General features: G+C 64.8%; 102 protein-coding genes and 2 pseudogenes (2 of these 104 cut by a window edge). 62 read left to right on the top strand and 42 right to left on the bottom strand.

Translation table 11 applies throughout. The features are described from left to right. On the top strand, positions 1-1,340 hold the 3' portion of the coding sequence (locus E1956_RS32225) for an alkaline phosphatase family protein (protein ID WP_134756832.1). 310 nt of this gene lie to the left of the window's left edge; 1,340 of the gene's 1,650 nt are visible here — the last part of the coding sequence; its start codon lies off the left edge, out of view; the stop codon is at positions 1,338-1,340. A 145-nt stretch (positions 1,341-1,485) separates the two neighbouring features. Here the strand turns inward: E1956_RS32225 and E1956_RS32230 are convergent, their stop codons facing one another. Further along, positions 1,486-2,256 carry a peptidoglycan DD-metalloendopeptidase family protein gene (locus E1956_RS32230; RefSeq protein WP_134756834.1) on the bottom strand — a complete coding sequence of 257 codons (771 nt, stop codon included), beginning with the start codon at positions 2,254-2,256 and terminating at the stop codon, positions 1,486-1,488. Between the two features lie 97 nt (positions 2,257-2,353). After that, positions 2,354-2,845 carry a flavodoxin family protein gene (locus E1956_RS32235; RefSeq protein ID WP_134756836.1) on the bottom strand — a complete coding sequence of 164 codons (492 nt, stop codon included), beginning with the start codon at positions 2,843-2,845 and terminating at the stop codon, positions 2,354-2,356. 282 nt (positions 2,846-3,127) lie between these two features. Here E1956_RS32235 and E1956_RS32240 point away from each other — a divergent pair, with 282 nt between their 5' ends. Then, entirely contained in the window at positions 3,128-3,646 is a 519-nt protein-coding gene (locus tag E1956_RS32240) for a DUF1697 domain-containing protein (protein WP_134757931.1), read from the top strand. Between the two features lie 121 nt (positions 3,647-3,767). Further along, positions 3,768-4,433 carry a DUF2278 family protein gene (locus E1956_RS32245; protein ID WP_134756838.1) on the top strand — a complete coding sequence of 222 codons (666 nt, stop codon included), beginning with the start codon at positions 3,768-3,770 and terminating at the stop codon, positions 4,431-4,433. 20 nt (positions 4,434-4,453) lie between these two features. On the opposite strand, the gene E1956_RS32250 is transcribed toward E1956_RS32245, so the two are convergent. Then, the gene (locus E1956_RS32250; RefSeq protein WP_134756840.1) at positions 4,454-5,188 is read right to left on the bottom strand and encodes a copper homeostasis protein CutC; all 735 of its coding nucleotides are present in this window, start codon (positions 5,186-5,188) and stop codon (positions 4,454-4,456) included. A 34-nt stretch (positions 5,189-5,222) separates the two neighbouring features. Continuing rightward, positions 5,223-6,374, bottom strand: a pseudogene (locus E1956_RS32255) (cysteine desulfurase family protein); the annotation flags it as partial. 184 nt (positions 6,375-6,558) lie between these two features. On the opposite strand from E1956_RS32255, the gene E1956_RS32260 reads away from it, so the two are divergent. The 3 genes from E1956_RS32260 to E1956_RS32270 all read left to right on the top strand — a co-directional run bounded on the left by E1956_RS32260 (position 6,559) and on the right by E1956_RS32270 (position 8,868). Beyond that, entirely contained in the window at positions 6,559-6,912 is a 354-nt protein-coding gene (locus E1956_RS32260) for a hypothetical protein (RefSeq protein ID WP_134756844.1), read from the top strand. An 85-nt stretch (positions 6,913-6,997) separates the two neighbouring features. Then, entirely contained in the window at positions 6,998-8,053 is a 1,056-nt protein-coding gene (locus tag E1956_RS32265; RefSeq protein WP_134756846.1) for a glycosyltransferase family 2 protein, read from the top strand. A 377-nt stretch (positions 8,054-8,430) separates the two neighbouring features. Then, positions 8,431-8,868 (top strand): PRC-barrel domain-containing protein, encoded by a 438-nt coding sequence (locus E1956_RS32270; protein ID WP_134756848.1) that lies wholly within the window; start codon positions 8,431-8,433, stop codon positions 8,866-8,868. A gap of 78 nt (positions 8,869-8,946) precedes the next feature. Here the strand turns inward: E1956_RS32270 and E1956_RS32275 are convergent, their stop codons facing one another. Then, complete coding sequence (locus E1956_RS32275; protein WP_134756850.1) at positions 8,947-9,891, bottom strand: LysR substrate-binding domain-containing protein; 945 nt, start codon at positions 9,889-9,891, stop codon at positions 8,947-8,949. Positions 9,892-10,045: 154 nt separating this feature from the next. Here E1956_RS32275 and E1956_RS32280 point away from each other — a divergent pair, with 154 nt between their 5' ends. From E1956_RS32280 to E1956_RS32305, 6 genes are all read left to right on the top strand, one after another. Beyond that, positions 10,046-10,891, top strand: coding sequence for an HTD2 family dehydratase (locus E1956_RS32280; protein WP_134756852.1), 846 nt, complete (start codon positions 10,046-10,048; stop codon positions 10,889-10,891). 66 nt (positions 10,892-10,957) lie between these two features. Beyond that, the gene (locus E1956_RS32285; RefSeq protein ID WP_134756854.1) at positions 10,958-12,118 is read left to right on the top strand and encodes an acyl-CoA dehydrogenase family protein; all 1,161 of its coding nucleotides are present in this window, start codon (positions 10,958-10,960) and stop codon (positions 12,116-12,118) included. A gap of 19 nt (positions 12,119-12,137) precedes the next feature. Continuing rightward, on the top strand, positions 12,138-13,316 hold the full coding sequence (locus tag E1956_RS32290; RefSeq protein ID WP_134756856.1) for a CaiB/BaiF CoA transferase family protein: 1,179 nt from the start codon (positions 12,138-12,140) through the stop codon (positions 13,314-13,316). A gap of 180 nt (positions 13,317-13,496) precedes the next feature. Further along, positions 13,497-14,897, top strand: coding sequence for an MFS transporter (locus E1956_RS32295; RefSeq protein WP_134756858.1), 1,401 nt, complete (start codon positions 13,497-13,499; stop codon positions 14,895-14,897). A gap of 455 nt (positions 14,898-15,352) precedes the next feature. Beyond that, positions 15,353-16,243 carry a DUF2971 domain-containing protein gene (locus E1956_RS32300; RefSeq protein ID WP_134756860.1) on the top strand — a complete coding sequence of 297 codons (891 nt, stop codon included), beginning with the start codon at positions 15,353-15,355 and terminating at the stop codon, positions 16,241-16,243. Further along, positions 16,197-16,964, top strand: coding sequence for a response regulator transcription factor (locus E1956_RS32305; RefSeq protein WP_134756862.1), 768 nt, complete (start codon positions 16,197-16,199; stop codon positions 16,962-16,964). Before E1956_RS32300 ends, E1956_RS32305 begins: the two co-directional genes overlap by 47 nt. 41 nt (positions 16,965-17,005) lie before the next feature. Here the strand turns inward: E1956_RS32305 and E1956_RS32310 are convergent, their stop codons facing one another. The 3 genes from E1956_RS32310 to E1956_RS32320 all read right to left on the bottom strand — a co-directional run bounded on the left by E1956_RS32310 (position 17,006) and on the right by E1956_RS32320 (position 19,208). Next, positions 17,006-17,584 (bottom strand): response regulator transcription factor, encoded by a 579-nt coding sequence (locus E1956_RS32310; RefSeq protein ID WP_134756864.1) that lies wholly within the window; start codon positions 17,582-17,584, stop codon positions 17,006-17,008. Between the two features lie 440 nt (positions 17,585-18,024). Next, positions 18,025-18,666, bottom strand: a complete 642-nt coding sequence (locus E1956_RS32315; protein ID WP_134756866.1) for a DUF1109 domain-containing protein — start codon at positions 18,664-18,666, stop codon at positions 18,025-18,027. Next, complete coding sequence (locus E1956_RS32320; RefSeq protein WP_134757932.1) at positions 18,663-19,208, bottom strand: sigma-70 family RNA polymerase sigma factor; 546 nt, start codon at positions 19,206-19,208, stop codon at positions 18,663-18,665. Before E1956_RS32320 ends, E1956_RS32315 begins: the two co-directional genes overlap by 4 nt. Positions 19,209-19,700: 492 nt before the next feature. Here E1956_RS32320 and E1956_RS32325 point away from each other — a divergent pair, with 492 nt between their 5' ends. From E1956_RS32325 to E1956_RS32345, 5 genes and pseudogenes are all read left to right on the top strand, one after another. Further along, positions 19,701-20,339 (top strand): cytochrome b/b6 domain-containing protein, encoded by a 639-nt coding sequence (locus tag E1956_RS32325; protein ID WP_134756868.1) that lies wholly within the window; start codon positions 19,701-19,703, stop codon positions 20,337-20,339. Between the two features lie 31 nt (positions 20,340-20,370). Further along, positions 20,371-21,156, top strand: a complete 786-nt coding sequence (locus E1956_RS32330; protein WP_134756870.1) for a molybdopterin-dependent oxidoreductase — start codon at positions 20,371-20,373, stop codon at positions 21,154-21,156. Between the two features lie 49 nt (positions 21,157-21,205). Next, on the top strand, positions 21,206-21,460 hold the full coding sequence (locus E1956_RS32335; protein WP_134756872.1) for a pentapeptide MXKDX repeat protein: 255 nt from the start codon (positions 21,206-21,208) through the stop codon (positions 21,458-21,460). Positions 21,461-21,670: 210 nt separating this feature from the next. Then, a pseudogene (locus E1956_RS32340) lies at positions 21,671-22,384 on the top strand (GNAT family N-acetyltransferase); the annotation flags it as partial. A gap of 362 nt (positions 22,385-22,746) precedes the next feature. Next, positions 22,747-23,058 (top strand): high-potential iron-sulfur protein, encoded by a 312-nt coding sequence (locus E1956_RS32345; RefSeq protein WP_134756876.1) that lies wholly within the window; start codon positions 22,747-22,749, stop codon positions 23,056-23,058. A 103-nt stretch (positions 23,059-23,161) separates the two neighbouring features. On the opposite strand, the gene acs is transcribed toward E1956_RS32345, so the two are convergent. The 5 genes from acs to E1956_RS32370 form a co-directional block, all read right to left on the bottom strand. Further along, entirely contained in the window at positions 23,162-25,102 is a 1,941-nt protein-coding gene (gene acs, locus E1956_RS32350) for an acetate--CoA ligase (protein WP_134756878.1), read from the bottom strand. An 85-nt stretch (positions 25,103-25,187) separates the two neighbouring features. Next, complete coding sequence (locus E1956_RS32355; RefSeq protein WP_134756879.1) at positions 25,188-25,769, bottom strand: acetate uptake transporter; 582 nt, start codon at positions 25,767-25,769, stop codon at positions 25,188-25,190. A 357-nt stretch (positions 25,770-26,126) separates the two neighbouring features. Next, entirely contained in the window at positions 26,127-26,603 is a 477-nt protein-coding gene (locus E1956_RS32360) for a lytic transglycosylase domain-containing protein (RefSeq protein WP_134756881.1), read from the bottom strand. A gap of 35 nt (positions 26,604-26,638) precedes the next feature. Continuing rightward, complete coding sequence (locus E1956_RS32365) at positions 26,639-26,968, bottom strand: hypothetical protein (RefSeq protein ID WP_134756883.1); 330 nt, start codon at positions 26,966-26,968, stop codon at positions 26,639-26,641. A 4-nt stretch (positions 26,969-26,972) separates the two neighbouring features. Then, entirely contained in the window at positions 26,973-27,320 is a 348-nt protein-coding gene (locus E1956_RS32370; RefSeq protein WP_197732979.1) for a hypothetical protein, read from the bottom strand. 845 nt (positions 27,321-28,165) lie between these two features. Between E1956_RS32370 and E1956_RS32380 the strand changes: the two genes are divergently transcribed. Next, positions 28,166-29,020, top strand: a complete 855-nt coding sequence (locus E1956_RS32380) for an alpha/beta fold hydrolase (protein ID WP_134756888.1) — start codon at positions 28,166-28,168, stop codon at positions 29,018-29,020. A gap of 51 nt (positions 29,021-29,071) precedes the next feature. On the opposite strand, the gene E1956_RS32385 is transcribed toward E1956_RS32380, so the two are convergent. Beyond that, on the bottom strand, positions 29,072-29,497 hold the full coding sequence (locus E1956_RS32385; protein ID WP_134756890.1) for a VOC family protein: 426 nt from the start codon (positions 29,495-29,497) through the stop codon (positions 29,072-29,074). 129 nt (positions 29,498-29,626) lie between these two features. Between E1956_RS32385 and E1956_RS32390 the strand changes: the two genes are divergently transcribed. After that, positions 29,627-30,502 (top strand): LysR family transcriptional regulator, encoded by an 876-nt coding sequence (locus E1956_RS32390; RefSeq protein ID WP_134756892.1) that lies wholly within the window; start codon positions 29,627-29,629, stop codon positions 30,500-30,502. A gap of 18 nt (positions 30,503-30,520) precedes the next feature. On the opposite strand, the gene E1956_RS32395 is transcribed toward E1956_RS32390, so the two are convergent. The 7 genes from E1956_RS32395 to E1956_RS32425 all read right to left on the bottom strand — a co-directional run bounded on the left by E1956_RS32395 (position 30,521) and on the right by E1956_RS32425 (position 40,411). Continuing rightward, entirely contained in the window at positions 30,521-30,952 is a 432-nt protein-coding gene (locus E1956_RS32395) for a GFA family protein (protein ID WP_134756894.1), read from the bottom strand. 281 nt (positions 30,953-31,233) lie between these two features. After that, complete coding sequence (locus tag E1956_RS32400) at positions 31,234-33,345, bottom strand: phosphocholine-specific phospholipase C (protein WP_134756896.1); 2,112 nt, start codon at positions 33,343-33,345, stop codon at positions 31,234-31,236. A gap of 93 nt (positions 33,346-33,438) precedes the next feature. After that, on the bottom strand, positions 33,439-33,849 hold the full coding sequence (locus tag E1956_RS32405; protein WP_134756898.1) for a hypothetical protein: 411 nt from the start codon (positions 33,847-33,849) through the stop codon (positions 33,439-33,441). 184 nt (positions 33,850-34,033) lie between these two features. Then, entirely contained in the window at positions 34,034-34,357 is a 324-nt protein-coding gene (locus E1956_RS32410; protein ID WP_134756900.1) for a hypothetical protein, read from the bottom strand. 177 nt (positions 34,358-34,534) lie between these two features. After that, on the bottom strand, positions 34,535-38,167 hold the full coding sequence (locus E1956_RS32415) for a hydantoinase B/oxoprolinase family protein (protein ID WP_134756902.1): 3,633 nt from the start codon (positions 38,165-38,167) through the stop codon (positions 34,535-34,537). An 86-nt stretch (positions 38,168-38,253) separates the two neighbouring features. Then, a complete protein-coding gene (locus E1956_RS32420; protein WP_134756904.1) occupies positions 38,254-39,588 on the bottom strand; it encodes an MFS transporter in 1,335 nt (444 codons plus the stop codon). Between the two features lie 49 nt (positions 39,589-39,637). Next, entirely contained in the window at positions 39,638-40,411 is a 774-nt protein-coding gene (locus E1956_RS32425; RefSeq protein WP_134756906.1) for a putative hydro-lyase, read from the bottom strand. A gap of 239 nt (positions 40,412-40,650) precedes the next feature. On the opposite strand from E1956_RS32425, the gene E1956_RS32430 reads away from it, so the two are divergent. The 4 genes from E1956_RS32430 to E1956_RS46735 all read left to right on the top strand — a co-directional run bounded on the left by E1956_RS32430 (position 40,651) and on the right by E1956_RS46735 (position 44,150). After that, entirely contained in the window at positions 40,651-41,583 is a 933-nt protein-coding gene (locus E1956_RS32430) for a LysR family transcriptional regulator (protein ID WP_134756908.1), read from the top strand. 189 nt (positions 41,584-41,772) lie between these two features. Continuing rightward, positions 41,773-42,861, top strand: coding sequence for a cell division protein ZapE (zapE, locus tag E1956_RS32435; RefSeq protein ID WP_134756910.1), 1,089 nt, complete (start codon positions 41,773-41,775; stop codon positions 42,859-42,861). 99 nt (positions 42,862-42,960) lie between these two features. Then, on the top strand, positions 42,961-43,551 hold the full coding sequence (locus E1956_RS32440; protein ID WP_134756912.1) for a flavin reductase family protein: 591 nt from the start codon (positions 42,961-42,963) through the stop codon (positions 43,549-43,551). Between the two features lie 299 nt (positions 43,552-43,850). Then, a complete protein-coding gene (locus E1956_RS46735) occupies positions 43,851-44,150 on the top strand; it encodes a hypothetical protein (RefSeq protein WP_197732930.1) in 300 nt (99 codons plus the stop codon). A 3,301-nt stretch (positions 44,151-47,451) separates the two neighbouring features. Here the strand turns inward: E1956_RS46735 and E1956_RS32450 are convergent. Next, complete coding sequence (locus E1956_RS32450; RefSeq protein ID WP_134756914.1) at positions 47,452-48,453, bottom strand: ParB/RepB/Spo0J family partition protein; 1,002 nt, start codon at positions 48,451-48,453, stop codon at positions 47,452-47,454. Beyond that, positions 48,450-49,658, bottom strand: coding sequence for an AAA family ATPase (locus tag E1956_RS32455; RefSeq protein ID WP_134756916.1), 1,209 nt, complete (start codon positions 49,656-49,658; stop codon positions 48,450-48,452). The genes E1956_RS32450 and E1956_RS32455 overlap by 4 nt, the downstream gene beginning before the upstream one ends. Positions 49,659-51,002: 1,344 nt before the next feature. On the opposite strand from E1956_RS32455, the gene E1956_RS32460 reads away from it, so the two are divergent. After that, a complete protein-coding gene (locus E1956_RS32460; protein ID WP_134756918.1) occupies positions 51,003-52,382 on the top strand; it encodes a replication initiation protein in 1,380 nt (459 codons plus the stop codon). Positions 52,383-52,599: 217 nt separating this feature from the next. Here the strand turns inward: E1956_RS32460 and E1956_RS32465 are convergent, their stop codons facing one another. Continuing rightward, positions 52,600-53,064 carry an SET domain-containing protein gene (locus E1956_RS32465; protein ID WP_134756920.1) on the bottom strand — a complete coding sequence of 155 codons (465 nt, stop codon included), beginning with the start codon at positions 53,062-53,064 and terminating at the stop codon, positions 52,600-52,602. 408 nt (positions 53,065-53,472) lie between these two features. Here E1956_RS32465 and E1956_RS32475 point away from each other — a divergent pair, with 408 nt between their 5' ends. From E1956_RS32475 to E1956_RS32490, 4 genes are all read left to right on the top strand, one after another. After that, positions 53,473-53,994, top strand: a complete 522-nt coding sequence (locus E1956_RS32475; RefSeq protein ID WP_134756922.1) for a pyridoxamine 5'-phosphate oxidase family protein — start codon at positions 53,473-53,475, stop codon at positions 53,992-53,994. A gap of 546 nt (positions 53,995-54,540) precedes the next feature. Then, positions 54,541-55,329, top strand: a complete 789-nt coding sequence (locus E1956_RS32480; protein WP_134756924.1) for an acetoacetate decarboxylase — start codon at positions 54,541-54,543, stop codon at positions 55,327-55,329. A 28-nt stretch (positions 55,330-55,357) separates the two neighbouring features. Then, positions 55,358-56,140, top strand: a complete 783-nt coding sequence (locus E1956_RS32485; protein WP_134756926.1) for a 3-hydroxybutyrate dehydrogenase — start codon at positions 55,358-55,360, stop codon at positions 56,138-56,140. Between the two features lie 16 nt (positions 56,141-56,156). Beyond that, the gene (locus tag E1956_RS32490) at positions 56,157-57,401 is read left to right on the top strand and encodes a DUF3734 domain-containing protein (protein ID WP_134756928.1); all 1,245 of its coding nucleotides are present in this window, start codon (positions 56,157-56,159) and stop codon (positions 57,399-57,401) included. Positions 57,402-57,542: 141 nt separating this feature from the next. Here E1956_RS32490 and E1956_RS32495 read toward each other — a convergent pair whose 3' ends face one another. Genes E1956_RS32495 through E1956_RS32505 form a run of 3 tightly spaced genes read right to left on the bottom strand, consistent with a single transcriptional unit; the run spans position 57,543 to position 63,449 of the window. Beyond that, positions 57,543-58,376, bottom strand: a complete 834-nt coding sequence (locus tag E1956_RS32495) for a crotonase/enoyl-CoA hydratase family protein (RefSeq protein WP_134756930.1) — start codon at positions 58,374-58,376, stop codon at positions 57,543-57,545. A gap of 37 nt (positions 58,377-58,413) precedes the next feature. Next, positions 58,414-61,719 carry an acetyl-CoA carboxylase family protein gene (locus tag E1956_RS32500; RefSeq protein ID WP_232071928.1) on the bottom strand — a complete coding sequence of 1,102 codons (3,306 nt, stop codon included), beginning with the start codon at positions 61,717-61,719 and terminating at the stop codon, positions 58,414-58,416. After that, on the bottom strand, positions 61,716-63,449 hold the full coding sequence (locus E1956_RS32505; RefSeq protein ID WP_134756932.1) for an AMP-binding protein: 1,734 nt from the start codon (positions 63,447-63,449) through the stop codon (positions 61,716-61,718). The genes E1956_RS32500 and E1956_RS32505 overlap by 4 nt, the downstream gene beginning before the upstream one ends. Positions 63,450-63,723: 274 nt before the next feature. On the opposite strand from E1956_RS32505, the gene E1956_RS32510 reads away from it, so the two are divergent. Then, positions 63,724-64,722: a LysR family transcriptional regulator gene (locus E1956_RS32510; protein ID WP_134756934.1), complete on the top strand. Its 999-nt coding sequence runs from the start codon at positions 63,724-63,726 to the stop codon at positions 64,720-64,722. A gap of 72 nt (positions 64,723-64,794) precedes the next feature. Further along, a complete protein-coding gene (locus tag E1956_RS32515) occupies positions 64,795-65,283 on the top strand; it encodes an NUDIX domain-containing protein (protein ID WP_134756936.1) in 489 nt (162 codons plus the stop codon). Positions 65,284-65,326: 43 nt separating this feature from the next. Here E1956_RS32515 and E1956_RS32520 read toward each other — a convergent pair whose 3' ends face one another. Further along, positions 65,327-66,217, bottom strand: coding sequence for a LysR family transcriptional regulator (locus E1956_RS32520; RefSeq protein WP_134756939.1), 891 nt, complete (start codon positions 66,215-66,217; stop codon positions 65,327-65,329). 101 nt (positions 66,218-66,318) lie between these two features. Here E1956_RS32520 and E1956_RS32525 point away from each other — a divergent pair, with 101 nt between their 5' ends. The 8 genes from E1956_RS32525 to E1956_RS32560 all read left to right on the top strand — a co-directional run bounded on the left by E1956_RS32525 (position 66,319) and on the right by E1956_RS32560 (position 76,460). Beyond that, positions 66,319-67,872, top strand: a complete 1,554-nt coding sequence (locus E1956_RS32525) for an AMP-binding protein (protein WP_134756941.1) — start codon at positions 66,319-66,321, stop codon at positions 67,870-67,872. Between the two features lie 16 nt (positions 67,873-67,888). Continuing rightward, the gene (locus E1956_RS32530) at positions 67,889-69,070 is read left to right on the top strand and encodes an acyl-CoA dehydrogenase family protein (protein WP_134756943.1); all 1,182 of its coding nucleotides are present in this window, start codon (positions 67,889-67,891) and stop codon (positions 69,068-69,070) included. A gap of 32 nt (positions 69,071-69,102) precedes the next feature. Beyond that, positions 69,103-70,209, top strand: coding sequence for a CaiB/BaiF CoA transferase family protein (locus E1956_RS32535; protein WP_134756945.1), 1,107 nt, complete (start codon positions 69,103-69,105; stop codon positions 70,207-70,209). Positions 70,210-70,245: 36 nt separating this feature from the next. Then, a complete protein-coding gene (locus E1956_RS32540; RefSeq protein ID WP_232071930.1) occupies positions 70,246-71,562 on the top strand; it encodes an MFS transporter in 1,317 nt (438 codons plus the stop codon). Between the two features lie 84 nt (positions 71,563-71,646). Continuing rightward, positions 71,647-72,708 carry a porin gene (locus tag E1956_RS32545; RefSeq protein ID WP_134756947.1) on the top strand — a complete coding sequence of 354 codons (1,062 nt, stop codon included), beginning with the start codon at positions 71,647-71,649 and terminating at the stop codon, positions 72,706-72,708. Positions 72,709-72,752: 44 nt separating this feature from the next. Then, a complete protein-coding gene (locus E1956_RS32550) occupies positions 72,753-73,109 on the top strand; it encodes a BON domain-containing protein (protein ID WP_232071933.1) in 357 nt (118 codons plus the stop codon). 38 nt (positions 73,110-73,147) lie between these two features. Then, positions 73,148-74,503, top strand: coding sequence for a serine hydrolase domain-containing protein (locus tag E1956_RS32555; RefSeq protein WP_134756951.1), 1,356 nt, complete (start codon positions 73,148-73,150; stop codon positions 74,501-74,503). Between the two features lie 235 nt (positions 74,504-74,738). Then, the gene (locus E1956_RS32560; protein WP_134756953.1) at positions 74,739-76,460 is read left to right on the top strand and encodes a class I adenylate-forming enzyme family protein; all 1,722 of its coding nucleotides are present in this window, start codon (positions 74,739-74,741) and stop codon (positions 76,458-76,460) included. A gap of 32 nt (positions 76,461-76,492) precedes the next feature. On the opposite strand, the gene E1956_RS32565 is transcribed toward E1956_RS32560, so the two are convergent. Continuing rightward, entirely contained in the window at positions 76,493-77,152 is a 660-nt protein-coding gene (locus E1956_RS32565; RefSeq protein ID WP_134756955.1) for an FMN-dependent NADH-azoreductase, read from the bottom strand. 546 nt (positions 77,153-77,698) lie between these two features. Here E1956_RS32565 and E1956_RS32570 point away from each other — a divergent pair. The 5 genes from E1956_RS32570 (at position 77,699) to E1956_RS32590 (ending at position 82,745) form a co-directional block, all read left to right on the top strand. After that, entirely contained in the window at positions 77,699-78,289 is a 591-nt protein-coding gene (locus E1956_RS32570) for a class I SAM-dependent methyltransferase (RefSeq protein WP_134756957.1), read from the top strand. A gap of 193 nt (positions 78,290-78,482) precedes the next feature. Then, entirely contained in the window at positions 78,483-79,232 is a 750-nt protein-coding gene (locus tag E1956_RS32575) for an electron transfer flavoprotein subunit beta/FixA family protein (protein ID WP_134756959.1), read from the top strand. Between the two features lie 15 nt (positions 79,233-79,247). Next, positions 79,248-80,180: an electron transfer flavoprotein subunit alpha/FixB family protein gene (locus E1956_RS32580; protein ID WP_134756961.1), complete on the top strand. Its 933-nt coding sequence runs from the start codon at positions 79,248-79,250 to the stop codon at positions 80,178-80,180. Further along, on the top strand, positions 80,170-81,075 hold the full coding sequence (locus tag E1956_RS32585; protein ID WP_134756963.1) for an HpcH/HpaI aldolase/citrate lyase family protein: 906 nt from the start codon (positions 80,170-80,172) through the stop codon (positions 81,073-81,075). The genes E1956_RS32580 and E1956_RS32585 overlap by 11 nt, the downstream gene beginning before the upstream one ends. Further along, the gene (locus tag E1956_RS32590) at positions 81,072-82,745 is read left to right on the top strand and encodes an electron transfer flavoprotein-ubiquinone oxidoreductase (RefSeq protein ID WP_134756965.1); all 1,674 of its coding nucleotides are present in this window, start codon (positions 81,072-81,074) and stop codon (positions 82,743-82,745) included. The genes E1956_RS32585 and E1956_RS32590 overlap by 4 nt, the downstream gene beginning before the upstream one ends. A gap of 287 nt (positions 82,746-83,032) precedes the next feature. Here E1956_RS32590 and E1956_RS32595 read toward each other — a convergent pair whose 3' ends face one another. After that, positions 83,033-83,938 carry an NmrA family NAD(P)-binding protein gene (locus E1956_RS32595; RefSeq protein ID WP_134756967.1) on the bottom strand — a complete coding sequence of 302 codons (906 nt, stop codon included), beginning with the start codon at positions 83,936-83,938 and terminating at the stop codon, positions 83,033-83,035. A gap of 198 nt (positions 83,939-84,136) precedes the next feature. On the opposite strand from E1956_RS32595, the gene E1956_RS32600 reads away from it, so the two are divergent. Continuing rightward, positions 84,137-85,021 carry an AraC family transcriptional regulator gene (locus tag E1956_RS32600; protein WP_134756969.1) on the top strand — a complete coding sequence of 295 codons (885 nt, stop codon included), beginning with the start codon at positions 84,137-84,139 and terminating at the stop codon, positions 85,019-85,021. Here E1956_RS32600 and E1956_RS32605 read toward each other — a convergent pair. After that, positions 85,011-86,720 (bottom strand): tetratricopeptide repeat protein, encoded by a 1,710-nt coding sequence (locus E1956_RS32605; protein ID WP_134756972.1) that lies wholly within the window; start codon positions 86,718-86,720, stop codon positions 85,011-85,013. The genes E1956_RS32600 and E1956_RS32605 overlap by 11 nt on opposite strands. A 195-nt stretch (positions 86,721-86,915) precedes the next feature. After that, complete coding sequence (locus E1956_RS32610) at positions 86,916-88,427, bottom strand: CoA-acylating methylmalonate-semialdehyde dehydrogenase (RefSeq protein ID WP_134756974.1); 1,512 nt, start codon at positions 88,425-88,427, stop codon at positions 86,916-86,918. A gap of 556 nt (positions 88,428-88,983) precedes the next feature. On the opposite strand from E1956_RS32610, the gene E1956_RS32615 reads away from it, so the two are divergent. Both E1956_RS32615 and E1956_RS32620 read left to right on the top strand, forming a co-directional pair. Then, positions 88,984-89,337, top strand: coding sequence for a DUF4148 domain-containing protein (locus tag E1956_RS32615; RefSeq protein ID WP_134756976.1), 354 nt, complete (start codon positions 88,984-88,986; stop codon positions 89,335-89,337). 185 nt (positions 89,338-89,522) lie between these two features. Continuing rightward, positions 89,523-89,858, top strand: a complete 336-nt coding sequence (locus E1956_RS32620) for a hypothetical protein (RefSeq protein WP_134756978.1) — start codon at positions 89,523-89,525, stop codon at positions 89,856-89,858. A 253-nt stretch (positions 89,859-90,111) separates the two neighbouring features. Here E1956_RS32620 and E1956_RS32625 read toward each other — a convergent pair whose 3' ends face one another. Next, positions 90,112-90,831: a YceH family protein gene (locus E1956_RS32625; RefSeq protein ID WP_134756980.1), complete on the bottom strand. Its 720-nt coding sequence runs from the start codon at positions 90,829-90,831 to the stop codon at positions 90,112-90,114. A gap of 310 nt (positions 90,832-91,141) precedes the next feature. On the opposite strand from E1956_RS32625, the gene E1956_RS32630 reads away from it, so the two are divergent. Then, positions 91,142-91,366, top strand: a complete 225-nt coding sequence (locus tag E1956_RS32630) for a hypothetical protein (RefSeq protein WP_134756982.1) — start codon at positions 91,142-91,144, stop codon at positions 91,364-91,366. A 130-nt stretch (positions 91,367-91,496) separates the two neighbouring features. Then, positions 91,497-91,742 (top strand): hypothetical protein, encoded by a 246-nt coding sequence (locus E1956_RS32635; RefSeq protein ID WP_134756984.1) that lies wholly within the window; start codon positions 91,497-91,499, stop codon positions 91,740-91,742. Positions 91,743-91,759: 17 nt separating this feature from the next. Here the strand turns inward: E1956_RS32635 and E1956_RS32640 are convergent, their stop codons facing one another. Further along, positions 91,760-92,590, bottom strand: coding sequence for a DUF2182 domain-containing protein (locus tag E1956_RS32640; protein WP_134756986.1), 831 nt, complete (start codon positions 92,588-92,590; stop codon positions 91,760-91,762). 26 nt (positions 92,591-92,616) lie between these two features. Continuing rightward, complete coding sequence (locus E1956_RS32645; protein WP_134756988.1) at positions 92,617-93,381, bottom strand: DUF899 domain-containing protein; 765 nt, start codon at positions 93,379-93,381, stop codon at positions 92,617-92,619. A 104-nt stretch (positions 93,382-93,485) separates the two neighbouring features. Here E1956_RS32645 and E1956_RS32650 point away from each other — a divergent pair, with 104 nt between their 5' ends. Both E1956_RS32650 and E1956_RS32655 read left to right on the top strand, forming a co-directional pair. Further along, complete coding sequence (locus E1956_RS32650) at positions 93,486-94,706, top strand: helix-turn-helix domain-containing protein (RefSeq protein ID WP_134756990.1); 1,221 nt, start codon at positions 93,486-93,488, stop codon at positions 94,704-94,706. 45 nt (positions 94,707-94,751) lie between these two features. After that, positions 94,752-95,423: a Vgb family protein gene (locus tag E1956_RS32655; protein ID WP_134756992.1), complete on the top strand. Its 672-nt coding sequence runs from the start codon at positions 94,752-94,754 to the stop codon at positions 95,421-95,423. A 65-nt stretch (positions 95,424-95,488) separates the two neighbouring features. Here E1956_RS32655 and E1956_RS32660 read toward each other — a convergent pair whose 3' ends face one another. Continuing rightward, positions 95,489-95,686, bottom strand: coding sequence for a hypothetical protein (locus E1956_RS32660; protein ID WP_134756994.1), 198 nt, complete (start codon positions 95,684-95,686; stop codon positions 95,489-95,491). A gap of 332 nt (positions 95,687-96,018) precedes the next feature. On the opposite strand from E1956_RS32660, the gene E1956_RS32665 reads away from it, so the two are divergent. The 6 genes from E1956_RS32665 to E1956_RS32690 all read left to right on the top strand — a co-directional run bounded on the left by E1956_RS32665 (position 96,019) and on the right by E1956_RS32690 (position 101,238). Next, positions 96,019-96,852 carry an ABC transporter substrate-binding protein gene (locus E1956_RS32665; RefSeq protein WP_134756996.1) on the top strand — a complete coding sequence of 278 codons (834 nt, stop codon included), beginning with the start codon at positions 96,019-96,021 and terminating at the stop codon, positions 96,850-96,852. Between the two features lie 72 nt (positions 96,853-96,924). After that, a complete protein-coding gene (locus E1956_RS32670; protein WP_134756998.1) occupies positions 96,925-97,641 on the top strand; it encodes an amino acid ABC transporter permease in 717 nt (238 codons plus the stop codon). A 19-nt stretch (positions 97,642-97,660) separates the two neighbouring features. Next, entirely contained in the window at positions 97,661-98,308 is a 648-nt protein-coding gene (locus tag E1956_RS32675) for an amino acid ABC transporter permease (RefSeq protein WP_028222713.1), read from the top strand. Then, positions 98,305-99,075 (top strand): amino acid ABC transporter ATP-binding protein, encoded by a 771-nt coding sequence (locus tag E1956_RS32680; RefSeq protein ID WP_134757000.1) that lies wholly within the window; start codon positions 98,305-98,307, stop codon positions 99,073-99,075. Before E1956_RS32675 ends, E1956_RS32680 begins: the two co-directional genes overlap by 4 nt. Before the next feature lie 85 nt (positions 99,076-99,160). Then, complete coding sequence (locus E1956_RS32685) at positions 99,161-99,910, top strand: IclR family transcriptional regulator (RefSeq protein ID WP_134757002.1); 750 nt, start codon at positions 99,161-99,163, stop codon at positions 99,908-99,910. A gap of 176 nt (positions 99,911-100,086) precedes the next feature. After that, the gene (locus E1956_RS32690; protein ID WP_134757004.1) at positions 100,087-101,238 is read left to right on the top strand and encodes a patatin-like phospholipase family protein; all 1,152 of its coding nucleotides are present in this window, start codon (positions 100,087-100,089) and stop codon (positions 101,236-101,238) included. A gap of 36 nt (positions 101,239-101,274) precedes the next feature. On the opposite strand, the gene E1956_RS32695 is transcribed toward E1956_RS32690, so the two are convergent. After that, on the bottom strand, positions 101,275-102,174 hold the full coding sequence (locus E1956_RS32695) for a GGDEF domain-containing protein (protein WP_335930011.1): 900 nt from the start codon (positions 102,172-102,174) through the stop codon (positions 101,275-101,277). 431 nt (positions 102,175-102,605) lie between these two features. Then, on the bottom strand, positions 102,606-103,976 hold the full coding sequence (locus tag E1956_RS32700; protein ID WP_134757008.1) for an MFS transporter: 1,371 nt from the start codon (positions 103,974-103,976) through the stop codon (positions 102,606-102,608). Positions 103,977-104,297: 321 nt separating this feature from the next. On the opposite strand from E1956_RS32700, the gene E1956_RS32705 reads away from it, so the two are divergent. Then, positions 104,298-104,759 carry a GNAT family N-acetyltransferase gene (locus tag E1956_RS32705; RefSeq protein WP_232071935.1) on the top strand — a complete coding sequence of 154 codons (462 nt, stop codon included), beginning with the start codon at positions 104,298-104,300 and terminating at the stop codon, positions 104,757-104,759. A 932-nt stretch (positions 104,760-105,691) separates the two neighbouring features. Continuing rightward, entirely contained in the window at positions 105,692-106,636 is a 945-nt protein-coding gene (locus E1956_RS32710) for an IS110 family RNA-guided transposase (protein ID WP_197732931.1), read from the top strand. 274 nt (positions 106,637-106,910) lie between these two features. Here the strand turns inward: E1956_RS32710 and E1956_RS32715 are convergent, their stop codons facing one another. Next, positions 106,911-108,788 (bottom strand): methyl-accepting chemotaxis protein, encoded by a 1,878-nt coding sequence (locus tag E1956_RS32715; protein WP_134757012.1) that lies wholly within the window; start codon positions 108,786-108,788, stop codon positions 106,911-106,913. A 173-nt stretch (positions 108,789-108,961) separates the two neighbouring features. Between E1956_RS32715 and E1956_RS32720 the strand changes: the two genes are divergently transcribed. Then, entirely contained in the window at positions 108,962-109,507 is a 546-nt protein-coding gene (locus E1956_RS32720) for a DUF4232 domain-containing protein (RefSeq protein ID WP_134757015.1), read from the top strand. 11 nt (positions 109,508-109,518) lie between these two features. Here the strand turns inward: E1956_RS32720 and E1956_RS32725 are convergent, their stop codons facing one another. Continuing rightward, a complete protein-coding gene (locus E1956_RS32725) occupies positions 109,519-110,166 on the bottom strand; it encodes a CGNR zinc finger domain-containing protein (protein WP_134757936.1) in 648 nt (215 codons plus the stop codon). Positions 110,167-110,335: 169 nt separating this feature from the next. Between E1956_RS32725 and E1956_RS32730 the strand changes: the two genes are divergently transcribed. The 3 genes from E1956_RS32730 (at position 110,336) to E1956_RS32740 (ending at position 112,788) form a co-directional block, all read left to right on the top strand. After that, positions 110,336-111,031: an alpha/beta fold hydrolase gene (locus tag E1956_RS32730; RefSeq protein WP_134757017.1), complete on the top strand. Its 696-nt coding sequence runs from the start codon at positions 110,336-110,338 to the stop codon at positions 111,029-111,031. A 56-nt stretch (positions 111,032-111,087) separates the two neighbouring features. Next, positions 111,088-111,942: an alpha/beta fold hydrolase gene (locus tag E1956_RS32735; protein ID WP_134757019.1), complete on the top strand. Its 855-nt coding sequence runs from the start codon at positions 111,088-111,090 to the stop codon at positions 111,940-111,942. Positions 111,943-112,017: 75 nt separating this feature from the next. Beyond that, entirely contained in the window at positions 112,018-112,788 is a 771-nt protein-coding gene (locus tag E1956_RS32740) for an SDR family oxidoreductase (RefSeq protein WP_134757021.1), read from the top strand. 24 nt (positions 112,789-112,812) lie between these two features. On the opposite strand, the gene E1956_RS32745 is transcribed toward E1956_RS32740, so the two are convergent. Beyond that, entirely contained in the window at positions 112,813-113,535 is a 723-nt protein-coding gene (locus E1956_RS32745; protein ID WP_134757023.1) for a DUF3142 domain-containing protein, read from the bottom strand. A gap of 8 nt (positions 113,536-113,543) precedes the next feature. Beyond that, positions 113,544-115,343: the 3' portion of a PA5441 family protein gene (locus E1956_RS32750; protein ID WP_134757025.1), read on the bottom strand. It continues 435 nt past the right edge of the window; only the last 1,800 of its 2,235 coding nucleotides appear in the window; its start codon lies beyond the right edge, outside the window — the gene reads right to left on this strand; the stop codon is at positions 113,544-113,546.

Genomic DNA, 115,343 nt, shown 5'->3' on the forward strand with positions numbered 1-115,343 from the left:
GGTACTCGTCGATGCCCGGGCCCACCTGGCCGAACCGCTTTTTCGCGCACGCGGCCTCCTCGGGCGGGCTCGACAACAGTCCGGACAGCTTGACGAGTGCGGCCTCGGAAACGGTCCACAGCCTCGGGTTCTCGTTCGAGAACGGCACGCTGTTCGACAGCCTTGCCGCAGCCGGCAAGAAATGGCGCGTCTATCACGCCGACGCCTTTCCCCAGGTGCTGGCGATCCGCGGCCTCGTGGGCGGCTTCTTCAATGGCGACACATTCCGCACCATCTCGCCGAAGGACGCCGACGACGCTTTCGCACACGACCTGCACGACAACTACGATGTCGATTACACCTTCATCGAGCCGAATTACGGGCTGCTGAGCGGCAATTTCGCGGATGGCAATTCGCAGCATCCGGTCGGCTCGATGCGGGCGGGCGAGCAGTTCATCCAGTACGTCTACGAGACGATCCGCAATGCGCCGGTCTGGCCGCGCTGCGCGCTGCTGCTCACGTGGGACGAGCACGGCGGCTTCTTCGATCATCGCGTGCCACCCGCCGCCGTGCCGCCCGGCGACGCGAACACCAACGGCGCGCGCGCGGAGAAACCGTGCCACTTCGCGTTCGACCGGCTGGGCGTGCGCGTGCCCGCGCTGCTGATTTCGCCGTGGGCGCCGCGCGGAAAAACCGGCAGCCAGCTGTTCCCGCGCGCGGCCGATGCGGCGCAGGATACGGCGTTCGACCACGCGTCGATCGTGCGTTCGGTGCGCGAGCTTTTTGGCATCGGCAAGCCGCTCACGCAGCGCGACGCGACATCGCCCGCGTGGACGGCCGCGTTGCTCGATACATGCCGCACGAGCGGCAGCGACGGGCCGCGGACCCTGGGCGCGCCGCTCACGCCTGCGCTCGCCGCCGCGGGTGCCGCCGCCTCGGCGGCCACGGCTGCGGCTGCGACCGCCGCGGCAACTGTTGGTGGCGCCGCTGTTAGCACGGCTGCGGCCACAGCGGCTCACGCGGGTGCGGCGCAGGCGTCCGCCGCAATCGCTCCGGGTGCCACGCAGGTCAATGAGTTCGCCACGATCGCGCACGCGCTGGATCTGCAGATGGCGCAAGACCTGGGTGGCGTGCCGGCCATTCAGGATCGGGCGTTGTTCGGCGCACGCCTGCATGCGCAGCCCGGTGTGGGCGTGCACGCCACGGCGGTTCAAGCGGGTGCGGGTGCGGGTCCGGGTCCAGGTGCGGGTGCGCCGGCAGGAAGCGCCGCGCACGGCCCCGACACGCAGGCAGTGACGGATTACGTGAGCTATGTCGCCAGGCTGGCGCAGGCGCACAAGCGACGCCACGGCCATCGTTGAGCGTCACGCATCGGGATTGCGCGCTCAGGCCGCGTATTTGAATCGCGCTTTTATATTGCACTGTTATTCTGGATTCCCAGGTAATCTGCACACGCCGAAGCCATACTTCGACGTGACATCCGAATCCCCGCAGCCCTGCCTCGCACTACTCCACGACCGGACCGGAGTCGGCGGGCAGATGCGCCAGCGGATCCACCGCCTGGTTGCCTTCGCGCATCTCGAACTGAAGCAGCGCCTCGCCGTTGCTTTGCGTGCCCATTTCGGCGATGGTGGCACCGCGCTGCACCACATCGCCCTCACGAACGAGCAGCCGCCGGTTGTTGCCGTAAGCCGTCACGAAACCGTCTTCGTGCTTGATGATGACCATGAGGCCATAGGTCTTGATGCTGTCGCCCGCGTAGACGACGCGGCCCGCGGCGACGGCCTTGATGGGCATGCCCGCGCGCCCGGCGATCTCGATGCCGCGTGCGCCGTCCTCGCCGAATTCGCGGATAACCACGCCACTGACCGGCCACACAAATTGCGCCGACGCAACGGCATGCATGGCGCCCGCCGTGCCGGCGGCAGGATGGGGAGCAGCCGGGTGCGGCTCGTCTGCATGAGGAGCGGCCGCGTGGTGTGACGGGGCATCGGGCGGCGCCATGCGCAGCATCTGGCCCACGAGCAGCGGCGTGCCTGGCGAGACATCGTTCCAGCGCGCGACGTCTTGTGGCTTCTGCCCAAACCCGTGTGCGATGCCATCGAGCGTATCGCCCGGCTGCACGCAGTAGTACCCGGCGCTCACTGTCCCGCAGTGCGTCGTGAAGACAGACAAGGCCGGGCCCCCAACGAGCGTGCAACCCGACAATAGCCCGCCAACGCCCAGCAACACGCCCCCTATCGCGCCATGCCAGCGCAGCCTCAAGCTCGATCTCATTAAATTCGTCATCCTGCGTTTAATGCGTGAGCCGAGCATTATGAAAGGCGGGCGCAGGACCTCATCTCAGTTTTACAGGCGCAGCGGCATGCGCGCCTCAGAAGACCCCGAGCGCGAGCCCGGCCGCGAGTCCCGCGCCCAGCTCCGCGCAGCGTTCGAGATCGTCGGCGCCAATGGTCTTGGGCGCGAGAATGCGCTCGGGCGTCTGCGCATGCGTGCAGACGATCACGCCCTGCGCCACCGCCTTCAGCCGCCAGCCCGTGGCGATACGGTCGATCTGGCGCAAGGCGTTCTGCCCGTCGCTGCCCGCGCAGATCATGACCGCGTAGGGGCGGCCGTTCACGCGGTCGAGCGCTGCGTAATAGCTGCGGTCGAAGAAGTCTTTCATCAGCCCGGACATGGCCGCCAGATTCTCCGGCGTCGCGAACAGATAGCCGTCGGCGGCCAGCACGTCTGCGGGCTGCGTGGCGTCCGCGCGCTGCAGCTTCACCGCCACGCCGGATTGCTCGCGTGCGGCAGCGGCGGCCGCCTCGGCCATTTGCTGCGTTCCACCGGTCATCGTGTGATAGACGATCAGCAGCGTCTTCATGCGTATTCGCTCGTCGGTCCGCTGGCGCGCCGGGATGGCGCGTCCCATCGCTTCGATGATACCGCCGCGCGTCGCAACGGCGCTGGATGCGCCCAGCGTTTCGCGCGACGCCCGATGCCCGACGCGCGACGCCCGACGCGCGATACCCGATGCACGATGCACGATGCACGACGCGCGATGCCCGATGCCCGATGCCCGATGCCCGATGCCCGATGCCCGATGCCCGATGCCCGATGCCCGATGCCCGATGCCCGATGCCCGATGCGCAGTATCATGCGCCCCATGCCTACCTATATCGCTCTCCTCCGTGCCGTGAACGTCGGCGGCACCGGCAAACTTCCCATGACGGAACTGCGTGCGATGTGCGAAGCGCTCGGCTTTACCGGCGTACGCACGTATATCGCAAGCGGCAACGTGGTCTTCCAGAGCCGGCTCGCGGCGGCGAGCGTCAAGAAGCGGCTCGAACGCAGCCTTGAAGAATACGCGGGCAAACCGGTCGGCGTGCTGTTGCGCAGCGCGGAAGAGATGGCCGCCGTGCTCGCGGCGAATCCGTTCGCAAGCGCGCCGCCCGAGCGCACGCTCGCGCTCTTTCTGGACACCGCCCCGAGCGCCGACGCGCTCAAGACAGTCAGCGGCCAGGGCACGGAAACCATCGCGCTCGGCACGCGCGAAATCTACGTCTATTACAAGGACGGCATCGGGCGTTCGAAGCTCAAGATTCCCGCGGCGAAGGACGGCACGGCGCGCAACATGAACACCGTGGCCACGCTCGCGGAATGGGCCGCACAAGGGGCCGCATAACGCCGACTGCGCGGGCCGCGCCCCTGCCCGCGCGAGACGCCGCGCAGCACAACTGTCACGCGGTCGTCCTATGATGGGCGGCCCCGCTGCAAGCGACAAGCAATTCCAGGAGATGCCCGAGATGACGCTTCCCTACGGCTACGCAAAAGGCAAGATCGTAACGACGCCGCAACTCAAGCCCACGCAACGGCCTCATGAAGTGCAGTATCACCTGCACTTTGGCCTCTCGGTCGCGGGTGCGCAATGGGACATTGCGGTGAACGTCGGCACCACCGACGCCGACGACTTGCTGAAGTACAGGCTGCCGTTCGACTTCAGCCACCCCGTGCTCGCGACGCTCCAGAGCGCGGCGCCGGGCTCCCACGACCTGACCGGGCAAGCGGCGCTGCCCGCGCTCGACTTCCAGCGCAGCGACTTCCTCGCCAATACCGGCAGCTGGCGCGACAGCGACGTCATGGACGGCTCGGACGCCGTCGAGCCGGTTGCCACGCTGCAGCGCCTGCTGGTGCGAGCGAAGCAATCGAACCTCGACGTCTACGTGTTCGGCCGCTTCTATAGCGAAGGCGACGGCATCCACGACGTGCACATGAACCAGGGATCCACGGGCGAGTTCATTCACCGCCCCGGCAATGACAGCAACGACCACAACGACATCTGGCAGGACGGTGCTTTACTCGTGGATCTGGGTACGCCGCAGTGGGCGCTCTACGTGGCCGCGTTCGACCAGCAACGGCTGCCAACCGACGATCTGGGCAATCCCACGCCAGACGCGAAGCCGATTTCGTAACGACGTTCAGCCGATTGACTTCAGCTCACTGAATCAAGCGCTTGTTTGAACGCTTCAACGAGGTGTTGCGAAGTGCGCCCCGGATGAGCCGGAAAGAAGCCGAGCGCGACGCCCTTGCCGTCGCGCTGCGCGAGCGCTTCGCGGCACGATGCGTGCACTTGCGTGGCGCCGGTCGCCTCGACGATGCGCGCGACGTTATCGGCGCTCACGCCACTGCCTGGCATGATGGCGATGCGCCCGGCCGAGCGGCGCGCGAGATCGCCGAGCATAGCCAGTCCATCCACCGCGCGCGCCGCGCCGCCCGAAGTGAGAATGCGCTCGAACCCGAGCGCGATCGCTTCTTCGAGTGCGCGTGCCGGGTCCGGCACGAGGTCGAACACGCGATGCAGCGCGGTGCCGAGTCCGTGGCCTTCGCGCGCACGCTCGCACAACGTGCGCAGCAGCGCGACGTCGAGATTGCCGTCAGGCAGCGCCGCGCCGAGCACCACGCCTGCGAGGCCCGCCGCGCGCACCGCGTCGATTTCGGCGAGCATCGCCACCGCGTCGGCGCTCGACCATTCGAACGAACGCGCATGCGGCCGGATCATCGCGTAGACCGGAATGGGCGCGCGCGCCGCCGCCGCGATCAGCCCCGGCGTGGGCGTGAGCCCACCGAGCTCGAGCGCGGAGCACAGTTCGATGCGATCCGCGCCGCCAGCAATGGCGGCTTCGAGCCCATCCACGCTGTCGACGCAGACTTCGAGTGAGACCGGCATACGCGTTAAGCGCCGCTTACGCTTCGCGCGCGCAGGCTGCAACAGGTGCGCATTGCGCGACGACCGTGCGTATGCACTCGATCGCGCGATCGACATCGTCCTGCGTCGTATAGCGGCCGATGCTGAAGCGCAGCGTGCGGCTGGCCGCTTCGGCGTCGAGCCCAATCGCGCTCAGCACGTGCGAAGGCGCGCCCGAGGCCGAGTTGCACGCCGAGGTGGACGATACGGCCAGATCCGCCGCCAGCATGAACGGGAAGAAGCCGGGCAAGCCGATGGTGAGGCTCAGCGTGTGCACGATCCTGCGCGCCGCACGCGCATTCTGGGTCACGCCTTCGAAGTCACGCACGCCATCGAGCAGACGCTCGGCGAGACGCGCGATGCGCTGCGTATCGGCCTCCATCGCGGATGCGGCCAGTGCGCAGGCCGTGCCCATGCCCACGATCTGGTGCGTGGCGAGCGTACCCGAGCGCAGTCCCCGCTCGTGGCCGCCGCCATGCATCTGCGGCGCGATTTGCGCGGCCACCTCGCGGCGCACATAGAGCGCGCCAATGCCCTTGGGCCCATAGACCTTGTGCGCCGACATCGACAGCAAGTCGATGCCCATCGCCTTCACGTCGATGGGCGTCTTGCCGAGCGCCTGCGCCGCATCCACATGCAGCAGCGCGCCCGCGGCATGCACGAGCGGCGCGATTGCGGCGATGTCCGTGAGCGTGCCGATCTCGTTGTTCACGAGCATGAGCGAGACGAGGCCGGTGTCGCTGCGCAAGGCCGCCTTGACGGCCTCCACGCCAATGCTGCCGTCGGCCGACGGACGCACGTAGGTAACCGTCATGCCGCGCGCTTCGAGGCTCGCCATGGTGTCGAGAATCGCCTTGTGCTCGAGGCAGCTCGTGACCAGATGGCGCTTGCCCGTGGCCGCGTCGGCGTAGCCCTTCAGGGCGAGGTTGTTCGATTCGGTGGCGCCCGAGGTCCAGACGATTTCATCGGCCCCGGCGCCGATCAGCGCCGCGACCTGCGCGCGCGCCTGCTCCACGAGGCCGCGTGCCTTCGTGCCCGCCGCGTGCGAGCTGGAAGCGGGATTGCCGAATGCGCCCTCGATGCCGAGGCATTCGCACATCGACGCGATCACGCGCGGGTCGGCCGGCGTCGTGGCCGCGTAATCGAAATAGTGCAGTTTGTCGCCCATTGTCCGTCGTTCTGTTGCTGATTGAATGGGGCACCATGCTACGCGGCGGTCCGTAGAAAGGGATTCCATAATTGCGGCCGGCACTCGGCGGCTAAAGAATTATTTTCTCTTCGCGCCGATCGGCTGGAGGCATCGCCGCGACACAGCCACTGGCTGAGACCACCTTCGACAAAATGAGCCTGACGTGAATGGCGTGTATTTCGCCATTTCGGAATGGGAAAAGCGCAATATATGGCGCCGCCATTCAGAAAATAATCCGGCCGCGCCGGAAAGCCACGCCAGCCATCGAGATGCGGCCCCTTCAACGCGGCTTCCAGGTGCCTCGCGCCGCCGCGCCGGGTCACTCGAATTTAGGGCGAGAAACCCACCGGACGCCACTTTGCGGGCACGCGCCCCGTCGGCAAGCCGCAAGGCATGGCGCTTGCTGACGCAACCACGATTTTCTTTTCGAATCTTCGCACGATTCGCGCGCAATTCCCGCCAGATACGCGTTTTCCCGCATTACCCCGGCTTGCGATTTATTTTCAATTTCTTTTGAGTTTTGATCCCTTACCGTCATGCCAGTTGATTGGCGTTCGCAATGCGAACCTCTTCATCGTCCCTCAGGAACAAGGGGTAGGCCCATGACGATAAAAACCAAAGTTTCGATTTGTCTGCCCACGTACAAGCGTCCGGATCTGCTGATCGGCTGCATCGAATCGTGTCTCGCGCAGACGCACACGAACATCGAAATCGTGATCGGCGACGATTCGCCGGACGAGCAGACCGAACGCCTGATCGCCGCGCGGTACGGCAACGACAAGCGCATCGCTTATCGGCGCAATACGCCCGCGCTCGGTCAGTCGCGCAATGTCGCGAGCCTCTTTGCGCGCGCAACGGGCGACAAGATCCTGCTGATCCACGACGACGACTACCTCGCCGGGCACTGCATCGAACGCCTGCTCGCGCAATGGGAGCGCCATCCGGAGATTCAGGCGGCGTTCGGCAATCAATACGAAGTCGACCACGACGGCAGCGTGGATCACGCGTCGAGCCAGCGCATGAATCACGCCTATCACCGCACGCCGGCGGCGGCGGGGCTTCAAGCCCTGCCGGGACGCACCGGCATCGTGCAGATGTTCCCGAACAACGGCTGGCTCGCCGATGCCGCGCTCGTCAAGCAGATCAGCTATGACGAGCAGCATGCCGTGTGCTGCGATTACGTCTTCGGCGTGCGCCTGTGCCTGGCCGCGCGTGGGGTCTGCTACATCGACGAACACGTCTCCTATTACCGAAAAACCGATGTCTCGGTTTCCCAGTCGACGCGCAATACGACTAGCGCGTCGTCGCTCGCCGCCTGGAGCTTCCTCCAGGGGCTGACGCTGCCGCCCGCGCTCGAGCCCGCGCGCAAGCTCGCGATGCGCCGCTTCGTGCCTATCGTGGTGTCGCTCTATGCGCGCAACGACAAGGCGCGCGCCGGCCTGCACCTCGCGCTCGGGAATCTGCATGCATACCGGTTCGGCTTGAGCCCGCGGCTCTACTATCACCTGCTGATGATCTGGAAGAGCGCGCGGCGCGCGAAAAGGCGGACGCCAGCGCTCGCATTCGATGCGGACGAAGCGGGCGTGGAGGTGCCCCCTGTTGCGCCGGTGCTCGATGTCGCGCCGATGGTCGATGTCACGCGCACGCGCCTTCCCTGAGCGCCACGCCGCGATTTTGCCGCCCTCGCGCGGCGGCGGCGGCTCGGGCGCGCCCAGCGCTCCGAGCCCCGCAAGGTGAAAACCTGATGGCCATCGCTGCTTCAGGCTTCGCCCTCCTCCACCATCTAGCTGCTCACCTCGCGCCGCTCCAGCAGCGGAACGATCGTTCCCACGCCCGTAAAAAGAGAATTCCGTGATGTCAAGTGGGGACTGCGTATGCGTCGCCCGTTATCTGTGTCTCCTGTCAGCGCATCAAACCCGCATGCAAGTTACGCGCAGCCATTGCTCAATCCCGCTAGTATTGCAATTTGAGTTTTTCGCGCGGTCCCTGCGGCCGGTTGAATTTGAAGTAGAACCTTGAATCAGGAGCACAGTAAATGTCTTTCCGCATGACGATGTTGACGGCCGCCGTTCTGGCTGCAAGCGTGGTGAGCGCAGGCGCGCAAGCCCAGGTCGCCGGCGCCCAGCCGCTGAGCGTGACGGTCGAGCAATCGCAGGCGCTGCTCGAAGGCTGGAGCGTGAAGAAGAGCGTGCTCGGCAAGGCCGTCTATAACGACGACAACGCCAAGGTGGGCACGGTGCGCGACCTGATCATCGCGCCGGACGGCACCGTCTCGGCCGCCATCGTCTCGGCAGGCGGCTTCCTCGGCGTCGCCGCCCACGACGTGGCCGTGCCTATCGCCTCGCTCGACGTGCGCAACGGCAATCTGTATCTGCCGGGTGCAACCAAGGAAGCGATCAAGGCCACGCCGGCATTCCAGTACGCGAAGGTCGTATCGCCGCCCAAGCCCAAGCAAGCCGATATCAAGCACTAAGATAGTGCGTGAGGCCAGCATCCTCCTGGACTGGCCTCGCAGCAGACCCATGCGTGGCGCCTTTCTCGACGCCACGCATCACCCCGCCGCCAGCCCCGCCTCCCGCAGTTCAATTCCGGTCCAGACGCCGCTCGCGCAAAGCTCCTCGATCAGTTCGCAAAGCGTGCGCCGCACGGCAAGCGAAGCGGAACTCACCGGCAATGCATTCGGCCAGCAGATGCTCGCCGGACGCCTGATCACCGGATCGACGATGCGCCGCATCCTGGGCCGCTCGGCCTGTGCGCGCAACGCCAGCGCCGAAGCGGGCAGAATCGTGCACGCCGCGCCAGACTGCGCGACCGAGAGCAACATGGGCAACGAGTCCACGTCCGCGACGATGTTCAACGGCACCTGCTCGCGCGCAAAGGTTCTTTCGATCAACAGGCGCAGCCCGTTGGCCACGCCGGGCGCCACCAGCGGCACATCGGCGAGCGCCGCCAGCGGGCAGGTACGCGCGCGCGCCGGCAGCCCCGGCTCGCCGAGCACGCAGAGCTCTTCGTCGAGCACGGGCTGCGCCGAGATACCGGGCGTGGCCGTGTCGCGAAACAGGATCGCGAGGTCGAGACGGCCATTCGCAAGCAGTTCGTTCAGGTAGCCGCTCATGCTCTCGAAGAATTGCAGACGGATGCCCGGATAGCGCTCGCGCACGCGCTCGAAGACCGGCATCGCCAGCACCGAGGCCATGGTCGTGGGCAAGCCGATGGCGACCGTGCCCGATTCCGCGCCCACGCCCTCGCGCACCTCCTGGCGCAATTGCTCCATCTGATGCAGCACGAGGCGCGCGTGACGGTACAACGCCTGGCCCGCGGCAGTGGGCTTCACGCCCTGCGGGCTGCGCACGAGCAGCGGCACACCGAGGTCGTCTTCCAGCTTCGCGATCTGCTGGCTGAGCGACGGCTGCGCCACGTAGAGCTTTTCCGCGGCCTTGCCGAGACTGCCGTAATCGACGATGTTCACGAAGTAGCGAAGCTGACGAACGTCCATGGGCGCGGCCCTTGTGATCCTTCCAGTGCGAGGGTCATAGGATACCCTTATGACCGGTACATTCAATCCGTATTTCCGCGCTCCGGAACATTCGCATACAGTCGCCTCATTCCCCTATAGCAAAGTGTTGGCGAAACCAGCATTGGAGACGGCGATGAACACCCCCCTGGCTGAACCGCTCATACAACCGGTCCAGACGGTCACCGACCTCATAGCCCCCGCACCCGCTGGCGCGCTGGCCGCTACGCTCGACAGCAGCCGCACGCCGGGTCTGGGCGACGCACTTCCGCCGATCTGGCACTGGCTCTACTTCTGGACCACCGCGCCGCAAGCCGGGCTGGGCGCCGACGGGCATCCGCAAAAGGGCGGCTTCCTTCCCGATCTGGGTCTGCCGCGGCGCATGGCGGCAGGCGGGCGCATGACGTTCAACGCGCCGCTTACGATAGGCGCGCAGGCCGCGCGCGTCTCGCGCGTGCTCTCGGTCGAGCACAAGGAGGGCCGCAGCGGTCGTCTCGCGTTCGTCACCGTCGAGCACGATATTCAGGTCGGCGGCGTGACCGCCATCCGCGAAGAGCAGGACATCGTCTATCGCGAGTCCGCGCCGCCGGGTCAACCGCAGCCCAAGCCCACACCGGCGCCGGCCGGTGCCGACTGGCAGCGCGAGATCGCGCCCACCGAGGCGCTGCTGTTCCGCTATTCGGCGCTCACCTTCAACGGCCATCGCATTCACTACGACCGCGACTACACACGCAACGTCGAAGGCTATCCGGACCTCGTCGTGCACGGGCCGCTGATCGCCACGCTGCTGCTCGACACGGTGGCGCGTTTCGCGCCCGAAGCCGTCGTGCGCGAGTACAGCTTCAAGGCGGTGCGCCCGACCTTTCTCGGCCACTCCTTCACCGTATGCGGCCGCCGCACCGCGGACGGCCAGGCGGTCGAACTCTGGGCGAAAGATCACGAAGGCTGGCTGACCATGTCGGCCCGCGCCGTGCTCGCCTGAATCACCGGACCATCTGGACGAATCCACCAGGACGAATCAACCAGGAAACACGCAGGGAACCATGCAATGAACGACGCTACCGATCAATACCAGGACATCCGCGAAGCCGTGCGCGATCTGTGCAGCCAGTTTCCGGGCGAGTATTTCCGCAAGATCGACGAACAGCGCGGCTACCCCGAAGCCTTCGTCGACGCGCTCACGAAAGCGGGCTGGCTGGCCGCGCTGATTCCCCAGGAATACGGAGGCTCGGGTCTCGGCCTCACCGAGGCCTCGGTCATCATGGAGGAGATCAACCGCAGCGGCGGCAACTCGGGCGCCTGTCACGGCCAGATGTACAACATGGGCACGCTGCTGCGCCACGGCTCGGCCGAGCAGAAACGCAAGTATCTGCCGAAGATCGCGAGCGGCGAGTTGCGCCTGCAGTCGATGGGCGTGACCGAGCCCACCACCGGCACCGACACCACGAAGATCAAGACCACGGCCGTGCGCAAAGGCGACCGCTACGTGATCAACGGCCAGAAGGTCTGGATCTCGCGCGTGCAGCACTCCGACCTCATGATCCTGCTCGCGCGCACCACGCCGCTCTCGGACGTGACGAAGAAGAGCGAAGGCATGTCGATCTTCATGGTCGATCTGCACGAAGCGATCGGCAAGGGCCTGACTGTGCAGCCGATCCTCAACATGGTCAATCACGAGACCAACGAGCTGTTCTTCGACAACCTCGAAATTCCCGCGGAAAACTTGATCGGCGAAGAAGGCAAGGGCTTCAAGTACATCCTCGACGGGCTGAATGCCGAGCGCACGCTGATTGCCGCGGAATGCATCGGCGACGGCTACTGGTTCGTCGACAAGGTCTCGAAATATGTCAAGGAGCGCCAGGTATTCGGCCGCCCGATCGGCCAGAACCAGGGCGTGCAGTTCCCCATCGCGCGCGCGTTCATCAACGTGGAAGCCGCGAACCTGATGCGTTTCGAGGCGGCCCGCCGCTTCGACGCGCACGAGCCCTGCGGCGCGCAGGCGAACATGGCCAAGCTGCTCGCGGCGGACGCCTCGTGGGAAGCCGCGAACGCCTGTCTGCAATTCCACGGCGGCTTCGGCTTTGCCTGCGAGTACGATGTGGAGCGCAAGTTCCGCGAGACGCGCCTCTACCAGGTCGCGCCGATCTCGACGAACCTGATTCTCTCGTACGTCGCCGAGCACATTCTCGGCCTGCCGCGTTCATTCTGATTGCACCAGGGAGCCTGCCATGCGTCCTCTCGAAGGCATCAAGGTCGTCACGTTCGAACATGCGATCGCGGCGCCCTTCTGCACGCGCCAGCTCGCCGATCTGGGCGCGCGCGTCATCAAGGTCGAACGCCCCGGCGCGGGCGACTTTGCGCGCGGCTACGACGAGCGCGTGCACGGTCTCGCTTCGCATTTCGTCTGGACGAATCGCTCGAAGGAGAGCATCACGCTCGACGTGAAGCGCGCCGAAGCCCTGGAGATCGTGCACGCGCTGCTCGCCAACGCCGACGTGTTCGTGCAGAATCTCGCGCCCGGCGCCACGCAACGGCTCGGGCTCGACTACGAGACGCTGCGCGAGCGCTACCCGCGCCTGATCGTCTGCGATATCTCCGGCTATGGCAGCGACGGCCCGTATCGCGACAAGAAGGCCTATGACCTGCTGATCCAGAGCGAGTCGGGCTTTCTCAGCATCACGGGCTCGCCCGACGAGCCGGCCAAGGCCGGCTGCTCGATCGCCGATATTTCGGCGGGCATGTACGCGTATTCGAGCATCCTTGCGGCGCTCATCGAACGCGGCAAGACGGGGAGCGGGCGCCGCATCGACGTTTCGATGCTGGAGAGCATGGTCGAGTGGATGAGCTACCCGCTCTACTATGCGATCGACGGCCAGACGCCGCCGCAGCGCAACGGCGCGGCGCACGCGACGATCTATCCCTACGGCCCGTTCAAGGCCGGCGACGGCAAGTCCGTCATGCTCGGTCTGCAGAACGAGCGTGAATGGAAGAGCTTCTGCGAAATCGTCTTGCGCCAACCGGCGCTGGCCGGGGACGAGCGCTTCTGCTCGAACAGCCGGCGCGTGGCGCATCGCGCGGAGCTTGGCAAGCTTATCGAAGAGGCGTTTGGCGGTCTCACTGCGGGCGAGGTGATCGAGCGCCTCGAAGCCGCGAAGATCGCGAACGCGCATATCAACGACATGCAGGCAGTGTGGGCGCACGAGCAACTCGCCGCACGCGAGCGCTGGACGCACGTGGGCACGCCCGCTGGCGAGATTCCCGCGCTGCTGCCGCCGGGCGTGACGCTCGCCGATGATCCGAGAATGGACCCGGTGCCCGCGCTGGGCGAGCACACCGATGCCATTCTGCGTGAGCTTGGCTATGACGAGGTGAGCGTTCGCGCGTTGCGGGAGGGTGGTGCGGTTTGAAGGCGTGCGGCGAATCGCGCCGTTCCGATTCTTCGCAAATCACCAATTAGCTAAGCAATACTGAATAAATTCAGCAGGACATAAGCCGCACACATAAGTCCAACAACGCAGCGGCACGAGAAGCAAGAGCCAGCGCACGCGCCCTGCATGCGTTGGCGGCAATACACAGGAGACGACACCATGCAACACGCGGTCAACGCCGCCGGGCGCCTGGACAGGCTACCCATTTCCCGCTTCCACTGGAAGATTCTCGGTCTCATCGCCGGCGGCGCGTTCCTCGACGCCTTCGACATCTATCTCGCGAACGGCTCCGTCGCAGCCATGGTGAAGGACGGCTTCACCGACCTTCATCATGGCGCGATGTTCGTTTCCTCCACGTTCGTCGGCATGATGCTGGGCGCATTTATCGCGGGCTGGCTCGGTGACAGGCTCGGCCGTCGCTACTCGTATCAGCTCAATCTTGCCGTGTTCGGCCTCGCCTCGATCGCCGCGTGCTTCGCGCCCAGCATCGAGTGGCTCATCGCGCTGCGCTTCATCATGGGTCTCGGACTTGGCGCCGAGCTTGTCGTCGCTGCGGGCACGCTCGCGGAATTCGTTCCTCCCGCCACGCGCGGCAAGTGGGTCTCACTGCTCGCGGTCATTACCAACAGCGGCCTGTTCGCGGCGCTCGCGGCAGGCTACTGGGTCATTCCGCATCTCGGCTGGCGCTATATGTTCGCGCTCGCCGGCGTGGGCGCACTCGTCGTCTGGTTCCTGCGCCACCGCATGCCGGAGTCGCCGCGCTGGCTCGAATCGGTGGGCCGACTCGACGAGGCGGAAGCGACGCTCGCCGAAATCGAGCGTGAAGTGCGCGCCCAGACCGGCGAATTGCCACCCGTACAGCGCGCCGTCAATCTGAACAAGGGCAGGGTGCCACTCGGCGCGCTGTTCGCCAAGGGCATGCGCAGCCGCACGGTCGTGGCTTCGCTTACGGCCATCGGCGTCAACGTGGGCCTGTATGGCTTCATTGCGTGGTTGCCGACGTTCTTCGTCGCGCAGGGGCTCTCCGTCGTCAAGTCGCTCGGCTTCGTGTTCGCGATGTCGGCAGGTTCGCCCGTCGGCGGCCTGATCGGCTATTTCATCGCCGACCGCGTGGGCCGCGCGCGCGGCATCCTGATCGCTTCGGCCGTAAGCGTCGCGCTCGGCTGGGTCTATGTGACACTACGCGAGCCCTTCGCCATCATGCTCGTGGGCTTCTGTCTCGTGAGCGCGATCTACACGATCTGCACACTCGGGCTGTTCGGTTACATTCCCGAACTGTTTCCCACCGAGGTACGGCTGCGCGGCACAGGGGTGGCCGGAACATGCGGGCGCGCCTCGTCGATCGCCACACCGTGGCTCGCGCTGCTGCTCTACGAGCGATTCGGCGTCTCGGGTGTGATCGCCATGGTGAGCGCCATTCTCGCCGTCCTCTGCGCGGCCATTCTCGTGCTGCGCGTGGAGACGAGTTGCGCCGCGCTCGAAGACATCAAACCCGAAACCGGCGATGCCCAGGCGCTGGGCAGCAACGCTACGGTCGCGTGCAGTACCGAGGGGCGCTGAGGCTTTCGCATTCTGCTGCCTTCCTGTTCGCGCAAAAAGCGCCGCTTCATTCAAGCGGCGCTTTTTCTATTTCTGGCCGGAGAAACTGCGGCCCTAATCTTTCAATACGCATGCGCAGCGCACTTTGCGTGCAGCGAGCACTGTAACTTATTAACAATTGGCCTATTGTTTGACGGATATTGAACAGTTACTGTCGCGCCTCGACATCTAAATCGACAAGAATTCGCACCGACACGTAGCCGCACGTTTCAATACCTGTTCTGATCGGCCGTCGTGATTGCACGACGATTTATCGATTTCATGATTCGAACATTGTTAAGCAATCCACATTAAATACTTTCGTGGAGGAACGGCCTTGCCGCATCCATAGCCCGATATGCCCTGCGAACCGTGTATGCAATTTTCGATCGCCCTGAACCGCGCTCGAGCGCTTCATCGCCACCCCGGATAATCGTATGGCCATCATTTACCACTACTGCGATCCGCATGCCTTTCTCTCGATCATCGAGAGCAAGGCGCTCTGGCTCAGTAATGCACGAAAGATGTTCGATCCTCGCGTGGGCGATGGCATCGGCTCGATGCTCGTCAATGCATTGGCCGGCAATCAGCGCGAGCCGCAGGCACCGAATGGAGCCGCCACCGAGCTCTTGCTCGCCCTGAACGTCAGCCGCCGGGAGTTGTTCACCTGTTGCTTCTCGGGGAACCGCGACGCCACTACGCAATGGCTCAACTATGCGGACCGCGGTAGAGGGCTCGCGATCGGATTCGATACGGGCGTGCTGCAACTGGAAATGGACTGTGCGGATACGCCGGGCGACGCGCGTACCGCGGAACCACAGAGCGTGCTAGCCGACTCCGAACGCGGATACGTGCTCTCACCTGTCCTCTACGGCGACGACTCCACGCTGACACGGCACATCGAAGCGCTGAAGAGCCTGGTCGTCGACGGCGGCACGCATGACAGAACGCTGCGCGCCCGTATCGCCGCGCAGGCTTGCGAGTGGCTCGGCGTCGTTGCCAAGGATCCTTCGTTCCGGCACGAGCAGGAATGGCGCCTCGTCTACGCGTCGCCTGCCGACAGCGCAAGCGCCGCACAGTCAGGACGCAGCGGCCCGACACCCCATCTGCGCTGGCGCGTGACGCAGTTCGGACTGACCAGCTATTTCAAGTACGGATTTCTGCCTGAAGCCGTTCGTGAAGTCTGGATCGGCCCCAACTATGGCGAGCGCGCGCACCCCAGGAGCGTCTTTGGAATCAAGGAACACCATGCGCTCAGACTGCTGATGGTATCTCACGGTTATGACCAAGCTGAAATCATTGAAGCCTCGCCGCGATTCTCGATTTAGCCACAATGAAGCAGCGCCCGTCGACCGGGCAACGATCGTCGCCATCTTCGAGGATACGACCCGACTCGCCTCTTATGTCGCGAGAACGTTGAGCGACGACGGTTACGTCTGCCACCGCTTTCGCAGGCTGGGTCTGCTCACGGCCGGGTTGGATAGCCAGCCATTCGATCTGCTGATCCTGATCGGGCTCGATCCCGACTCCGACGCCATGACGGCGCTGAAGTGGGTGCGAGCGCATTGCGGAGCGGACCTGCCGGTTCTGTTCATCGGCGAGCCGCGCAAGGCCGCCGATGAAACGGCCGCGCTCGACGCGGGCGCAGACGACTATGTCCTCAAGGCGCGCACCCCGGAGGTCCTGCGTGCCCGCGTGAGCTCGCTGCTGCGACGGGCGCAGTGGCCCAAAACCCGCATGCCGGTGCGATTCGGCCCATACGAATTCGATACGGCGAAATGCATCGTCACATTGCGCGGTAACGCGATCGCGCTGACGCATCGCGAATTCGCGCTTGCTTACCTGCTGTTTCGCCAGGCCGGGCTGCCTGTGTCGCGCGCGCAGATTCTCGAATCGATCTGGCATCAAACGTCGGGCATGCCGTCCCGCACGGTCGATACGCACGTCAGCTGGTTAAGAACGAAGCTTATGCTGTGCCCCGAAAACGAATACGTGATTATCGCCGTCTACGGTTACGGCTACTGCCTCGAAAAGCTCACAAACGCATAGGCCGGGTGGCGAACAAGTGCACGCGCGGTGCATACCCGATACTAGAGACGATCGAGCCGGTATCCGCGTCCATGCACGGACGCAAGCCGGTAGCCGCTCTCCGGCGCGAGCGTGAGCTTCGTGCGCAAGCGGCAAATCTGCGTGTCGATGGTTCGCGTGCTGACGCCAGCGTCGCCATTCCAGACCAGATCGAGAATGTGCTCGCGCGATAGCGTCGTTCCCAGATGCTGATAAAACAGCAGCGCAAGCCTGAATTGCCGCTCGGTCAGATGAACGGCCACGCCATTGCGCGAAACGCTGCATGCCACCGGATCGAATGCGAACCCGTCGCCGGCTTCTTCACCATTGCCCGACGCAACCGCTCGCGCGCGACGCAACACCGAGCCGATGCGGGCGCGCAATACGCCGGCTTCCACGGGCTTGATCAGATAGTCGTCAGCCCCTGCGTTCAATGCCGAGGTCTCGTCACTATCGGCCTGGAACGAGGTCACGAAAACAACCGGCACGTGCGTGGCGACGATCTCCCGAATCTTCGTGAGGACATCGAACCCCGCCATATCGGGCAATGCATGATCGAGTATGAGCAGGTCGAATGTCTCGCGCCTCAGCGCGCGCAGCAAGGCCCTGCCCTGCGTGAAGGGACGGCAGACCCCCCCCCCTCGGGGGCCAGCACGCCGCGAATGAACTCTGCTTGTTCCGGATCGCTATCGAGAATGGCAATTCGCATTCGATCAAGCTGCCTCTTTTATTGCCTTACAAAATGGATGCAAAGTATTTTTGCGCGCGAGCGCGCACGTGCAGAACACGCTGCAATCCATTCGATGTAGAAAATGCCAGGCCCGTATGAAGAGCAATGGGACTGGCGAAAGAAGCGGGTCATCGGTGGGGGAACAGCGTGGACCGCAACCCGCCTCGGGCTCAGTGCATCCACGCCATGCAGCTCGACGTGGGTTATAGATGAGTGACGCTATTATTGAGCAACTACCTGCATAAAGGTTGTTAAATCATGTCACACGCAGGTCGCACTCGCGCTTCGAATGCGGCCAATTCACGAGCTCAATTACCAGCGCAGCAGCCGCGGCCCGAGCCACGCGCCAATCGCGGCCGGCAACAACATGCCGAGCGCATACCAGATGCTCCAGAACGCGGGGCTCATCTCCGGGCAGTGCACGCAGTAGGCGATGGTGGCCAGCGAGCTCGCAAAGAGGCCCGAGGCGGCGCCCGCCAGACGCGGGCGAGTGGGCGCGAGGCCCCGCGCGGCCCAGAACACGGCCGCGAACGTGGGCACCGAAAGCAGCAGGATGTTGAACGGGCAAATGCGCCACGACTCGCCGAGCATGAGCGGCACGCGCTCGGCCGGCGCGGCCGCGCCCAGCGTTAGCCAGCCCGCCAGCCACACGCCCACGAACGGCAGGGCAACCAGCGCCCACGCAAAGCCGCCGCGCACACCGGGGCGCCCGAGCCGGCTCACGACCCGCGCGGCGGTGAGCGCCACGGCAACCGGGAAGGCGAGCTTCGCCCAGAAGATCGGCGTCTGCGCGACGCTCATGAGATCGGGCCGCACGCCGAACACCAGCGCGACGATCACGAGCGACCCGGCGAGCCCGAGCGGCAGCGCACGCGCGAATCGGCGCAAGACCGCCTTGCGGTCCACGCGCGTGACACCGGTGGAAAGCAGGTTGATGAGATCGTCGGTTTTCATTGCGCCCCCCGAATACGTGCGGCGAGCGCCTTCAGGCCGCGGTGGATGCCCACCTTCACGGCCGACTCTGAAAGCCCCGTGAGTTGCGCGGCTTCCACCACCGAGCGTCCCTCGAGCTTCACATGAACAATGGGCAGGCGCTGCTTGTCCGGCAACTGGTCGAGCAGCTTGCCGATGTCGCGGCGCGCCTGGGCCGGCTCGTCGTCGGGAGTGGCGAACAAGTCGGTGTGATCGTCGAGCGGGTCGTTCAAAGATTCGCGGCGGGAGCGCGAGCGGAAAAAATCCATCAGTTTGTAGCGGGCGATGGCGTGCACCCAGGCGGTCAGCGGTTCGTCGGGGCGCCACGTGTGACGCGCGTTGTGCACCGCGAGCAGGATCTCCTGCACGAGGTCTTCCACGTCGTCGTGCAATTGCGGAATGCGCCTGCGCAGAAAGCCGCGCAAATGCCGCGTCAGTTCCTGAAGGAACAGGCGGTACGCGTCGGCGTCGCCTTCCAGGCCGGCGAGAAACAGCGCTTTGAGACGGATTTCCGCGGGATGCAAAGGGCGTCCTGTGTTGTCGCGACGATGGGATGGGGCGCCTGCACCCGTGCCGGTGCCCGCGCCGACTTCCACACCCGCGCCGAAGCTTGCAACAGGCTTGCGCGCGGCATCGCCGGGTTCGGCAACGCCGCCGGCTCCGAATACGGGCGGGATCGCGTGAGCGTAGCCCATGGCGTCCCGCACCGCAATAGCGGCCGCTCCGCCGCCGCCGCGCGCGGTGCGCTCGCCCGTATCCATCCACCCCGCCGCTGTGTTCGCCCAGCCCACGCTCTCGCTCCCCATTCCTGAACTTGCCCGCGCCTGCCGTGCGCCGCACGGCGTGGGGCTCCCTGGAAGCTATTCGTCTGCGTCGCACGCGCGGTTACACATCGCATGAAATTTTTCACAGCGGCCGCAATTGAGCGCGCTTCATGCAAATTTTCGCGCGCTGCTGTAACCGCAGTTCGGCCCTCGACGAATTCACCGTTACCAGCACGTCACGAGGAGACCGCGATGGAAACCACAACCGCCCAGCCGCCTGCGAGCCAGCCGCTCGTGCACGGGGCGCGCCCGATCCATCCGCTATGGCTGCGCGTCACGCACTGGCTCAACGCATTCGCTGCGCTCATCATGATGTTTTCGGGCTGGCGCATCTATGACGCCTCGCCGGTCTTCCCCCACATCGTCATCCCGACGTCGATCACGCTCGGCGGCTGGCTGGGCGGCGCGCTGCAATGGCATTTCGCGGCCATGTGGCTGCTCGTTTTCAACGGGCTCGTCTATCTGGCGCTCAATATCGCTAGCCGGCGCGCCTTCACGAAATTCTTTCCGCTAAGCCCGCGCGCCGTGTTCGCCGACCTGCGCGCCGCGCTCACCGGCCACCTGTCGCACGCCGACCTGCGCCACTACAACGCCGTGCAAAAGCTCGCCTATCTGGTCGCCATCGCCGATCTCATCGTGCTCGTGCTTTCCGGCCTCGCGATCTGGAAATCCGTGCAGTTCCCGCTGCTGCGCGAGCTCATGGGCGGCTATGACAACGCTCGCGTCGTGCACTTCTGCGCGATGTCGCTGCTGGCCGCGTTCGTGGTCGTGCACGTCACGATGGTGGCGCTCGTGCCACGCTCGCTCCTCACCATGCTGCGCGGCCGTTGAGCACGCCTTAGATCATCGATAAGGATTCCAGATGAACACGAACGAACGCAAGATCGTCACGCTGGACCGCGCGGCGATCCTCACCGATGCGCGCCGCGAACTTGGCAAGCTCGACATGCCCTCGCGTCGGCTGTTCGGCAAGCGCCTGCTCACGCTCGGCGGACTTTCGATGCTGACCGGCTGCTCGATCACCGACGAGGCTTCCGTCAACACGTTTCTGACCGCCGTCTCGCGGCTGAACGACCGCGTGCAGGCCTGGCTCTTCGATCCTCACCAGCTCGCGCCCACCTATTCCGAGGCGCAAATCACGCGGCCGTTTCCGTTCAACGCGTTCTACAGCGTCGACGAAGCGCCGGTCGTGGATGGCGGCAGCTACCGCCTCAAGCTGAGCGGGCTCGTGACCGGCCAGCGCGTGTGGACGCTGCCCGAGCTCTACACGCTGCCGCACGCCGAGCAGATCACGCGGCATATCTGCGTGGAAGGCTGGAGCGCCATCGGGCGCTGGGGCGGCACGCCGTTCGCCGGCTTCCTGCGCCGCGTGGGCGCGGACACCAGCGCGAAGTACGTGGGCTTTCGCTGCGCGGACGACTACTACGAGAGCATCGACATGGCCACTGCGCTGCATCCGCAAACGCTGCTCGCATTCGACTACGACGGCGAGCGCCTGCCCGCGAAATACGGCTATCCGATGAAGCTGCGCATGCCGACCAAGCTTGGCTACAAGAATCCGAAGCACATCGTCGAAATTTTCGTCACGAACACGTACCCCGGCGGCTATTGGGTCGACCAGGGCTACAACTGGTTCGGCGGTTCGTGACGACCTGAATTGCCGGACCACATTTTTTCACCCACCAAGGAGCACAGCCATGAAGAAGATCATTTTCGCCGCTATCGTCGTCAGCGCCGCCACGTTGGGCGCTGGCACCGGCACCGCATTCGCGCAGGCAAGCGGCGCGATGGGCAACGACACCATGCAGAAGGACACCATGGGCAAAGACGCCATGTCTCACGACAAGATGAGCAAGGACGGTGCGATGTCGCACGACAAGATGGGCAAGGATACGGCCATGAAGAAGAACGACGCCATGGGCCATCCCGCTTCGGGTGCGATGTCGCAATGAGCCCGCGGCTCGCGGCGCAATTTCGTCAGCTGCACCGTAGACCGAATTGCGCCGCGGGCAGCGTATCCTGCCGCGTCACACAGCGTGGCTCCAACGACTCGCAGCGCCGTGGACCTTTTCAAGGTGCCACGCGCAAGGTTACTGTAGCTGTCATTCCTGAGTTAACGTGTGATGCACGTGCACGCGCCGTGCGAATGGAGCATGTGAAGAATGGCAGCCAGAACGAACGAATACGAGCAACCCATCGGCGACGCCCTGTCCGGCTGGACGGCGCGCGAGCGGCCCGGCCGCGTGAGCATCGAAGGCACGCGCTGCCGCATCGAGCCCATCGACGTCGACCGGCATGCCGCCGACCTTTTCGACGCCTACAGCCAGGCCGCCAACGGCAGCGACTGGACCTATCTGACGATAGGCCCGTTCGCGGACCTCGCGGCGTATCGCGCCTACCTCACGGGCGCGGCGGCCTCCGCCGACCCGCTGCACTACGCGATCATCGACCAGGCGAGCGGCAAGGCTGTGGGCACGTTCTCGCTGATGCGCATCGATCCGGCCAACGGCGTAATCGAAGTCGGCAACGTCACCTTCTCCCCGTTGCTCAAGCGCACGGCGCTCTCCACCGAGGCACAGTATCTGCTGATGCGCTACGCATTCGACGAGCTGGGCTACCGGCGCTACGAATGGAAATGCGACAGCCTCAATGCGCCTTCGCGAAAGACCGCGCTGCGGCTCGGCTTTCAATTCGAAGGCATCTTCAGGCAGACCATCGTGTACAAGGGGCGCAGCCGCGACACCGCGTGGTTCGCCATCGTCGACAAGGACTGGCCGGGCGTGAAACGGGCGTTCGAAACATGGCTCGACGCCCGCAACTTCGACGCCGATGGCAATCAGCGCGAGTCGCTCACCGGCCTGCGCGACGCGCAGGCGCGCGGCTGATTCGCCGCCTGCGGGGGCGTTGCCAGGGCGCTGCGAGGCAAGCCTGGCCGGCAACCGCTCCGCCGAAACCGGCACGCACAGCGCCCGCGCGCGCTGTGCGCATTCACATCTCACGCCGTGATATATTGATTCCCGCACCAGTGTTATCGAAGTCGATGCCGACAAAATCGCCCACGGGCCGATTGCGCGGCCTATCTCGCGCCAGCGAATCCGGCCCGGTGGCTGGTGGGTATGGCGCATGCTGACCGAACTTCCATGGACCGACGGGATGCACACAACGTAAGCGGACCCAGGGCGATGCATGCCATGCGTCTTGCGTTCCGCCGGCTCGCATACACACAGGAGTCCATATCATGCCAGTCTCCCGCCGGCGCTTCATGATCATTGCCGCCTCTGTCGCGTCGACCACGGTGCTGTCCACCGAGTCGCGCGCCGACGCCCCATTGCTCCCCGTGACCGACCCCACAGCACAGGCGCTCGGCTACACGGAAGACGCCTCGAAAGTCGACAAGTCGAAGTTCGCCCGCTACCAGGCCGGCCAGACCTGCGCCAATTGCCAGTTGTATTCAGGCAAGCCCGGCGCAGCGACAGGACCGTGCGCGACCTACGGCGGCAAGCTGGTGTATGCGAAGGGGTGGTGCAACGCTTACGTGAAGAAGGCTTGACGCTGCGGTCGATGACCGCAACATGACCGGCGGCGCGATGGCCCATGATAAAGGTCCATCGCGCCGCCGTGTTTATATGCAAGGCTTCGCTGGCGCTTGCGCTTCAATGCGCGATCCGGTGATCGATCAGTTCCTTGACCACGCGCGGATCGGCTAGCGTGGAGACATCGCCGAGATTGTCATAGTCGCCATCGGCAATCTTGCGCAAGATGCGGCGCATGATCTTGCCTGAGCGGGTCTTCGGCAAAACGGGTGCCCACTGGATGAAGTCGGGGCTCGCAATCGGGCCGATTTCCTTGCGCACCAGCGCCACCAGCGCCTGGCGCAACGGCTCCGTGGGCTCCACGCCCACCTTGAGCGTCACATAAGCATAGATGCCCTGCCCCTTGAGCGAATGGGGGTAGCCCACCACGGCGGCCTCGGCAACGCACGGGTGCGTGACCAGCGCGCTCTCCACTTCCGCTGTGCCGAGCCGGTGCCCCGAAACGTTGACCACATCGTCGATGCGCCCCGTGATCCAGTAATCACCGTCCGCGTCGCGATAGCAGCCGTCGCCCGTGTAGTACTTGCCTTCGAACTGGCTGTAATACGTCGTTCGCATCCGGTCCGGATCGCCGTACACGTAGCGCATCTGTCCGGGCCACGAATCGAGCATGCACAGGCTGCCTGCGCCCGCCCCCTCGATGACTTCGCCCTTCTCGCCCACGAGCGCAGGACGAATGCCAAAGAACGGCCGCGTGGCGGCACCGGGTTTGAGCGTCGTGGCGCCCGGCAGCGGCGCAATCAGAATGCCGCCCGTTTCCGTTTGCCACCAGGTGTCGATCACGGGGCAGCGCTTCTCGCCCACGACTTCGTAATACCAAAGCCAGGCCGCCGGATTGATCGGCTCGCCGACGGTGCCGAGCAACCGCAGCGATTTGCGCGACGTCTTCTTGACCGGCGCGTCGCCGTCACGCATCAGCGCGCGAATGGCGGTTGGCGCGGTGTAGAGGATTTGCACCTGGTGCTTGTCGCACACCTCCCAGAAGCGCGAGCTGTCCGGATAGTTCGGCACGCCCTCGAACATCAGCGTGATCGCGCCGTTGGCGAGCGGGCCGTAGACGATATAGCTGTGCCCCGTCACCCAGCCCACGTCGGCCGTGCACCAGTAGACGTCGCCGTCGCGATAGTCGAAGACGTATTGATGCGTCATCGCCGCATAGGTCAGATAGCCGCCCGTGGTGTGCACGACGCCTTTGGGCTTGCCCGTCGAGCCCGAGGTATAGAGGATATAAAGCGGGTCTTCGGCATTCATTTCCTCCAGCGGACAGTCTGCGGAGCTCCGGCCCATCAGATCTTCATACCAATGATCGCGACCCTCGCGCCAGCCGACCTTGCCGCCCGTGCGCCGAACCACGACGCACGTTTTCACCTCGGGGCATTTTTCCATCGCCGCGTCGGCGCTTTCCTTCATCGCAATCGCGCGGCCACCGCGTACGCCTTCGTCGGCGGTAATCAGAATATTCGATGCGCAGTCCTGAATTCGATTCGCGAGCGCCTCCGGCGAGAAACCGCCGAACACCACAGAGTGAATCGCGCCAATGCGCGCGCAGGCGAGCATCGCGACGGCCGCCTCGGGAATCATCGGCATGTAGATGGTCACGCGCTCACCGCGCTTCACGCCCAGCGATTTCAGCACATTGGCGAACTTGCAGACTTCCGTGTGCAGTTCGCGATAGGTGAGCGTGCGGCTGTTGGCGGGATCGTCACCTTCCCAGATGATGGCGGTCTGGTCGCCGCGCGTGGCGAGATGACGGTCCAGACAATTGCTGCACGCATTGAGCGTGCCGTCGTAGAACCAGCGGATATGCAGGTCCTGGCTCGCGAACGAAACGTCCTTGACCTGCGTGTACGGCTTGATCCAGTCGAGACGTTGGCCTTGCTCGGCCCAGAAACCCTCGGGGTCTTGCGTGGAGCGGCGATACATCTCCTCATAGCGCGCCTGGTCGATCGAGGCATGCTTCGCCCACTCGGCTGTCACGGGAAAAGTCAGATGCTCAGACATGGCTTCCTCCTTATTGAGGACGTTGCGCTGCCATGCCATCGGCGGGAAGCGCCCTCGGGCACGCGCCCCCGCCGGCGCGAGACCGCTACGCGACTTGTGGATGCGGCGGCTCTACATAGGGATGGGTGGGCAGCACGATGCGCCCAAAGCTTTCGTTGATCACCATGGCCGCCGATGCGTAGAACGCGAGCACGGCCGTAATCAGGCCCGTGTAGCCGCCCAGATGGGTGGCGAGGACCGAGCCCGTGAACGCCCCGATCGCGAGCAGCAGATAGGTGATCCAGAGCGCGAGGAATACGACTTGCACCGACGTGCTGGTGTGCATGGAGCCGATCCACATGTAGAACGTAAACACGCCCCACACCAGCAGATACCAGCCCACGAACGCTTCAGGCACCTTTGTGCCGAGGAACGCGACGAAGAGCGCAAACGACCACCAGAACGCGCCATAACTGAGGAAGGCCACCGTGCCTAGCGTATTGCCGCGCGGAAATTCCATCACGCCCGCGATCATTTGCGCCGTGCCGCCGAACGCGAATGCGAGCGCAAGAACCAGTCCCAATGCGTCGGCATTGAACCAGCCGGCATTGACCATGCTGAGCATCCACGTCGTAAATGCAAACCCGGCTAGCCCGAGGGGCGCCGGATTGGAGAGTTTGCCACCCATAATGTGCCTCCGTGGTCATTGTTTCCATTTGCCATAAGACGAAACGACTGCGGCGACGCTATGGGCACCGGATCGTCGATGCACTCAATCGCGCGCCCTGGACGAAACGGGATCCGATTCACTGCCCTCCTGTGCACCTGCACAGAATCCCAGTTTCATTATAGGCAATATATCACGTTGTGATATATTGTGAGTGCGACCGAAGCGTGAATCTCGGGTCGGATTGACGCGCCGTGCCCAATGCTTGCTGCACGTGCGGAGATCAAGCAATAATACGCGGGCAGGCGCATACCAACGGGTTGATATGTCGGCATCCTAATTGAATTGCCAGAAGAGAAATCGTGCGGCGCCAAGACGTCATTGCTGGGGCCGCAACAACCCCCAGCTGACGAGGATCGCCTGGATGCTCCGCGCATACGCATCGCGTTCTCGCGGCGACTCCGAGTGATACGCGCCAATGGCGCGCCACGTGTTGCCGTAGCGCACCATCTTCTGTTTGAGCAGCCATGCAGCCACAAAGATGTTCACGCACGGATCGGTCAACGCGCGATGCGGTATACCCTCGCGCGCGAGCTCGGAAAAGTGGACCGAGTTGATTTGCAGTTGCCCCACGTCGATCGAGCCGTTGGCGTTGTGGTTGATCGCTGCCGCGTCACCCTTCGATTCGCGCCATGCCACGGCACGTAGCACGAGCGGATTGACACCCTGGTATGCGCCCGCTTTTTCGAAACATTCGTCGCCGGTCGCGGCATGCGCCACTGGGCAGCTGAGTGCGGCCGAGGCAAGCCAAGCAAACACGATCCCGTATTTCGAACACCGGAGTGCGAGAGACATCTGCTGAACCATCGTTCTGGCCTCCAATGTGGGGGTTATCGCGCCAACGCAACATCGAGCTGCCGTTCGATGTCCTTGAGGTAGACGCGCGATGCATCGGACACCACGAGTCTGGGAGTCGGCATGGCGCAATGGCAGTCGTGCTGGCGCGCCTTCTTTTTGCGCGAGGCGGAATGCGAGGCGGGTGGCTCGTCGTCGTCGCCGTTCGATGGCGGCAGCATGGCGAGCGTGGGCAACGGCGGATAGACGCGCGACGCGTCGGTATCCGACACCAGGGCAACGGTGCTGGGCTGGCCCGCCCACGCGCTGCAGGAGACGAGCAGGGCCAGCAACGGTGCGGCCACGGCGAGAATAGTCGGGCGCATCGCGTCAGTCTCCCGATTGCAGCGGTTCGATCGACACGCTGTATGTCTGGTTCGCGCCGGCCGTGACATTCTCGAGCGCTGGCTTCGGTGACTGGCGGGACGGCACGCCCTTCCAGATTGCCTCGTTCAGATAGCGCAGATCCTGGCCGAGCGCAGTTACACGGATCACCGTCGGCTGCTTCTGGGCAGCGGCCAGCGCCCCCGCCTTCGCGAGCACCGTGGCGAGTTGTGGATCGCGTGCGCCGAGCGCGTCGGCCGGAATATCGAACCGCATCACCGCAGTCGGCGCGGCCGGCTTTTCAGTGTTTGCCGTATCGGCCGGATGCAGTTGCGCGCACCCCGCCATCGCCATCACGGCCATCAAGAACACGACGTGCTTCACGTTTGCCCCTTTTCGAAACCTCATGCCTATAGGCGCGTTTTCGGCTCGCATCGGACGCAGCTTGATACCCCTGGCGCAAACGTTTTCGAAAAAGGAAAAGTTCGCTCGCGGCACGTGGCTTTTCGCAACGTCGGTGCGAAAGGCGCCGGAATTCATGCAGAGAAATGCTTCGTCGCGAGGCCGGTATAGGGCACTCGCGAGCGTGGGGCGTCACCGTTCCCGATGCATGCCGCATTGCTAAATGTCTGATGAATAAGGGTAGCCCCGCCCCAAATCGTATGGATTCCTTATTGACTCATGCGCGATGGCACGGTTTGAAGCGCATGCATGCTGCGCGCTTCGGGGCCGGGATCAGTTAACCGTTCCGGTCGCGCAGTATTGCGCGAAGTTCGCCTCTGAGGAAGCAAAGCCTTGCTGCTTCGCGAGCTCCCACGGGCGTTCGCAGCGCTGCGTGTGTGCACACCACGAATAACCCGCGGAACCGATGCATCCATGTGCGTCGCGATCGGCGCCCACCACGGTGGACGGGGTCGTGGAATTCGCGGCAGAACAAGCGCCAAGCAGGCACGTGGCAGCGGCAAGACAGACGCGAAGCAGGTTTCGGCGCATGAATGACTCCGATGGGATGTGGCTGAATGCCGGCCGGAGTCTACCAGCGTCCCACCGCGGCGGGCCCGGGGTTGGCCGGGGTATCCGCGCCGCAAGCTTTCATTATTATTTCAATCAGAAAACCTGATAGCAACGTTCAATTTATTGCGTTTCCCTTAAGCGTTGCCATGCGGCAAAGTGTCATCTCCGCGAATGGAGTGATCTCCGTGAATCAACGCATCGACCCGTCCCTACTTGCCCCACCCGATCTGTCGTTCGCGACGCTGGATTCGGGCGTCGTCCTGCCGTACCTCGAACGGGGGGCAGGTGAGCCGCTGCTTTTGGTGCACGGCTCGCTGTGCGACTACCGCTACTGGGCGCCGCAGCTGGACGGTCTCGCGGACGATTTCCGCTGCATCGCCCCGAGCCTGAGCCATTACTGGCCGGCCGCCGATGCCTGCATCCAGGGCGAATTCGGCTGGGAAAGCCATCTGCATGAACTGGCCGACTTCATCACTGCGATGGGGCTCGAGTCGGTGCATCTGGTCGGTCATTCGCGCGGCGGCTCGATCGCGTATCACCTTGCGCGCCGCTATCCGCGCCTCGTGCGCACGCTCGTGCTCGCCGATCCGGGCGGCCCGCTGCGCCGCCTCGAAGACGACGAAGACGTGCTGCCCCCCGCCACCAACGCGCTGCGCACGCGCGCAGCCGATCTCATCGAGCGCGGCGAGCTGGAAGCCGGGCTCGAGCTGTTCGTAAATTCGGTGAGCATGCCCGGCGCCTGGCGCAAGAGCCCGCACGCGTTCCGCGAGATGGCCATCGCCAACGCCACGACGCTGCCCAAGCAATTGATCGATCCGCTGCCCGCCTACGTGCGCCGCCCCGCTGCGGACATCAAGTGCCGCACGCTGCTGATCGACGGCCAGCGCAGCCCGCTGATGTTCCGCAACAACGTCGAGGCGCTCGAAGAGTGGATCGACTTCGCGCAGCGCATCACGATGAAAGGCGCAACGCACGGCATGAACGCCACGCACGCCGATCTCTTCAATACACACGTCCGCAACTTCATCACGCAGGCCTGACGCGCGCGGCGCCACGCGCGCCGTTTGCCGTTTTCGGGCCTGCTTGCCGCCTCATTTGGCGAACAGTTGCCCGATGTCCTTGAACGCCTTGAATTCGAGCGCGTTGCCGCACGGATCGAACAGGAACATGGTGGCCTGCTCGCCCACCTGCCCCTGAAAGCGGATATACGGCTCGATCACGAATTGCGTGCCGAACTCGCGCAACCGCTGCGCGAGCGCTTCCCACTGACTCCATTCCAGCACCACGCCGAAATGCGGCACCGGCACGTCGTGGCCGTCCACCGCGTTCGTATGCGCGCTGTCCTGCGAAGCGGTTTTCGGGTGCTCGTGAATCACCAGTTGATGGCCGAAAAAGTCGAAGTCGACCCAATGGTCACTCGAACGCCCTTCTTCGAGACCGAATACACGGCCATAGAAGTCGCGCGCGGCCGGCAGGTCATAGACGGGAATCGCCAGGTGAAAGGGGGAAAGGCTCATGGTTCGCTCCGTGCTCGTTATGCAATGCGGTTTGCCGTTCGTGCCGGCGTATTGTCGGGCCATGATAGACGGCACGGTTGAAAAATAAAATCAATATATAATTTCGCGATATACAAACGGAATTTGTGAATGATCCGCGAGCTGAAGACGCTGATTGCCGTCGTCCGCGAGGGCACCTTCGCCGCCGCCGGCAAGCGGATCGGCCTCACGCAGGCCGCCGTGAGCGCGCAGATGCAGCGTCTCGAAGCCGAACTCGGCTTCGCGCTGTTCGACCGCGAGGGGCGCACCGCGCGGCTGAACGCGCGCGGTCAGCAGATTCTCGTGCAGGCGCAGGAGGTGATCCGGCTTTACGGCAATCTGAGCGCCGTCACCGTGGATCCGGCGGTGGCCGTGCGGGTCAATATCGGCGCGATTGCCTCGGTACAGCGCGCGTTGCTGCCCGACGCGCTCGCGACGTTGCGTCAACAGCGCCCCGGCGTGAGCACGCGCGTAATTCCCGGGGTATCGATGGAACTCCTCAACCTCGTCGACGCCGGCGAAATCGAGCTGGCCGCCATCATCCGCCCACCCTTCGCACTCCAGAGCGATATGCGCTGGACCCCGCTCGCGCAAGAGCCCTATCGGCTGATCGTGCCGCGCGGCGTGAAAGGCAGCGACTGGATGGAGCTGATCGCCACGCGGCCGTATATCCGTTACGACCGTGCGTCATTCGGCGGCCGCCAGGTCGACCGCTTTTTGCGGCGCATGCAGTTGCCCGTGCAGGACGTGTGCGAGCTCGACGAGCTGGAGGCCATCGTGAAGCTGGTGGAGAACGGCGTGGGCGTCGCGCTCGTTCCGCAGACCGCCACCTGGCGGCGCTGGCCGGCCAAAGTGCGCGCGATCGACCTCGGCCACCATACGTTTCACCGCGATGTCGGCATCGTGCACCGCGACGCGAGCCAGATGAGCGAGGCGGCAGGCGTGCTGCTTGGTCTGCTGGAAAGGGAGGCGAGGGGGGAAGGCTGAACCAGTTGCGTGTCCCGCTCAATCTCCCTCTTCGTACACAGGCCCATCCCACCCGTCGAGATACTTGGGCAGCGCATCGCTTACGTCGATCACGCGATGCCGGTAAAAGAGATGCATCGTGGGCTGCCTATCCGCAGGCAAGGTCCCGCCGTGCGCTCGCGCGAGCAGGCTGTTCGGCACGACGCGCATGTTCAGCCGGTTCGTGCCGAACATCGTCTCGCCGCACGCCGGGCAAAAGGCCCGTGACATCTGCTTATGCGGATGCTGGAAGACTTGCAGCGCACCGTTGGTCGCGACGCTATCGGGCGCCCATGCCGTTGCCGAAAGCATCGACGTGCCGTAGAAGTCGCGACACGTCTGACAATGGCAATTCGCCAACGCGGCGGGCTCGCCGATCAGGTCGACCGTCACCGCGCCGCACAGGCAGGCTAGCTTGCGTGATTCGTTCATCGCTTCTCCATGGAGTTGGCGTGCATGCGAGCATATCGCTCCACGCGGGATCTGATCGTCGCATTAGATCATTTTCAGCCCGCACGCGGCCGAACGCTGCGTATTACCCATGCTTCGTAATGTCGAATGCATGGAGAGTCCAAAGCGCAGAGCATGCGTGGTCGTGCTCTGCGCCTCAGCGACGAGATCGAAGACTCTTCGCGTAGCTCTTGGGGCAACGCGCGACGCTAAGCGATCGCGCGTGCCCCCGTAAAGGCGCTCTATCGGGCGCCCCAAGCACATCAGCCGCCGAGCGCCGGATCGCTATAGCCAGGACGCCCCGTTTCCACGTGGCCCGCAATGCGGCGCACGAAACTCGCGTCGCTATCGACGGTGATCGTCAGGTCGTACCAGCCATAAGCGTTGCGCAGATCGAGATAAACCTGCTCCGTGTCGCCGCCGCGCACGCTGTGCACGATGGGCGTGCCCGGGTCGTAGGCGTTGACGATCGTGAACTGGCATTTCGCATTGCCCGTGTTTTGCAGGCGCAATTGCAGATTGCCGTTCGCCACGTCGTAGCCTTCGGCCACCTCGGGGCGCGCAGTGTCGCCGCCAAACCAGCTCATCTGCACCTGCTTGCCCGCGAAGCGGCGCAGGAAGCCATTCGGCCCGTGCACGGTGAAGTCGTACGCGCCGTTCGCGCCGAGCGTCAGCTTGTCTTCGAGACGCTTGGCCGCCTCCACCGTATAGCTGCGCGGCGCATCGGCGCTGCCCGCCGTGTAGACGAGGAACACCGCGCCGGCACGCCCCGTATTGATGAAGTGCATGCCCGCCTGCCCCGACGCCCCATTCGCGTCGAAGCGCACGAACAGCTCATAAGGCAGCGCCCGTGCGAGGCGCACACCGCTTTCCTGCTTCGGCACGCTGCCGGTCGCGGGCGGCAGCGGCACATAGCTCGGATGCCGAATGTGATCGAGCGGCGCGTAGCCGCTCGTGGACGGCAGAGCGGGCAGCGTGGCGTTGGGCGTGGCGAAGTCGAACGCCGAGGTGAGGTCGCCGCACACGGCACGGCGCCACGGCGTGATGTTCGGCTCGCGCAGGTCGTGCTGCTCGCCGAAGCGCTTTGCGATGAAGCGGATCACCGAGGTGTGATCGAAAGTCTGCGAGCACACCCAGCCGCCGCGCGACCACGGCGAGACAACCAGCATCGGCACGCGCTGCCCGAGGCCATACGGGCCCGCCGCGTATTGGCTGCTGCCCGGGAAAATCTCGTTGACGGTATCCACCGTGGAAAGCCCGTTGGCACTCGATGCGGCCGCAAACGGCGGCGCGAGATGATCGAAGAAGCCGTCGTTCTCGTCGTAATTGATCAGCAGTACTGTCTTGCTCCAGATCTCGGGGTTCGACGTGAGGATCTGCAGCACCTGGTCGACGTACCACGCACCGTAATTCGCGGGCCAGTTCGGATGCTCGGAATACGCCTCGGGCGCGACGATCCAGGAAACCTGCGGCAGCGCGTTGTTCTGCACGTCCTGCTTGAGCACGTCGAAGTAGCCGCCGCCCGCGAGCACGTTCGTGCCCGTGCGTGCGCGGTCGTAGAGCGGGTTGCCCGGCTGCGCGTTCTGGTATTGATGGAAGTACAGCAGCGAGTTGTCGCCGTAGTTGCCGATATACGGGTTGTCGCCGGTCCAGCCCCATGAGCCCTTCGCGTCGAGCCCTTCGCCCACGTCCTGATAGATCTTCCACGAGATCCCCGCGCTTTGCAGCACTTCAGGATACGTGGACCAGCCATAGCCCGCTTCCGCGTTGTCGATCACCGGGCCGCCGCCGCTGCCGTCGTTGCCCACCCAGCCGGTCCACATGTAATAGCGGTTCGGATCGGTCGAGGTCATCGCCGAGCAGTGGTACGCATCGCAAATCGTGAAGGCGTCGGCGAGCTGGTAGTGGAACGGAATGTCGTCGCGCGTGAGGTAGGCCATCGTGGTCGTGCCCTTGGCCGGCACCCACTGGTCGTAGCGGCCGCCATTCCACGCGGCGTGCGTCGTGGTCCAGTCGTGCGGCAGATCCTGGATGAACTGCAGCCCGAGGTTGGCCGCCGTGGGGTGGAACGGCAGCACCTCGCCCGCGCCGGCCGCGAGCGGCTGGTTCCACACGGGCTGGCCGTTGGGCAGCGTAATCACGCGCGTGTCGCCAAAGCCGCGCACGCCGCGCAGCGTGCCGAAGTAATGATCGAACGAACGGTTCTCCTGCATGAGGATCACGATGTGCTCGACGTCGCGTATGCTGCCCGTGCGATTGTTGGCCGGAATCGCGAGCGCGTTGCGGATGCCCAGCGGCAGCATCGTCAGGGCAGTGGCCGAACCGGCGCTCATCGCGGCGGTGCGGAGAAAGTCACGGCGGCTTCTCGAAGTCATGTTGTGGTTTCCGTCTTCAGGTTGAGAAAGCTCGCGCGAAGCTGCGCCGCCTGACCAGACGGCCGGCAGCGCAGCTTCGCGCGACCAGGTGCGTCAGTCAGCGGTGTGAATTACGGGAGTTACGAGCGGTGCGTTGTCGGCATCTGTCGCGGCGAGATCGCCCGCGGCAGCGCCGGGCCGCGCGGGCGAGCGCACCGCGTGCGCGGCAAGGGCAGCCGCGCTGTTTGCGCCATCGGCGGAATTCGGTGTGGAAGCGCCGGCCGCAAATGTCGTTGCGAGTGGCGTTGCGGGCTGCGTTTGCGCGAGCTCGCGTGCGGCGCTCGTGGTGAGCGCCACGCGTGCTTCGCCGGTGCGATCGCCGCATGCCGTAGTTGTGCACGCAACCATTATGCAAACCAGCAGCGTGGCACACATGCGCGGAATCTGCAGGTCGCCGGGCAAGCTCAAACGTTTGCGCGGCGCGCCGCTCACGAGCGGACGCGCCGGCACGAATTCGACCGTCATCGAAGTCTCCATCCAGATAGAGGCACAACAACGGCTCGAGGAGCGGCCCGAGCATCGCCTTCCCGCGCGCGCGAACGCGGCGGCAAGGCAACGCCGAAGCATAACGAAGCTGCTTTTAAGTTTTGTGACGGCGGCCGAATGAACTACAAAGGGAAAATGATGAGGCTTGGGTCGCGAGACAGGCTTAGCCGCTCGTGGCCGCGCCGGTTGCCGACTGGCTCGCGGTGGACGCTCCCGGCGCGCAGTCCTTCGCGTATTCGGCGTTGAGCTTCGCGCGGGCGTCGGCAATATCGGGCGAGTAGTTATCGATGCCGGGCCGATAGCCCACCGACGCCAGCTCGTTGAGCTCGCGCGCCACGTCGTCGCTAGAAAGCGCGCCGTGCGCCGACTTGAACGGATAGCTGTTGCATTGCTGCGGCGTCAAGTGGCCGGCGGCGCATGCCAGCGAACTGGCCGTCATCAGCACCAGTGGAATGAGCGGAATGGCGCGCTTGAGGATCGCGTTCATGATGATCTGTCTCCATGTCATGAGATTCAAAGGAGCCGTGGATCTTCGTCCTGGATTGTCGTTCTGGATCGGCTGCAGCCCAGATTAGGCGCCTTCGTCTCTCATGCCGGCCTCAAGTGGATGAACATTCGTTCATTCGGCGCGGCCGGTGCCCCGTGCAGGCGGCACCGCAACACACTACGCGTGGCCGAAGCCGCCGCCTCCAGGCGTCTCGACCACGAACACATCGCCCGCGCCCATCTCCACGCTGGCGATATGGCCGAGCGCCACGATCTCGCCGTCCGCGCGCTCGACGCGGTTGCTGCCCGCGCGCCCGGGCCGCCCGCCCGCCGCGCCGAACGGCGCGTGGATGCGGTTGTTCGAGAGGATCGAGGCTGTCATCGGCGCGAGGAAGCGGATGCGCCGGACGGCGCCGTTGCCGCCGTGCCAGCGCCCGCCGCCGCCCGACTCCGCGCGAATCAAATGCGATTCGAGCCGCACCGGATAGCGCCATTCGAGCACCTCAGGATCGGTCAGGCGCGAGTTGGTCATGTGGGTCTGCACCGCATCGACGCCGCTGAAGCCCTCGCCCGCGCCGCTGCCGCCCGCAATTGTTTCGTAGTACTGGTAACGTGCATCGCCGAAGGTGAAGTTGTTCATCGTGCCCTGGCTCGACGCCACGATGCCGAGCGCCCCGTAAAGCGCATTCGTGATCGCCGACGAAGTCTCCACGTTGCCCGACACCACCGCCGCCGGATACGCGGGATTGAGCATCGAGCGCTCGGGCACCGTCACCGTGAGCGGCTTGAGGCAGCCCGCGTTGAGGGGGATGTCGTCGCCCACGAGCGTGCGGAACACATAGAGCACGGCCGCCATGCACACGGCCTTCGGTGCGTTGAAGTTGTTCGGCAGCTGCGCCGACGTGCCGGTGAAGTCGATTGCGGCGCTGCGTGTTTGCGCATCCACGCGAATCGCCACTTCGATCACCGCACCGTTGTCGAGCTCGTAACGGTACGCACCGTCCTTGAGCGCACCGATCACGCGGCGCACCGCTTCTTCCGCGTTGTCCTGCACGTGCTGCATGAATGCGAGCACCACCTCGCGGCCGAACTGCGCGACCATGCGGCGCAATTCGTCCACGCCCTTCTGGTTCGCGGCCACCTGTGCGCGCAAATCGGCCATGTTCTGATCGATATTGCGCGCCGGATAGCGGCCCGAGGCGAGCAGATCGCGCGTTTCGCGCTCGCGCAGCGTGCCGGCCCTGACGAGCTGCCAGTTATCGATCAACACGCCCTCCTCTTCGATATGCTGCGAAGCTGCCGGCATCGAGCCCGGCGTGATCCCGCCGATGTCCGCATGATGGCCGCGCGAGCCCACGTAGAAGAGCGGCTCCGCGCTGCCGTCGGCGAACACGGGCGTGATGACCGTCACGTCGGGCAGGTGCGTGCCGCCGTGATACGGGTCGTTGAGCATGAACACATCGCCGTCGCGCATCGTGCCGCGATTGCGCTCGATAACGGTCTTGATGCTCTCGCCCATCGAGCCGAGATGCACGGGCATATGCGGCGCGTTGGCGATGAGGTTGCCCGCCGCGTCGAAGATCGCGCACGAGAAGTCGAGCCGCTCCTTGATGTTCACCGAATACGCCGTGTTTTGCAGGCGCAGCCCCATTTGCTCGGCGATCGACATGAACAGGTTGTTGAAGATCTCGAGCCGCACGGGATCGGCCTCGGTGCCGATCGAGCGGCGCGTGGGCAGCGACAGCACGCGCGTCATCACGACATTGCCCTGGGCGGTCAGCGCCGCCTGCCAGCCCGGCTCGACCACGGTCGTGCCGTTCTTCTCGGCGATGATCGCCGGGCCGTCGAGCACGTCGCCGGCCATGAGCGTATCGCGCAGATAAAGCGACGCGTCGTGCCAGCGGCCGCCCGAGTAGAGGCGCACGCGTGCCCGCACCGATGGCGCGCCACCCGCCTCGCGCGGCGCGAGGGTGCCGGTCACCGGCTGCGCGTCCGAGTGGCCGATCGCCTCCACCGAGGCGAGCTCCACTACGAGCGGCGTGTCCGGCATCAGGAACGCGTAGCGCTGCCGGTAGGCGGCTTCGAACGCCGCGCGCATCGCGTCCACGCTGCCGGCGCTCACCGCAAGCGCCGCATCGGTGCCCTGATAGCGCAGATGCACGCGCCGCGCCGTGGAAATACGCGCGGCGTCCACGCCCTGTTCGAGCAGCGCGCTGCTCGCTTGTTGCGCGAGCGCGTCGAGCGCCGCGTCGATGCGCGCGAGCGACGCGTCTTCAAGGACGATTTCGAGCGCGCGCTCGCGCATCGCGGTCTGATCGGCGAGTCCCATGCCGAACGCCGAGAGCACGCCCGCGAGCGGATGCGCGAACACGCGGCTCATGCCGAGCGCGTCGGCCACACCGCAAGCGTGCTGGCCGCCCGCGCCGCCGAAGGTCGTGAGCACGTATTGGGAGACGTCGTGGCCGCGCTGCACCGAGATCTTCTTGATGGCGTTCGCCATGCTGCCGATCGCGATCTCCAGATAGCCTTCGGCGATTTCCTCGGGCGCGCGGCGCTGGCCCGTGGCCGCGAAGATTTCATCGGCGAGCGCGTTGAAGCGGGCGACTACCGCGTCGCGATCGAGCGCTTCGTTCGCATGCGGACCGAACACGTGCGGGAAGTACTCGGGCTGGATCTTGCCGAGCATGACGTTGCAGTCGGTCACCGTGAGCGGACCGCCGCGCCGGTAGGCGCAAGGCCCGGGATTGGCGCCCGCCGAATCGGGCCCGACGCGCAGCCGCGCGCCGTCGAAGCCCAGCACCGAACCGCCGCCCGCCGCCACGGTGTGGATGCTCATCATCGGCGCACGCATGCGCACGCCGGCCACCTGGGTCTCGAACACGCGCTCGAACTCGCCGTTGAAATGCGAGACGTCGGTGGAGGTGCCGCCCATGTCGAAGCCGATCACGCGCCCGAAGCCGGCCGCCTGCGCGGCGCGCACCATGCCGACGATGCCGCCCGCTGGTCCCGAGAGGATCGCGTCCTTGCCCTGGAAGCGGTCCGCGCGCGTGAGGCCGCCGCTGCTCTGCATGAATTGCAGATTCACGCCCGGCATCTCGCTCGCGACCTGATCGACATAGCGGCGCAGGATCGGCGAAAGATAGGCGTCGACCACCGTGGTGTCGCCGCGCGAGACCATCTTCATGAGCGGCGAGACTTCGTGCGAGGCCGAGACCTGCGTGAAGCCGATGCGCCGCGCCAGATCGGCGAGCTCACGCTCGTGCGCGGTGTGGCGGTAGCCGTGAATCAGCACGATGGCGAGCGCGCGAATGCCCGTGGCGTAGACCTCGCGCAAGGCGGCTTCGGCGCTGGCCAGGTCGAGCGGCGCGACCAGCTCGCCCTGCGCGCTCACACGTTCGTCGATTTCGACCACGCGCGCGTACAGCGCTTCGGGCAGCGCGATGTCGAGATCGAACAGGCGCGGACGGTTCTGATACGCGATGCGCAGGACGTCGCGAAAGCCGCGCGTGGTCACGAGCGCAACCGGCTCGCCCTTGCGCTCGAGCAGCGCGTTCGTGGCAACCGTGGTGCCCATCTTGACCATCTCGACGTCGCGCGGCGTGATCGGCTGATCGGCGCGCAGCCCGAGCAGATGGCGGATGCCCGCCACTGCCGCATCGCGGTATTGCTCGGGGTTCTCGGAGAGCAGCTTGTGCGTGGTGAGCGTGCCGTCTGGGCGGCGCGCAACGATGTCGGTGAACGTGCCGCCGCGGTCGATCCAGAATTGCCAGCGGGACGGGATGCAGGCGTCGGAAGCGTGATCAAGAGTCATGGTGCGATGCGTAGTCGATTAGTAGAACGATATATGGTGAAGCGAATGCGGACGGATTCGATGCGAGCCGGCAGTTCAAACCCGCTTCAGGCCGATTCCAGCTCGCGGCCACGCGTCTCCGGCAGCGTGAGCGCGGCGACGATCAGCACGCCATAGGCCGCCACGGCGAACATGCCGATGCTCGGGCCCAGGCCGAATTGCTTCGAGAGCGCGCCGATCAGCACCGGGAAAAGCGCCCCGATCGCACGGCCCACGTTGTAGCAGAAGCCCTGGCCGGAACCGCGCACGCGGGTGGGAAAGAGCTCGGTGAGAAACGCGCCCATGCCCGAGAAGATGCCCGAGGCGAAGAAGCCAAGCGGGAAGCCGAGCCACAGCATCGAGCCGTTCGTGAGCGGCAGCGACGTGTAGGCAAAGGCAATCGCCATCGAGCCCACCGCGAACAGGATGAAGTTGGGCTTGCGGCCGAGACGGTCGGTGAGCCACGCGCTCGACAGGTAGCCCACGTAGGACCCCACGATGATCATCGCGAGATAGCCGCCGGTGCCCATCACGGTGAGGTGGCGCTCGGTCTTCAGAAACGTCGGCAGCCAGGTGGTGATCGCGTAATAGCCGCCTTGTGCGCCCGTGGTCAGCAGCGCGGCGCGCAGCGTCGTGGAGAGTAGCTTCGGCGAGAAAATCTCGGTAAAACGCGGGGTATCCTGGGCGTCCTTCTGCGCGGCCTTTGCATGCTCGAATACTTCGGGTTCCTTTACATATTGGCGAATAACCAGCACGAGCAGCGCGGGCACGAGGCCAATGAGGAACAGCGCGCGCCACGCGATTTCGGGCGCCATCACCGAGAACAGCACGGCGTAGAGCAGCGCGGCCAGACCCCAGCCGATGGCCCAGCCCGACTGCACGAGCCCCACGGCCTTGCCGCGATCGCGCGCGCGAATCACTTCGCCGATCAGCACGGCGCCCGCGGTCCATTCGCCGCCGAAGCCGAAGCCCATCAGCGAGCGCGCGGCAAGCAGCTGGCCGTAGTTCTGCGCGAGCCCGCACAGGCCCGTGAAGACCGCGAACCACAGCACGGTCAGCTGCAGCGTGCGCACACGGCCGATGCGGTCCGAGAGAATGCCGGCGATCCAGCCGCCGAGCGCCGAAGAAAGCAGCGTCATGGTGCCGATAAAGCCGGCGTCGCCGAGCGAGATGCCCCAGGTGGCAACGAGCGTCGGGATCACGAAGGAAAGCATCTGCGTGTCCATGCCGTCGAGCATGTAGCCCACCTTGCAGCTCCAGAACGCGCGGCGCGCGCGCGGACCGGCTTCGGCATACCAGGAAAGAGGCTGGGTGCCGGCCGGTTCGCCGATGTCTCCAGTGTCACCGATCGCGCCGGGGTGACCGGCCTCGCCGGCGCTCGCCGTGAGTGTCTTGCTGTCCATCTGCTGCTCCTTTGGATAGACGCGTAGGGAAAATGGGGCGCTGCGCGGTTCAGAACACCGCGAGCGATGCATTCGTGATGTCGGTCATCAGCATGTGGCCCGGCGCGTGCGCGATGGCGATCGGCAGCTTCGCGGCCATCAGCGCGGTTTGGGGCGTCACGCCGCACGCCCAGTAGACGGGCAGCTCGCCGGGACGGATCGTGACCGCGTCGCCGAACTCGGGGCGCGCGAGGTCAGCAATGCCGAGCTCTGCCGCGTCGCCGATGTGGACGGGCGCGCCATGCACACCCGGAAAGCGGCTCGTGATCTGCACGGCACGGATTGCGTCGGCGCCGCGCATCGGGCGCATCGAGACGACCAGCTCGCCGCCGAACACGCCCGCGCGGCGGTTCGCGATGTTCGTGCGGTACATCGGCACGTTGCGGCCCTCTTCCACGTGGCGCAGCCCGATGCCCTCGAGCGCGAGCATGTGCTCGAACGAGAACGAGCAGCCAATGGCGAACACCACGAAATCGTCCTGCCACAAGGCCTCGATCGATTCGGCCCGCTCGCTGAGCACGCCATCGCGGTAAACGTTATAGGCGGGCACGTCGGTGCGGATATCGATGTCGCGGCCGAGCATCGGCACGCGGAAGTCGCCAGGCTCGCCCACGCCAAGCAGCGGACACGGCTTCGGATTCGCGTGGCAAAAGCGCAGGAAATCGTGCGCGTAGGCAGCGGGCAGAATCGCGAGATTGGCTTGGGCGTACTCGCCGCAGTAGCCGGCGGTCGAGCCACGAAAATCGCGGTGACGGACGGCCTGGCGGAATTCGAACGGGGTCATGATTTCGGGCGTTTCTAGTGTGTGACGTGAATGGGTGTCGGGTCGCAAACCGCGTCGGGCTTGGGACGTTGCCGGCGCGCGTGGCAGGTCGCACACCGGTAGAGCGAAGCATAGAAAAGAAGAAAATTTGACGCCAACTAGTTTTTTTTGGCTCCGGTGAATAGAATTTCTTAACGAAAACGCGGGTTTTCCCGGGTCACGTTGTCTTTTTTCAAGCGCCCCTTCACACGCCTCGCGCCATGAACACACGCTTTCTTGAAACCTTCGTCACGCTCGCCAGACTGCGCAGCTTCCGCACGACGGCCACCGCGCTGCACGCCACGCCCGCGGCCATTTCGCAGCGCCTGAAGGCGCTCGAAGACGAATTGCAGACGGTGCTGGTCGAGCGCGAAAGCCGCGAGTTCCGGCTCACGCCGAACGGCGAATATCTGCTCGGCTACGCGAAGGCGGTAGTCGAGGCGACACGCCAGTTGCAGGCCGCCGCGTCCAACGAAGGCGCGATGCGCGGCAAGCTGCGGCTGGGCGTGATCGAGACCGTGGTGCACAGCTGGCTCGCCGACTACATGCGGCGGCTCGCGAGCGACTACCCGCAACTCGAGGTGGAGCTTGCCGTGGACGTGAGCGTCGTGCTGCAGCGGCGCTTGATGGCGGGCGAACTCGACTTGATCGTCCGTGTGGAAGGCAGTGATGAGGAATCCGTAGTATGTAACGCGCTCGCCAACTATCCCGTGCACTGGATCGCGCGCGCGGGCCTGCTGCCGCTGTCGCGCAGTGGACTGGCCAAGCGCGTGCTGCGCCAGCCGATTCTCACGTTTGGGCGCGGAACCGCGCCGCATCGCGCGATGGAGGACATTGTCAGCAAGCTCGCGCTCGCCAACGGCGTGCCGCTCTCCGAGACGCGCATCACCGGGTCGCCGTCGATTTCGGTCATCGTGCAACTCGTGCGCGACGGCTTCGGGGTGGCCGCCATCCCGCGTCTTTTCGTCGATGAGCTCGTCGCGCGCGGCGAACTGGTCGAGCTGCCGCTGCAGCCTTCGCCGCCGTCCATCGTGGTCTCGATGTCGCGACGCAGCGATGCGCCCCTATTCGTGCATGGCGCAGCGAACGCCGCACGCGCTGCGTGCCACGCGTACTGCGATCACGGCGATGCGCGGCTGATCGAAAGGTTGTGAGCATCGCAGGGGAAAGCGTGGCTTTGGATGCGGTGGCAGATTCGAGGCGCGCGGCGGCGCGCCCGGCCATTGGGGCATGAACGGACGCGAGCGGCGCAAGTAAGCGCCCTGTTAAACTTGCGTGATGGTGCATGCGCATCGCATGCACCGCTTACCCTTTCCGTCGTTCTCCCAATCATTCGTTGCCGCATGATCGCCCCGTCCTCTGTCGCCCGCGCACTCGCCACACAAGGTATCGTCGCGGACGTGAGCCAGCAGCGGGCGATCGACGCGCTGTGCGTGTTGCTCGACAGTGAACACACGAGCACGAGACAGCGCGCCTGGCAAGGCGTGTACTGCCACGGCCTGCCCGGGCGCGGCAAGAGCCTGATCGTCGATACGGTCTATGCGCTCGCCACGTGCGCGAAGCGGCGCATCCATTTTCATCAGTTCATTCGCGACGTGAACCGCCTGCTCGTGCAGGCGCCCAAAAGCGACGATCGCCTTGGCGACGTCGCGCGCGCGTGGCTGAAGGACGTCGATCTGCTCTACTTCGACGAATTCCATGTGCACGACATCGCCGATGCGTTCCTGATGGGCCGCTTCCTCGAAACGGCGCTCGCATGCGGCACGCGCATCGTGCTCACTTCGAACTACAGTCCGCGTAATCTGCTGCCCGACCCCGAGTTTCACGAACGCTTCGAGCCGACGATCGAACGCATCGAGCGGCATTTCGAAATCGTCGCTTTCGATGGTGAGCGCGATTACCGCGAACACAACCATGCCGTTGGCACGACAGCGGCCGAGCAGCGCTTTTTTGCGCCGCTCGAAGGCACGCGCGAACCGCTGCGGGAGCTCTTCGGCCAATATGAGGCGCATGCAGGCGTGCAGGCCGCAACGACAGAAGTGGCCGGACGAGCGCTGCCCGTCACGGCGGCGGGCACGCAACTGGTGTGGGTCGACTTCGACGCGCTGTGCGGCGCGCCGCGCTCGCACCTCGACTACCTCGCGCTCGCCGAACGCTGGCGCGGCGTGATTGTCGATCGCCTCGAAACGGGGATGCTCAAGCGCCGCGACGTGCTGCAGCGTTTCGTCTGGCTCATCGATATTCTTTACGACCGCAAGCATGCGCTGTTCATCGCTTCCGACCAGCCGATTCGCGCGGCGCTCGTCGGTCTCGACGGCGCGCATGATGTCTCGCGCACCACGAGCCGGCTCGCCGAGATGCAGTCGCACGGCTATGCGATCGGCCTCGTGCGCAAACATCTGCCCGCGCCCCCAGATCAGGCGATTGGCTAGCGCGGCACGCGCACGCGCGGACGGCTGACGCGATCCGCAGATTTTTTCCATCTGATGTACAGTCCGTCGAACTTCGACACGACACGGACAGACCGCACGATGGAAACCCTCTCCCGCTTCAAAGCCGTTGCGCTCGAACACGCGAGCCGCCTCGTCAATCACGGCCCGACGGTGCTCGTCACGAGCTCGGACGGCGCGCGTCACAATGTGATGGCCGCCGCGTGGTCGATGCCGGTGGAATTCACGCCGCCGCGCATCGCGATCGTCATCGACAAGAAAACCTTCACGCGCGAGCTCATTCATGCGAGCGGGACTTTCGGTATCTGCGTGCCGGGTGCCGCGGCGATGGATCTGACCTACGCCGTCGGCAGCATCAGTGGACGCGACGCGGACAAATTCGAGCGCTTCGGCATCGAAGCCGTAAAGGGCCCGGTGCTCGGCGTGCCGCTGCTCGAAGCGGGCTGCGCCGCGTGGATGGAATGCCGGCTCATTCCCGAGCGGCACACCGAAGATGCCTATGACACGTGTTTCTGCGAAGTGGTCTCGGCGGCGGCGGATCCGCGCGTGTTCGATCGGGGGCACTGGGTCTTCGATGACAGCAACCGCGACCTGCATACGATCCATCATCTCGGCGCGGGGAACTTTGCTTTGGCCAGCGATGCGGTGAAGGCCCGGGAGCTTGCTGACTAAGATGCGTCGGCGGTGCCATGCATGGGCGGCGGAAGGGGCTTGTTTGCGGGTTGAGTGTTGGTCGGCGTTCTATAAATTACAAAATACGTATTGTTAAGTACGCTTCAACGGAAAATACGCCTGTTTGGTGGGTGAATGCGGCGCTTGTGCCTGTTTTAGGGTCCGAAAACGCATTTGCCCGTGGAACATTGGGGTTCCGGAGCGATTTCGACGCGCGCAAAGGCCGATGGCATAAGGGTTCCAACGATTTCTTCGATTTTCACCGAATGTTTCACGGAACCCCGGATTTTGGGTGCGCTATGGTGGGAATGCTTCGGCGTCTGTGTCTTGAAATCGGAACTCGGGCGGCTGGCTACCGCTACCGCTACCGCTACCGCTACCGCTACCGCTACCGCTACCGCTACCGCTACCGCTACCGCTACGGCTGCGGCTGCGGCTGCGGCTGCGGCTACGGCTACGGCTACGGCTACGGCTACGGCTACGGCTACGGCTACGGCTACGGCTACGGCTACGGTCATTCATTTTCCCACGGCAGCGGCGGGCTGCAGTCCGTTAGCCTGAGGCGCTGCGTTTTTTATCGGCGTTCGTCGATGCGTTGACGGCCGGCGGCTCGCGTCTATTCATGCTTCGTGAGGTAGCTGCTCCAGCCTCGACGCTAACCGTTGCCGCTCACGCTATTGGGAATGTGTTTCCAAGCCGCTTTGAGTTCTTTTGGTCGACTTGACGGTTAGTTGCGTTATTGGATTTCGTCCGTATGACGACACAAGTCTAGCGAGGAGCAGTTCAGGTGATTGCACCTGACTGGCATTGGACTCTGCCCCGATGCGGCGACGCTGCCCTTCGCATGCACACAACACCCACGTTGCGGCTGGTGCCCCATCATCGCCTGTGGATGAGCGCCCGCATGACTCCGAAGGCACGCCGTGTCGGAGAGCGATCGACACAGTCACGCCATGGGCACCGGTCCATTTGCCCGTAACAATGTGGCGCTCGTGGCCGTAGCCGCGGCTGAGTTATGGGAATTGAATATCGGGCGGCGGGAGGCGTAAGGCGAAGTGCGATCCCCCGGATTGAGGGTGTTCGAGCGATCGGCTCTCGCTGTGTGCGACGTGCCAGATGTCGGCTGCGTGTCCGTCGTATTGCTCTTTGTCGGGGGCGAGACGCGGTATCGGAAAGCCCTTGTGCTCCTAATATCTTGGGCTGCGACACTCGCTCATTACGTGGTGAGCGCCAGGGACGATCACAGCACATCTGCTCAACCTGACCTACGCACGCGCTGGCAGTGCCGCCGTTCATAGTAAGCGCCATCCTCTTTGGCGTTGGCTCGAAATTCAGTTCATACGTTCGTGGTAAATCGCGACAAGGCGCTTGCTGTCTGAATTGGACGAGAGTCCTGTAGCTAGCTCACAGACTGCTAACTCCGTGGCGGCGACGTGTACTTCACGCCGGGCCGGCGCGCACCGTGGTTAATTGGCGACTATGTGTCGGGGACGAGCGGACATGCGACCATGGCCAAAAGTCGATCACGATAAGGACGGCGTAACCCTATGTGTCGTGCCGTCCCGCGACGTTGGCCACCTGCAGCGCGGGGTCCTCCCCCATCAGCTAACGTCTTCACGTGCCGATACGGGATCGTGCGATCCGGAGGTCATTGCCTTCCTGCTTGACGCAGTGTGTCGAGTCGACACACTCTGCGGCGTGTCGGTCGACGTGGCTCGGGCGGCACATACTTCTCCTGAAGATTCGTATTGATGCCTTCGTGCTGCAGCGTGACCATAGAACGTCGACGCTAGCCGCTAGGGGAAATGGGCGGCCCGATCGGGTCGGGACTTCGTGGGCGCTCCGGCGTGTGTCGACTCGACACACGCCGCGACGTGTCGGTCGGAATGGCCTGGCCGGCATCCATATCCCAAGTAAATCCATGCAGCCGCCGTCCGCCCGGCCGTTGTCGGAGTCACTGGCCGGCCGGCGAAATTGGGCGCCCCGATCGGGCGTGCGCTCCACGTCTGTCCCGCGGTGTGTCGAATCGACACACTCCACGACGTGGAGGTTGAAGTGTCCGGGCTGCCATCCATGTCCCAAGGACATCCATGCGGCCGCCCTCCCCCGGTGGCCAAGCCATTGCGGGAAATCACTGGCCGGCGGCCGAAATCGGGCGCTCCGATCGGGCGTACGCTGCGCGCCTGCCCCGCAGTGTGTCGAGTCGACACACGCTTACGGTGAGAGGGATTCTGATAGTCAGACTGCACGCGGACCATGCTCCGATCTCCCTTCATGACGCCTCAATCGCTGTCTCGGGCAATGGAGGCATCCGTTTGAGCGCAGGTCCGATTGCTTGATCGTCCTGTGCCGGTGTGTCGAGTCGACACAGATCTTGCAGGTTCGGCGTAGCCGATTCTCTCGGCAGATATTCGGTCACGAGGGATGGAGAGAGTTAGATATCCGAGCAGGCTTGGTTGAGCCTGCCTGCGCGAGAAAAGGAAATTGTCACGCCTTGGCTGCTTGCTGTGTCGAGTCGACACACCGACTGGCTTCCCCTCGAGTATCAGATGCTGGAGTAGCGTGTCCGCTTTGAAGCTTCGATCGCGTGCGACCGTCGTTGCTGTGCTCCGCGTGTCGCCGAATGCGCGGCGGACCGCCTGCCTCGAACTCCATATGACCGCTGTATCGACTCGACACACTCCTCTGCTTACGTCGGATCGCCCGCCCGCCTTGCGACTCTGGTGTGTCGACTCGATCCACCGTTCATTACCCGCGTCAGATATCCGATGGCTGAGTCGCATGTCGGATTCGGTTCGCCAACCTTCGAACCCGTTGCCCTCGTTGCCGAGTTCCATGGGGTCGGCAATTGTGCTGCAGAGCGTTTGCCTGAAACGCGGTATGAGCAATGTGTCGACTCGACACACGTCTCAGGCCGCGCCACACTCAACGGCCCCCCATCGGATCTGGTGTGTCGAGTCGACACACCAGATACCTCCCCCGGCGAACCGTTCGAGGCTCAAATAAGACGAGGGGATTCGAACCAAAAAGGGGGGAGCTATTATCTGCCCCGTCCGGCGGCGCGCCTCATCCGCTACGAGATTGACGCACGCTTTAACCACCTCGCGGAAGTTGTGTCGAGTCGACACAACCAGTCCCGGGAGATCCCAAAGGCACACGCTGTGCGTACTCAGCCTCCGCACCAGCCTTGCCTGAACCGCTACCAAGCCCGTGTGTCGACTCGACACAACCATACCGTGCACCGTACGACCAGCACACAGCGCTGACAAAACCTGACCGCGCCTCCGCTCGCTGATGCCGCCACCAAGCGCTGCCGCGCCCGAGCCGCTACCTAGTCGCTGTGTCGACTCGACACATATTTCCGCAGACACCCGATTGATGCACAAGTCCAACGCGCGACGAGTCACCTCGACACAGCACTCAATCGCCCACTGCTCCACACCACCAGCCTCCCAACTGCCCCACTCACCCGTGTGTCGACTCGACACAGCACCCCATCACCCCCGGCGCCATTCCACCAGCCCCTCCCCCCTTCAGTGTGTCGACTCGACGCAGCATCCAATCACCTACCGCGCCTTTCCACCGGTCCCTTAACTACCCCACCATCCCTTGTATCGACTCGACACGGCAGCCAATCGCCCACCGGCCCAATCCCCCAGTTCCGAACTCCCCCCGTGTGTCGACTCGACACACACTCCCGCAGACACCCGCTTGGCTGCACAACGCCAGGCCGCGCTGTGTCGGCACGACACAGCACCCAAACGCCCTCCGCCCCACTCCACCAGCCTCCAAACCACCCCACACTCCCATGTGTCGACTCGACACACACAAAATCTCGTGACGAAAAAAAAGCCCGCATCCGCGGGCTCTCTCCAACCTTCTGACAACCTGAATCCATCCTCAACCAGGCTTCACATTGAACAACTGGCTGATGAGCTCACGAATCTGCGTCTCCTGCGCATCCGAAAGCACGCCGGTCTTCAGCTTCACGGTGAAGCTATTCGTATCCTTCGTGATGCTGCCCGCGTGGCTCTTGCCCGAGAAAATCTTCTCGATGCTGCGTTCTGAAACGCTCTGCTCGCTGTCGCCGCGATCCGACTGCGCGCCAATCGCCGCAGCCAGTTTGCCTTGATCCAGCGTCCCGGCCACCACTGCCGGCCAAAGCTCACGCGCCGCCTTCAGTCCTTGCGCAGCATGTTTCTTGATGGCGGAAACGATCTCGTCCGCCGCCGAACCGCCCAGCAACCGGGGATTCAAATCAAGGTCGCGCCGGATAAAGTCGGGCAGTTTCTCGAACGCGAGAAAGCGATACAAGCCCTTGCGCGACATGCCCAGCGCCTCCGCCATACGCGTGCGCGTCGGAAATTCCCGCTCCGCGCGGCGCAGCGACTGGCCGATTTCATAGTCGGTCAGATCCTCGCGCCCGACGTTCTCCACTAGCGCGAGCACGGCCATATCCTGATCCGAGCAGTCGATCACCGAGGCCCGAATCTCTTCCTCATGCAGAAGAACGTGCGCACGCAGGCGTCGTTCGCCGGCGATCAACTGGTAGCCGTTGTCCGCGCGGCGCACGACGACGGGCTCCACCAGCCCTACTTCGCGAATCGATTCGGCCAGCGACGCCAGACCTTCGTCGCTGAAGATCTTGCGCGGCTGCCAGGGGTTCGGTTGAATCGCGCTTACCGGAAGCATGAGCTTGTCGCTCGTGTTCTCGAGTTCCTGGATACGCTGCTGGGCCACGGCCAGCGCGCCCAGCATTCCGGGGCCAGTTTTGAACGCGCTGCTGCGGCGCGGTTCCACCGCCGCGGGTGCAGGCCGTTCAGTCCGCTCCGTCGTCTGGCGCTCGGAAGCCGAACCAAGCTCGGCGGTCTTGGCCGCCATCTTGTCGCGAAATGAGCTCATTTCCCGGCCCTCCATTGCTCAACATAAAGGTCATCGATCCAGCGCACGTAATCGGTCAGCGGCTGTCGAACGCGCGCCACCGTCTTGTCGGCGAGGTCGCCCTTGCTGATATCGAACACAGTGGCCATCGCCAGCGCGCCGTTGCTCATCGCGGAGCTCGCCGGCACTTCCACGGCGCTGACCCAATCCTTGTAGGTGCGTTGCACCCACGAACGAACGACGGGCGCCGACGACGTCTTGCCGTAGTCCACCTTCGACAGCAGCACCGAGACGAAGTCGTAGGTCTTTTCGTCGCCGCGCTCCATGATCGTATGGGCGAGATCGGAAAACAGGCTCCAGAACGAAACCGAGCTGATGAAGTCGAGGCTCTCAGGAACCAGCGGCATGACCATCGCGTCGGCGGCCATCAGGGCGTTGATCGTGAGGTACGACAGCGACGGCGCGGTATCGAGAATGATGTAGTCGTAGTGCTGGCGCAGCGACTGGATGCCCTGGCGCAGCAAGTCCCAGAACTTGAAGCCCGGATTCTTGATGACGGTGCCGGGAATATGAAATTCCGCCGAGAACAGCGTGGGGTGCGCCGGAATGACATCGAGCCCATCCCAATAGGTCGGCTGCACGAAATTCAGCAGACCGCCTTCCATTTGCGGATCGTAAATAAACGGCAGGACCGTGCTGTCCTCGGTCACTTCCTTTTCCGCGTAGAGACCGCACAGCTCGGTGAGCGATGCCTGCGGGTCGAGGTCGATGAGCAGCACGCGGCGGCCGCGCAGCGTCAGACCTTGCGCGAGGCACATCGTCGTGGTGGTTTTGGTCGAGCCGCCCTTGAAGTTGGCGACGAGAATCACCTTGCCGTCGGCGTCGCGCACGCCTGTATGGAGCGGCGTCTGATAAATATCCGAAACCTGCTGGACCCAGGTGCGCGCATCAGGCAAGGTAAACACCCGGCTGCGCCCCGAACCCTGCGCCTCGCCTTGCGGCAAGCCCTCGCGTGTGGCGAGCAGATTGTTGAGCTTGATGCGGTCGATGCCGCACATCTCGGCGACTTGCGCGGACGTGAATGTGGGCGCCATCTTCCGCGGCTTGGGCGCCAGCATCATTTCCCGAAGTTCTTCTGACAGATGACCGGCTTCTTCTGCAAACTGCGTAACCGCTGAAAGGTCCACGCGCCGGTCAATCGATGGGAATTCGATAGTTTTTGCCATTAATACGCTTTTTATCGGAATTTGGACAAAGCGTAGAATACAGGAAAAGCGTATCGAAACACACTCATTGAGGACGATTTTTAAAAAAATCGACCTTTTTATTTGCGCTATAACGGGCTCGGAGCGTTCGGTCCACCCTTAGGCCTTCACCCACGCGCCAAGCCGCCTATGCGGCGATTAAGGCCGTTTCCGTCGATCTGCTTATTTTTTAGGCAATTTGACCCTGGAATCTCCTGCCACGCTCGCACGCGTTGCCCTTCATTCCGGTTTCACAACTTCGCACGAGAATCCGCGCGCACCACTGGGACCCGCGAAGGTCACGATTTTTGTGCACTTTCGCTAATCCACGAAATGACGTAATCGATGCCCGGTTCAACGGTAACGGAATTTGTGCACCCTCCGTGCTTCAACGACTCGAGTGCCCGCTATCGGCACAAAAACCGTTACCTGCTTCCGGCCGGGGTGGGCGGAGAAATGCCAAGCCGCGGAATTGCACAAAAAACGTGACCATCGCCGAGCGCTTCCAGGCCAGCCGCCGCTGACGCGACGCCTCGAAACTGTGAAAGTCGTGTCCCAAAGCCAATTCAGCACGTACTAGCACGCCAAACCGCGCACAAAAACCGTTACCGTTCGCTGCTTCGAAGCCTCTCACCACGTCCGGGCGCATTCCCGGCTACCTCTGCACATAAAACGTTACCCCAGGGAAAACCCGGCCGTGCTGCACAAAAACCGCTACCTTCAGTTCGAAGACGTCGGCACGCACAAAAACCGTTACCGGACACAACTGAAGGCACGAGAAATTTGCCCTCGTGAACCTGGGTTCGGCGCTCCACACACAAACCGTTACCTTAGTGGCGTCCGTTCGCACATAAAACGTTGCTCCTGGAGACCGCTGAGTACCTGCCGAAGTACCACTGGTCCCACGAAACCCGTGCGATTCCCTGGTCAATCCCCCGTCTACCCGGCATTCCATGCACTTCGTAGCGAGAAATTCACCTGCATTCCCCTAGCCGATTTGCATGATTTTTCGCGCGAAGCGTCTTTTTTGTTCGCGGTTGGTTTGTTTACTTAAACATAGAAAACCCACAAACCCACTAACGCACGCTTCCAGATCCTTTGTCTTCAAGGACTTGGCCTCGAAAAGCACCGGTCTATGTGCAAGAGGCATCGGTTTATGTGCGAAGAGGTGCCGATTTTTGTGCTGGCAATGGAGAGGTCTATGTGCAGTTCGGCACGTTTTTTGTGCGCACCCTTCAACGCTCGCCGTTCGAGGTAACGTTTATTGTGTTGACTTGTGTTAGCGGAGTGATAGAGTCGCGGCCAATATCGACGGAGAGCATGCGAATGTCGGAGGACAACGGACGCAGGACGACCACCCAGCAGATGTCGCTCGGGTTGTTTGAGGAGATGTCCGGCCAGCCCATCAGCGAGAGCACGAGAGAGATCGGCTTTCAGCGCAACAACGTTTTCGTGGCGATCAACGGCCTTGGCCTGTCGTCGCGGCGCTTTATCGACGCCGCCTACTTCATCGCTGCCCAGGAACCGTTGCCGCGCGAGATCTACGACGTCGACCTGAATTACTTCAAGTGGCTCATGCGTTACGAGAGCCGCAACGTGCGCCATCTGCAGAGCGTGATCAAGGAGGCGCAGCGCGTGCTCATCGAGGTGACGGACACGCCGCCCGACCGCGCGCCCAGCGAAGAGGACCAGTGGATTTCCGAGCAGCTGATGGGCAGCGTCAAGATCGGCAAGGGGCGCATCCAGTTTCGCATCCCGCCGCTGATGCTGCGTCACATCACCGGCCCGGACAAGCATCACTGGCTCAACCTCTGCATCACCGCCGCCTTCTCGCAGACTTTCGCGCGAGCGATCTACGACTACGTGCTGCCCTATGTGAGCACCGGCTTTACCGAGTGGATCGAGCTAGACGTCATGCGCCGCTGGCCCGGCAAGCTCGGTTCGAGCGCCTCGGAGTTCAAGCACTTCCGGCCGAAGTATCTCGACCCGGCCGTGCGTCAAATCAACGAGCTCTCCGACATCGACTTGAGCTACGAGACGCGGGCCGATTCCGAAACCTCGCGCAAGATCAACAAGATCCGCTTTCGCCTGAAGCGCAAGGATACGGTTGCCGCCATGCTCAGCCGGCAGCCCGACGCTCACGACCTGCTGCTCACGCTCAAGGAGGAGTTCGGCCTGAGCAACAAACAGTTCGACGTGATTGCCGAGCATCGCATGAGCTGGACCGACGAGCGGATCCAGCAGGCCATCGAGTACACGCGCTTTCGCCTGAACCAGGGCAAGGTCACCAAGAGCCCGGCCGGCTATCTCATGAAGGCGCTGAGCCACAACTGGCAGGTGTCGGAGGCCGAGCGCAAGATGGTCGCGATCCAGACCGAGCTGGCCGTTGCCGCGAGCGTAGAGGAAACGGCGAAGGCCGAGGCCGGCACGGCCGTGAAGCAGAGCATCGCCGCGCGCGACGAAGAGGCGCGCACGCGCCGCAACGACGAGGTCCTGCGTGGCCGCGAGCACTTCGAATCCGCAGACGAGAAGACTCGCAAGGAGCTCGTGCGCCTGTACATCGCCTCGCAGGCCGGCAAGCTCATGCTGCGCCGCCTGAAGCTCGAAGCCGGCGCGTTGTCGGACGCCAATATCCTCAGCCACTCCGATCTGTCGTGGTATTTCGGACAGTTCGTGTACGGCAAGCTCAAGCAAAGCGCTGCGTGACGAATGTCGGGCCGTTCGCCGGACCCGCGCACGCGGAAATGTTGACGCTGGATCAATGACTTAGGTGATTCGTCCCAGGGAGTATCCACAAGCTTGTCCACGAAAACTGTGGATAACCTGCCTGGTTGATCCGGGTACGTTTTCCAATGGCGGCGCCGCAACCCGGCAGCCGCAAAACTGTATCGGAATCCTGATCAAATTGCGCGCCCGGCGCGCGTCACACCGCGAGCAAGAGCGCATCCGCGGCCAGTTTGCCCAGCATCGTGCCGCGGCACAGCGGGGCGCCGCAGCGGCACGCGTAGTCGCGCTGCGCGTCGCTTTCGGCTTGCTGATCGATCTCGAGCGCGTAGTCGATGAAGAGCTCCTCGCCCGGCGCGATATCGCGGATCGCCTCGATGAACACGCGCGCGCCGTCCTCGATCGCCTCGCAGTTCGCGGCACACGCATGATTGAGCCAGCGTGCGCCATTGCCGCCGCGCCCGCCGTCGATCACGCGCCCGTCGGAGAGGCCGAACAGGAACGTATGGCCCGAGTCGTTGCGCCGCGCATTCCAGCGCGCCGCCTCGCGCCACGTGGTCACCATCCCCTTGTATTCGAAGATGCGTTCCCCGGCGCGCAGCGGAAGCAGCGCGAATACGCCTTTGCCATGCACCGGCGATTGCCGGACTGTCACACGTTTCATAGTCGTTGAAATGGCGCAGTGGGGGACGGGAAGACGCCGAGTATAAGCCTGAAAAATGTCGGCGAATACCGCGCCGTGCACGCTCGACACGACGCACGTTGCACGCCGCTTGCGTCTTTGCGGCAAGCCGCTCGCGCGTGCTTCGTTGCAGCGCTGTCCACCCCGCTTTTGCAAGCTCCGCCGTGCGATTCCCTCGCCGCGCGCCTTGCGGTAGATTGACGTGGCGCTTGCGCGCGTCACCTGAATCGCGCCCGGGAGGGCCGGAACATGAGCGGTGTTCGGCGTGAAGGAGCGCCTCATTGCGCGCTACGAGCGCGTGGAAGGCGGCGAGACGCAATGGCGCTCGCAGTTCGATTTCGTGCTGACGCCGCAATGATGGCGTGACGGCAAGCGCCCAAGGAGAACCCGATGCATCGAAGCGATACCCGCAACCCCGCGCAAGCGGCCCCGAACCCTCGCGAGCAAGACGACGCTTGCGCATTGCCGCCCGCGCTCGTGAGCGCGCTGGACGGCGAGCACCTCGAGGTGCTCGCCGATGAGGCCATGCGTCTCTCGACCGTGAGCGCCGATGGCTGGCCGCACGGCGCGCAATTGAGCGTGGGCGAGGTCCTGGCGGCCGACGCGCAGACGTTGCTCGTGGCGATGTGGCCGCGCTCGAACACCGCGCAGAACATGCTGCGTGACGCGCGCCTCACGCTGACGCTGGTTCACGACGGCGCGGTGCTGGAGATACGCGCGCGCGCGAGCCTGGTCGCCGAGCATCAGACGGCGCTCGACCTCAGCGTGTTCCGCTTGCGTATCGAGCGCGTGGACGTGCATCGCGCGAAGTATGCCGCGGTGCTGAGCGGCGTAACCTTCCGCCTCCACGAGCGCGAGAAGGTGCTCGCACGCTGGCGCGAACAGATCGCGATGTTGCGCACGCATGTTTAGTGTGCCGATTGGTACAGGAGCCTTCGTTCGTTTTCGCAAGCCGAGTTTATTGCCCTGATATCACGCCTTGCTTGCAACAGATTGTTGTGTTTTTCGATTTCCCGATTTCCCTGATTCTGGAAATAAAGCATCGCGCTGGCGCAACGATTATGAATCTGGCGCTGAATTGATAATCCGCCGAAAATCGACTCAGCGTTCGGCTATTCAAAGGTCAGCGTAGTGCAGGAATTTCAATGTGTTCCCGTGGTCGCTCCAGTTTGTGGATGGCGCAGCGCAGTCGCGCTGCCCGGTTCGCACTGATACTGGACCAGGCAGGCCGTGCTTCCCACGTCAACGATAGAGCAAGCAATAAATAAATCCGAATGGCACAACAATACAAAATTGTGATTTTTTGTAAATTCTATTAAAGGGCATGCAAATACTTTCAATCAGCCTTTTAATTGACGAAATCGCAACGGTGTTTATTCGTATCGAATACCACCCAACGATTCAATCGCCTCTATGATTATTCGCGACGTTTTACCGCAGCTCAGTCAAGAGGACAGTATGGACCTGGAAAGAATCCGCCGCGAAGCGTTCGCGATGCCCGTTCACAATCCCGCCTATCCGCGGCCGCCGTTTCGCTTCGTCAAGCGCGAATATTTCATCATCTCCTATGAGACCGATCCGGATGCGCTGCGCGCCATCGTGCCGGAGCCGCTGAAGCCGGAGAACAATCTGGTCCACTATGAGTTCATCCGCATGCCGGACTCGTCGGGCTTCGGCGACTACACGGAGAGCGGCCAGGTGGTGACGGTGCGCGACCCGCAAGGCCGGCTCGCGAACTACACGCATGCCATGTATCTCGACGATGAAGGCCCCATCGCAGGTGGCCGCGAGATCTGGGGTTTTCCGAAGAAGCTCGCGCGCCCGGTGCTCACCGTGGACGGCAACGACACGCTGCTCGGCACGCTCGATTACGGCACGCAGCGCGTGGCCACCGGGACGATGGGCTACAAGCACCACGTGCTCAATAGCGAAGACGAGCGCCGCAAGCTCGCCGACACCCCCAACTATCTGCTCAAGGTGTTGCCGCACGTGGACGGCACGGCGCGCGTTTGCGAACTGGTGCGCTTCTACCTGCGCGATGTGACCGTGCATGGCGCATGGAGCGGTCCGGCCGCGATCGAGCTGCATCCGCACGCGCTCGCGCCCGTGGCGGATTTGCCGGTGCGTCGCGTGGTGGGCGCGCGTCATGTGATCGCCGACCTCACGCTCGATATCGGCGAAGTCGCTTTCGACTATCTCGCGCAAACCCCGGCTCGCCAGAGCGAAGCCGAAGCAGAACTCGTCTGATCGTTGATTGATTAAGTAAGGATTACTCATGTCTTTGAAGAACAAAGTGGCTGTGATTACCGGCGCTGCAAGCGGCATTGGCGAACATTGCGCGCGCACGTTTGCGAGCCAGGGCGCGGCGGTCGTGATCGCCGACCTGAACCTCGCGAACGCAGGCAAAGTGGCCGACAGCATCGTGGCGGCGGGCGGCAAGGCGCTGGCCGTGGCCATGGACGTCACCAACGAGGAAGCCGTGAACGCGGGCATCGAAGAAGCCGTGAAGGTGTTCGGCGGGATCGACGTGCTGGTGTCGAACGCGGGCATCCAGATCATCAGCCCCGTGGACGAGTTCGCGTTCTCTGACTGGAAGAAGATGCTCGCGATCCATCTGGACGGCGCGTTTCTGACCACCAAGGCCGTGCTCAAGCATATGTACGGCAGCGGCAAGGGCGGCTCGATCGTCTATATGGGCTCGGTGCACTCGCACGAGGCCTCGAAGCTCAAGGCCGCCTACGTGACCGCGAAGCACGGCCTGCTGGGCCTCGCGCGCGTGGTGGCGAAGGAAGGCGGCCCGCGCGGCGTGCGCGCGAACGTCGTGTGCCCGGGCTTCGTGCGCACGCCGCTCGTCGACAAGCAGATTCCCGAGCAGGCGAAGGCACTGGGCATTTCGGAAGCGGACGTCGTCAAGAACGTGATGCTCAAGGACACGGTCGATGGCGAGTTCACCTCGCTCGACGACGTCTCCAACACGGTCGCCTTCCTGGCGGGCTTCGAGTCCAACGCCTTGACGGGCCAGTCGGTGCTGGTCACGCACGGCTGGTCGATGCACTAAGGCGGGGGAAACACGTATGCGCAGCAGCAATACAACCGCCCGCCAAGCGCACAAGCCGTTCGAGCTGCCGCGCTACGATGAAATCGCGCTGGTCCTGCAGGGCGGCGGCGCGCTCGGGTCCTACCAGTCCGGCGTGTTCGAGGGGCTCGCACAGGCCGGCGTCGAGCCGCACCGGATCGCGGGCGTGTCGATCGGCGCGCTCAATACGGCGATCATCGCGGGCAACGAGCCGGGGCAGCGCGTAGCGGCGCTGCGCGGCTTCTGGGAGTCGATCTGCCATCCGCTCGACTGGTTCGGCAATCTCGGCTCGCTCGCGTTGCCGCTCATCGGCCAGCACGACTTCGCGCGCCGCTGGGCCAGCATGTGGGCCGCGGGCCGCGCGCTCACCGAAGGGCAGCCCGGCTTTTTCGCGCCGCGCGTGCCGCTGCCGGTGGCGGGCTGGCACAAGACGCCGCCCAGCGCCGTGAGCTATTACGACACGGCCGCTTTGAAAGCAACGTTGCAGCGTTTCGCCGATTTCGACCGCATCAACGACGGCCCGATCCGCGTCTCGGTGGGCGCCGTGAACGTGCGCAGCGGCAATCTGGTCTACTTCGACAACACGAAGATGCGTCTCGAACCCGAGCACTTCATGGCGTCGGGCGCGTTGCCGCCGGGCTTTCCGGCGGTGGAGATCGACGGCGAGTACTACTGGGACGGTGGCCTCGTGTCGAACACGCCGCTCACGGAAGTGCTGCGCGATGCGGACCACAAGGACACGCTGGTGTTCCAGGTCGATCTATGGAGCGCGAGCGGCAATGCGCCCGCCGACTTCCTGGACGTGGCCGAGCGCGCCAAGGACATTCAGTATTCGAGCCGCACGCGCGCCATCACCAACATGCTGGCCGACCGGCAAAAGCATGCGCGCTTCATCAAGGAGTTGCTCGAGCACGTGCCCGCCGAGACGCGCCGCGGCGATCCGCTCTTCAAGCTGGCCGAGCGCGTGGCCGACGGTTCCGCGATCAACGTGGTGCACCTGATCTACAAGAACAAGCCGTATGAAGGGCACTACAAGGACTATGAGTTCAGCGTCGACACGATGGAGGAGCACTGGGCGAGCGGGCTCGAAGACATCCGCGCGTCGTTTGCGCATCCGGAGTGGTTCGCGATGCCGAGCCGCGAGCAGGGCTTCGTCACGCACGATATCCACCGGCCTGTGAACGCGTTGCCGGAGTCGGACCGCAGTGTGTTGCCGTCGAACGAAGAGGCGCAGGCGGCGTAAGGGCGCGCGCCGTCGAATGGCGGCGCGGGCGTTGTGCTCACGCCGTGCCTGGCGATTCAAGGGGCTGCCGGTGGCGTTGCGCGCACGCAGGCCTTTGCATTGCGAGGGGCGAGCGGGGCATGTGCCCGGCTCGCGACGGCCTCAGCTTTTCGCGCGCGGCGACGCAGGCACGAAGCGCGGCGCGCGCTTCTCCAGATTCGCCGCGACCGCTTCGCGCTCGTTCGCGCCGCCTATCAACGCCTCCTGCTCAACGGATTCGGCGATCAACGTGGCCGCCGCGTCGCCGCGCGCGGCAACCTCGAGCAGACGCTTCGCGGCGCGAATCGCATCGGGGCTCCTCTGCGCGATTTCACGCGCGGTGGCGAGCGCGAGGGCAAGCGGATCGTCGGCCATGCGCGTCGCGAGCCCGAGCTCGACCGCTTCCGCGGCCGGGACGATGCGCGCGGTGTAGATCAATTCGCGCAAGCGGTCGTCGCGCACCAGGTCGCGCGTGAGCACCATGCCGCCCATGTCGGGCACGAGGCCCCATTTCATTTCCATCACCGAAAGGCGCGTATCGGGCGCCACGTAGCGCAGATCGGCGCCCAGCGCGAGCTGCAGCCCGCCGCCGAAGGCTACGCCATGCAGCGCCGCGATCACGGGCACCGGCAGCTCGCGCCATAGCGTGCAGATGAACTGGAATTCATTGCTGATGCCGTGCGTGCGCTGCGCTAGCGGCTTCTCGCGGGCCGTTTGCGCGAGGGCGCCCATGCTCTCCAGATCGAGGCCCGCGCAGAACGCCTTGCCGTTGCCCGAGAGCACGACCACGCGCAGATCGGCCTCGTTGGCGAGCCGCTCGCCCGCCGCGATCAGCGCGTCGAACATGGCGGGGCTCAGCGCGTTCATCTTGTCCGCGCGGTTCAGGCGCACGTCGGCGACGCCATCCGCGATGGCGATTTCCACGAGTGCGCTGCTTTCGTTAGGGCCTGCGTTCATGTCTGCTCCTGATTCAATCCAGTTGTACGGGGGCGTGTCACCACGTATCGACGAAACGCCGCCGCGCACTCGCGCCCTCTTGCGGCGCGTGGCCCTGGCTCGCATTGAGGCCGCGCATGAGCCAGCGGCGCGTCTCCGCCGGGTCGATCACGCCGTCGATTTCGAGGAAGCTTGCCATGTTGATGGCCTTGCCGTTGCGATACGCGTCCGCGACCATGCGCTCGAATAGCGCCTCGCGCTCGGCCGGGTCCTCGATGGCGGCCAGCTCCTTCGCATAGCCGAGGCGCACGGCGCCTTCGAGGCCCATCGCGCCGAACTCGCCGCTCGGCCAGGCGATCGTGAAGAGCGGCGCGTGAAAGCTGCCCGCCGCCATCGCCTGCGCGCCGAGTCCATAGCCCTTGCGCAGCACGACCGTGAAGAATGGCACGCGCAGGCTCGCGCCCGCGACGAACATGCGCGAGACGTGGCGCACGGTGGCCTGCTTTTCCGAATCCGGGCCCACCATGAAACCCGGGGTGTCGCACAGCGAGACGAGCGGAATGCCGAACGTGTCGCACAGCTGCATGAAGCGCGCGGCCTTGTCGCCGGCCTGGGCGTCGATGGCGCCGCCCAGATGCATCGGATTATTGGCAAGCAATCCGAACGGTTTTCCCTCGATGCGCACGAACGCCGTGATGAGGCCGGGCGCGAACGCGCGGCGCAGCTCGAGCACCGAGCCGCTGTCGGCCAGCGAGGCAATCACCTGACGAATGTCGTACACGCGCAGACGATTCTCGGGAATGGCCGCGCGCAGGAGGCGCTGGTCGGCACAGGTCCAGTCGTTCAGCGGCCCCTGAAAATACGAGAGATATTGCTTCGCCACGCGCACAGCGTGCGCCTCGTCGTCCACGAGCACGTCGATCACGCCGTTGGGCGCCTGCACGCTCGCCGGGCCCACTTCCTCGGGTGTGAACTTGCCGAGGCCGCCGCCTTCGATCATCGCCGGTCCCGCCATGCCGATGCTCGCGTTGCGCGTGGCGATGATGACGTCGCAGCAGCCGAGCAGCGCCGCGTTGCCCGCGAAGCAGCGGCCCGAGACCACGCCCACCAGCGGGACCTGGCCCGAGAGCCGCGCCATGCTTGCGAAGGTGCGGCAGTCGAGGCCGGCCACGCCCACGTGGTCGGTGTCGCCGGGGCGGCCGCCGCCGCCTTCCGCGAACAGCACGAGCGGCAGGCGCCATTGCTCGGCGAGCTGCAGCATGCGGTCGGTCTTCTTGTGACTCATCATGCCCTGCGTGCCCGCGAACACGGTGTAGTCATAGGCGATGGCCATGCAGCGCGCGGCCTGCGCGCCAAAGTGCGCCGCGTTCACGGTGCCGAGGCCGGCGATCAGGCCATCGGCGGGACTCTGCGCAATGAGATCGTCGAGCGGGCGGCGTCCGCGCTGCGCCGCGAGCGCGAGCGCGCCGTATTCGACGAAGCTCTCCGCATCGAGCAGATCGTCGAGGTTCTCGCGCGCCGTGCGCTGGCCCGTCTTGCGGCGCCGCTCCACGGCGTGCGGGCGGCGCTCGTCGCGCGTGATCGCGTGGCGCTCGAGGACTTCGGCGAGATCGGCGCGAATGTGCGCGAGATCGCGGCTCGCCTCCGTCTCGACCTGCGCCGCCGCGACTTCGGCGGGCTCGATGAAGACGAGCGGCGCGCCTGCGTAGACGGTGCCGCCCGGCTCGCTGGCGAGCGCGCGCACGATGCCGCTTTGCGCGGCCTGCACCACGAACTCCATCTTCATGGCTTCGAGCACGGCGATGGGCTGGCCGATGGCGACCGCGTCGCCCAACTGCACGTCGAGGCTCACGAGCACGCCCTGGCTGGGCGCCGTGAGCGGCACGCAGCTGGGCGGGGCGTCATGGTGCGTCGTGCCTGCCGTGTGCGCCGGAATAGGCGGTGCGGAATCCGCGCTGAAGAACAGTTGCGGATGCGCGTCGTTCTGCGTTTCGACCAGCTCGCCGATATGACGCTCGATGAAGCGCGTGTCGACTGCGTAGCCCGGCAGCTCGGGGCGCTGCAACAGGTTCAGCAGAAAGCCGATATTGCTCGCCACGCCTTCGAGGCGGAACTCGCAGAGCCCCCGCGAAGCCCGCCGCAGCGCGCTGGCGAAGTCGTCCGCGTGGGCGATGAGCTTGGCGATCAGCGAGTCGTAGCTCGGGCTCGTGGCGTAACCCGCGTAGCCATAGCCGTCCACGCGCAGGCCCGCGCCGCTCGGCGGCTCCCAGGCGCTCAGGATGCCGCCCGCCGCGTGCGCGCTGCCATCGGCCTGCATCGTCTCCAGATTGACGCGCGCCTGCACGGCGTAACCGCGCGGGTGCGGCGGCTCCTGAAGCTTGAGCCCGGCGAGCGTCGCGCCCTGCGCGAGCGCGAGCTGCGTGCGCACCAGGTCGACGCCCGTGACCGCCTCGGTCACGCAGTGCTCGACCTGCACGCGCGGGTTCGCCTCCATGAACACGAAGTCGCCGCGCACGGTATCGACGAGAAACTCGAACGTGCCGATGCCGCGATAGTTCACGGCGCGCGCGAGCGTGAGCGCGGCCTCGATGATCGCGCGGCGCAGCGCGGCGTCGAGGCCCGGCGCGGGCGCGATCTCGATCACCTTCTGGTGGCGCCGCTGCAGGCTGCAGTCGCGCTCCCAGAGATGGGCGACCTGCGCGCCGTCGCCGAGTATCTGCACCTCCACGTGGCGCGCGTGCTCGATCAGACGTTCCACATACAGCGCGCCGTTGCCGAAGGCGGTGCGCGCCTCGGACTCGCAGCGCGCGAAGGCTTCTTCGAGACTGGCCGCGTCGCGTACCGCGCGCATGCCGCGTCCGCCGCCGCCCGCGAGCGCCTTGACCATGATGGCGCCATGAACGGCCAGAAACGCGCGCGCTTCGTCGAGCGTGGTCGCGTGGTTCGTGCCCGCCGCGAGCGGCACGCCGCAGCGCGCGGCCAGCTCGCGCGCCCGGGCCTTGTCGCCGAAGATGCGCAGCACGTCGGGCGCGGGGCCGACGAAGCGCAGGCCCGCGTCCTCGCAACGCTGGGCGAAGTCGGCGCGCTCGCTCAGGAAGCCGTAGCCGGGATGCACGGCGTCGCAGCCGTGCGCGCGGGCCGCGGCAATCAACGCGTCCATGTCGAGGTAGGCCGCCACGCCGCGCCCGGCGAGCGGCACGGCCAGATCGGCGCGGCGCACGTGCAGCGCGTGGGCGTCGTCTTCGGCGTAGACGGCCACGCTGCGCACGCCCGCCTCGGCGGCGGCGCGGGCGATGCGGATGGCGATCTCGCCACGGTTGGCGATCAGGAGCGTCCCGATCGGATTCACGGTGGATGTCGTCACAGCAGCTTGTCCAGTTCCTGTTTCCTGACCTTGCCGGTCGCGGTCATCGGCAATGCGTCGATCACGCGGATTTCCGGCACCTTGTAGACCGCCATCGACTCGCGGCACCAGGCGGCGAGCTCGTCCGCCTGCGTGCCGCTGCCGGGCTTGAGCACGACGAAGGCCACCGGCTGCTGGCCGCGCGCCGCATCGGGGCGCCCGACCACAGCGCTGCCGAGAATCGCGGGATGCTGGCCGAGCAGCGCCTCGAGCTCGCTCGGAAAGACGCTCATGCCGTTCACCTTGAGCATCTCCTTGCGCCGGCCCAGATAGCGGATGAAGCCTTCTTCGGTGATCACGGCGAGGTCGCCCGTATGGAGCCAGCCGTCACGCAGCGCCTCGGCACTCGCCTGTGCGCGCTGCCAGTAGCCCTTGAAGAGCGAGGGCGAGCGCACGCACAGCTCGCCCTCGCTGCCGGGCGGCAGCAGCGCGCCGCTCGCGAAGTCGCAGATCTTGAACTCGGTGCCCGGCACAGGCAGGCCCACGAAAGTGGGCTGCGCGCGCAGATCTCGGTCGTCGTCTTGCAGGCCGAGCGTGAAGGTGTCGCACGTGTGCGTCTCGGTCATGCCGTAGCTGAACTCGTAGAGCGTGCAGCCCGTGAGTTCGCGCCAGCGGCGCCGGTATTCGCGCGTGAGCTTCTTGATGAACGAGATCGCGCCCACCTGGCGCAGCGACGCGTAGTCGAAGTCGTGCACGCGCGCATGGTCCAGCACCTCGGCGATGCTGTCGACGAGCATGCCGCAATGGCTCACGCGGTAGTGCTGCACCGCGCTCATCCACGCGAGCGGGTCCCAGCGCGCGAGCAGCACGAGCGAGGCGCCCGCGAACACGGGAAAGAGCAATCCGGCGTTCTCGCCCGCGATCCAGAACTCGGGCAGGAAGTTGAGGAACACCGCGTCCTCGCCCGCTTGCAGCGCTACCGGCATAAAGCTCGCGCACGTGTAGAGCATGTCGCCGTGCGTGTGGATGCAGCCTTTGGGCAAGCCGGTCGTGCCGCCCGTGTAGTTGAGCGCGGCGATGTCGCTCAGTTGCGGCTCGTGCGCGGGCGCGGGGCCGCGTGTGGCTTCTAGCGCGGGCAGAAAGTCGATGGCGGTTGCGCTCGCCACTTTCGGTGCCAGCACGATATCGGGGAAAGGCACGGGGAGCGGCACGGGCAGGGGGGCGGCATCCGGCGATGGGTCGCCACGTATCTCGCCGCACATCTCGCCCACGCTCGTGGCGATCACCTCGCGCAACGCGCATTCGCTGCGGACCTGCTCGACGATGGGCAACAGTTGATCGGCGCAGATTACGACTTGCGCGCCGCTGTCCTTGAGCTGATAGCCCAGCTCCAGCGCCTTCGAGAGCGGGCTCACGGGGGCATGCACGGCGCCGAGCTTGAGAATCCCGTAGAACGCCACGTGCATTTGCGGGCAGTTCGGCATGAAGACGGCCACGCGGTCGCCGGGCTTGACGCCCAGCTCCGCGAGCAGCGCGGCGCAGCGCTCGCTCAATGCGTCGAGTTCGCCGTAGCTCAGCGTGCGGCCATAGAAGTGCAGGGCAGGGCGCTCGGGCGCGCGGCGCGCCCATTCGCGCAGATACGCCGTCAAGGGCCGCTGCCCGAGCGGATACTGCGGCTCGCGCGGCGCGTGCGCGGGCCACGCCTGGGCCCAGAGGCGCTGCAGGTGGTCCAGATACTCGCGTTCGTTCATCGGATGTCTCGCGGTTTCACCGGTGTTCAAAGGCTGCCCGGGCATCTTAATGGGGCGCGCACGCGGGCCGGAACTGATGGTTTTTCATCGCAAACCATGAATCATGTGCATGATTGGGGCGGCGCGCTGGTTTGGCCGGATTTCGTTCCGCGTTTGCCTCGCGCGCCGGTGCGATGCCGTGCCTGTGTGCTTCTTTATGCAACCGGGCGGCGCGCAAGGGCACCGGCGGCTCCACGAGACACGACCCGATACGACCATGACCAGGGCAGGCGACATGAACAGACAGCATGAATGGCCCGCTGCGGACCGCATCGATCTGAACCTCTTCCGGGTCTTCGAGGCGGTCTACCGCGAGCGCAATCTCACGCGCGCGGCGGCCATCCTGCACCTGAGCCAGTCGGCGATCAGCCATGCGCTCGCGCGCCTGCGCGAGCAGATCGGCGACCCGCTGTTCGTGCGCGAGGGCCGCGGCGTGGCGCCCACGCCCGAGGCGCGGCGGCTCGCCCCCGCGATTACCGAGGCGCTAGGCCTGCTGCAGGACAGCGTGGGTCGCCTGCGCGAATTCGATCCCGGCCGCGACGCCCGCTGCTTCACGCTGAGCATGCCCGAGCAACTGGAGCCGATGCTGCTGCCCGCCATCGTCGCCGATCTGCGCGCGCGTGCGCCGCTGGCACGGGTGCGCAGCGGCGGCGTGCGCTGGGCCGAGCTCAAGCTCGAAATGGCGGCGGGGCAGGTCGACCTCGCCATCGAGATCGCCCGGCCCGCCGATGCGGAACTGCACCAATGCCAGCTCCTGAGCGAGCCGCTGTGCGTGGTGGTGGGGCCGCAGTTTCGCGGCGAGCTCACGGCGCAGCGCTACCTGGACGCGCAGCACATCGCGGTCACGTCGCGGCGGCGCGGCATTTCGGTGGAGGATCTCGCGCTCGACCGTGTGGGGCTTTCGCGCAACGTGGTGCACCGCTGCCAGCACTACCTGGCGGCAAGCCTCGTGGCCGCGCAGAGCGATCTGCTGCTGACGATGGTGGACCGCTATGCGCGGCTCATCAATGCGCCGCTCGGCAACCGCGTCCTGCCGATGCCGCTCGATCTGCCGCCCGTGAGCCTGAATCTGTATTGGCACGAACGGACCGGCAACGAGCCCGGCAACCGGTGGCTGCGCGAGCGGGTAAGGGAAGCATGCGCGCGGGGTGGCGGTGCGTTGGTTCGGACTCTGGATGTCGATCGCAGGGGGACGGGTGAAGCGGAGTCTGCGGCGCGCGACGCCGCGGATTGAACGACGTGGTTTGTCACATGAACGCGTACGAGCCGGAAGATACTTTGATCATGAAACGAAACGGGAGATCTCATGCCGAGTCTTGAGCGTACGCGGCTGGCCAGGCTTATCGACGCTGTCTGGCGCGTGGCGCTTCGTCTTGCATTCCCGCTTGCTCGCGTCTGGTGGCGACTTCGACGGCCCCACCATGAGGGTGCGCTAGTCGCAATCTATGTTGGGCAGGCGCTGTTGCTGTTGAAGTCGTCGTATCGGGCCGAGTGGAATTTTCCCGGCGGGAGTATCCGGCCTGGTGAGGCGCCGGAGGCAGCGGCGCGGCGAGAAATGGACGAGGAGATTGGTCTCTCGTCGTACACATTGGTCCCCGCGGGCAGCGCTTTCGGAATCTGGGACGGGCGACAGGACCGCGTGCATTTCTTCGAGCTGCACCTCGATCGCCTGCCTGAGTTGCGGCTCGATAATCGGGAGATTGTTGCCGCGCATCTGGCGTCGCCGGAGGAGTTGAAAGGCATTGCGGTCACGAACGCGGTTGCTGCGTATCTCGGCAGGGAGCGGGGCGGCTAGCAGCGCTGCCTTTCTTTTGCGGTGTCCCGACATTCCACCACCCTCATCCCATCCTTTCCCGCAACACCGCGATCACGCGTTGAGCAAGCGGTGACAGATATGCGCCTGCCCGGTACGTCATGCCGACTTGCCGGCGCAGGTCGAGTTGCTCGGTGCCGAGCCGCAATGCGCGCAAGCCCCGCAGCGGCCCCAGCGACTCGGTTCCGGCCACGCAGAGCATCGTCGTGCCGCGCAGCAGGTGAAGCAGCGAGTGGCTCCCGAAGTCCGTCTCGACGCGCAGCTTCGGCCCGGCGAGGCCGCGCTGCCGGAACGCCTCGTCGACCTGCTGACGAATCCGGATGTGCGGCGCGGGCAGCAGCCACTGCTCCTCGGCGAGGTCGGCCAGCGTGAGGCCGCGCTTGCGATGCAGCCGATGACCCTCGTCGGCCAGCACGACGAGGCTGTCATGAAAGAGCTCGACGAACTCGCAGCTGCCATCGGCGCTGTCGAGTTGTGGCGCGACGATCAGGTCCAGCTCCCCCGCGAACAGCAGCGCGCCGAGATCGCGCGCGAGCCGCCGGCGCAACCGCAGCTTCGCCGCGGGCCGCTCGGTCATCAGCTGCTGGCACGCGCCTAGCACGAGCGAGCCCGGCACGGTCGGCGAATAGCCGATCCGCAGCAGGCCCTGCTCGCCGCTGCGCAGCGCTTCCATCTCCTTTAGCACGTCGTCGTACTCAAGCGCGATACGCCGCGCGCGCGCAAGAAAGAGCGTGCCCGCGGGCGTCGGCGTGACGCCATTCACGGTGCGTTCGAAAAGCGGCAAGCCCGCCTGCTCTTCCACGCGCCGCAGCGCCTTCGTGAGCGCCGGCTGGCTCATGCCGAGCGCTTCCGCCGCCTTGCCGATGCCACCGTGCTCCTGCACGGCCAGCAGATAGTCGAGGTCGCGTGTTTCCAAGGTCATTCCCATTGGTTATGCACCTATGCCAGGTACGGCATTGAGGTGATGCCTCATATCTTACAGACTACGGTCAGACCGATGAACCAGGAGACACTGCATTGAGCTTTGCCTACTTTCTGCGCCGCGCCGCGCGCTACTGGGGCGACCGCACGGCGGTCATCCACCACGACCGGCATCTGAGCTTTCGCCAACTCGACGAGCGCTCGACGCGCCTCGCCAACGCACTGCTGGGACTGGGCCTCGCAAAAGGCGACCGCGTCGCCGTGCAATCACGCAACTGCACGGAGCTGGTCGAAATCGAATGCGCGCTCTACAAGGCCGGGCTCGTCAAGGCTGCGCTGAACCCGCGCTTCACGGCGCATGAGGCTGCCGATGTGGTCGAGAACTGCACGCCGCGCGTCCTGATCGCGGGCCCGGGCTATACCGCCTACACGCGGGCATCGGCCGGTTTCGCCTCGATCGAGACGTTCATCTCGATCATGGGCGACGCCCCCGGCTATGCCAGCTACGAGACGCTGATCGAACGCGCGAGTCCGTACGCGCCCGACTATCGCCCGCAGGCGGACGACCTGGCCGTGCTGCACTTTTCGTCGGGGTCGACCGGACGCATCAAGGCGGCCATGCAGACCTACGGCAACCGCCTCGCGTCGCTGCGCAAGATCGTCCTCGGCATGGACCGCCCGGCGCGCCCGGGCGACCGCCTCGCGTTGATCGGCCCGGTCACGCACGCCTCGGGCATGCTCATGCAGCCCTATCTGTTCAACGGCGCGACGCTCGTGCTCTTCGATATATTCGAGCCGGCCCGCTTCATCGCCGATATCTCGCGCCTGTCCATCACGCATGCCTTCATGGTGCCGGCCATGATCAACATGCTGCTCGGCGAATCCGCGCTCGATCACGCCGATCTGCGCAGCCTGAAGATGCTCGGCTACGGCGCGGCCCCGATGGCGCCCGCGCGCATCGAAGAAGCGTGGGCGCGCATTGGCCCGGTGCTTTCGCAAGGCTATGGCGCGAGCGAATCGACTTCGGGCGTGACGCGCCTGTCCATCGCCGATCACGCCGACGCGCTCGCGAATCGTCCCGCGCGGCTCGCTTCGTGCGGGCGGCCGCTCGGCGAAACCGAGGTCTGTGTCGTCGACGAACAGGGTCGCGAGGTGAGCGGCGAGACGATCGGTGAAATCGTGATTCGCGGCGACGACGTCTTCCGCGGCTACTGGGGCGCGCCCGAGCTGACGGCCGAGGCGCTCGTCGACGGCTGGTTGCGCACCGGCGACCTCGCGCGCGTCGACGAAGAGGGCTTCATCTACCTGGTCGATCGCCGCAAGGACATGATCATCTCGGGCGGCTTCAACGTCTATCCGACCGAGGTCGAAGCAACGCTCTACCGTCACCCGGACGTGCTCGAAGCCTGCGTGATCGGCGTGCCCGACGACAAGTGGGGCGAAGCTGTCAAGGCCGTGGTCGTGCTCAAGCCGGGGCGCGAGGCGACGGCCGAGGCGCTCGCCGCGCACTGCCGCACGCAGCTCGCCGACTACAAGCTGCCACGCTCGGTCGCTTTCGTGGCGGGCCTGCCCAAGAACGCGAGCGGCAAGATCGCCCGCAAGCTCGTGCGCGAGCAGTACTGGCAAGGCACCGCGCGCCGCGTCAACTGAATTCACAGGAGAACTTATGTTCGACCACCTGAATGGGCCCGCGTTGATGGAAACGCGCGAAGGCATCCGCCGCTTCATCGCCGACGAACTGCTGCCGATGGAGCGCGAGCTCGGTCTCGGCAGCGAGGATGTCTGGCCGAAAGAGACACTGCAGCGGGTGTGGCGGCGCTCGGCCGAACTCGGCTACTACGCGGCCTGCTTGCCGGTTGCGCTTGGCGGCAAGGGACTCTCGATCCTCGAGCAATGCGCGCTCAAGGCCGACCTCGCCGCTTCAGGATCGGCGCTCGCCCCGCATGTGCTGGGCGACCTGGGCGGCCCGCCGCGCGTTGGCAACATGCTGAAATACGCGACGCCCGAACAGCTCGAGCGGTATTTCAGGCCGGTCATTCGCGGTGAGAAGTCGACCTGCTTTGCGCTGACCGAACCACATTCCGGCTCCGATGCACAGAGCATCTCGACCACCGCCGTCCAGGATGGCGACGCGCTCGTGATCAACGGCGTGAAGCATTACATCAGCGGCGCGCCGTTCGCCGATTTCGCGATTCTGATGTGCGTGACCGACGCAAGCACGAGCCCGCCCGAGATCACCGCCGTTCTCGTCGATCTCGATCTGCCCGGTGTGACGGTCGAGCAGCGCTACGTGCCGATGTCGGGCCAGCACATCGATGCGGATATCCGCTTCGACAGCGTGCGCGTGCCGCTGGCGAACGTATTCGGCGGCAAGGGCAACGGCTTCCGCCTCGGCATGTCGCGCATCAACGTGAACCGCCTGCTGCATTGCCCGACGATGCTCGGGCTCGCGACGTCGGCCTACGAGGCCTCGCTGGATTACGCCCGCGCGCGCCGCCAGTTCGGCGGCCCGATCGCGCGCTTCCAGGCGATCCAGCACATGCTCGCCGACATGGCCGCCGCGCTCTGGGCCTGCGAGAGCATGATCGCCCAGACCGCGATGCTGGCCGATGCCGGCGCCGATCTGCGCACCAAGGCGGCGGCCTGCAAGCTGTTCGTCTCGGAGCGCTGCTTCGAAGTGGCCGACAAGGCCGTGCAGATCCACGGCAACGTGGGCGTCACGCGCCACCACCCGATCGAGCAGACGTTCCGCAAGCTGCGCATGTTCCGCATCTTCACCGGCACGAGCGAAATCCAGCGCAACACGATCGCCCGCGCCATCCTCGAGCCCACCCAGGCAACCAGCTGAACCGGCAACACGGGCATAAGGAGACTCAAGCCATGGCGCAAACGAAACCGCAGTGGTCCTGCCTGAAAGACGTCACGATTGTCGACGTGAGCCAGCTACTGCCGGGGCCCCACGCGACGTCGCTGCTCAAGCAACTCGGCGCCGATGTCGTCAAGGTCGAACCCCCGGGTGCCGGCGACCCGACCCGCGCGCTGAGCCCCGTCCTGTTCGCGCAGCTCAATCGCGGCAAGCGCTCGGTGGCGCTCGACCTGAAAACACCGGACGGCAAGCAAGCGTTCATCGAACTGATCCGCGAAGCCGATGCGCTGGTCGAGGGCTTCCGGCCCGGCGTCATGGCGCGGCTCGGGATCGACTATGCGACGCTCGCCGCGGTGAACCCGCGCCTCGTCATGTGCTCGATCTCGGGCTTCGGGCAGACCGGCCCCTATGCGCACGCGGCGGGCCACGACCTGAACTACCTGGCGCTGGGCGGCTTCTGGTCGGTTCCGGTTCAGGTCAACGACCGCGTGACGCGGCCGCGCATCCGGATCGCAGACTACGCGGCGTCGAGCCATGCCGCGCTCGCGCTCACCGCGGCCATTCTGAGCGCCCGTGCGAGCGGGCGCGGCCAGCATCTCGACGTTTCGATTCACGACTGCGTGATGGCGTGGACGACACCCGCCGCGTGGGCGTCGCGCGAGTACGTCGACCATCCGCTGGACTCCCCGGGCGTGATGCCGGAGAACGATCTCTTCGAGACACGCGATGGCCGGCATCTCGCGCTCGGCATTCTCGAGAACAAGTTCTGGCTGAATCTGCGTGAGGCCATCGGCGCCGACTTTCCCGCGCTGATGGACGAGCGCTTCGCGACGCGCGCCGGGCGCCAGCGGCACAAGCTGGAGGTCAACACGCTGCTCGCGCGCATCTTTGCGACGCGTCCGCTTGCGCAATGGATCGCGACGCTGCAACGCTTCGACCTGCCCGTCTCGCCCGTGCTCGACGCACACGAACTGTTCGCGGACCCCCATGTGCAGGCGCGCGGCATGGTGCGCGAGATCGCCGCCAACCAGACCGTCGCATGCCGCTTTCCGGTGAAGTTCTCCCTTGGGCTGCCCGACGGCGACGACAACGTCCCGATGCTCGGCGAGCACGAAAGATAAGGTCCGGCCAGAACGACAATCACGGAGACAGATACGGTGACAGATACGGCGAAAATCGACGACCCCTCTTACAGCCCGGTTCGCGCGTGGTCCATCGCGGCCATGCTCGCCCTGATGATGCTCGTGAATTTCCTGGACAAGGTCGTACTGGGACTCGTCTCGGTACCGATGATGCGGGAGCTTCACCTCACGTCGACGCAGTTCGGCGTGATCGGCGGCAGCCTGAACTGGCTGTTCTCGATATCAGCGGTGCTCGGCGGTCTGATGGCAAACCGGGCGTCGACGAAATGGCTGCTGCTCGCAATGGCCGCGGCGTGGACTGCACTGCAATTGCCGATGCTGCTTGCCGGATCGATCTGGAGCATCCTCGCCTGCCGCGTGCTGCTTGGCGCGAGCGAAGGGCCCGCCTCGCCAGTCGCCGTGCATGCGCTCTACAAGTGGTTTCCCGATGCGAAGCGCAATCTGCCGGTTGCCGTGCTCCACCAGGGAAGCGCGCTCGGGCTGCTCGTGGCGGGGCTCGGCATACCGGTCGTCAGCGCGCACTGGGGGTGGCGCGCGAACTTCCTCGTGCTGGCCGCGCTTGGCGCGCTCTGGTGTATTGCCTGGCTTGCCTTCGGTGCGGAAGGCGCCCTGACCACGCGTGCGCCGGCCGAGCGCCAGGCACGCGTGCCCTATGCGCTGCTGCTGACCGATCGCACCGTGCTCGGCACCTTTGCCGGCCACTTTGCGGCGAACTGGATTCTCGCCATGACGCTGACCTGGATTCCGACGTGGCTGCAGCTCGGCATGGGCTACGAGGCGCATGCCGCCGGACGCATGTTCGCCTTGTTCGTCGCGATAACGGCACCGCTGAGCCTCGGGCTTGCGGCGCTCTCGCAGCGGCTGCTGGCGCGTGGCGTGCCGTCGAGGCTCGGTCGAGGGGCATTCGTTGCGGCAACGCTCGCCGTCGCAGGGATGCTGATCTCGGCGCTCGCACTGCCCGGCCTGGCGCCGCTCGCGAAGTTCGTGCTGCTCACGCTCGGCAGCGGCATGACGCTCGTGACGTACTCGGTCGGACCCGCGATGCTCGGCGAGGTGACACCCGATTCGCAACGAGGCGGCATCCTCGCGCTGAGCAATGGTTTCTCGTCGCTCGCGGGTCTCGCGGCGCCGGTCGTCACGGGCATGCTCATCGACCAGGCCGGAGGTTCCACGGCGCAGGGATTTGAAACCGCATGCTCCGTGTGTGGCTTCGTATTACTCGGCTGCGGCGCGCTCTGCGCGTTTTGTCTGGATCCCCAGCGATCGTCCATCAGACTCTCGGGCTCGACGCCGGAAACCGGGGTGAAACAGACGCTCAGCGATCCCGGTTAGCCGCGCTCGATGTATCGCTTCGCGAGATGTCGCCCTATCGATAATTAGTAATACAAACAAAATATAGAACTATCAAGGAGACACATGAAAAGGATTTTGATGGCCACCCTGATCGGCGGCGTGCTTCCGCTCACGTCTTACGCGCAATCGACTGTCACGCTGTATGGTGACATTGGAGGCGGCATGCGCTGGACCAATGGACAAAAGGGTGGCGCTACCGTCGGCTTCAACAACAATATCGTCGCCGGCAACCAGTTTGGTTTCTTCGGCAAGGAGGATCTGGGCGGCGACCTTCAGGCGATCTTCAAGCTCGAAGGCGCTTTCAACAGCGGCACCGGTGCGTTGAAGAATGCAGGAACGCTGTTCTCGCAAGCGGCGTTCGTCGGGCTCAAAGGCGATTTTGGCCGGCTCACCTTCGGCCGGCAGCTCAACGTCAACGAAGACTTCTCGATTCTGATCGATCCGGCCGGCGGCCAGGGGCAGTCGCTCGCGATCGAGCCTGGTGTCGTGTTCGACGCGAACTACTTCACGCTCGATTCGCGGTTCAACAACACCATCAAATATCTGGGCCAGGCTGGCGGCTTTCGCTTCGGTGCGAGCTACTCGCCAGGCGGCGTTGCGGGCAACACCCGGGCAGGCACCAACTATTCCGGCGCTGCGATGTATCAGTGGGGGCCGGCGTTCGGCGGCGCGTCGTACCAGAAGACCTGGAACGCCACGGCAACGCAGTGGGCGCAGACGTTCCAGACCGGTGGCTCCCTGCAGGTCGGGCCCGCGCGTCTCTATCTGAGCTACGCGGACCTCGAGGTGACGGCGGCAAATGCCGCCGCGCCGAACCGGCGCGACCACATCCCGGGTGGCGGCATCGTATGGGTTCCGGCAGCGTCGCTGCAGTTCACGGCGGCGTTCTATGACGACATCGCCAGCCACCTCGGCAATGCGCAGTCCGCGAGCGGGCACAAGATCACCACCTACGCGATCGCCGAATACCTCCTGTCGAAGCGCACCGAACTCTACGCCGAAGCGGACTACAACGGCTTTTCGGGTGCGTACCGCTTCGATCCGTCGAATATCGCCGCGCTCGGCACGGCAGCCGGTACGCGATCGACGACCGGCGTGTCGCTTGGCGTCATGACGCGTTTCTAGGCCTCGCCCCTCCCTTTTCCCTTTTGATGGACTCATTGACCAGCATGAACGCCTCTTATCGAATTCCGCGCACGGTTGTCGTGGCCATGCTCCTCACGCTCACGACCCACGCCTTCGCACAAACTCAGGGCGCGGCAACGGGCAGCATGGCGGCCGCGAGCGCGCCGTCGTCGGCAAAGGCCGCCGACAGGAAGCTCGCGCATCGCGTAGCCAGCAGGCTGGCGCGCACCCGTGGGCTGAATGCCGCGCGCATTCTCGTGAAGGCGCGCGACGGCCAGATTACGCTCTCCGGATCCGTATCCGACAGCGAGCAGATTCCGCTTGCCGCCGATGCAGCGAGGCAGGTGGACGGCGTCATTCACGTAGAGAACCGCATTCGTGTCTCCGGGGCGTCGCTGTAGACGACGCGGGCCACACCGATTTCGAGGAGCACATTTTCATGAATCGACGCCACGATCCTGCAACCCGCTCGACCCACGCGCTTCTTGCCACCGCATTGCTCTGTGCGAGCCTGGCACTGCCCATTGCGGCGCGCGCGCAAACCGCCGGCACGCTTGCCGACACCGCCGCCGAAGCGAGCGTCATGCAGGGTTTTCCGCCGCCCGACGGCGCGCTCACCAACCGCGCCAATTCGCTGCGCTATCCCTACCTTCGCTGGTCGTTGCGCAACACGCGCATGCTGATCCCCACCGCCAATGTAGACCGTGCGCGCGACCCCTTGCCCCTGCCCGATGGTCCGAAGCTCGATCCCGAGGCGGTGCAATTCACGGTAGACGGCACCACGCTCACGCTCGCGGACTATCTGCGTCGCACGCGCACTGATGGCTTCATCGTCGTTCACGACGGGCGCATTGTGATGGAGCGTTATTTCGATGGCTACGGTCCGCATCAGACGCATGCGTGGGCGTCGATGACGAAATCGGTGACGGGGCTGGTCGCAGCGCAGTTGATCGCCGAGGGCAAGCTCGTCCCGGACGCGCCGCTCTCGACCTACGTGCCGGAGCTGGCGGGGACGCCGTTCGGCGACGCGACACTGCAGCAGAATCTCGACATGGAGGTGGCCATTCGCTACCCCGCGGCCCTGCCGCCCGATCTGGGTCTCTTTGGCGCTGTCGGCATCGTGCCGCGCCCAGGCGGCGCCCCCGACAGCATCTATGGGTTCCTCAAGGTGGCGCAGAAAGCCCCTGAAGCGGACAACGGGCACGTGTGGTACTACCAGAATGGCTCGCCGGAAGCCGTGGCCTGGGCGATAAGGCGCGTCACCGGCGAATCGTGGAGCAAGCGGGTTGCACGCATGATCTGGCAAAAGATCGCCGGCGATGACGGCGACGTCGTCGTCGACCGCACGGGCACGGAGATGGCCAGCGGCGGCTTGAACACCACGCTGCGCGACGCGGCACGCTTCGGCGAGATGGTGCGCAGGAGCGAGGCGGGTGACATCGCACCGTTTCCAGCGGCGGCGACTCGCCTTGCGTTGAAACCGGCGCAGAACGCGGCGGCATTCGCGCGTGGCAATCTTGCGCCTGGCCGCCCCGGCTACAGCTACCACGATTACTGGTACCAGCTCAACGACGGCGACGGATCGATCGCTGCCGGTGGCCGCTTCGGTCAGGCCATTCTCGTCGATCCGCGCGCACGCCTCACGATCGTCAAGTTCTCGTCCGAGCCTGACCAGGCGCAGCGCCCGACGAGTGCCTCGGGTGGTGCGATCACGCACACGCCGCAGGAAAGCGCGGATGCATTGCACGGGGCCATGCTGGCCATCGCGCAGACGCTCGAAGCCCGAAAGCCGTGATGACGCGACGGCGGGGCGTATCGTCGATGTCGTTATGCGCCACTCGTCACGACCGGGACGGTGCGCGCGGGTGACGGCGTGCCTATGCACCGCGAATCATCGCCCCTGATTCGCGAGATTTCCCCGGTTGCTTTTTTGCGCACGCTCGTGCAATTTATGCTCTCGCCCGGGTGTGCGCTCTGTTCATCCATTCATTGCATCGCGAGCGCACGGGGGCGTGACTGCCGGAGCGCACATGACGCCCTATGAAAGCAAACCGTGGCTGGCGCACTATGCGCCTGGCCACGCAGAAACGATCTCGCAGGACTACGCCGACGCGCTGAGCCTGTTTCGCGCCGCCGTCGAGCGCGCGCCGCAACTTGCAGCGCTGCTCTATTTCGACGGCGCGCTCACCTATGCCGAACTCGACGCTCAATCCAGCGCGCTGGCCTGCGCGTGGCTCGAACGCGGCTGCGCCCGCGGCGATCGCATCGCCATCTATCTGCAGAACGTGCCGCAGTTCGTGATTGCGCTCGTGGCGGCGTGGAAGATCGGGGCGATTGCAGTGCCCATCAATCCGATGAACCGCGCGCGCGAGTTGCGCGTGCTGCTGGCGGATTGCGGCGCACGCGTGCTGGTCTGCCATGCATCGCTGCATGAGGAGGTGGTGCGGCCTTTGCTCGCTGAGGAGGCATGCCTCGCGGCCGAGCGCGCCGCAAGTGGCGAGGCGATCATCAAGCCGATCGTGATGACCACCTCGGCGCTCGACTATCAGCGCCGCAACGACGAACGGCTTTTCGCGGGCATGGCGCGTCCGAACGCGGCGGCGGCTATGGCGGCAACGGCGAACCAACCCGACGCTGAAGACCTCAGCACCGTCATCGCCGCTTATCTCTCGCGCAAGCCGCCCGCCATCGAATTGCGCAGCGATGACGTCGCCATGCTCGTCTACACCTCAGGCACCACCGGCGTGCCCAAGGGCGCGATGAACACGCACGGCAACGTTGCGTTCAATGCACAGGTGTATCGCGACTGGACTGGCTTGCGCGAAGGCGCGCCGATTCTCGGCCTCGCGCCGCTCTTCCACATCACCGGACTCGTAGGCCACATAGCCGCCGCATTTATCTGCGCGGCGCCGCTCGTGCTCGCGTTCCGCTTCGAGCCGGGCGTGATGCTCGACGCCATCGCGGAGCACCAGCCCGAATTCACGATCGGCGCCATCACGGCCTTCATCGCGCTGATGAATCATCCGCAGGCGACGCGCGCGCATTTTGCCTCGCTGCGGCGCATCTATTCGGGCGGCGCACCGATACCGCCGAGCGTGATCGAGGCGTTCCGCACGCGCTTCGGCCACTACATCCACAACGGCTACGGTCTCACGGAAACGAGCTCGCCCACTCACATGGTGCCGGTTGGCCGCGAGGCGAGTGTCGATCCCGCGTCGGGGACGCTGTCGATCGGCGTGCCGGTCTTCAACGTGGAGTCGTATATCGGCGACGACGAAGGGCGGCCGCTGCCGCCGGGCGAAGTGGGTGAGATCATCTCGCGCGGACCGATGATCGTGCCGGGCTACTGGAACAAGCCGCAGGAGAGCGCGAAGGCGATCGTCGACGGTTATTTTCGCACCGGCGACGTGGGCTTCATGGACGCGAGCGGCGGGTTCTATCTCGTCGATCGCAAGAAGGACATGATCAACGCGGGCGGCTACAAGGTCTGGCCGCGCGAAGTGGAAGACGTGTTGTACACGCATCCCGCCGTGCGCGAGGCCGCGGTGGTGGGCGTGCCGGACAGCTATCGCGGCGAAACGGTGAAGGCCGTGGTGAGCCTCAAGCCGCAGACGAGCGTCACGCCCGAGGACCTTGTTGCGTATTGCAAGGCGCGCATGGCGGCGTACAAGTATCCGCGCATCGTCGCGATCATCGACGAACTGCCGAAGACCGTGACGGGCAAGATTCTGCGGCGCGCATTGCGTGACTAGCACGCGGGAGCGTGCTAGTCCGAAAGGCGGGCTTACGCAGCGGCGGCGATGGTCTCGCGGGCGCTCGCGAGCGCGGCGCTCGCCGCTTCCGGACCCATATTCATGCCTTCGGCGTAGATGAAGCTCACGTCGGTCATGCCGAGGAAGCCGAGGAACGACGTCAGGTACGGCGTCTGGCTGTCATTCGGCGTGCCTTGATAGATGCCGCCGCGCGCGGAAACCACGAACACCTTCTTGCCCTTCACGAGGCCTTCGGGACCGTTCGCCGTGTACTGGAAGGTGACGCCTGCGCGTGCGATCCAGTCAAAATAGGTCTTGAGTTGCGACGAGATGCCGAAGTTGTACATCGGCGCGCCGATCACGATGATGTCCGCGGCTTGCAACTCGGCGATCAGCGCGTCGCTGCGTGCGGCGATGGCCTGCTGCTCCGGCGTGCGCTGCTCGGCCGGCGTGAAGAACGCGCCGAGCACGGCGTCGTCGAGGTGCGGCAGCGGTTCGGCTTGCAGGTTGCGCGTAAGTACCTTCGCGCCGGGCTTGGAGTTTCGCAGCTTGGCCGTCAATTCGTCGGCGAGCAGCGTCGACTGCGCGCCTTGCGAGCGGGCGGCGGAATTGATTTGTAGAATCGTGGTAACGGCGGTTTTTTGGGGAGTTGGGCGCACAATATTGCGCAGGAATTGCAGAATCGTGGTCATGGCGGCTCCGGGTCTTGTGCGCGCAATGTTGCGCAAGTGGAGGCATTGTGTTTTCTTGCGACTCCCCGAAAAAGCCATCTGTCGACAACGAATCGTTGCTGCGATAGAACAATCGGCAATGCCGATAGGTGGCGCATTGCTTCGCTTTCCTCTGAGCATTGGGCTGGCGCGCGAGTTCGGGCTCCCAGCCCACGCACGCGCTTCGGGCAAGCCGCAGATACTTTAGGAAGACCTGCTATGCGGCGTTCGCCACGGGGGCGGGCGGGCACAACATTGAAGCGGTTTGCCACGAATCCGCTGCCTGAGCGTTTCATCGAGCGACGTCGATATATGGCCTTTGTCCCGTATGCGGGGGCGTGCCGTATTCATCCACAATGCGTTGCAGGTGCATGAAGCGGGTAGTACGGACACCAGAATATCTGCTCATCTTTTGTTCTTCGCGCATCATGCGTACGCTGATCGTCACGATATGACGCGAGACAGACGTGGATGCGCTTCAATTTTGAACTCGGCGCGCATTGAACCTGGCGCATTGCGGAGGCACACGTGGACAAACCCACCATCGACACTTATACGAACGCCGCGAGCCGCTATGCCGAAGAGTGGCAGGCGCAGCCCGCGCCCGACGACATGTATGCGCTGCTCAAGCAGCACTTCGCGCACGGCGGCGAGACCGCCGACATCGGCTGCGGTGCGGGCCGCGACGTGGCATGGCTCGACGCCAACGGCTACTCTGCGATGGGCTACGACGCGTCAGCGGGATTGCTGGCTCAGGCAGTGGCGCATTACCCGCATCTCCGGTTCACGGAGGCTGCGCTGCCCGAACTCGATGGCGTGCCGCGCGGCGCATTCGACAACGTGCTGTGCGAGACGGTCATCATGCATCTGCCCGTGCCGCAGATAAGCGCTGCGTGCGCACGTCTCGTCGATATCCTCAAGCCGGGCGGCGTGCTCTATCTGTCATGGCGCGTTTCGGAGGGCGAGAGTCTGCGCGATGGCGCTGGACGCCTCTATGCCGCATTCGACACCGATATCGTGCGAGACGGCTTGAACGCCGCCACCCTCGTGATCGACAGCGAAGCCATCAATGCATCGTCCGGCAAGCGCGTTCACCGGATAGTCGCGCGGCGCAATTAACCGCGTGAATGCACATGCACAGTGTGCCATTGCACTCGTGCAAGCCGCCTGCGTCGCCACAGTCCAGCGGTTCATTCACCGACCAATAGGCGTGGACTATGACGGGCAGAGTTAATCGATAGTTGTCGTACATCGCGATCCCACGTGTAATGCGTTCTCAAGTAGCGCGTATGAAACAGTGGAGGGGACGAAAGTGAAGATCGTGGTGCCGGTTAAGCGTGTGGTCGATTACAACGTGAAAGTTCGCGTGAAGTCCGATGGCACGGGCGTGGATATCGCCAATGTGAAGTTCTCGATGAATCCGTTCGATGAAATCGCCGTGGAAGAAGCCGTGCGATTGAAAGAAGCGGGCGTGGCGACGGAAGTCATCGCCGTGTCTGCCGGTGTCGCGCAGGCGCAGGAAACGCTGCGCACGGCGCTGGCGATCGGCGCGGATCGCGCCGTGCTGATCGAATCGAATGAGGATCTGCAACCGCTCGCCGTGGCGAAGCTTTTGAAGGCGCTCGTCGATAAAGAACAGCCCTCGTTAGTTATTCTCGGCAAGCAGGCTATCGACGACGATTCGAACCAGACCGGCCAGATGCTCGCCGCGCTGGCGAACTTGCCGCAAGCCACGTTCGCTTCGAAGATCACCATCGCCGATGGCCGTGCCACGGTTGCGCGTGAAGTCGACGGCGGTGCGGAAACGCTTTCCCTGCGGTTGCCCGCGGTGGTGACCACCGACCTTCGTTTGAACGAGCCGCGCTACGTCACGCTGCCGAACATCATGAAGGCGAAGAAGAAGCCGCTGGAAACGATCAAGCCCTCGGATCTGGGCGTGGATGTCTCGCCGCGCCTGAAGACCCTGAAGGTTGCGGAGCCGCCCAAGCGTAGCGCAGGCGTGAAGGTTGCCGACGTGAATACGCTGGTCGAGAAGCTGAAGACCGAAGCGAAGGTGCTGTAAGGGGAGAGAAACAAAATGACGAATCTGGTTATTGCCGAACACGACAACGCATCGATCAAGGCGGCAACGCTGAACACCGTGGCTGCCGCGCAGAAAATCGGCGGCGATGTGCACGTGCTGATCGCAGGCCACAACGCCCAGGCTGCTGCCGACGCGGCCGCGAAGATCGCCGGCGTTGTGAAGGTGCTGCTGGCCGACGCACCACAACTCGAAGCGGGTCTTGCCGAAAATGTCGAGGCCACGGTCCTGAGCATCGCAAAGCACTACTCGCACATTCTTGCGCCCTCGACGGCAGCGGGCAAGAACGTTACCCCGCGCATTGCTGCGAAGCTGGACGTTGCGCAGATTAGCGATATCACGGCGGTGGATTCGCCGGACACGTTCGAGCGTCCGATCTATGCGGGAAACGCAATTGCAACGGTTCAGTCGCAAGACCCGATCAAGGTGATCACCGTTCGCACGACCGGCTTCGACGCAGTCGCGGCCGAAGGCGGCAGCGCAGCGATAGAGAAGCTCGAAGCGGCAGCCGACAGCGGCCTGTCGCAATTCCTGAGCCGTGAAGTCACGAAGCTCGACCGTCCGGAACTCACGAGCGCGAAGATCATCGTCTCGGGTGGCCGTGGCCTCGGTAGCGGCGAGAACTACACGAAGGTTCTGGAGCCGCTCGCCGACAAGCTCAACGCAGCGCTGGGTGCCTCGCGCGCAGCGGTGGATGCGGGCTACGTCCCCAACGATTACCAGGTCGGCCAGACCGGCAAGATCGTCGCGCCGCAGCTCTACATCGCGGTGGGTATCTCGGGCGCGATCCAGCATCTCGCGGGCATGAAGGACTCGAAGGTGATCGTGGCGATCAACAAGGACGAAGAAGCACCGATCTTCAGCGTCGCCGACTATGGCCTCGTGGGCGATCTGTTCACGGTCGTGCCGGAGCTCGAGCATGGCCTCTGACGTGCACGTCGCACCGGGCCTTGCGCCCTTGCGCGAGAGCGCCGCGCAGTCGGCATTCTCGCCGCAGTCGTACCTGTTCGTGCCGGGCAGCCGTCCCGAACGTTTCGAACGGGCGCTGTCCAGCGGCGCGGACGCGGTCATCGTCGATCTCGAAGACGCCGTCGAGCCATCGGCGAAGGATGCCGCGCGCGAGGCCATCGCGAGCTGGGTGTCGCGCTGCCACCCGGTGCTGGTGCGCATCAATGCGCGCGCCACGCCGTGGTTCGAACAGGACGCGAGGCTAGGCGCGCTCGATGGCGTAGCGGGTATCGTGCTGCCCAAGGCCGAGTGCGCCGAGGACGTCACGTCGGTCGTCGCCATCGCGCGGCGGCGTGTGCCTGTCTATCCGCTGATCGAGAGCGCGCAGGGCATGTGGAACGCGATGGCCATTGCCAGGGCGCCTTTCGTGAAGCGCCTGATGTTCGGCACGCTCGATTTCATCGCCGATATGGACATGCCCGACGACGGCGAGCCGCTCAATCATTATCGGAGCCAACTCGCGCTCATCTCGCGCGTGGCCGGCATCGAGGCACCCGTCGATGGCGTCACGCCCGATATCCACGATCTCGCGCGCATCGAGCGCGATGCGCTGAACGGCAAGCGGCTCGGCTTCGGCGCGAAGCTTTGCATTCATCCGAAGCAGATCGAGGCCGTGCACCGTTGCTATCGGCCGAGCGAGCAGGAGCTCGCCTGGGCGGCGCGCGTGGCCGATGCGGCGAGCAAGGCCGGCGCGGGCGCGATCACTGTGGACGGCAAGATGGTCGACCGCCCCGTTATGTTGCGTGCGCAACGGATTCTCGCGTTGGCGGCAACGCTCAAACAACAAGCTGAAAATCCCGAGGTGGTGGCCGAATGACCCCCGCAAGTCTTTTGGAGCAATACGGCCCACGCGAGTCGATGGAATACGACGTGGTGATCGTAGGCGGCGGCCCGGCGGGCCTGTCCGCGGCGATCCGCCTGAAGCAGCTGGCAGCAGAGAAAGGCGTCGAGATCGGCGTATGCGTGCTGGAGAAAGGCTCGGAGATCGGAGCGCATATCCTCTCGGGCGCGGTGATGGACCCGCGCGCCATCGACGAACTGATCCCCGACTGGAAGGAGCAAGGTGCGCCGTTGAACGTGCCCGTGGCCGAAGATCAATTCCTGTTCCTTACGGAAAGCGGTGCGAAGGCCGTGCCCAACTGGGCGCTGCCGGACAACTTCAAGAATCACGGCAACTACGTGATCAGCCTCGCGAACGTCACGCGCTGGCTGGGCCAGCAGGCCGAGGCGCTGGGCGTGGAGATCTTCCCGGGCTTTCCGGCTGCGGAAGTGCTCTACAACGACGATGGCGCGGTCAAGGGCGTGGCCACCGGCAACATGGGCGTGGGCAAGGATGGCGAGCCTACCGAGAACTTCCAGCTCGGCATGGAGCTGCACGCCAAGTACACGCTGTTTGCCGAAGGTTGCCGCGGGCACCTGGGCCGTCAGCTCAACGAAAAGCTCAAGCTGGGCAAGGATGCGGACCCGCAGGTCTATGGCATCGGCATCAAGGAGCTGTGGGAGATCGATCCGGCAAAGCACAAGCCGGGTCTGGTGATCCACACGGCAGGCTGGCCGCTCGAAAAGGACACCTACGGCGGCTCGTTCCTCTATCACATCGACAACAACCAGGTGATGGTGGGGTTTGTCGTCGGTCTCGCATACCAGAACCCCTATCTCTCGCCCTTCGAGGAATTCCAGCGCTACAAGACGCATCCGGCGATCCGCAAGTATCTCGAAGGCGGCAAGCGCGTCTCGTATGGCGCGCGTGCGATGACGGCGGGCGGTTTGATGTCGCTGCCGAAGCTCGTGTTCCCGGGCGGCGCGCTGGTAGGCGACGACGCGGGCTTCCTGAACGCGGCACGCATCAAGGGCAGCCATGCGGCGATCAAGACTGGCATGCTCGCGGCGGAAGCCGCGTTCGATGCGGTGCAGGCAGGCCGCCAGAGCGATGAACTGACGGCCTATCCGGAAGCGTTCAAGCAGTCGTGGCTCTACACCGAGCTCTACAAGGCGCGCAACTTCAAGCAGTGGATGAGCAAGGGCCTGTACCTGGGCACGCTGATGGTGGGCATCGAGCAGAAGCTGCTGGGCGGCAACGTGCCGTGGACGCTCCATCACCAGCATCGCGACCACGAAATGCTGCGCCCGGCCTCGCAATGCAAGCCGATCGAGTATCCGAAGCCCGACGGCAAGCTCACGTTCGACCGTCTCTCTTCCGTGTTTATTTCCAATACGAATCACGAAGAGAACCAGCCCGCGCACTTGACGCTGAAGGACGCAACAGTGCCGGTCGGCATCAACCTCAAGACCTACGCGGGTCCCGAGTCGCGCTTCTGTCCGGCTGGCGTTTACGAATTCGTGAAAGGCGATTCGGAAGACGACCGCCTGCAGATCAACGCGCAGAACTGCGTGCACTGCAAGACCTGCGACATCAAGGATCCCACGCAGAACATCGTGTGGGTCACGCCCGAAGGCGGCGGTGGACCCAACTATCCGAACATGTAGGATGGGGGACCGGGAGATCGGCGGATCGAGGAGACGCCGGGTACGTTATTGCACAAGAACGCTGGCGATGGAGTACCACGTTCCCATACGGGAACGAAAGTAGACGTTGAGGTCGTGGGGAGTGTTCCCCGTACCCGATCGGATACGAATTGAACGACGGAGCGTGCAATGACGCCTCCTCGTTCCCGCTCGGGAACGAGGGCCTTGCCGGGTCGCGAATGATCTGCCTGGCGCCCCAAAGGTCGGGTGGTGTCGGGCCGCTACACGCCGCAGCGGCCGCGCCAACCTCAAGCCCCCTGCAAGCGCGCCTCCGTGCGCAAACCCGCAACGATCGGCGCAAACACCTCGATCAACTCCGTCTTGCCGAAGCGCCGCTCATGCATGCCGAACTCGACGTCGATCTTGCCGGCGTTATGCACATCGTAGAGATCGGTGATCAACCGCGCATGACGCTCGCTGAGCCCCGCGCGCAGCAGCACCGGGGTCCACTGCTCGCGCGGCAGTTCGCGCGCGACCATCTCCTGGCCGCCGATCTCGGCGAGTACGTCGGCAACGTACGCCGCGCTGATCCGCCTCGGCCCCTCGATGCTCACGACGCGGGTGCCATTGCCGCGCGCCGCGTCGAGCAGCAGTTCCGCCGATGCGGTGCCAACGTCCTGCGCCGCGACCGTGGGAAAGCGCTTGTTCAACGGATGATGAAAACTCGGCAGCACGCCCGAGGCCAGCGCCGCAGGAATCGTGCGGCGCCAGTTTTGCATATGCTCAGCAGAACGAAGCAGAATCAGCCGGCCGGCGATGGGCTTCAATTGCTCCTCGAGGTAATGAAAAAGCCGCGTGATGCCGGTATTCGCATCCAGTTCGGCGCCGTAGTCGGACAGCGCGAGCACGGTCTCGGGCGGGTCCGCGCGCAGGGCCTCGGCGGCGACGTCGATTACCTTGCGCATCGTCGCCTCGGGATCCGCATCGGCCACGGGCACCGGACAAAGCATCTGCACCGCCTGCGCGCCGCGCATCGCCGCGGCTACCGATGCCAGGTCGGTCAAATCTGCGAGCGCGACCTCGCAGCCGAGCGCGGCAAGGCGCGCGCCATGACGCGTGTCGCGCACGACCGCGCGCACGGCGCGGCCCGCCTGCCGCAGCGCTGCGGCCGTTGCGAATCCGGCGTTACCCGAGGCTCCAAATATGACGTACATGACGACTCCTGTCCTGGTCGATGGGGGTGGTCAGATCGTAAAGGGGCCGGGACGGCAAGACGCGCAGGGAAGGATCGAAGCGAGCAAATCTAGATGATGCATTCCAGGTGCGTTGCGCCTGGCGTCCCGAATCCACTAGACTGGCCGCTCGACGTTTTGCGCAGCGGGCCGCCCGGGTGGCGCGCAATGGGGAATGCCATGAATGCAGTGCTGGAAGACGCGATAGCACCGGCGGTTGGCCGCGTGACGCTCGCAAGCAGTGACGCATTGGACTGGCGCGGCTTCGGCGCGCAAATGCTGGCCATTTCGGCGGGGCGGCATCGCATTCCCGGCACGGCATACCACCGTGTCGGCGTGCATTTTGGCGCCCCGGTGCGCGCGCATTGCGCCTGCGATGGCGTGCGCCTCGCGCGCATCCAGGCCGAAGGCGATGCCGACGTCGTTCCCGCAGGACTCGACGGCGTATGGACCGACGACGCCGACTGCACGGTGCTCAGCATCCGCCTTGAGGACACGTTCGTGCGCGAGATCGCCGGGCAGCTCGTGCGCAAGCCCGGTACCGCAACGATTCAGCCGCGCCTGCAGATGCGCGATGCGCGCTTGCAGCACCTCGCATGGGCGCTGCGCGCCGAGCTCGAAGCGGGCGAAGCGTCGGACCCGCTGTACGCGGAAAGCATCGGCACGGCGATCGCGGTGCGCCTGCTCGACGCCGCCGGGCCGCTCGAAGCGCGGCGCGTCGCCGTGCTCTCGCCGCGCCTTGCCGCACGCGTGACCGATTACATCGAGAGCCACCTCGATGCGCGTCTCACGCTCGCTGAGCTGGCTGCTTTGGCCGAGCTGAGCGTGCCCCATTTCAAGGTGCTGTTTCGCGCGACGTTGGGCATGCCGGTGCACCAATACGTGGTGCGGCGGCGGGTGGAACGCGCGAAGACGCTGTTACTGAAGGGCGGCCTCAACGCGACCCAGGTCGCGCTGGAGGTGGGCTTCGCGCATCAGAGCCATCTGGCGCACTGGATGAATCGCGTGCTCGGCGTGACGCCGCGCGAGATCATGCGCGACAGGGCGGCCCGCTTCACGGCTTGAGCAGACGCTCCAGCGCTTGCGTCGCGCGATGGATGACGCCGGCCCAGTTGCCGGGCTCGGTTTGGCGAAACAGGCGCGCGCGCGGATACCAAGGGGTGTCGTCGCGCTCGCGCAGCCAGCGCCAGCAGCCGTCGTAGCGCGAGAGTATCCACACGGGCTTGTTCAGCGCCCCGGCGAGGTGCGCCACCGAGGTATCCGCGGTGATCACGAGGTCCAGACCTTCGATGATCGCGGCGGTGTCGGCGAAGTCGTGCACGCTGCCCATCGGATCGAAGGGTCGCAGGTTCGCCGGCAAGTCTTCGATCTGGGGTTGAGACGCCGCGCCCTTCTGCAAGCTCACGAAGTGCACATCCGCACGCTCCGCGATGCGCAGCAAGGGCAAGAACGCGCGCGCTGGCAGGGAGCGGCGCTGGTCGATCGCATTCAACGCGCGGTCGTGCGGCCGTGGATCGCCGGCCCAGACGAGACCGACCTTGAAGCCGCCTGTGGGCAATCGCGCGCGCCACTCGCGCGTCAGGTCAGCGGGTACGCGCAGATAGGGCGTGTGGGCCGGGATCGTCTCGAGCGTCGTGCCGAAATGCATTGGCAGGCTCAGCATCAGGCACCAGTAGTCATGGCCGGGAATCGTGCCTGTGCCGTCGAGCGGATAGAGTGCGTCCACGCCCTCCAGGCCTTCGAAAAGCCGCTTCAGCGCGGGCGGGCAGGCAACGCCGAGCCTCGCCACCCCGCGCGCCTTCAGCAAGGGCAGATAACGGCAGAATTGCAGCAGGTCGCCATAACCCTGCTCAGGCCAGACAAGCAGCGACTTGCCCTCCAGAGGCTCGCCGCGCCATTTCGGATAAGGAACCGGCGGTTGCCGCCGGTTGGGCGTGTCGGCGGACGCTTCATTGCGCGCTTCGAAGTGGCGCCAGCCTTCCTCGAAGTCGCCAAGTCCCAGCAGCAGCATTGCAAGGTTCCCGCGTGCGGTCGCGTAGTCGGGGCGCAGTGACAGCGCCTCGCGATAAGCGGCAATGGCCTCGCTGCTGCGGCCTTGCCGATTCAGCGCATTGCCCAGGTTGTTGTGCATCTCCGGCGTGCTGGCGTCGATCGCCAGCGCATGCCGGAATGCGACTTCCGCGTCCCGGGGCTTGCCGAGGTCCAGCAGGACCAACCCGAGATTATTGTGTGCGAGTGCGTAGCCGGGTTGAATGCCGAGAATCCAGCGATATTCGGCTTCGGCCTGATCGAGGCGCTTCATTTGCCAGAGCAGCACGGCGAGGTTGTTGCGCGCGGGGACAGTGTCCGGGGCGATGGCGAGCGCACGCCGCAATGCGACTTCCGCCTCCGCTTCGCGCTGCTGCGCGCGCAATACGAGGCCGAGATTGTTCAGCGCTTCTGGCCAGTCTGGCTTGACCGAAAGCGCCAGTTCGAGGGTGTGTTCCGCTTGCGGTAATTGCCCCCGGCCATAAAACCAGCAGCCGAGACTGTTGAGCGCCTCCGCCTGATCGGCCGGGCGAACCTGCGCGTGTTGCCCCGACTGCGTGCCGGGCGGTTCGCCGGCTGCGTGGCGGAGCCCGTGGAGGCAGCGTGCGGCAAGCTCGATGGCTTGCCTCTGTGAGGGCGCGGATTGCAGCAACCGCTCGAGATGCGCCAGTGCCTCGTCGTAGTGTCCGGACGAGTAAAGCGTTTGAGACGCCAGCCAGGATTCAGCGCTCCACATGCTTTCACCTTTGTCTGTTGTGCGGGTCGTCCATCCTGCTACGCCTCGTTCGCAGCTTGAACGGGATAATTCCTAAAAGCAGCCTGATTTTGCGGCGGCGACCACCCGTGTGCTGCTGCGTCCCCAAAATACAAATGCGCCACTGCCCGCGTGTGGCGGGCAGTGGCGCAGTCTGCTTTTACTTCGTGCTACGAATTACTTGGCCACGGGCATCGTGAACTCCGCACCCTTTTCGGTGCTTTCCGGCCAGCGCTGCATGATCGACTTCTGCTTCGTGTAGAAGCGCACGCCTTCTTCGCCATAGGCATGCATGTCGCCGAACAGGCTGCGCTTCCAGCCGCCAAAGCCGTGCCATGCCATCGGCACCGGAATCGGCACGTTGATGCCGACCATGCCCACTTCGATCTGGCGGCCGAACTCGCGCGCCACGTTGCCGTCACGCGTGAAGCAGGCCACGCCGTTGCCGAACTCGTGGTCGTTGATCAACTGCACGGCGTGTGCGAAGTCGTCGACGCGCACGCAGGCCAGCACCGGCCCGAAAATCTCTTCCTTGTAGATGCGCATCTCGGGCGTGACGTTGTCGAACAGCGTGCCGCCGGTGAAGAAGCCGTTTTCGTGGCCCGGCACCTTGAGGCCGCGGCCGTCCACCACGAGCGTCGCACCTTCTTCCACGCCGGTTGCGATATAGCCTTCGATGCGCTCGAGCGCCTGGCGCGTGACGATCGGGCCCATTTCCGCGTCGGCTTCCATGCCGTTCTTCACGACGAGCTGGCGCGCGCGCTCCGCGAGGCGCGGCACGATCTTGTCGGCCACGTCGCCCACCAGCACCGCGACCGAGATTGCCATGCAGCGCTCGCCCGCCGAGCCGTAGCCGGCGCCGATCAGCGCGTCCACGGCCTGGTCGAGGTCGGCGTCGGGCATCACGACCATGTGGTTCTTCGCGCCGCCGAGCGCCTGCACGCGCTTGCCGTGCTTCGCGCCGGTCTCGTAGATGTAGCTGGCGATGGGCGTGGAGCCGACGAAGCTCACGGCCTTCACGTCGCGGTGCGTGAGCAGCGCGTCCACGGCTACCTTGTCGCCCTGCACGACGTTGAACACGCCATCGGGCAGGCCGGCTTCCTTGAGCAGGCGCGCCATGAACAGCGACGCCGAAGGATCGCGCTCGCTCGGCTTGAGCACGAAGGTGCAGCCCGCGGCCAGCGCGACCGGGAACATCCAGCACGGCACCATGCACGGGAAGTTGAACGGCGTGATGCCGGCGACCACGCCCAGCGGCTGGCGCACGGTCCAGTTGTCCATGCCCGTGGAGACCTGCTCGGTGTAATCGCCCTTGAGCAGTTGCGGCGCGCCGCAGGCGAATTCGATGATGTCGATGCCGCGTGCGACTTCGCCTTGCGCGTCGGCGAACACCTTGCCGTGCTCGGCGGTGATGATGGCGGCCAGCTCGTCCTTGTGGCGGTTCATGAGCTCGAGGAAGCGCAGCAGCACGCGTGCGCGCCGGATGGGCGGCGTGTTGCTCCACGCCGGGAACGCGGCTTTCGCGCTCGCCACGGCGGCATCGACGTCGGCGGCCTCGCCCAGTACCAGTCGCCGCGCGGTCGCGCCCGTGGCCGGGTTGAACACCGGCTGGGTACGGTCGCCCGTGCCGCGCTCGCTCTTGCCGCCAATGAAGTGGACTACGTCTGCGCTATCGGTATAGGCCTGCATCTCATCTCCTCGCCAGGTGGGTTGATGGAGGCCAGTGTACGGAGGTGGCGGCGCGCTGCAAAGACTCGTGCACTGAATTGATTGTTTTCCTGTGTGAACAATGGAATGGCGAAACGATGAAAGATGCTGCGGCGCAGCGCAGGCCAGTACACCACGCTTCGTGGCGCTCCGGAAGGCTGCCTGGCAGGGGCTGCCGCTGGCGTGGGGGCCGTCGGCGCAATCCGCATTACGCCGTGCCGTGGCCCGCTCCACGGGCAACCCGTATCGGCCCCGTGCTGCCTGCGAGCGCGCGCTCTTGATGCGCTTAAGAACACAGCGCATGCGTTGCCAGTTTGTACCGCAATGTATCTGTAGCGCACAAAGACACACCGGCTTGCAAAAGGCCCGGTTGCGGAAACAAGCGAGATACGTTCGAGGATTCAAATACCTACACGCAAGACGGATTCACGAATTGCGATCAATTCGGACACCACGCACGTGCAGCAGGATTGCGGCGCATGCGTACCGTCTTGATGCAGACCTTTATTGCGATCTTCCTTTACCTCTGGAGAAAGTCATGAACCTCGTTCGCACCCTTATTGCCGCCGCTGTCGTTGCCGTTCCCGCTATTTCGTTCGCTCAGACCGATCACGCGCTCACCCGCGCAGAAGTCCGCGCACAACTCGTCCAACTCGAGCAGAGCGGCTATCGCCCCGCCAGTGACAACACGCAATACCCCGCGAACCTGCAAGTCGCGCTCGCGCATCTCGACGCCGGCCAGGGCAATGCGAATGCCGCCTACGGCGGCGTGACGAGCGGCAGTTCGGCGGCGGGCGGACACGCGGCGCCCATGCACGAAGCGCGCACGCCGCAGGGATCGGGTGCTCAGGCGGATGTCGTAGGCCTCGAACCGATCTACGCCCACTCGTAATGCCGCGCAGCCGCCGCCGCCGCGAGGCGCGCCGGATCGGCCCGGCCCGGATCGGCCCGGCGGCGGAAATATACGGTTGCAGAACTCACAGATGCAACGTCAACATCGCGGCAACGGGCAGCGTTGAGCGGATGGACGGAATAGTTCCGTCGTCGACCTTCACGGAAACCCCAAGGGAGAACATCATGCGTACGTTGCCCGTTTATCTTGCCGCCATCGCCACCCTCACGCTTGCGTTCGCCGGGACGGCGTCCGCTTCGACCTCTACGCACTGGGACGCCACGCACGGACGCCGCGTCGAAGTCAATCATCGGCTGGCGAATCAGGACCGGCGCATTCACAACGAAGTCAGAGAGGGCGAGATGTCCCACGCGCAAGCCGCCCGTCTGCATCGCGACGATCACCAGATTCGCCAGGAAGAGCGTCTGATGGCGAGCCAGGACGGCAGCCACATCACGCGAGCGGATGACCGCGCGCTGAATCAGCAGGAGAACCACGTCAGCCGCCAGATCGGGCAATGACGTGCGCGGCGGCGCTCTCGCGGCCCGGCCGCGAGAGCGCCGGCCTGTCCCTGTGTGAAGATGGATATGATTAGGATCGCGAAGAAAGCGACGCGCATGCCGATTCGATATCGACATGCGCGTTTGCGACATGCGCGTTTGCGACGTGCACGTTTGCGACATGCGCGTATGCGATGCACGTGTCCACGACATGCACGCCCGCGATATGCGCGTCCGCGACGTGCGGGCGGCGCTCAGGCCGCCCCTTGCTGCGTTATGCGGCGCCCGAGAGCTTCTCGATAGAAATACCCAGTTCCTCGGCCATGCGCTCGACCATCGTCTGCAGGCGCGCGACTTCGTCGGAGAGGCGCTGTTGTTCGGCCTTGAGCGCTTCGTACTCGTCGGGCGTCACGCCGCCCGCTTCGCGTTCGCCGGCATCCGCACCGGCCAGCGTGGCTGCGCTCACGCTCACCTCGCCGCACAGCAGGTGCATCCAGCGGCTTTCGCGCTCGCCGGGCGCGCGCGGCAGCTTCACCACGAGCGGCGGCTCGCGTTCCGCGAGTTCGCTCAGAAAGGCCTCGACCGACGACACGTCGGCGAAACCGTGCAGGCGCGCGGAGTTCAGGCGCAACTCGGCGCCGGTTTGCGCGCCGCGCAGCATGAGCACGGTGAGCAGCGCAACGGCCTGCGCCGGCACGCCCAGCACGCGGTTCAGATTGTGCTCGAAGCGCGGCACGCGGCTGCTGCTGCCTTCGAACACGAGACTCACCAGTTTGAGGTCTTCGATGGCGTTCAGCGCCTCGGCCTCGCTCACGTTCATGACCGGCGTGCGCGCGGTCTTCTGGTTGCACCCCGAGGTGAGCGCGTTCAGCGAGAGCGGATAGGTGTCCGGCACGGTGTGCTGCTTCTCGACCAGCACGCCGACGATGCGGGCTTCAAGCGGCGTGAGCGCACGCAGCGTGCGCGGCGAGGAAGCATCGGCAGGGGTGTTCATAAGCGGTGGCGGGCAGGGGAGTTTTTACGGGATTCGATGATACCTGCTCGGCTCGCGCTTGCGAATCGATGCGCATTGCGTGTCGTGCTGCCGCGCAGCGACGGTGCGCCGCCTGCTTTGTAATTTTTATTGCGCTTTGCAACATCGTTCGCCTGGCGTGATTGCCCGAAGTCCCGCTATATGGACACGAAGCGTGGTGCCGCGCAAACAGTCAGTAACAATCCTTATTGCAGCGCAGCAAAATGACGCCTACACTGGTTGAGTCTGCTATTGACGTCGAATGCTTTCATTCAAAGGAGGGCGTGCCATCATGACGTCCGAAACGCCAACGCTGCACTCGTCCCCGAGGCTGCATGTCTTCGAGCAAGAAGGCGGCTGGCATTGGGGTATTACCGTTCCGCGGCCTGCTGGCAGCGGTTTCAAGGTCATCGCCTATAGCGAGACCACGTACGTCCACGAAACCGAAGCCCGGCGAGACGGAGATCGCGCACTTTATGATCTCCGTGAGGGCGCGCTCGCGGTTTTCGAGCAATAAAACGGGGCCCGGTCTTGCGGGCCTGTTCGCGTTTCCTCCAATACGGCCAGGTTGCATTTTCGGCCCCTACTGAACAAACTTTCTGGTCTACTCGGTCTTCTGTTTTGCCAGTCACGCAACCCGAAAAGGTATGACGATGATGCGAACCGAGATCGAGACGCGCCGCAAGCGTTACGCCATGCAGCGCCTTTCCCTCGCGATGAAGCGGCTCATTCAAGTCGACTCCGCCGATGAGCGGATCATGGCGACGCGCTGGGTGGTCGCCTGGGGGCGCGCCGTAGGCGAACGGCGCTTCGAACCCATGTGGCATGAGAGCGTGACCCGGGCGCTCGCCGCGTCAGCGCGGCACCAGAGCGCCGCGAACCGCGCGCAGTAAAGCCGGTCGTCGATGCATCAAAAACCCCGCACCATCATCGACACACCCGCAGCAACGCCGGCAAGCCCGAGGATCCGCGCGATCTGCCCCTGACACGGCGCCATACGCTCGGCGGCGATGGCGGCCGTCACGATGGCCATCGACCCCAGATCCATTACGCCGAGCGCGAGCAGCACAATCATCCAGTTGCCGCAGCAGCTTGCGCAACTCAGTCCGAGGCGCATCCCACGGCGCAGGGCCGCACATGCACTCGCTGGAGCGTGCCGCGTGCATTGGCGCATGTCATGGCACCAGGCGAGCCGCTTCGCTTTCCACGACGTGAATTGCAGCAGGCTCGCGAGCACAACGACCGCGCCCGCGGCGGCAGGCGCAGCGTGAGCGAACGCCGGCACCCGCAGCGCGATTGCGGCGAGCGCGGCGCCTAGTGGAAATACAGCGCACCCGGCAAGCATCCATACCAGGAAGTACCCCGTGCCGGCCAATATGATTAGTAATGCAGATCGAATGGGTGCGATATCGCGCCACGTCGTGCGCTCCCGTAGCAGCATCGGCACGAGCACGGGCAGCATCATCGCGGGCATCATGACCGCCCACATGCAGGCGAACGAGGCGGCGGCATGCAGCCACGTCTGCCCGCACATTGGCGTCCAGATCGCCGATAGCATCCAGCGTCCCGCCATTGGCGTTCCGCTCATCGTCGCCATGTACGCGTAGCGCCGCACGGTCGTGGCCGCGCTTGCCGCGAAGAGCAGCGCCGCCGCGCCGATCAGGATCGCGTTCGACGCAACGCGCGGGGATTTCTCGCGGCGGGATGCCCCGGGCACGCGTGCGATGTCGACGATGTTCATGACCAGTCCCGGCGATTTCAGCGATCTCAGCGATTGACGTACTCGTCGTGCCGCTTCCACCAGACGCCCGCTTCGTTGCGTCCGCGCGGCGCGCGGTCGAGCCACTGGTACATGCTCCACAGGCCGTCGAGGCCGCGCGCGTAAGTCGAATACGTGTGGTAGACCACGCCGTCCTCGAGCACGAACGCGCTCATGCCGGGGCGGTCGAGCGCGTAGGTGGCGGCGTCGGTGCCGCAGCTCGCCGCGAACTGCGCGACGGGTGCCGGCGGCGGCTCCACGTCCATCGCGTGGCGGCCGCGCATGTAGTTGTACTCGACGCTTCCTGCGCGTTGCTGCGCGGCCGTGAACGAGACGTTGAAGTCGAAGTTGAAGTCGTTGCCGCGCGACGACGCCCACGCAAACGTCCATCCCATGCGTTGCCGATAGGCCAGCAGCTTCGCGAGCGGCGCGCGCGAGACCGCCATGAGCGTCACGTCGTGATTCGCAAGATGGGCGACGCTGCCAGCAAAGCCGTCCGCGAGCGCCGAGCACGACGGGCAGCCCGCCGCGTAGTCGGGCCCAAACATGAAGTGATAGACGAGCAGTTGCGAGCGTCCCGCGAAGAGTTCCGGCAGCGTTGCCTGGCCTTGCTCGGTCTCGAACGAATACGCCTTGTCGACCCGCACCCACGGCATGGCCTGGCGTTGCTGGGCCAGCGTGTCGGCGCGCCGGGTGAGTTCCTTCTCGGCTGCGAGCAGGTCGAGCCGTGCCGCGAGCCATTGCTCGCGTGTTCCAGTCGTGTGCGTTGCCATGATTGCCTCCTGTTGATCGATCGAGAACCACCTGATTGCCGTGGTAGATTAGGCCGGGGCTTCGCACGGGAGGGAGTGACAAGTGTGTCGGGATTCCGATGAGCATGGATTCGCTGATCACGGCGGCGGCGCGCGCGCTCGCCGCCGGTGACCCGCTCGGCGCGCTCAATCGCGTCGCGTTGCGCGACGACCCGCCCGCGCTCGCGCTGCGCGGTATTGCCATGGCGCAGCTCGGCGACCTCGATCGCGCGAAAGCGCTCCTGCGCCGCGCGGCAAGCGCGTTTGGCGCGAGAGAAGCGGTGGCGCGCGCACGCTGCATCGTTGCGCAAGCCGAAATCGCGCTGGCTTCGCGCGATCTCGGCTGGCCCGTGGCCACACTCGATGCGGCGCGCCGCACGCTCGAAGCGCACGGCGACCGCCTGAACGTCGCGCATGCGCGCTATCTGGAGATCCGCCGCCTGCTGCTGATCGGCCGGCTCGACGAGGCGGGAGACCTGCTCGCCGGAATCGATCCCGCACCTTTGCCACCTGCCTTGCGCGCGGCGCACGCGTTGATTGCCGCGGGCATAGCAATGCGGCGCATTCAGACCAAAGCGGCCCGCGACGCGTTGGCCATTGCCGCGCATGCGGCGCGTCTCGCCGGCATTGCACCGCTTTTCGCCGAGGTCCAGAGCGCGGCTCAACTGCTCGAAGCGCCCGCGGCGCGCCTCGTCGTGCGGGGCGAAACGCGCGCCATGCGGCTCGAAGATGTCGAAGCATTGCTGGCGTCGCAGGCGCTCGTTGTCGACGCATGCCGCTACGTCGTGCGCGAAGGCGCGGTCGTGGTGCCGCTCGCGCGGCGGCCGGTGCTGTTCGTGCTGGCGCGCGCGCTGGCCGAAGCGTGGCCCGGCGACGTGCCGCGCGATGCGCTCATTGCGAGCGCGTTTCGCATGAAGCACGCCGACGAATCGCACCGTGCGCGTTTGCGCGTCGAGATCGGCCGCCTGCGCGGCTTGCTTCGCGGCATCGTGGACATCGAAGCGACGCAGCAAGGTTTTGCAATCGCGCCAGTCCGCGCGCGCGAGGTGGCCGTGCTCGCGCGGCCCGTTGAAGAGCAGCACGCAGCGGTGCTCGCCCTGCTCGCGGACGGCGAGTCGTGGTCGAGCTCGGCGCTCGCGCTCGCGCTGGGCGCGAGCCAGCGCACCGTGCAGCGCGCGCTCGACGCGCTGGCGGCAGGGCAGAAGGTGCAGGCGTTCGGCCAGGGGCGCGCGCGCCGCTGGACCATGCCGCCCGCTCCCGGATTCGCGACCAGCTTGTTACTCCCTGCGCCGCTGCCGGGCGACTAGGATGATGGCATCAGGTGTTCGACTACGGACCGAAAGGAGGCAACGATGAAGCGCACCCCTGCCAGCATCATTCGCGAATATGGCCCGTTCCCGGGCGTCGAAAACGTCGGCGGTGTCACGTACGACGGCAATCAGGTCTGGTTCGCCGCCGGCAACCGGCTGGCGGCGCTCGATCCGCAAAGCGGCGAGACGGTGCGCTCGATCGATGTCCCCGCGCATGCGGGCACGGCCTTCGATGGCCAGCACCTGTACCAGATCGCCGAGGCGCAGATCCAGAAGATCGATCCGCAGACGGGCCGCGTGCTCGCCACGCTGCCGGCGCCGGGCAAGGGCGGCGACTCGGGCCTCGCATGGGCCGACGGCACGCTCTGGGTGGGCGAGTATCGCGAGCGCAAGATCCACCAGGTCGATCCCGAGACCGGCGAGATCCTGCGGACGATCGAATCGAGCCGCTTCGTCACGGGCGTGACGTGGGTGGACGGCGAGCTATGGCACGCCACCTGGGAAGGCGACGAGAGCGATTTGCGGCACATCGATCCGGACACGGGCAAGGTGCTCGAGCGGCTCGACATGCCGCCGGGGATAGGTATTTCGGGACTCGAGTCGGACGGCGCCGACCAGTTCTTCTGTGGCGGTGGCGGCAGCGGGAAAATCCGCGCGGTGCGCCGGCCGAAACGAGATGCCGCCCGTCACGATGACGATGAAACGGCTGCTTGAGCGTCGCCAGGTTGCATCGAATCCGCGTTTTTGCATCGGCTTGGCACGGCCTGGCTGTTGCTTGACTACGGCGTTTCCGCCGCTCTTTTCCAGTCCTCATAGAGGTCCGCGCGCGATTCCAGCCGAACCGTCTCATGGCGGACCTCGATGATTTGCTCTACGAACGATTTAGCGAGGTCGGCATAAATGACCGCGTTCGATAGCCCATAAGGCGCGGCGTCCTCGCCGGAATACCCATAGAACACTTCGGCGACGCCGGCCATGTGCGTCGCCGCCATTGCATCGTCGGCATTTCATCCGCTTCGCCCAATTCGCGGCGCCCAGCCGGACCCATTCCCCGTTGCCATCGCCGATCGCGGCCTCCAAAAGCGGGCGCATTTTTCCAGTGCGTACTCGCGTATACCCCATTGCCGGGAATTTTTTTCCGTGGAAGACTGCTTCGCATCCGGCGTATCAGACTGCTGTCCGATATATCGGACACAAGAAGCGAGGGAACGACCACTGCCGAGCCCTCGCCCGCGCCCACCGCCAACGCCAGGCTGAGCGCCACCCGGTTTCACGCATGGATTTATTCCTTCCCGATCAGGATTGCAAAATGAGACTCGTAAAACAAAGCGCAAAGTTCGCCTGCATGTTCGCGGTAGCGGGCCTGCTGGTGCTCGCCGGCTGCACGAAGGTGCCCACCACGGGCCAGGATGCGGCGGCGACATCGACGCTGCAGGCGGTGCTGCAGCGCGGGACTTTGCGCGTGGGCGACTGCCTGACGTTCGCGCCGTTCGGCTTCTACAACAAGGACGGCCAGCCCGACGGTTATGACGTCGATCTGGCGAAGGAGCTCGCGAAGGAAATGGGCGTGAAGCTCGAGGTGGTGAACACCACGAGCGCGAACCGCATTCCGAATCTGCAGACGGGCAAGGTCGATGTCGTGTTCTGCAACTTCACGCGCAACATGGAGCGCGCGAAGGAAATCGGCTTCACGACGCCTTATGTCGTGGCGAGCGAGGCGTTGCTGGTGAAGAAGAGCAGCGGCATTCAGTCGATCAAGGACATGTCGAACCGCACGATCGCCACCGTCAAGGGCTCCACCAACGGCGACGAAGTCCGCGCGCTGAACATGCAGGTGAAGATTCAGGAATACGACAGCTCGGAAGCCGCGATTCTGGCCGTGAAGCAGGGCCAGGCCGACGCGATGATCGAAGACAACAACTTCCTCGCCTATCAGGCCAAGCTCGATCCGGATCTCGCCGTCACCAACGAAGCCCTCGTGCCGCTCGAATACAACGCGTTCGGCGTGAAAGCCGGCGATCAGGTGTGGCTGAACTATCTGAACCTGTTCCTCTTCAACATCAACGCTTCGAAGCAGAACGCCGAGCTGTACAAGAAGTGGTTCGGCGTCGAGCCGCGCTACTCGCTCAATCCGCAGATGTGAGCGCAAGCGCCCCGAGTGCACGATATGCACGCTGTCCACGACGGGCGCCCGACTTTTACCCAGAGGTAGGAAATGAGTTATCAATGGCTCACCTTGTGGGGCTACGTGCCCGACTTCATCCAGGCGGCATGGCTGACGCTGCAGATCACGCTGCTGGCCTTTTGCCTCGCGTTGGTGCTCGGCCTGCTTTCCGCGCTGGCGTCGGCCTCGCGTGTGGGCGTGCTGCGGCTCGTGGCGCACAGCTATGTCGAGGTCATTCGCAATACGCCGGTGCTGCTGCAGATCTTCATTGTGTTCTTCGGGCTGCCTTCGCTGGGGCTGAATCTGGGCGCGTATGTGGCGGGCGTGATCGCGCTGGGTGTGAACGTGGGCGCCTACCTCTCCGAAGTCTTTCGCGCGGGCATTCAGTCGGTGCCGCGCGGGCAGCTCGAAGCGGCCAGCATTCTGGGCCTCTCGCGCGCGCAGGTGTTTCGCGAGGTCGTGCTGCCGCAGGCGGCGCGCGCCGTGTATCCGGCCATCGTCAACAACCTCATTCAGCTGCTGCTGGGCACCTCGCTGCTTTCGGCGATCGCCCTGCCCGAGCTGACCGGCACGGCCACCGTCATCAACTCGCGCACGCTGCTCTATCTCCAGACCTTCTCCGTCACGCTGGTGGCGTATCTGGTGCTCAGCAACTGCCTGTCGTGGATCGCGGCGCGCATTGGTGCGCGGGTCTTTCATCCACCGCTCGTCATGAAAAAGCGTGCGCGCATGCCGTTTTTCGCGGCGCGTCAGGCCAGCCGCTCCTGAGCCGAACCGGAGATCAAGAATGTCGACTGAATTGTTGATGACCAGCCTGTCGATCCTGCTGCAAGGATTGCTCGGGACGCTGCTGCTGTCCGTGGCGTCCATCGCTGGCGGCACGTTGATTGGGCTCATCGCCGCCGTGTTGCGCTCGTTCGGGCCGTGGGGCACGTCGCGCATCGCCCAGCTCTACACCGAGCTGTTTCGCGGCACGCCCGTGCTCATCACGCTCATGTTCATTTACTTCGGCGTGTCGTACTTCGGCTATGCGATCGACGTGTTCGCGGCCGGCGTGGTGGGACTGAGCGTGTACCAGGGCGCCTATATCTCCGAGATCTTTCGCGCGGGCATCGAAGGCGTGCCCAAAGGGCAGTGGGAAGTCTCGCAGATTCTCGGCCTGAGCAAGACCCAGGCGTTCTTTTCGGTGGTCTTGCCGCAGACGCGAAAGATCGTGCTGCCGCCGCTCATCGGCCAATACCTCTCGCTCATCAAGGACACCTCGATCGTCAGCATGATCGGCATGTCCGAGCTGATGCACGGGGGCCAAGCCATCGTCGACCGGGTTGGCAAGCCGGCCGAAATCTACGGACTCGTTGCCGTGCTCTATTTCGCTGTGTGCTTCCCGCTCTCGCAGTGGGTGCGCCACCATGATCGAAGGAACCTGCTGTCATGACCGCTAACGCCACCCATAACGTCTCCGCCACCGCGAAGCCCGTCATCACGCTCGCGGGCGTGAGCAAATCGTTCGGCGCCACCAAGGTGCTCACCGAAATCAATCTCGACGTGCGTCCGGGCGAAGTGCTCGTGCTGATCGGCGCTTCGGGCTCCGGCAAGAGCACCGTGCTGCGCATCATGGCCGGCCTCGAAACGGCCGACACCGGCGAAGTCTGGGTCAACGAGGTGCCGCTGCACGATGCGCGGCGCGCGCGAGAGATTCGCGGGCACGTCGGCATGGTGTTTCAGCAGTTCAATCTGTTTCCCCACAAGACCGCGCTCGGCAACGTGACGCTCGCGCTGATCAAGGCGCGCAAGATGAGCCCCGCCGACGCGCGCAAGCGCGCGATGGAAGCGCTCGAGCGCGTGGGACTCGCCGAGCGCGCGGAGCACTACCCGAGCCAGCTCTCCGGCGGCCAGCAGCAGCGCGTGGCGATCGCTCGCGCGCTCGCGGTCGAGCCGCGCATCATGTTCTTCGATGAAGCGACCTCAGCGCTCGATCCGGAGCTCGTGGGCGAAGTGACCGAGGTCATGCGCGGCCTCGCGCGAGATGGCATGACCATGGTCGTGGTGACGCACGAAATGGGCTTCGCGCGCAAGACCGCGGACCGCGTGGTGTTCATGGACAAGGGCGTGATTGCGGAGCAGGGCGAGCCCGAAAAGATCTTCGTGACGCCGCAGAACGAACGCACGAAGCAATTCCTGCATCGCGTGCTCGATCATTGAACTGGCAGGGCTTGGGCGAGTGAATCGTGTATGCTCGCGGCCAGTCATTTACCACAAACACCATAGCGCCCACGGAGTTCAAGTCATGTCGTCACCCGAATCATCGAGGGCCCGAGGGGTGGACCGCGTCATCGGCATGCTCAGGCAGTTGCACCTCGCGCAGCGTCCGCTGACGATGCGCGAGCTCATCGAGGCAACCGGTGCGCCGCGTTCGAGCGTTTATGAGCTGGTCACGATTCTTGCCGAAGCGGGCTGGCTCGAGATTGCGGAAGACGGGTCCGTGTTTTTCGGCCGCGTGATGCATTACTACGGCTCGGACTATGCGCAGCACAATGACCTGATCAAACGCTCGCACCAGGCCATTCTCGCGCTCGTGCGCAAGCACGACGAAACCGCGCAACTGTGCACGCTCGAAGGCAACAAATATACGGTGGTGCTTTCGGAGAACAGCTCGCGGCCGTTCAACATCAGCTCGGAGATCGGCGTCAAGGTGCCGATTCCATGGACCGCGACGGGGCGCCTGTTGCTGGGCCACCTGAGCGCCGACGAGATTCACGCGCTGATTCCGGACGAGGATTTCGTGCTCGACAATGGCAAGCGCGTCGAGTTTGCGGATTTTCTGCATGACATCGAGCACGCGGCGAAGCTCGGCTACTGCTGCACCGAAGGCCTCTCCAATACGTTCCGGCTCTGCATGGCCGCGCCCATCCGCGACCGCTCCGGCGCAACGATTGCGGCGCTCTGCTTCATGACGAGCCGGGATACCGACCCGGCCAAGCGGGATCTGATGCTGGCGGATCTCATCGGCTCCGCGCAGGCGCTGTCGAAAATATGAGTCTGACTGTGTTGACGTGAGCGGCCACACGTCGGCCACGCCTTGCGCAACCGCACAGGGCGTTTTCTTCGCCCTCTCCACCGCTTCTGCCAGCGCACCCTCGCATTGAAACGCCTACACTTGCTGATGGCATTCGAGTCCCGGCGTCACACACGGCACAACCAGCGAGGCAGGACATGGCGGCGAAACGGCCAGCACATCAAGCATTGTCAGGGCAAGTCGTCCTCGTTTTTCAGGGGGGCGGTGCGCTGGGCGCCTACCAGTTGGGTGTCTACCAGGCCATGGACGAATCGGGCATCCAGCCCGATTGGGTGATTGGCACCTCCATCGGCGCGATCAATGCGGCCTTGATCGCCGGGAATCCGCCGGAGCGCCGCTATAGCCGGCTCGAGGAATTCTGGACGCGGGTGACCGACCGCACGCGCCTCGACCTGCCTGCCGGCTTGCCCGGCAACTTGCCCGCCTGGGGGAAGGCCTGGGAAAACGCGTTTGCGAAATGGATGATCATCGGCGGCGGCATCACGGGATTCTTCCAGCCGAATCCGGCGTCGTGGTTCGGTCCGCTCTTCCCGCTGGGCGTGGACCGCGCGTCGTACTACATGATCGAGCCGCTGCGCAACACGCTCGCTTCGCTAGTCGATTTCGACCTGCTGAACGCCGGGCACCCGCGTCTGACCGTGGGTGCGGTTCACGCCACCACAGGCGCGATGCGCTATTTCGATTCGCGCGACCAGCGGCTGAACGTCGAGCACGTCATGAGCTCGGGCGCGCTGCCGCCTGCGTTTCCGGCCGTGCGGATCGACGGCGAGCCGTACTGGGACGGCGGCATCTATTCCAACACGCCGGTCGAGGTGGTGCTGGACGACAAGCCGCGCAAAAGCTCGATCATTTTCTCGGTGCAGATGTGGAACCCCGCGGGCCCCGAGCCGCAAAACATCTGGCAGATCTCGGAGCGGCAAAAGGATATCCAGTACGCGAGCCGCACCGATAGCCACATTGCGCGTCAGCAGCAGATCCACCGCTTGCGCCACGTGATCCGCGAACTGGTCAAGCGGCTGCCGGAAGCCGAGCGCGCCACGGCCGAGGTCGAGGCGCTTGCCGCCTGGGGATGCCAGACCACCATGCGGCTGATCAAGCTCGCCGCGCCGCGTCTCGATGGCGACGACCAACTGAAGGATATCGACTTCACCCCGGCCGGTATTGCCGCGCGCCAGCGCGCGGGCTATGAGGCCGCGATGCGCGCGATTGCCGCCCGTCCCTGGGAGGCGCCGATGGACCCCATCGAGGGCTTGACCGTCTACAGCGCGGACGAAGGCGCAAGCGCGTGATTCGATGCGCGACGACGTCGCCGTAGCGACGTGCCGTTACGCGCCCGGATGCAATTCGGCTGCGTCGGCGAACACGGTTTGCCCGCTCCCGAGGGATTTCGCGCGGTACATGGCGCTATCCGCCGCGCGCATCAACGTGCGGGCATTGAGGTCACCGGCACGGCTCCCCTGTGAGAGCATGCACACGCCGATGCTGCCCGAGACGGCAACCGGATGTCCCGCAACGGTGTGCAAGGCGTCCAGAATCGCGTGAATCTTCGCGGCGATACTCAGCGCGCGCTCCTTGTCGTGGACCTGATGAGCCAGCACCACGAATTCGTCGCCGCCGAGGCGGGCGAGCGTATCGCCGCGGCGCATGTAGTTCATCAGCGCCGCCGCGAAGCTGCGCAGCAGTTCGTCGCCGACCGCATGGCCGTGGGCGTCGTTGACTTCCTTGAAGCCGTCCAGGTCGATCAGCAGCAACGCGGCGTGGTTCGCCTCGTGTCCGCGAATGGCGAGCGTGCGGCCGATGGCATGCTCGAGCCGCACGCGATTGCTGAGCCCCGTAAGCGGATCGGTCGCGGCCTGCTGTTCCAGCCGGCGCACGAGCACCGCCAGATAGAGCGAAGTCGCGGCAAGGCTGAGCGCGACCCCGAGCCCAGCCATGAAGTTCGTGCGCCACCACGGTTGCCAATGCATCAAGCCCGCGACGCCGGTGAGCGCCACCGTGCACGAGAGGGCCAGCATGCGCTGGCCATAGCGGCATCCCGCGCCGACGAGAAACCAGAATATGACCCAAAGCAGCGGGAGCGCGGCCCGGCCGCCGAGCGCCATCAGCGCAATTAACGCGGCCTGATCGGCGATCGTGGTGAGGGTCAATCGCAGCGGCGAGCGGCGCGGTCCGGCTGTGGCAGCGATATACGTGACGACGCCGTAGGCCACGTAACACGCGGACATCGCCGTCGCCAGGTGAACGCTCCTCGAATGATAAACGGACGCGGCGATGAGATAGGCCAGCACGACTACGCTGCCGAGCGATACACGCAGTACCGCTTGTTCTTTCTCCGGGTTCTTGGGGAACGCGCCGAAAAGACCTTGCCCGGGCCAAGAATGAGAGTGCGTCTTGCCCATGCCAACTACCCCCGCTTCGATCCTGGTTTTCTCGTCCGGCAGTTTAACGCGAGCGTGTGGCGCATTGGAGATGCGATTGGCTCAGTCGGGTGGAAATTGCGTGATATTGCATGGCGGCCGGGTGTAGTGGCAATGAAAGGCGGGCGAGAATCGATGGTTTTATGCTTCATGAATGTTTGGGGGATCCCAATCCGGGTGAAGAAGCGGGGCGGCGCCTCGAGGTGCCGCCCCGTATGCTCAATACCTGGCAGGACTGATCAAGCGTGACGGGCGGTGTGTCCGCTATCGCCCAACGATCGCGCGTCGTCGTATTCGCGCGAGATGTCCTTGTTCGTGTAGTCGCCCATGCGCCAGGCAGCCGCGAGGCTCACGAGGCCGCATACGAAAATATAAGCCGCGATCGCGTAGCCCGAGCGGTAGTAAGCGAAGAGCGCGGTGGCGATCAACGGCGCGGGACCACCGGCAATGATGGAAGCCAGTTGATACCCGAGCGAAGCGCCGCTGTAACGCAGCCGTCCCGTGAACGACTCGGCGATCAAGGCGGCCTGTGGTCCGTAGAGCATCGAATGCGGCACCAGCGAAAGCACGATGGCCGCGAAAATCAGCACCGGATTGCGGGTGTCGACCATCGCGAAGAAAGCGAAGCCGAACAGGCCGGCGCAGGCGGCGCCGATCATGTACATGCGCTTGCGCCCGATCAGATCGGAGACGTGGCCGAAGAACGGGATGGTGAAGAACTCCACGACTGCGGCGGCCAGCACGGCCGTGAGCATGAGATCGCGCGAGGCGCCGAGCGTTCTTACGCCATAGGCGAAGATAAACGCCGTGAAGATATAGAACGGGGCTTGTTCGGCCATGCGCGCGAGAGCCGAGAGCAGGATGTCTTTAGGCTGGCGGCGGATGACCTCCATCGTCGGCGCTTTCTCGATCTTGTGTTCGGCGAGGAGCTTCGCGAAGATCGGCGTTTCGAGGATGCTCAGGCGGATATAGAGGCCGATTGCGACGAGGATGATGCTCAGGAAGAACGGCACGCGCCATCCCCAGGTGAGGAAGCTGCTGCCGGAGATCTGGCTCATGGCCAGCACCACGAGGTTGGAGATGAACAAGCCCGCGGGCACGCCGAACTGCGGGCAGGAGGCGACAAAGCCGCGATGCGAATTGCTGCGCGCCCATTCCATCGACATGAGGACCGAGCCGCCCCATTCGCCGCCCACGCCCACGCCTTGAATGAAGCGCAGCACGGTGAGGATCACGGCGCCCCAGATGCCGATAGACGCATAGGTCGGAACAAAGCCCACGGCGAACGTGGCCAGTCCCATCAGCAGCAGGGTGACGATCAGCGTGGCCTTGCGGCCGACGCGGTCGCCATAGTGGCCGAAAATGGCCGCGCCTACCGGGCGCGCGATGAAGCCGACGGCGTAGATCAGAAACGCCTGCAGCGTACCGACTAGCGGATCCGATTGAGGAAAATAGAGCTTCGCGAAGACGAGGCCCGTGACAATGCTGTAGAGGAAGAAGTCGTACCACTCGATCGTGGTGCCGATCGTGCTGGCGATCACAGCACGGCGCAATTGACGGTGGGCGTCCTGTTCCGATAGGAACAGCGCTCCCGACGGGTTGTCACTCATTTCGCACCCCCAGGAGTAAGGGTGATAGGGTCTGGTGACTCTGGTTGCGCGGCGGGTGGATTCGATGGGCAGGCGAATGCGCGCCACTTGGCGAGCGCGATGGCCTTATCAGCCGTGATGCACGCGATACGCGCTATGGGTCGCCAGGGTGGTTCTACAATGATATGTCACCTTGTGATGTATTGTGGATTCGAATGGTGTGCGCAAGAATCTCTCCCGGTGTGGGGTTTACAGGCGATATTGCGGGTAAGTCCTGATCTGGCGTTGATGGCGTTGGTGCCTGTGGCCGTCTTTGCGAATTGCGCTTTTTAATGGAACACGATGATGTCGTTGTCGATTGAGGAAGTTTTGCCGTCTGCTGCTCCGTTGGAGCTACTTTTACTGGCCGATCCCTCTGAGGAAAAGGTTCGCGCTTATTTGCCTGCGTCAAGATGCTTTGTTGTCTTGAATGATGGTGTTGTGGTTGGTGTGTGTGCGGTTCAGCAGAAAGAAGCTGGCGTTCATGAGCTGATGAACATTGCGGTCAGGCCGGAGCAGCAACAGCTGGGCGTTGGCTCGCGGCTCTTGAAGTGGGTGATCGAGATTTATCGCGCGGCCGGCGCGAGGGCTCTGGAAGTGGGTACCGGGTCGTTTGGGTATCAGCTGACTTTTTATCAGCGGCATGGTTTTCGGGTTGCTGAAATTGATCGCGATTTTTTTGTTACTCACTATGGTGAGCCGATTTTTGAAGAGGGCATTCGGTTGCGGGATATGTTGCGATTGCGTATCGAGTATCGCAGTTGAAATGTGCGATGGGATTTCTTTTCGCGCTGCTTAGCGCGTTGGCCTTAACTAGTATTCGCGGCGGGCCGCGGGCGTTGCCCCTGTGCGGGGCGGCACCTACTTTTCTTTGCAGCCGCAAAGAAAAGTAGGCAAAAGAAAGCGGCTCACACCGCTAGTGTGACGCAGTCCCCCACTGCCCTGTATATCGGAGCGGCTCCGGGGCGTCTGTCACCTCTCGCCGTCAACCGGAGTGACTAAGGGCTCATTCATCCGGCGGCGCTGCGCGCGCCGTGGGGTATATCCAAAACCAGTGGGATGCAGGTATTTTCGTAGGACTCCAGCTTATTCGATTTGCGGCTCGCCGCGCAGCCACCAGCCCGCCCGCCCTCGCATTTGCCGGTCAGCATTCCTATGCATTTGCCGGGCGGCGCTCTCAACGCATTCGCCAGCCAGCATGCCCTTGAATTCGCCGGTCAGCATTTCTATGCATTTGCCGAGAGGTGCTCCCGACGCATTCGCCAGCCAACACGCCCTTGCATTCATCGGTCGGCCCCTCCCTGCGCATTTACCGGGTGGCACACCCAACGCATTCGCCGGCCCGCCCGGTTTGCCTTGCAGACCTTTCCGCCCGCGCGTAGCGAGTGGCGGGAAGGATGAGCCCTTTGTCACTAACGCGGAGTGTGCGAGGAGACGGATGCCCCGGAGCCACTCCGACATACAGGGCAGTGGTGGACGGCGTCACACTGGCGGTTTGAGCCGCTTTCTTTTGCCTACTTGTATATTCCCTTCTGTGACGTCGACCTGATCAGTTGCCGTCACAGGGACAGTCAGCTCGTCTGCCTACCGTGCCTCGAGCACGCAGAAAAGCTTGAGCGACTGTCCTTTTCATCCTCCTAGCCCGAACAGTTGACTGAGCCCCGAGCTCGTATTTTTCTGCAAGTATGGGTACCGTGATGAACCACTCTCATTCCGTTTATATCGGCATCGACGTCAGCGGCACCGCGCTCGATGTTGCCATTCATGACACCACCGAACATTTTCGTGTCGACAATGAGCCCCGCGCCATTGAACAGCTGGTGCAACGCCTGATCGCGTTGAACCCCACGCTGATCGTCCTGGAAGCCACCGGCAAGCTTGAACTCGCCCTGCTCAGGGCCCTGTGCGAAGCCGGCCTGCCCGCTGTCGCGGTCAATCCCCGGCAGGTTCGCGACTTCGCCCGCGCAACCGGCACGCGCGCTAAAACCGATCGCATCGATGCCTTCGCCATCGCTCATTTCGCCGCGGTCCTCAAGCCCGACGTGCGCCCGCTCAACGATCTGCAGACGGAGCAGTTACAGGCCCTGCTGCTGCGCCGCGCCCAGCTCATCGAGATGCTTGTGGCCGAGAAAGCTCGTCTTGAACGCGCCCATGCTGCTGCGCGGGACAGTCTGAACGAGCACATCAAATGGCTCAAGCTGCAGATCAAGATCGCCGACAATGACATCGATTCATTCCTGCGCTCCTCGCCCGCGTGGCGCCAGAAGGAAGACCTGCTACGCTCTGTGCCCGGCATCGGTCCCGGCGCCGCCGCGACGCTGATCGCCTTCATGCCCCAGCTCGGGTCCCTGAACCGCCGCGAGATCGCTGCGCTCACCGGCGTCGCCCCCTTCAATAGCGACAGCGGCAAGCACATCGGCAAGCGCCGTATCCGTGGCGGGCGCGCTGTCGTGCGGCGCGCCCTCTATATGGCCTGCGTGCCCGCGCTGCGTTTTAACCCTACCATCCGGGCGTTCTATGACCGGCTACGCAAGGCTGGCAAACCGTTCAAGGTAGCTATCACGGCCTGCATCCGCAAGCTCGTCGTCACGCTTAATGCAATGGTTCGTAACGCCACGCACTGGAGTCCGCCGCTCAACTGAGTTTCATCACGCATTGCCCCGTTGGCGGGCAGTCCGGGCGCGATCATCAATCGTGCGGTATGCGCTCGCCTATGCATTGCTGATAGACGTGTCGGCAATCCAGCCTCTGCCAGCCAGCAACCGCTTGACTCCCAATACGGTTGCTTTTCTTTGCGGCTGCAAAGAAAAGTAGGTGCCGCCCCGCACAGGGGCAACGCTTGCGGCCCGCCGCGAAACCAAGTTAAGGCCAACGCGCGAAAGCGCCAACAGCGAAAGCACAAAGCGCGATAGCGCTTCAAACATCCTCCCCAACTTTGAACACAGCAACCAGCTGATCAAGCTCCGCCGCTTGCTGCTTCAAGCTCTCCGCCGCCGCGGCACTTTCCTCCACCAGCGCCGCATTCTGCTGCGTCACCTGATCGAGCAACTGCACCGCATCGCCAATCTGCCCAATACCCGCACTTTGCTCGAGACTAGCCGAAGTAATCTCACTCATCATGGTGCTAACGCTCTGCACCTGCGAAACGACATCGTCCATCACCTTACCGGCATCGGCAACAAGCCGCGACCCGGCATCCACCGTCCCCGCACTATGCTCGATCAACGACTTGATCTCTCTGGCAGCCTGCGCACTGCGCTGCGCAAGATTGCGCACCTCCGAAGCCACCACCGCGAAACCACGCCCCTGCTCGCCAGCACGCGCAGCCTCCACCGCCGCATTGAGCGCGAGAATATTGGTCTGAAACGCGATGCTATCGATCACCACGATGATCTCCGAGATCTTGCGCGACGCCTCGCTGATCTGCTCCATCGTGCTCACCACCTGCCCAACCACCTCGCCACCTTGCGCGGCCGCGCCGGAAGCTCGGCTGGCCATCTGCGCAGCCGTGTGCGCCGTCTCCGAATTGTTCTTCACAGCAGCCGTGATCTCCTCCATCGAAGCCGCAGTGCGCTCGAGATTGCTCGCCTGGTCTTCGGTGCGCTGGCTCAGGTCGGCATTGCCCATTGCGATCTGCGAGGAGCCAATCGCGATCGACATTGAAGAGGCCCGCACGCGGCGCACGAGCGTGTTCATCGAAGCAACGAAGCGATTGAACGCGTCGGCGAGCTGCCCGATTTCATCCGTGCTCTCGACCTTCATCTGGCGCGTGAGGTCGCCCTGGCCGCTTGCGATCTCCGCAAGCAGCGTGGCCGCGCGGCGTACCGGCGCGGCAATGGCGCGGCCCACCAGCAGGATCACCGCCAGCGCGCCAGCGAGACCCACGACGGCGGCAATGACGGTCGCCATGCGGATCGCGCGCTCGAACGGCCCGAGCATTTCAGCCTGCGGCACCTCCACCACGACGTAAGCATTCAACTGCGGAACGAACGAGGTGGCGATGAATCGCGACCCACCGGGCGGCGCGTAGCTCATGTAGGTGTAGGGCTGGCCAGACAGCAGCCTGGACGCGGCGTCGGCGGGCATGCCGGGCAGGTCCTTGAGGAAGTGCTTGCCGTCGACGAGCGCGGTGTCGCGGTGAATCATGATCGCGCCGTCCGGATGCACGAGATACGCAAAGCCCGTCTCGCCGATCTTGTAGCTCGCGACGCCCGCGGCCAGCGCGTCCACGGAGAGCGCCATGGACGCAATGCCAGTCGGACCCGCCTGGCCGTTCGCGCTGTCCACGCGCGCGTTGATGAACATGGTGTAGGTCCCGAGGCTCACGTCGCGGTCCATGCTCACTTCATAGGGCTTGCCGGTCGCAAGGAAGGCCTGGAGCCACTGATCGTGGTCGCCGAGCTTGCGCTGCAGGCCGGCTTCGGTGTAGTAGTTGCCGCTCTTCGTGGATGCCCATTGCACGCTGACGGCCTTCTGCTCCGTCTTCACGTTCTGCGCAAGGCGCATCCACATGGCGGTGCCGGCGTCGGGCTCGCCGTCGGCTTCCCATTGCTGGAGAAAGGGATCGGTCGCCATGGCCCGCGCCGCGGTAATGGGCCCGGCGAGCTGCCGTTCGATGTCGGCGCGAATGCCCTTCACGGCGGTTGGCAGTTCGTCTTGCACGACGCGCGTGCGCACCGTGTCGCCAATCAGCCAGATGCTCAGCCCGCTCGAAATGCCGATGAAGATCAGCAGGCAGGTCGTCATGCTCAGAACCAGCTTGTTCTGAATGGAAAGCTTGCGCCAGATGGACATGAAGGGGTCTCGACAACGTTAAACCGCGGGTTTGTTAAACGTTATCGGTCGATCTGGCGAGAACTTTATTGGGTGGCGCGTATGTGTGCTATTTCAGCAGCGCAGTAGTTGCGCGCGGCGTGGACCGCGCGCGCTATAGTCCGTAATTGTCCGATGAATAGACGAGGAAAGTCATGAGCGCAAGCGACACGAAGCGTATTTCGACCGCGTGCATCGGCACGTTGCTGCTCGCGATGGTTTGCGCATGCACCACGAGCGCGTCCGCCGACGTAGCGCCGTGCACGCCCGGCCAGCTCGAACTGAGTCTCGACGACGGTGGCGGAGCGTTCACCGGCATGTCCCATGGCGGCACCTGGGTGGTGTTGCGCAATCTCGGCGCCAGCGCGTGCCGGGTGCCCGCGCGCCCGGACGTGACCTTCCTCGATGCGCACGATGAGGCACTGCGCGCGTCCTTGCAGCCGATACGCGGCATGAACCCGGGACCCGTGCTGCTCCCCGTCGAGATTCCCGCGCAGGCGCGCGTGCGCGCGAGCTTGCGCTGGGTGACGGGAGAAGTCTTCGACGACACGCAATGCATCGACGCGGCGTTTGTCAGGATCGGCATTGGAGAGGGCTCACTGACCACGCCCTTTCACGGTCATCTGTGCGGCTCGCGCGCCGAGGGGCCGCTCTATCAGATGGTGCCCTTCCAGCCCCTCCAGGCGACACAGCCGGATTGAGTGCCGCCCGGCTATCGCGCGTCGCCTTCCTGGGCTTGCGCGTCTTTGAGCCGCTTGCGGTGCGCGGCCACCTTCGCCCGATTGCCACAAATAGCCATGCTGCACCAGCGCCGCGCGTGGCCGCGCGTGTGGTCGGCGAACAGGAGTGTGCAGCGCGGGCCCTCGCAGGCTTTCACATGCGTGAAGTCCTCGTCGCACACCAGCTTCGCCAGCGCTTCCGCTATCGGCATCAATAAGGACTCCGGTGTTTTGTGCCGGCGCCTCGCATGCAGTGCAAATGAGGATGCGCCGCCAGGGGCATTGGCTACGAGCTCGCCGTGTTGCTCGTCGCGTTCTAGCAAGCGGTTCAGGGGTTCGAGCGCGTCCAGATCGGCAGCGCGCAATGGCTGACCTTTGCGCTCTCGCACGAATGCCCTGAACCACTCGCGCAGCGCCCTCGCTTGTGCGGCAACGGCGTCGAAGTCGGCCTGACCGAACTGCGCGCGCAACGCCGCCAGCGCCTCGCGCGGCACCATCTGCGCCTGCTCCAGCCAGTCGAGCAAGCCCTCTCCATCGCCGATCCAGTCGATCGGCTCATCCACCGGCGTGGCGACTGAATTCAGGAAGTCGAGCCCCGGTGCGTCGGCCACGAAGATCGCGGGCAGCGGTTGATAGTCCATTTCGTGTGATGAATCTGCGTGGATCATGAAGAAATCGTAACCGCTAAAAAACGTCTTGACAAGTTACTCGCATCGTTTGTAACCTCTAAATCATAAATTTAACGGTTACCAAGTCCCGCGCCGCTGGCCATCGCCAATGGCGGTGCTTCTCAAGTCGAAGGAGCAAGACATGTCTTCTGGCAATACGGGTGTGGTGCTGGTCCACGGTGCATGGGCGGACGGATCGAGCTGGAGCAAGGTCATCGAGCGGTTGAACGCGCGTGGCGTCGCGGCGGTTGCGGCGCCGCTGCCGCTCACGTCCCTGCAAGACGACGTGGCCGCGCTCGAGCGCGCGATCGAGCGCGTCGGCGGCCCGGTCGTGCTGGTCGGGCACGCCTATGCGGGTGCCGTGATTGGCGCGGCGCGGGCCGATCGTGTCGCGGCGCTGGTCTACGTGGCCGCGCTCGCGCCCGACGAGGGCGAAACGGTGGCCGACGTGTTCCATCGTGGCGACGCCCACCCGCAGGCGCCCAGGCTCGCGCCGGACCCGCACGGCTGGATATGGCTCCCGCGCGAGGCATTCGCGAATGCGTTCGCCCAGCACGCCACGCCGAACGAGGCCCCGGTGCTCGCGGCGATCCAGCGGCCGATTGCGGCGGCCTGCATCGGCGAGGCGGTGGGGCGGCCGCGCTGGAAGGACGCGCCGGCGTGGTTCCTCGTTGCCGGGCAGGACCGCATGATCGATCCGGCGACGCAGCGCTTCATGGCGCGGCGGATGAATGCGCAGATCGTCGAGTCGGATGCCGACCACACGCCGGGCGTGACCGCGCCGGACCTTGTGACCGAAGTGATTTCGCAAGCGCTGGCGTCTGTTTCCGCACAGTGAGAAGCACGTCAGCCGTTTTAATTCGCATAACTGCATGTTTCCCGTGGAGGAATCACATGAGCACCATCGCCTATCGCAACGCCGACGTGGATGGCTTTCGCGTCTTCTACCGTGAAGCCGGCCGCGCAGGCGCGCCGAAGCTGTTGCTGCTGCACGGCTTTCCGAGTTCAAGCCATATGTTTCGCGACCTGATTCCGCTACTGGCCGGGCAATTTCATATCGTCGCGCCGGACCTGCCGGGGTTCGGGCAGTCGGATATGCCGGAGCGCGAGCGCTTCACCTACAGCTTCGAGAATATCGCTGCCGTCATCGACCGCTTCACGGAAGTGATCGGCTTCGACCGCTTTGCCGTCTACGTCTTCGATTACGGCGCGCCCACCGGCTTTCGGCTTGCGCTCAAGCATCCCGAGCGGATCACCGCGATCATTTCGCAGAACGGCAACGCCTATGAAGAAGGGCTGAGCGACGGCTGGAATCCGATCCGTGCATACTGGCAGGATGCGTCGCCCGCGAATCGCGAGGCGCTGCGCGCGATGCTCACGTACGAGACGACGGTATGGCAATACACGCATGGCGTGAGCGATACGGAGTCCATATCGCCGGATGGGTACACCCTGGACGCTCACTATCTCGACCGGCCCGGCGCGAGCGAGATCCAGCTCGATCTGTTTCGCGACTACCGGAACAACGTCGCGCTGTATCCGGCGTTTCAGGAGTACTTCCGCACGCACCGGCCGCCATTTCTCGCGGTGTGGGGCAAGAACGATCCGTTCTTTCTGCCACCGGGCGCACAAGCGTTCCAGCGTGACATGCCGGACGCCGTGGTGCGCTTCTTCGATACGGGCCATTTCGCGCTGGAGACCCATGCGGCGGAAATTGCCGAAGCCATCTCGGACTTTCTCGTCCGTTGATGACCCCGAGCGGCGCAACGGCTTGCGCCGTGCGCCATTGCGAGCCTGATTCCACGATTCACGAGGAGCAGCATCATGGTTGGTCGAGTTGCAATTGTCACGGGCGCAAGCCAGGGTATCGGGCGCGCGACGGCGGTTCGTCTCGCGCGGGACTTCGACGCGCTCGCGCTGGTCGCGCGCAGCCGCGAGCATCTTGAAGAGACGGCCGCGGCGGTGAGCGAGGCAGGCGCGCGGGCGCTCGTGATCGATGTCGATCTTTCGCAGCCCGAGGCTGCGCCAGAGGTGGTGGCCCAGACCCTCGCGGCGTATGGGCGGATCGACGCGTTGCTCAATATCGCGGGCGCGGTGCCGCAGATCGACGTGTTCGAGATGACCGACGACGAGTGGGAGCGCGGCCTCGTGTTGAAGCTGCACGGCGCGCGGCGCCTGACGATAGCGGCGTGGCCGTCGTTGAAGTCGAGTGGGGGCTCGGTGGTGCTGATGTCGGGCAACTCGGCGCTGTTCCCGAAGGCGCCGTATGCGGCGGTTGGGACCATCAACGCGGCCATCGTGGCGCTTGCCAAGGCGTTCTCGGATCGCGGCATTGCCGACGGCGTGCAGGTCAACAGCGTGCTGCCCGGGCCGGTGATGACGGGGCGCCGCCAGTCGTATCTGGAGCATTGGGCGCCGCTGCACAACATGAGCGTGGAGGAGGCGACGGCCCGCTTTCCCGCCGAGGCGGGCATCGCGCGCTATGGCACGCCGGAGGAAATCGCCGAGCTCATGGCCTTCGTGGTTTCGCCCGCCGCGCACTGGATGACGGGCACGACGCTCAGGATGGATGGCGGCGAGGTGAAGTCGATCTGAGAAGCGGGGTGTGCGCGCGTTCGCTCAGCGCGCTTGGGACGGCTTGTTGCGAAGGAACACGACATAGCCGCGAAACCAGGGATTCGCGGCGAGATACGGCGGCGCATCCCACTGGCCGCCCTCGATCAGGCCGATGCGAAACGGCAATTGCAGGCGTGCGACGCGCGGCAGATAGTCGGCGTAGGCGGGGATCGTGCTGCGGCCCTGGTAGGTCTGCACGATCACCTCGTCGACGATTTGCCTGAGCCGGTTGACCTGGTCGGTGTCGATGCGGCTGCTCCAGTCGAGCAGGCCCGTGATGCTCAGGCGGCAATCGGCGGGCAGCGTCTCGCGCAGCGTTCGGAGGAAAGCCAGGTAGTCCTGAAGATGCAGCGTGCGGGCGTCGAAGTCGATCTGGATGCCCTCGATCGTGCGGCCCGAAGCGCGCCAGCGCGCGAGCTGGGCCAGCATGATCTGCGTGACGCGCGGCGTCCAGCGCAGTGTATGGGCGCGGTAGACGAGCCACATGCGGGCATGCGGCAATGGCGGCACCGTGACGCCCTGCGCGATGAAACGCACCTGGGCTTCGTCTCGCGGCGACGCCTCGATCTGCCCTTGCAGCACATAGACCGTGCGGGTGCCGTGCAACACCGCCTGGGGCTTCACGCCCGCCCACAGCCAGAACGCGTCGTAATGCGCGGGGTCGACGGTGCCGGCGCACGCCACGCGCGCGCAGAGCAGTAGCGTGGCGCACAAGAGCCGCTTCACACCGGGGCTCACCAGTAGTACTTGAGCGATTGCGCCCATTTACTGCGCGGATAAGCGCTCTTCAGCGCATTGAACCAGCGCTTGCGCGTGCCCTGCGCAATGTCGTTGCCGCCGCATTCGCTGTAGCCCGCCGGCGCGAAGCAGTTGATCGCGCGATAGAGCGCGTAGGCGCGGTCGTCGGCTGGCGCCTGCGTCATGGCGATCACGCTCTGGTAGCTCGTCATCCGCTGATACGCCTTGCCCTGGAATTGCGACGGCGCGCTGCCGAGCGTCGCCGGCGCGGGCGGGGCGGCGGTGCCGGCGGCCGTGCTGGCGGGCGTGGGGGACGTGGCCAGCATGACCGACGTGTCTTCGCCCAGACCCAACGCGGGCGGATTGGCCCGCACGAATTCGGCGAGGCAGTTCAGCGCCTTCGGGTCGCTGGGGCTCTGCTGCAGCGTCGCCGCGATCTCGCGTGCGGAAGGGCACGCGTAGCCGTCGTTGTTCGCGACACGGGGCAGGGCGAACGGCTTGAGCGCATCGGCGGGCGTTGGCGGAATCAGCGCGAGATCGGCGATGAATTCGGCGTAGTGCGCGCGCGTGAATTCCTTGTAGAGCAGCGTGTAGAGCGCGATGTCACGCAGCGCGCCACTGGTCGCCTGATTCTGCGCCTGCGCGCGCAGCAGATCCGCATTGGCCGTGTGCTGGAGCAGGACCGCGCGAATCCCGGCGTTGCGCACCGGCGAGTCCTCGGCGAATGCCTCGCTCACGAGTCCCGCCTGTTCCAGGTTGATGGCGAGCGCAAGCTCCAGCCCCTCGCGCTGCAAGCGGTATTGCGCGAGCGGGATCAGCGTGCGCCAGAGTTGCCGGGCCTCTCCCGCCTGGCCGCTGTCTTCGAGCGCGAAGGCGCGCAGCGTCTGCTGGCTCAGGGCGAAGTAGTCGAGCGGCGTGCTGGGAGACTGCGGCAGCAAGGCGAGCGCCTCGGCCGGCTTGTGGTCGACGTACACGTGATACGCCGCCAGCAGATAGTCGTGCAAGGCAGGCGCGCCGGCGAAGCGCGGCTTTTGCGCCTGCAGTTCCGCGAGCATGAGCGGCTTGCGCTCGCCCGAATCGAAATCGCCGGCCGCGCGCATGCGCATCAAGTCGATTGTGGCCAGCACCGGAGGCGACTGGATCTGGCTCGCATCGACGTTGGAGGCGAGCAGCAGTTTGCTGTCCAGCTCGTTCGCAAGCTGGGAGAGCGGCACGTTCGAGGCGCCCGGCGACCAGTGCGCGAAGGCCTTGTCGTAAAGCGCGGCCTGCTGCGTCGCGTTGCCGTCGAGCCAGGCGATGCGCCGCTGCAGCCCCGCCGCCGATGCCGCGTAGCGCCCATGCGGATAGACCCGCAGATAGGCGCGAAACACCGTGCCCGCGGCGTCGAGCGAAACCTTCGTCACGTTGGCGCGCTCGGGCGTGGTGCTGTCCGCGCTGAACGCGTTGGCTTGCGCGGCGTTCAGTTGCGCGCGGCCCGCCATGTAGAGCGCGGCTTCCTTCAGCCACGGGTCGGCGCTGTGCGACGCGCCGGCGAACGCGCTGGTGGCCGGGAAAAAATCCTGGCGATAGAACGCTTGTGCGCCGTCGAGGTAGGTTGCGAACTGCTGGCCGAGCGCCGACTTGAGGCCGGTGGGTTTCGTCCAGGCGGCATCGGCGCCACCCGGGGCGCAGGCTTTCGCCACGGTGGCGCGCGCCGCGCGCAAGCGCGCGGCGTCGTCGGCGGGGAGCGCATTCGCGGCGTTGAGCGCGTCGTTGAAGGCCTTGTCGCCGGAGGCCACGCTGCGGCAGATGTTGCC

The sequence above is a fragment of the Paraburkholderia pallida genome (genome assembly GCF_004524855.1).
Taxonomy (GTDB): domain Bacteria; phylum Pseudomonadota; class Gammaproteobacteria; order Burkholderiales; family Burkholderiaceae; genus Paraburkholderia; species Paraburkholderia oxyphila.

Coding starts and splice junctions, on each gene's coding strand:
- E1956_RS32230 (WP_134756834.1), bottom strand. CDS start 2,256: ATGAGATCGAGCTTGAGGCTGCGCTGGCATGGCGCGATAGGGGGCGTG.
- E1956_RS32235 (WP_134756836.1), bottom strand. CDS start 2,845: ATGAAGACGCTGCTGATCGTCTATCACACGATGACCGGTGGAACGCAG.
- E1956_RS32240 (WP_134757931.1), top strand. CDS start 3,128: ATGCCTACCTATATCGCTCTCCTCCGTGCCGTGAACGTCGGCGGCACC.
- E1956_RS32245 (WP_134756838.1), top strand. CDS start 3,768: ATGACGCTTCCCTACGGCTACGCAAAAGGCAAGATCGTAACGACGCCG.
- E1956_RS32250 (WP_134756840.1), bottom strand. CDS start 5,188: ATGCCGGTCTCACTCGAAGTCTGCGTCGACAGCGTGGATGGGCTCGAA.
- E1956_RS32265 (WP_134756846.1), top strand. CDS start 6,998: ATGACGATAAAAACCAAAGTTTCGATTTGTCTGCCCACGTACAAGCGT.
- E1956_RS32270 (WP_134756848.1), top strand. CDS start 8,431: ATGTCTTTCCGCATGACGATGTTGACGGCCGCCGTTCTGGCTGCAAGC.
- E1956_RS32275 (WP_134756850.1), bottom strand. CDS start 9,891: ATGGACGTTCGTCAGCTTCGCTACTTCGTGAACATCGTCGATTACGGC.
- E1956_RS32280 (WP_134756852.1), top strand. CDS start 10,046: ATGAACACCCCCCTGGCTGAACCGCTCATACAACCGGTCCAGACGGTC.
- E1956_RS32285 (WP_134756854.1), top strand. CDS start 10,958: ATGAACGACGCTACCGATCAATACCAGGACATCCGCGAAGCCGTGCGC.
- E1956_RS32290 (WP_134756856.1), top strand. CDS start 12,138: ATGCGTCCTCTCGAAGGCATCAAGGTCGTCACGTTCGAACATGCGATC.
- E1956_RS32295 (WP_134756858.1), top strand. CDS start 13,497: ATGCAACACGCGGTCAACGCCGCCGGGCGCCTGGACAGGCTACCCATT.
- E1956_RS32300 (WP_134756860.1), top strand. CDS start 15,353: ATGGCCATCATTTACCACTACTGCGATCCGCATGCCTTTCTCTCGATC.
- E1956_RS32305 (WP_134756862.1), top strand. CDS start 16,197: ATGACCAAGCTGAAATCATTGAAGCCTCGCCGCGATTCTCGATTTAGC.
- E1956_RS32315 (WP_134756866.1), bottom strand. CDS start 18,666: ATGAAAACCGACGATCTCATCAACCTGCTTTCCACCGGTGTCACGCGC.
- E1956_RS32325 (WP_134756868.1), top strand. CDS start 19,701: ATGGAAACCACAACCGCCCAGCCGCCTGCGAGCCAGCCGCTCGTGCAC.
- E1956_RS32330 (WP_134756870.1), top strand. CDS start 20,371: ATGAACACGAACGAACGCAAGATCGTCACGCTGGACCGCGCGGCGATC.
- E1956_RS32335 (WP_134756872.1), top strand. CDS start 21,206: ATGAAGAAGATCATTTTCGCCGCTATCGTCGTCAGCGCCGCCACGTTG.
- E1956_RS32345 (WP_134756876.1), top strand. CDS start 22,747: ATGCCAGTCTCCCGCCGGCGCTTCATGATCATTGCCGCCTCTGTCGCG.
- acs (WP_134756878.1), bottom strand. CDS start 25,102: ATGTCTGAGCATCTGACTTTTCCCGTGACAGCCGAGTGGGCGAAGCAT.
- E1956_RS32355 (WP_134756879.1), bottom strand. CDS start 25,769: ATGGGTGGCAAACTCTCCAATCCGGCGCCCCTCGGGCTAGCCGGGTTT.
- E1956_RS32360 (WP_134756881.1), bottom strand. CDS start 26,603: ATGTCTCTCGCACTCCGGTGTTCGAAATACGGGATCGTGTTTGCTTGG.
- E1956_RS32365 (WP_134756883.1), bottom strand. CDS start 26,968: ATGCGCCCGACTATTCTCGCCGTGGCCGCACCGTTGCTGGCCCTGCTC.
- E1956_RS32370 (WP_197732979.1), bottom strand. CDS start 27,320: ATGGCGATGGCGGGGTGCGCGCAACTGCATCCGGCCGATACGGCAAAC.
- E1956_RS32385 (WP_134756890.1), bottom strand. CDS start 29,497: ATGAGCCTTTCCCCCTTTCACCTGGCGATTCCCGTCTATGACCTGCCG.
- E1956_RS32390 (WP_134756892.1), top strand. CDS start 29,627: ATGATCCGCGAGCTGAAGACGCTGATTGCCGTCGTCCGCGAGGGCACC.
- E1956_RS32395 (WP_134756894.1), bottom strand. CDS start 30,952: ATGAACGAATCACGCAAGCTAGCCTGCCTGTGCGGCGCGGTGACGGTC.
- E1956_RS32400 (WP_134756896.1), bottom strand. CDS start 33,345: ATGACTTCGAGAAGCCGCCGTGACTTTCTCCGCACCGCCGCGATGAGC.
- E1956_RS32405 (WP_134756898.1), bottom strand. CDS start 33,849: ATGACGGTCGAATTCGTGCCGGCGCGTCCGCTCGTGAGCGGCGCGCCG.
- E1956_RS32410 (WP_134756900.1), bottom strand. CDS start 34,357: ATGAACGCGATCCTCAAGCGCGCCATTCCGCTCATTCCACTGGTGCTG.
- E1956_RS32415 (WP_134756902.1), bottom strand. CDS start 38,167: ATGACTCTTGATCACGCTTCCGACGCCTGCATCCCGTCCCGCTGGCAA.
- E1956_RS32420 (WP_134756904.1), bottom strand. CDS start 39,588: ATGGACAGCAAGACACTCACGGCGAGCGCCGGCGAGGCCGGTCACCCC.
- E1956_RS32425 (WP_134756906.1), bottom strand. CDS start 40,411: ATGACCCCGTTCGAATTCCGCCAGGCCGTCCGTCACCGCGATTTTCGT.
- E1956_RS32430 (WP_134756908.1), top strand. CDS start 40,651: ATGAACACACGCTTTCTTGAAACCTTCGTCACGCTCGCCAGACTGCGC.
- zapE (WP_134756910.1), top strand. CDS start 41,773: ATGATCGCCCCGTCCTCTGTCGCCCGCGCACTCGCCACACAAGGTATC.
- E1956_RS32440 (WP_134756912.1), top strand. CDS start 42,961: ATGGAAACCCTCTCCCGCTTCAAAGCCGTTGCGCTCGAACACGCGAGC.
- E1956_RS46735 (WP_197732930.1), top strand. CDS start 43,851: ATGGTGGGAATGCTTCGGCGTCTGTGTCTTGAAATCGGAACTCGGGCG.
- E1956_RS32450 (WP_134756914.1), bottom strand. CDS start 48,453: ATGAGCTCATTTCGCGACAAGATGGCGGCCAAGACCGCCGAGCTTGGT.
- E1956_RS32455 (WP_134756916.1), bottom strand. CDS start 49,658: ATGGCAAAAACTATCGAATTCCCATCGATTGACCGGCGCGTGGACCTT.
- E1956_RS32460 (WP_134756918.1), top strand. CDS start 51,003: ATGTCGGAGGACAACGGACGCAGGACGACCACCCAGCAGATGTCGCTC.
- E1956_RS32465 (WP_134756920.1), bottom strand. CDS start 53,064: ATGAAACGTGTGACAGTCCGGCAATCGCCGGTGCATGGCAAAGGCGTA.
- E1956_RS32475 (WP_134756922.1), top strand. CDS start 53,473: ATGCATCGAAGCGATACCCGCAACCCCGCGCAAGCGGCCCCGAACCCT.
- E1956_RS32480 (WP_134756924.1), top strand. CDS start 54,541: ATGGACCTGGAAAGAATCCGCCGCGAAGCGTTCGCGATGCCCGTTCAC.
- E1956_RS32485 (WP_134756926.1), top strand. CDS start 55,358: ATGTCTTTGAAGAACAAAGTGGCTGTGATTACCGGCGCTGCAAGCGGC.
- E1956_RS32490 (WP_134756928.1), top strand. CDS start 56,157: ATGCGCAGCAGCAATACAACCGCCCGCCAAGCGCACAAGCCGTTCGAG.
- E1956_RS32495 (WP_134756930.1), bottom strand. CDS start 58,376: ATGAACGCAGGCCCTAACGAAAGCAGCGCACTCGTGGAAATCGCCATC.
- E1956_RS32505 (WP_134756932.1), bottom strand. CDS start 63,449: ATGAACGAACGCGAGTATCTGGACCACCTGCAGCGCCTCTGGGCCCAG.
- E1956_RS32510 (WP_134756934.1), top strand. CDS start 63,724: ATGAACAGACAGCATGAATGGCCCGCTGCGGACCGCATCGATCTGAAC.
- E1956_RS32515 (WP_134756936.1), top strand. CDS start 64,795: ATGCCGAGTCTTGAGCGTACGCGGCTGGCCAGGCTTATCGACGCTGTC.
- E1956_RS32530 (WP_134756943.1), top strand. CDS start 67,889: ATGTTCGACCACCTGAATGGGCCCGCGTTGATGGAAACGCGCGAAGGC.
- E1956_RS32535 (WP_134756945.1), top strand. CDS start 69,103: ATGGCGCAAACGAAACCGCAGTGGTCCTGCCTGAAAGACGTCACGATT.
- E1956_RS32545 (WP_134756947.1), top strand. CDS start 71,647: ATGAAAAGGATTTTGATGGCCACCCTGATCGGCGGCGTGCTTCCGCTC.
- E1956_RS32550 (WP_232071933.1), top strand. CDS start 72,753: ATGAACGCCTCTTATCGAATTCCGCGCACGGTTGTCGTGGCCATGCTC.
- E1956_RS32555 (WP_134756951.1), top strand. CDS start 73,148: ATGAATCGACGCCACGATCCTGCAACCCGCTCGACCCACGCGCTTCTT.
- E1956_RS32560 (WP_134756953.1), top strand. CDS start 74,739: ATGACGCCCTATGAAAGCAAACCGTGGCTGGCGCACTATGCGCCTGGC.
- E1956_RS32565 (WP_134756955.1), bottom strand. CDS start 77,152: ATGACCACGATTCTGCAATTCCTGCGCAATATTGTGCGCCCAACTCCC.
- E1956_RS32580 (WP_134756961.1), top strand. CDS start 79,248: ATGACGAATCTGGTTATTGCCGAACACGACAACGCATCGATCAAGGCG.
- E1956_RS32585 (WP_134756963.1), top strand. CDS start 80,170: ATGGCCTCTGACGTGCACGTCGCACCGGGCCTTGCGCCCTTGCGCGAG.
- E1956_RS32590 (WP_134756965.1), top strand. CDS start 81,072: ATGACCCCCGCAAGTCTTTTGGAGCAATACGGCCCACGCGAGTCGATG.
- E1956_RS32595 (WP_134756967.1), bottom strand. CDS start 83,938: ATGTACGTCATATTTGGAGCCTCGGGTAACGCCGGATTCGCAACGGCC.
- E1956_RS32600 (WP_134756969.1), top strand. CDS start 84,137: ATGAATGCAGTGCTGGAAGACGCGATAGCACCGGCGGTTGGCCGCGTG.
- E1956_RS32605 (WP_134756972.1), bottom strand. CDS start 86,720: ATGTGGAGCGCTGAATCCTGGCTGGCGTCTCAAACGCTTTACTCGTCC.
- E1956_RS32610 (WP_134756974.1), bottom strand. CDS start 88,427: ATGCAGGCCTATACCGATAGCGCAGACGTAGTCCACTTCATTGGCGGC.
- E1956_RS32615 (WP_134756976.1), top strand. CDS start 88,984: ATGAACCTCGTTCGCACCCTTATTGCCGCCGCTGTCGTTGCCGTTCCC.
- E1956_RS32620 (WP_134756978.1), top strand. CDS start 89,523: ATGCGTACGTTGCCCGTTTATCTTGCCGCCATCGCCACCCTCACGCTT.
- E1956_RS32625 (WP_134756980.1), bottom strand. CDS start 90,831: ATGAACACCCCTGCCGATGCTTCCTCGCCGCGCACGCTGCGTGCGCTC.
- E1956_RS32630 (WP_134756982.1), top strand. CDS start 91,142: ATGACGTCCGAAACGCCAACGCTGCACTCGTCCCCGAGGCTGCATGTC.
- E1956_RS32635 (WP_134756984.1), top strand. CDS start 91,497: ATGACGATGATGCGAACCGAGATCGAGACGCGCCGCAAGCGTTACGCC.
- E1956_RS32640 (WP_134756986.1), bottom strand. CDS start 92,590: ATGAACATCGTCGACATCGCACGCGTGCCCGGGGCATCCCGCCGCGAG.
- E1956_RS32645 (WP_134756988.1), bottom strand. CDS start 93,381: ATGGCAACGCACACGACTGGAACACGCGAGCAATGGCTCGCGGCACGG.
- E1956_RS32650 (WP_134756990.1), top strand. CDS start 93,486: ATGGATTCGCTGATCACGGCGGCGGCGCGCGCGCTCGCCGCCGGTGAC.
- E1956_RS32655 (WP_134756992.1), top strand. CDS start 94,752: ATGAAGCGCACCCCTGCCAGCATCATTCGCGAATATGGCCCGTTCCCG.
- E1956_RS32660 (WP_134756994.1), bottom strand. CDS start 95,686: ATGGCCGGCGTCGCCGAAGTGTTCTATGGGTATTCCGGCGAGGACGCC.
- E1956_RS32665 (WP_134756996.1), top strand. CDS start 96,019: ATGAGACTCGTAAAACAAAGCGCAAAGTTCGCCTGCATGTTCGCGGTA.
- E1956_RS32670 (WP_134756998.1), top strand. CDS start 96,925: ATGAGTTATCAATGGCTCACCTTGTGGGGCTACGTGCCCGACTTCATC.
- E1956_RS32675 (WP_028222713.1), top strand. CDS start 97,661: ATGTCGACTGAATTGTTGATGACCAGCCTGTCGATCCTGCTGCAAGGA.
- E1956_RS32680 (WP_134757000.1), top strand. CDS start 98,305: ATGACCGCTAACGCCACCCATAACGTCTCCGCCACCGCGAAGCCCGTC.
- E1956_RS32685 (WP_134757002.1), top strand. CDS start 99,161: ATGTCGTCACCCGAATCATCGAGGGCCCGAGGGGTGGACCGCGTCATC.
- E1956_RS32690 (WP_134757004.1), top strand. CDS start 100,087: ATGGCGGCGAAACGGCCAGCACATCAAGCATTGTCAGGGCAAGTCGTC.
- E1956_RS32695 (WP_335930011.1), bottom strand. CDS start 102,174: ATGTCCGCGTGTTACGTGGCCTACGGCGTCGTCACGTATATCGCTGCC.
- E1956_RS32700 (WP_134757008.1), bottom strand. CDS start 103,976: ATGAGTGACAACCCGTCGGGAGCGCTGTTCCTATCGGAACAGGACGCC.
- E1956_RS32705 (WP_232071935.1), top strand. CDS start 104,298: ATGATGTCGTTGTCGATTGAGGAAGTTTTGCCGTCTGCTGCTCCGTTG.
- E1956_RS32710 (WP_197732931.1), top strand. CDS start 105,692: ATGAACCACTCTCATTCCGTTTATATCGGCATCGACGTCAGCGGCACC.
- E1956_RS32715 (WP_134757012.1), bottom strand. CDS start 108,788: ATGTCCATCTGGCGCAAGCTTTCCATTCAGAACAAGCTGGTTCTGAGC.
- E1956_RS32720 (WP_134757015.1), top strand. CDS start 108,962: ATGAGCGCAAGCGACACGAAGCGTATTTCGACCGCGTGCATCGGCACG.
- E1956_RS32725 (WP_134757936.1), bottom strand. CDS start 110,166: ATGGACTATCAACCGCTGCCCGCGATCTTCGTGGCCGACGCACCGGGG.
- E1956_RS32730 (WP_134757017.1), top strand. CDS start 110,336: ATGTCTTCTGGCAATACGGGTGTGGTGCTGGTCCACGGTGCATGGGCG.
- E1956_RS32735 (WP_134757019.1), top strand. CDS start 111,088: ATGAGCACCATCGCCTATCGCAACGCCGACGTGGATGGCTTTCGCGTC.
- E1956_RS32740 (WP_134757021.1), top strand. CDS start 112,018: ATGGTTGGTCGAGTTGCAATTGTCACGGGCGCAAGCCAGGGTATCGGG.